General features: G+C 69.6%; 80 protein-coding genes and 1 pseudogene. 35 read left to right on the forward strand and 46 right to left on the reverse strand.

Annotated elements, in window-relative coordinates:
• Nucleotides 1-266 (reverse strand): annotated as a pseudogene (locus tag BU28_RS23015) (IS110 family transposase); the annotation flags it as partial.
• A gap of 273 nt (nt 267-539) precedes the next feature.
• Here BU28_RS23015 and BU28_RS0113370 point away from each other — a divergent pair.
• On the forward strand, nt 540-1502 hold the full coding sequence (locus BU28_RS0113370) for a 5-bromo-4-chloroindolyl phosphate hydrolysis family protein (protein WP_036762901.1): 963 nt from the start codon (nt 540-542) through the stop codon (nt 1500-1502).
• Nucleotides 1502-2278: a tRNA pseudouridine(38-40) synthase TruA gene (gene truA, locus BU28_RS0113375; protein WP_028719930.1), complete on the forward strand. Its 777-nt coding sequence runs from the start codon at nt 1502-1504 to the stop codon at nt 2276-2278. Before BU28_RS0113370 ends, truA begins: the two co-directional genes overlap by 1 nt.
• A gap of 7 nt (nt 2279-2285) precedes the next feature.
• Here the strand turns inward: truA and BU28_RS23020 are convergent, their stop codons facing one another.
• Nucleotides 2286-3158 (reverse strand): sugar transferase, encoded by an 873-nt coding sequence (locus BU28_RS23020; RefSeq protein WP_028719931.1) that lies wholly within the window; start codon nt 3156-3158, stop codon nt 2286-2288.
• Between the two features lie 160 nt (nt 3159-3318).
• On the opposite strand from BU28_RS23020, the gene BU28_RS0113385 reads away from it, so the two are divergent.
• The 10 genes from BU28_RS0113385 to BU28_RS0113430 all read left to right on the forward strand — a co-directional run bounded on the left by BU28_RS0113385 (nt 3319) and on the right by BU28_RS0113430 (nt 11575).
• Entirely contained in the window at nt 3319-3774 is a 456-nt protein-coding gene (locus tag BU28_RS0113385; protein ID WP_028719932.1) for a universal stress protein, read from the forward strand.
• Nucleotides 3774-4379: a CPBP family glutamic-type intramembrane protease gene (locus BU28_RS0113390; protein ID WP_028719933.1), complete on the forward strand. Its 606-nt coding sequence runs from the start codon at nt 3774-3776 to the stop codon at nt 4377-4379. The genes BU28_RS0113385 and BU28_RS0113390 overlap by 1 nt, the downstream gene beginning before the upstream one ends.
• Before the next feature lie 74 nt (nt 4380-4453).
• Nucleotides 4454-5008 (forward strand): NifU family protein, encoded by a 555-nt coding sequence (locus tag BU28_RS0113395; protein WP_028719934.1) that lies wholly within the window; start codon nt 4454-4456, stop codon nt 5006-5008.
• Nucleotides 5001-5597 carry a tRNA (adenosine(37)-N6)-threonylcarbamoyltransferase complex dimerization subunit type 1 TsaB gene (gene tsaB / locus BU28_RS0113400; RefSeq protein ID WP_028719935.1) on the forward strand — a complete coding sequence of 199 codons (597 nt, stop codon included), beginning with the start codon at nt 5001-5003 and terminating at the stop codon, nt 5595-5597. Before BU28_RS0113395 ends, tsaB begins: the two co-directional genes overlap by 8 nt.
• Entirely contained in the window at nt 5594-5995 is a 402-nt protein-coding gene (locus BU28_RS0113405; protein ID WP_028719936.1) for a GNAT family N-acetyltransferase, read from the forward strand. The genes tsaB and BU28_RS0113405 overlap by 4 nt, the downstream gene beginning before the upstream one ends.
• An 81-nt stretch (nt 5996-6076) precedes the next feature.
• Nucleotides 6077-7063: a BMP family lipoprotein gene (locus BU28_RS0113410; RefSeq protein ID WP_028719937.1), complete on the forward strand. Its 987-nt coding sequence runs from the start codon at nt 6077-6079 to the stop codon at nt 7061-7063.
• On the forward strand, nt 7063-8667 hold the full coding sequence (locus BU28_RS23025) for an ABC transporter ATP-binding protein (protein ID WP_036762902.1): 1605 nt from the start codon (nt 7063-7065) through the stop codon (nt 8665-8667). Before BU28_RS0113410 ends, BU28_RS23025 begins: the two co-directional genes overlap by 1 nt.
• A 64-nt stretch (nt 8668-8731) precedes the next feature.
• A complete protein-coding gene (locus BU28_RS0113420; protein ID WP_028719938.1) occupies nt 8732-9823 on the forward strand; it encodes an ABC transporter permease in 1092 nt (363 codons plus the stop codon).
• Nucleotides 9823-10788: an ABC transporter permease gene (locus BU28_RS0113425; RefSeq protein WP_028719939.1), complete on the forward strand. Its 966-nt coding sequence runs from the start codon at nt 9823-9825 to the stop codon at nt 10786-10788. The genes BU28_RS0113420 and BU28_RS0113425 overlap by 1 nt, the downstream gene beginning before the upstream one ends.
• Nucleotides 10772-11575: a purine-nucleoside phosphorylase gene (locus tag BU28_RS0113430; RefSeq protein WP_028719940.1), complete on the forward strand. Its 804-nt coding sequence runs from the start codon at nt 10772-10774 to the stop codon at nt 11573-11575. The genes BU28_RS0113425 and BU28_RS0113430 overlap by 17 nt, the downstream gene beginning before the upstream one ends.
• A 20-nt stretch (nt 11576-11595) precedes the next feature.
• Here BU28_RS0113430 and mnmH read toward each other — a convergent pair whose 3' ends face one another.
• Both mnmH and BU28_RS0113440 read right to left on the reverse strand, forming a co-directional pair.
• On the reverse strand, nt 11596-12690 hold the full coding sequence (mnmH, locus tag BU28_RS0113435) for a tRNA 2-selenouridine(34) synthase MnmH (protein ID WP_028719941.1): 1095 nt from the start codon (nt 12688-12690) through the stop codon (nt 11596-11598).
• Complete coding sequence (locus BU28_RS0113440; protein WP_080621790.1) at nt 12691-13269, reverse strand: L,D-transpeptidase; 579 nt, start codon at nt 13267-13269, stop codon at nt 12691-12693.
• 246 nt (nt 13270-13515) lie between these two features.
• On the opposite strand from BU28_RS0113440, the gene BU28_RS0113445 reads away from it, so the two are divergent.
• Nucleotides 13516-14175, forward strand: a complete 660-nt coding sequence (locus BU28_RS0113445; RefSeq protein ID WP_036762903.1) for an arylesterase — start codon at nt 13516-13518, stop codon at nt 14173-14175.
• Between the two features lie 93 nt (nt 14176-14268).
• On the opposite strand, the gene rpmB is transcribed toward BU28_RS0113445, so the two are convergent.
• Entirely contained in the window at nt 14269-14544 is a 276-nt protein-coding gene (rpmB, locus tag BU28_RS0113450) for a 50S ribosomal protein L28 (RefSeq protein WP_028719944.1), read from the reverse strand.
• A 109-nt stretch (nt 14545-14653) separates the two neighbouring features.
• Nucleotides 14654-15691, reverse strand: coding sequence for a methylmalonyl Co-A mutase-associated GTPase MeaB (gene meaB / locus BU28_RS23030; protein WP_080621788.1), 1038 nt, complete (start codon nt 15689-15691; stop codon nt 14654-14656).
• Nucleotides 15692-15859: 168 nt separating this feature from the next.
• Here meaB and BU28_RS0113460 point away from each other — a divergent pair, with 168 nt between their 5' ends.
• The 3 genes from BU28_RS0113460 (at nt 15860) to BU28_RS0113470 (ending at nt 18489) form a co-directional block, all read left to right on the forward strand.
• Nucleotides 15860-16219: a SoxS protein gene (locus BU28_RS0113460; RefSeq protein WP_028719945.1), complete on the forward strand. Its 360-nt coding sequence runs from the start codon at nt 15860-15862 to the stop codon at nt 16217-16219.
• Between the two features lie 62 nt (nt 16220-16281).
• Nucleotides 16282-17574: a serine--tRNA ligase gene (gene serS, locus BU28_RS0113465; RefSeq protein WP_028719946.1), complete on the forward strand. Its 1293-nt coding sequence runs from the start codon at nt 16282-16284 to the stop codon at nt 17572-17574.
• Nucleotides 17575-17646: 72 nt separating this feature from the next.
• Nucleotides 17647-18489 (forward strand): hypothetical protein, encoded by an 843-nt coding sequence (locus BU28_RS0113470; RefSeq protein WP_028719947.1) that lies wholly within the window; start codon nt 17647-17649, stop codon nt 18487-18489.
• Here the strand turns inward: BU28_RS0113470 and der are convergent.
• From der to BU28_RS0113530, 12 genes are all read right to left on the reverse strand, one after another.
• Nucleotides 18486-19946, reverse strand: coding sequence for a ribosome biogenesis GTPase Der (gene der / locus BU28_RS0113475; RefSeq protein ID WP_028719948.1), 1461 nt, complete (start codon nt 19944-19946; stop codon nt 18486-18488). The genes BU28_RS0113470 and der overlap by 4 nt on opposite strands.
• Nucleotides 19943-21265, reverse strand: coding sequence for a PQQ-binding-like beta-propeller repeat protein (locus tag BU28_RS0113480; protein ID WP_028719949.1), 1323 nt, complete (start codon nt 21263-21265; stop codon nt 19943-19945). Before BU28_RS0113480 ends, der begins: the two co-directional genes overlap by 4 nt.
• A 75-nt stretch (nt 21266-21340) precedes the next feature.
• Entirely contained in the window at nt 21341-22036 is a 696-nt protein-coding gene (locus BU28_RS0113485; RefSeq protein ID WP_028719950.1) for a tetratricopeptide repeat protein, read from the reverse strand.
• Between the two features lie 92 nt (nt 22037-22128).
• The gene (gene rarD, locus BU28_RS0113490; protein ID WP_028719951.1) at nt 22129-23034 is read right to left on the reverse strand and encodes an EamA family transporter RarD; all 906 of its coding nucleotides are present in this window, start codon (nt 23032-23034) and stop codon (nt 22129-22131) included.
• Between the two features lie 198 nt (nt 23035-23232).
• On the reverse strand, nt 23233-23832 hold the full coding sequence (locus BU28_RS0113495; protein ID WP_028719952.1) for a superoxide dismutase: 600 nt from the start codon (nt 23830-23832) through the stop codon (nt 23233-23235).
• 138 nt (nt 23833-23970) lie between these two features.
• On the reverse strand, nt 23971-24438 hold the full coding sequence (locus BU28_RS0113500) for a hypothetical protein (RefSeq protein ID WP_028719953.1): 468 nt from the start codon (nt 24436-24438) through the stop codon (nt 23971-23973).
• A 71-nt stretch (nt 24439-24509) separates the two neighbouring features.
• Nucleotides 24510-25028 (reverse strand): sarcosine oxidase subunit gamma, encoded by a 519-nt coding sequence (locus BU28_RS0113505; protein WP_028719954.1) that lies wholly within the window; start codon nt 25026-25028, stop codon nt 24510-24512.
• Nucleotides 25021-27957, reverse strand: coding sequence for a sarcosine oxidase subunit alpha family protein (locus BU28_RS0113510; RefSeq protein ID WP_028719955.1), 2937 nt, complete (start codon nt 27955-27957; stop codon nt 25021-25023). Before BU28_RS0113510 ends, BU28_RS0113505 begins: the two co-directional genes overlap by 8 nt.
• A complete protein-coding gene (locus tag BU28_RS0113515) occupies nt 27954-28325 on the reverse strand; it encodes a sarcosine oxidase subunit delta (protein WP_028719956.1) in 372 nt (123 codons plus the stop codon). The genes BU28_RS0113510 and BU28_RS0113515 overlap by 4 nt, the downstream gene beginning before the upstream one ends.
• Before the next feature lie 3 nt (nt 28326-28328).
• A complete protein-coding gene (locus BU28_RS25855; RefSeq protein ID WP_028719957.1) occupies nt 28329-28661 on the reverse strand; it encodes a TfoX/Sxy family protein in 333 nt (110 codons plus the stop codon).
• Nucleotides 28662-28785: 124 nt separating this feature from the next.
• Nucleotides 28786-29061 (reverse strand): hypothetical protein, encoded by a 276-nt coding sequence (locus BU28_RS24730; RefSeq protein ID WP_081791382.1) that lies wholly within the window; start codon nt 29059-29061, stop codon nt 28786-28788.
• 154 nt (nt 29062-29215) lie between these two features.
• Nucleotides 29216-30487 (reverse strand): sarcosine oxidase subunit beta family protein, encoded by a 1272-nt coding sequence (locus BU28_RS0113530; RefSeq protein ID WP_028719958.1) that lies wholly within the window; start codon nt 30485-30487, stop codon nt 29216-29218.
• 204 nt (nt 30488-30691) lie between these two features.
• On the opposite strand from BU28_RS0113530, the gene ccmI reads away from it, so the two are divergent.
• A complete protein-coding gene (ccmI, locus tag BU28_RS0113535) occupies nt 30692-31912 on the forward strand; it encodes a c-type cytochrome biogenesis protein CcmI (protein WP_028719959.1) in 1221 nt (406 codons plus the stop codon).
• A complete protein-coding gene (gene ruvX, locus BU28_RS0113540) occupies nt 31909-32388 on the forward strand; it encodes a Holliday junction resolvase RuvX (RefSeq protein ID WP_028719960.1) in 480 nt (159 codons plus the stop codon). The genes ccmI and ruvX overlap by 4 nt, the downstream gene beginning before the upstream one ends.
• Here the strand turns inward: ruvX and hisG are convergent.
• Genes hisG through hisS form a run of 3 tightly spaced genes read right to left on the reverse strand, consistent with a single transcriptional unit; the run spans nt 32383 to nt 35656 of the window.
• On the reverse strand, nt 32383-33060 hold the full coding sequence (gene hisG, locus BU28_RS0113545; RefSeq protein WP_028719961.1) for an ATP phosphoribosyltransferase: 678 nt from the start codon (nt 33058-33060) through the stop codon (nt 32383-32385). The genes ruvX and hisG overlap by 6 nt on opposite strands.
• Complete coding sequence (locus BU28_RS0113550; protein ID WP_028719962.1) at nt 33057-34124, reverse strand: ATP phosphoribosyltransferase regulatory subunit; 1068 nt, start codon at nt 34122-34124, stop codon at nt 33057-33059. The genes hisG and BU28_RS0113550 overlap by 4 nt, the downstream gene beginning before the upstream one ends.
• The gene (gene hisS, locus BU28_RS0113555; RefSeq protein WP_028719963.1) at nt 34121-35656 is read right to left on the reverse strand and encodes a histidine--tRNA ligase; all 1536 of its coding nucleotides are present in this window, start codon (nt 35654-35656) and stop codon (nt 34121-34123) included. Before hisS ends, BU28_RS0113550 begins: the two co-directional genes overlap by 4 nt.
• 48 nt (nt 35657-35704) lie before the next feature.
• Here hisS and BU28_RS0113560 point away from each other — a divergent pair, with 48 nt between their 5' ends.
• A complete protein-coding gene (locus tag BU28_RS0113560; RefSeq protein WP_028719964.1) occupies nt 35705-35914 on the forward strand; it encodes a SlyX family protein in 210 nt (69 codons plus the stop codon).
• A gap of 54 nt (nt 35915-35968) precedes the next feature.
• On the opposite strand, the gene BU28_RS0113565 is transcribed toward BU28_RS0113560, so the two are convergent.
• The 5 genes from BU28_RS0113565 to BU28_RS0113585 form a co-directional block, all read right to left on the reverse strand.
• A complete protein-coding gene (locus BU28_RS0113565; RefSeq protein ID WP_028719965.1) occupies nt 35969-36442 on the reverse strand; it encodes a hypothetical protein in 474 nt (157 codons plus the stop codon).
• Nucleotides 36443-36638: 196 nt separating this feature from the next.
• Nucleotides 36639-37919, reverse strand: coding sequence for a DUF2254 domain-containing protein (locus tag BU28_RS0113570; RefSeq protein ID WP_028719966.1), 1281 nt, complete (start codon nt 37917-37919; stop codon nt 36639-36641).
• 184 nt (nt 37920-38103) lie between these two features.
• Nucleotides 38104-39618: an Asp-tRNA(Asn)/Glu-tRNA(Gln) amidotransferase subunit GatB gene (gene gatB, locus BU28_RS0113575; protein ID WP_028719967.1), complete on the reverse strand. Its 1515-nt coding sequence runs from the start codon at nt 39616-39618 to the stop codon at nt 38104-38106.
• Nucleotides 39619-39679: 61 nt separating this feature from the next.
• A complete protein-coding gene (locus BU28_RS23035) occupies nt 39680-41608 on the reverse strand; it encodes a cation:proton antiporter domain-containing protein (RefSeq protein WP_051578194.1) in 1929 nt (642 codons plus the stop codon).
• Nucleotides 41609-44947 carry a hypothetical protein gene (locus BU28_RS0113585; RefSeq protein WP_028719968.1) on the reverse strand — a complete coding sequence of 1113 codons (3339 nt, stop codon included), beginning with the start codon at nt 44945-44947 and terminating at the stop codon, nt 41609-41611. It lies immediately after the preceding gene.
• 196 nt (nt 44948-45143) lie between these two features.
• On the opposite strand from BU28_RS0113585, the gene BU28_RS0113590 reads away from it, so the two are divergent.
• Nucleotides 45144-45971: an SIMPL domain-containing protein gene (locus BU28_RS0113590; protein ID WP_028719969.1), complete on the forward strand. Its 828-nt coding sequence runs from the start codon at nt 45144-45146 to the stop codon at nt 45969-45971.
• Nucleotides 45972-45997: 26 nt separating this feature from the next.
• Here BU28_RS0113590 and BU28_RS0113595 read toward each other — a convergent pair whose 3' ends face one another.
• The 6 genes from BU28_RS0113595 to BU28_RS0113620 all read right to left on the reverse strand — a co-directional run bounded on the left by BU28_RS0113595 (nt 45998) and on the right by BU28_RS0113620 (nt 53081).
• Nucleotides 45998-47284, reverse strand: a complete 1287-nt coding sequence (locus tag BU28_RS0113595) for an O-acetylhomoserine aminocarboxypropyltransferase/cysteine synthase family protein (RefSeq protein ID WP_028719970.1) — start codon at nt 47282-47284, stop codon at nt 45998-46000.
• Between the two features lie 257 nt (nt 47285-47541).
• The gene (pgi, locus tag BU28_RS0113600) at nt 47542-49149 is read right to left on the reverse strand and encodes a glucose-6-phosphate isomerase (protein ID WP_028719971.1); all 1608 of its coding nucleotides are present in this window, start codon (nt 49147-49149) and stop codon (nt 47542-47544) included.
• Nucleotides 49149-49826 (reverse strand): 6-phosphogluconolactonase, encoded by a 678-nt coding sequence (gene pgl, locus BU28_RS0113605; protein WP_036762908.1) that lies wholly within the window; start codon nt 49824-49826, stop codon nt 49149-49151. Before pgl ends, pgi begins: the two co-directional genes overlap by 1 nt.
• Nucleotides 49823-51274, reverse strand: coding sequence for a glucose-6-phosphate dehydrogenase (zwf, locus tag BU28_RS0113610; RefSeq protein WP_028719973.1), 1452 nt, complete (start codon nt 51272-51274; stop codon nt 49823-49825). The genes pgl and zwf overlap by 4 nt, the downstream gene beginning before the upstream one ends.
• Before the next feature lie 65 nt (nt 51275-51339).
• Complete coding sequence (locus tag BU28_RS0113615) at nt 51340-51888, reverse strand: RSP_2648 family PIN domain-containing protein (protein WP_028719974.1); 549 nt, start codon at nt 51886-51888, stop codon at nt 51340-51342.
• Nucleotides 51885-53081 carry an RSP_2647 family RNA methyltransferase gene (locus BU28_RS0113620; protein ID WP_028719975.1) on the reverse strand — a complete coding sequence of 399 codons (1197 nt, stop codon included), beginning with the start codon at nt 53079-53081 and terminating at the stop codon, nt 51885-51887. The genes BU28_RS0113615 and BU28_RS0113620 overlap by 4 nt, the downstream gene beginning before the upstream one ends.
• A gap of 117 nt (nt 53082-53198) precedes the next feature.
• Here BU28_RS0113620 and edd point away from each other — a divergent pair, with 117 nt between their 5' ends.
• Nucleotides 53199-55001, forward strand: coding sequence for a phosphogluconate dehydratase (gene edd, locus BU28_RS0113625; protein ID WP_028719976.1), 1803 nt, complete (start codon nt 53199-53201; stop codon nt 54999-55001).
• A 181-nt stretch (nt 55002-55182) separates the two neighbouring features.
• Here edd and BU28_RS0113630 read toward each other — a convergent pair whose 3' ends face one another.
• The gene (locus tag BU28_RS0113630) at nt 55183-56352 is read right to left on the reverse strand and encodes an IS5 family transposase (protein WP_028719977.1); all 1170 of its coding nucleotides are present in this window, start codon (nt 56350-56352) and stop codon (nt 55183-55185) included.
• Between the two features lie 364 nt (nt 56353-56716).
• Here BU28_RS0113630 and BU28_RS0113635 point away from each other — a divergent pair, with 364 nt between their 5' ends.
• From BU28_RS0113635 to BU28_RS0113645, 3 genes are all read left to right on the forward strand, one after another.
• A complete protein-coding gene (locus BU28_RS0113635) occupies nt 56717-57040 on the forward strand; it encodes a hypothetical protein (protein ID WP_028719978.1) in 324 nt (107 codons plus the stop codon).
• A 113-nt stretch (nt 57041-57153) separates the two neighbouring features.
• Nucleotides 57154-58386 (forward strand): efflux RND transporter periplasmic adaptor subunit, encoded by a 1233-nt coding sequence (locus BU28_RS23040; protein WP_248616130.1) that lies wholly within the window; start codon nt 57154-57156, stop codon nt 58384-58386.
• Between the two features lie 3 nt (nt 58387-58389).
• Complete coding sequence (locus BU28_RS0113645; protein ID WP_028719979.1) at nt 58390-61485, forward strand: efflux RND transporter permease subunit; 3096 nt, start codon at nt 58390-58392, stop codon at nt 61483-61485.
• A 40-nt stretch (nt 61486-61525) separates the two neighbouring features.
• Here BU28_RS0113645 and BU28_RS0113650 read toward each other — a convergent pair whose 3' ends face one another.
• The 8 genes from BU28_RS0113650 to mprF form a co-directional block, all read right to left on the reverse strand.
• Nucleotides 61526-64129: a nitrate reductase gene (locus tag BU28_RS0113650; protein WP_036762912.1), complete on the reverse strand. Its 2604-nt coding sequence runs from the start codon at nt 64127-64129 to the stop codon at nt 61526-61528.
• Between the two features lie 4 nt (nt 64130-64133).
• On the reverse strand, nt 64134-64979 hold the full coding sequence (locus BU28_RS0113655; RefSeq protein ID WP_028719981.1) for a formate/nitrite transporter family protein: 846 nt from the start codon (nt 64977-64979) through the stop codon (nt 64134-64136).
• An 11-nt stretch (nt 64980-64990) separates the two neighbouring features.
• Nucleotides 64991-65326, reverse strand: a complete 336-nt coding sequence (nirD, locus tag BU28_RS0113660) for a nitrite reductase small subunit NirD (RefSeq protein ID WP_028719982.1) — start codon at nt 65324-65326, stop codon at nt 64991-64993.
• A complete protein-coding gene (gene nirB / locus BU28_RS0113665; RefSeq protein ID WP_028719983.1) occupies nt 65323-67752 on the reverse strand; it encodes a nitrite reductase large subunit NirB in 2430 nt (809 codons plus the stop codon). Before nirB ends, nirD begins: the two co-directional genes overlap by 4 nt.
• 13 nt (nt 67753-67765) lie before the next feature.
• Nucleotides 67766-68974, reverse strand: a complete 1209-nt coding sequence (locus BU28_RS0113670) for an MFS transporter (RefSeq protein WP_028719984.1) — start codon at nt 68972-68974, stop codon at nt 67766-67768.
• Between the two features lie 276 nt (nt 68975-69250).
• A complete protein-coding gene (locus BU28_RS0113675; RefSeq protein WP_028719985.1) occupies nt 69251-70429 on the reverse strand; it encodes an ABC transporter substrate-binding protein in 1179 nt (392 codons plus the stop codon).
• Nucleotides 70426-71010, reverse strand: coding sequence for an ANTAR domain-containing response regulator (locus BU28_RS0113680; RefSeq protein WP_028719986.1), 585 nt, complete (start codon nt 71008-71010; stop codon nt 70426-70428). The genes BU28_RS0113675 and BU28_RS0113680 overlap by 4 nt, the downstream gene beginning before the upstream one ends.
• 135 nt (nt 71011-71145) lie before the next feature.
• Nucleotides 71146-73788, reverse strand: coding sequence for a bifunctional lysylphosphatidylglycerol flippase/synthetase MprF (mprF, locus tag BU28_RS0113685; RefSeq protein ID WP_051578195.1), 2643 nt, complete (start codon nt 73786-73788; stop codon nt 71146-71148).
• Nucleotides 73789-73970: 182 nt separating this feature from the next.
• Between mprF and BU28_RS0113690 the strand changes: the two genes are divergently transcribed.
• Nucleotides 73971-75131, forward strand: coding sequence for an HPP family protein (locus BU28_RS0113690; protein WP_028719988.1), 1161 nt, complete (start codon nt 73971-73973; stop codon nt 75129-75131).
• Here the strand turns inward: BU28_RS0113690 and BU28_RS0113695 are convergent.
• Both BU28_RS0113695 and BU28_RS0113700 read right to left on the reverse strand, forming a co-directional pair.
• Nucleotides 75128-75835 carry a response regulator transcription factor gene (locus BU28_RS0113695; RefSeq protein ID WP_028719989.1) on the reverse strand — a complete coding sequence of 236 codons (708 nt, stop codon included), beginning with the start codon at nt 75833-75835 and terminating at the stop codon, nt 75128-75130. The genes BU28_RS0113690 and BU28_RS0113695 overlap by 4 nt on opposite strands.
• Nucleotides 75832-77034 (reverse strand): GAF domain-containing sensor histidine kinase, encoded by a 1203-nt coding sequence (locus BU28_RS0113700; RefSeq protein WP_036762917.1) that lies wholly within the window; start codon nt 77032-77034, stop codon nt 75832-75834. The genes BU28_RS0113695 and BU28_RS0113700 overlap by 4 nt, the downstream gene beginning before the upstream one ends.
• Nucleotides 77035-77261: 227 nt before the next feature.
• On the opposite strand from BU28_RS0113700, the gene BU28_RS0113705 reads away from it, so the two are divergent.
• Genes BU28_RS0113705 through BU28_RS0113725 form a run of 5 tightly spaced genes read left to right on the forward strand, consistent with a single transcriptional unit; the run spans nt 77262 to nt 82551 of the window.
• A complete protein-coding gene (locus BU28_RS0113705; protein ID WP_028719991.1) occupies nt 77262-78272 on the forward strand; it encodes an ABC transporter substrate-binding protein in 1011 nt (336 codons plus the stop codon).
• Nucleotides 78272-79759: an ATP-binding cassette domain-containing protein gene (locus BU28_RS0113710; protein ID WP_081791384.1), complete on the forward strand. Its 1488-nt coding sequence runs from the start codon at nt 78272-78274 to the stop codon at nt 79757-79759. The genes BU28_RS0113705 and BU28_RS0113710 overlap by 1 nt, the downstream gene beginning before the upstream one ends.
• Complete coding sequence (locus BU28_RS0113715; protein ID WP_028719993.1) at nt 79756-80685, forward strand: ABC transporter permease; 930 nt, start codon at nt 79756-79758, stop codon at nt 80683-80685. The genes BU28_RS0113710 and BU28_RS0113715 overlap by 4 nt, the downstream gene beginning before the upstream one ends.
• Entirely contained in the window at nt 80682-81629 is a 948-nt protein-coding gene (locus tag BU28_RS0113720; RefSeq protein ID WP_036762919.1) for an ABC transporter permease, read from the forward strand. The genes BU28_RS0113715 and BU28_RS0113720 overlap by 4 nt, the downstream gene beginning before the upstream one ends.
• Before the next feature lie 4 nt (nt 81630-81633).
• On the forward strand, nt 81634-82551 hold the full coding sequence (locus BU28_RS0113725; RefSeq protein ID WP_028719995.1) for an SMP-30/gluconolactonase/LRE family protein: 918 nt from the start codon (nt 81634-81636) through the stop codon (nt 82549-82551).
• Here BU28_RS0113725 and BU28_RS0113730 read toward each other — a convergent pair.
• On the reverse strand, nt 82536-83285 hold the full coding sequence (locus BU28_RS0113730; RefSeq protein WP_028719996.1) for an SDR family NAD(P)-dependent oxidoreductase: 750 nt from the start codon (nt 83283-83285) through the stop codon (nt 82536-82538). The two genes, BU28_RS0113725 and BU28_RS0113730, sit on opposite strands and share 16 nt — an antisense overlap.
• A 92-nt stretch (nt 83286-83377) precedes the next feature.
• Nucleotides 83378-83773 (reverse strand): VOC family protein, encoded by a 396-nt coding sequence (locus BU28_RS0113735; protein ID WP_028719997.1) that lies wholly within the window; start codon nt 83771-83773, stop codon nt 83378-83380.
• A gap of 138 nt (nt 83774-83911) precedes the next feature.
• Here BU28_RS0113735 and BU28_RS0113740 point away from each other — a divergent pair, with 138 nt between their 5' ends.
• The 5 genes from BU28_RS0113740 to BU28_RS0113760 all read left to right on the forward strand — a co-directional run bounded on the left by BU28_RS0113740 (nt 83912) and on the right by BU28_RS0113760 (nt 88392).
• Nucleotides 83912-84820: a putative selenate ABC transporter substrate-binding protein gene (locus BU28_RS0113740; RefSeq protein ID WP_081791385.1), complete on the forward strand. Its 909-nt coding sequence runs from the start codon at nt 83912-83914 to the stop codon at nt 84818-84820.
• Nucleotides 84821-84829: 9 nt separating this feature from the next.
• Nucleotides 84830-85492 carry an ATP-binding cassette domain-containing protein gene (locus BU28_RS0113745; protein ID WP_028719999.1) on the forward strand — a complete coding sequence of 221 codons (663 nt, stop codon included), beginning with the start codon at nt 84830-84832 and terminating at the stop codon, nt 85490-85492.
• A complete protein-coding gene (locus BU28_RS23045; RefSeq protein ID WP_051578196.1) occupies nt 85461-87041 on the forward strand; it encodes a PhnE/PtxC family ABC transporter permease in 1581 nt (526 codons plus the stop codon). Before BU28_RS0113745 ends, BU28_RS23045 begins: the two co-directional genes overlap by 32 nt.
• 86 nt (nt 87042-87127) lie before the next feature.
• A complete protein-coding gene (locus BU28_RS23050) occupies nt 87128-87640 on the forward strand; it encodes an NAD(P)-dependent oxidoreductase (protein ID WP_233145069.1) in 513 nt (170 codons plus the stop codon).
• Between the two features lie 98 nt (nt 87641-87738).
• On the forward strand, nt 87739-88392 hold the full coding sequence (locus BU28_RS0113760) for a GNAT family N-acetyltransferase (RefSeq protein WP_028720000.1): 654 nt from the start codon (nt 87739-87741) through the stop codon (nt 88390-88392).
• A gap of 319 nt (nt 88393-88711) precedes the next feature.
• Here the strand turns inward: BU28_RS0113760 and BU28_RS0113765 are convergent.
• Nucleotides 88712-88945: phosphate acyltransferase (locus BU28_RS0113765; RefSeq protein ID WP_028720001.1), on the reverse strand; the 234-nt coding region annotated here is incomplete at its 5' end.

Here is an 88945-nt window from a genome sequence, read left to right on the forward strand (position 1 = left end):
TTCTTCTGGCGTTTGACGAATGGCTTCACGTAGACCGGCGGGATCAGGCGCACTTCATGTCCAAACGTCTCGAAAGCGCGGCCCCAGCCATGCGCCGTCGCACACGCCTCCATGGCGACAACGCACCGCGGTACCTGAGACATGAACGCAAGTAGCTGGCCACGCGAAAGCCTTTTGCGAAACACGACGGATCCGTCGTGACCGGCACCGTGCAGGTGGAAAATGCGCTTTGCCAGATCGATCCCGATAATCGTAACCTCGGACATGGATGCTCCCTCCTTCTGTGATGGCTTCAACACGCATCACATTGGCACATTGCGATGCCGTCAGGTGGGGGCATCCACGCCATCAGAGCCCTTCCCTGTTCGACCGGCCGGCCCGGCCCGGCCTTTTGTTCGGGCCGGGGCCGTCCTATATGCTGGCAGGCGAACGACTGGCCGCGAAAGGAAACCCATGTCCCGCAAAGCGACACAGCGCCTGTCCTTTTTCCTGCTGATGGGGCTGGTGCTTTACGCCTCGTTCGGGGGCGCGGGCTGATCATGGCGAAACGCTACACGGGCCCTCATTCACCGCAGGCCCGGCCGGACGACCGCCGCCCCCTGCCCCGCCCGCGCGACCTGCGCCATCCGCTGGAATCGCGCACCCGCTGGATCACCCTCATGGCGATCCCGTTCCTGCTGAGCGCCTTCTGGCAGGGGCCGCTGGGCCTGGCCGCGCATCTTGCGGCCTTCGGCGGGCTGGCGCTGGGGATGGCCCTGACGCGCGAAGGGCTGATGGCCGAAGCGGCCTATGACGCCCGCCCCGTCGCCCGCCGCCCCGCCTGGCCGCGCAAGCTGTTTGGCGGCATCCTGACCGGCGTGGCGCTGGGCGTGGGCTCCTGGGTGCCGGGCGCCGAGCTTGGCGCCGCCGTCATCGGCGTCGCGGGCGGCGTGCTGCACTGGCTGGCCTTTGGCCCCGACCCGATGCGCGACAAGGGGATGGAGGGCATCGACAGCGTCCAGCAGGACCGCGCCCACCGCATCATCGCCGAAGGCGAGGCGCATCTGAAGGCCATGCAGGACGCGATCCTGCGCACCGGCGACCGCCGGCTGGACGCCCGGGTCGCCATGTTCGCGGCCACCGCGCGCGACCTGTTCCAGCGCATCGAACAGGACCCGGGCGACATCGCCGCGACCCGGCGCTACATGGGCGTCTATCTGCAGGGCGCCCGCGACGCGACGGTGAAGTTTGCCGACCTTTATGCCCAGACCCGCGACCCGCGCGCGCGCCAGGATTACGAAACCCTGCTGGGCGACCTGGAATCGCAGTTCGCCGCCCGCACCCGCAAGCTGGTCGAGGGCGACCGCGCCGACCTGGATATCGAGATCAGCGTGCTGCGCGACCGGCTGGCCCGCGAAGGCGTCCGGCCCCCTGCCCCGGCCGAGCCCTCCGAGCCGGCCGAACTCGAGCGGCCGATGACGCTCGACGACCTGCTGATCCCGCGCGAGCCGACGAGACGCTGATGCCGCGTTTTGCCTTGCTGATCGACTATGACGGCACACCCTTTGCCGGTTGGCAGGCGCAGGCCGAACAGCCCAGTGTGCAGGGCGCGATCGAGGCGGCGCTGGCCCGGCTGGACCCGGGCTTTGCCCAGGGCGCGCGCATCGCGGCCGCCGGCCGCACCGACGCGGGGGTCCACGCCACCGGGCAGGTCGCCCATGCCGACCTCGCCCGCGACTGGGACCCGTTCCGCCTGTCCGAAGCGCTGAACTGGCACCTGAAGCCCGCCCCTGTCGCCATCCTGGCCGCCGCGCGCGTGGACGAGGATTTCCATGCCCGATTCTCGGCCCAGGAGCGGCGCTACAGCTTTCGCCTGGTCGCCCGGCGCGCGCCGGTCACGCATGACCGGGGCCGGGTCTGGCAGGTGCTGAGCCCGCTGGATCTGGAGGCCATGCGCGCGGGCGCGGCGCATCTGCTGGGCCGCCACGACTTCACCACCTTCCGGTCGACCATGTGTCAGTCGAAAAGCCCGGTGAAGACGCTGGACGCCATCAGGATCGAAGAGTTTCCCATTCCGCGCGGCCGCGAATACCGCTTTCACCTGCGGGCCCGGTCCTTCCTGCACAACCAGGTGCGGTCCATCGTCGGCACGCTGGAACGGGTGGGGGCGGGCGCCTGGCACCCCGACCGCGTGGCCGAGGCCCTGGCGGCGCGCGACCGCGCGGCCTGCGGCCCGGTCTGCCCGCCGCAGGGGCTTTACCTGACCGGCGTGGGCTATCCCGCCGATCCCTTCGCCTGAGGAGGGGTTATTCCGCAGGGATGCGGTTGGCCTCGAGCGGGCTTGGCGCCACGACCGCACGGGGCGGGATCACCAGCGCATGCGCCTTGGCGGCGGTGGCATTGGCCTTGGGCGACGCCGGCACTTTTCCCGACGGCGCCCGGCGGCGACCGCGCCCCTGCCAGTTCGGGATCAGCACGGTCATGATGGTGTGCCAGATGATCCACAGGTCCACGCGCAGGTTGCGCCGGCGCTGATAGATCATGTCGAGCCGCAGCTTTGTCGGCAGGCAGCGGCGGTAATAGGCGGCCTCGGTCGCCTCGGCGGTGGTGCAGCGCGCCATGATGCGGTCTTCGTGGGCGTGATAGATCATCGTCGCAAGGCCGGTGACGCCCGGCCGGTCCTGCAGCACCACGGCGTAAAGCGCGGGGAACCGCTCGACATATTCGCGCAGCGGCGGGCGCGGTCCGACAAAGCTCATGTCGCCGCGCAGGATGTTGAACAGCTGCGGCAGTTCGTCGATGCGCGTGCGCCGCAGGAAACGCCCGACCCGGGTGATGCGCCAGTGCTTGTGCGCACCCGTCGCCCCCGAATCGCCGTCCTGGCGCAGCATGGTGCGGAACTTGAGCAGCTTGAACTGTTCCCCCGGGGCGCGCATGCGCGGCGCGACATAGAACAGCGGCCTGCCCTGCATCAGCAGCAGCACCGCCGCCACCACCACCATCACCACCGACAGCGGCACCAGCAGCACCAGCGCCAGCACGATGTCGAAGACCCGCTTGCCCGGCGTCATGCCGATCCGGCCCGAGTCCGGTTCGCGGGCGATCCAGGCAAGCTCGAACCCGGGGACCGAAGCGAGGTCACGGCGGTCGGCTTTGTCCCAATCCTGGTGAATGGTCACAATGGGATTCCCGCGCTTTTGCCTGTGTGCCTTGTTTTTCGCCCTAGCATAGCGGGGCGAAAATGGGAACGAACGCAAGGGGCAAAGCGCAACGGACTTGCGCGACCGTGTCCTTTCGGCCAGTCTTTGCCCATCATCCTTGCAGCCGGTCGCCTGAAACATGCGGAAATCCCTGGTCGTTCTGGACGACACCCGCGAATGTCTGAACGCCATCCGCTTTGCCGCCATGCGCGCGGCCAAGACGGGCGGCGGGGTGCAGGTGCTGGCCGTCATCCCCGCCTCGGAAATCCAGCATGGCATGGGCGTGGCCGAGGTCATGCGGGCCGAGGCCTATGAACGCATCCAGGCCCATTTCGAGGTCTTTGCCAAATGGATGCGCGACCGCCCCGGGGTCGAGCCCGAACTGGTCATCCGCGAGGGCGAGCCCGCGACCGAGCTTCTGGCCCAGATCGGCGACGACCCGGAAATCGGCATCGTGGTGCTGGCCGCCTCGGCCGACAGTTCGGGGCCGGGGCCGCTGGTCACGCGCCTGATGCGCGAGGTGGCGACGCTGCCCTGCCCCATCACCATCGTGCCGGGCGACATCTCGCGCGAGCGGCTGGAAAAGATCACCTGATGGACCGCCGACTGGGCTGGATCGCGCTGGCGCTGATCCCGCCCATGGCCGGGCTGTTCCACCTGCTGTCGCTGACCCGGCATCCGTTGACGGGCTATCTGATCGGGATGGGCGTCTACTGGCTGCTGCTGATCGCGGCGCTGGTCTGGCGCGGGTGCTGGCCCTGGCGCATCGGCAGGCCGGCACGCTGGACGGTCCTGGGTTTCGCGGCGCTGCTGGGGCTTGCCCTGTGGATGGGGCGGGACTGCCTGGACCGGCTTTCCCCGCTGGTCATGGCGGCGGTCGTCGTCTCGGCGCTGCTGAACGGCTTTCTCGAGGAAGGGTTCTGGCGCGGCGCGCTGATCCCCGGCCTGGGCCGAGGCGACTGGGGCCGCGCGCTGGCGCCGCTGGGGCTGTTCGTGCTGTGGCACCTGGCGCCGATGGCGGGACAGGCGCGCATTACCCATGCCTGCAACGACGTGAACATGCTGCTGGCCGCGGCCCTGCTGGCCGTGCCCGCGATGGGGGCGCGGCTCAGTTCCGGCAGCGCGGGCGCGGGTGCCCTGGGCCACGCGGCGCTGAACCTGGCGGTCTTCTGGATCATCGCCGCCCACTCTCCGGCGTAAGGGGCCGCGGCGCGGGGCTCTCCCTTGACTTGGCCCCCCTCGGCTCCCCATATCCCCGGCAAAGGAGTGCCTCCATGTTCATCCAGACCGAAACCACCCCGAACCCCGCCACGCTGAAGTTCCTTCCGGGCGAAACCGTTCTGGGCAGCGGGACCGCCGATTTCACCGAGGCCGGCACCGCCGCCGCCAGCCCGCTGGCGCGCCGCATCTTTGCCGTGCCGGGCGTCACGGGGGTTTTCCTGGGCTCGGACTTCGTGACCGTCACCAAGGCCGACAGCGCCGTCTGGGACCACCTCAAGCCGTCGGTCCTGGGCGCGATCATGGAACATTACCAGTCCGGCGCCCCGGCGATCGAAGGCGTGGCCCAAAGCGCCCATAACGATCAGGCCGGTCCCGACGCCGGCATCGTCGAGCAGATCAAGGAACTGCTGGACACCCGCGTACGGCCGGCGGTGGCGCAGGACGGCGGCGACATCACCTTTCACGGCTTCGACCGCGGCGTGGTCTATCTGCACATGCAGGGCGCCTGCGCCGGCTGCCCGTCCTCGACCCTGACGCTGAAGATGGGGATCGAGAACCTGCTGCGCCACTATATCCCCGAAGTGACCGAGGTCCGGCCCGTTGGCTGACGGCCTGTCCCTGGGGTTCGACACATCGGCCGCGCATTGCGCGGCCGCTTTGGTCAGCGGCACCCGCATCCTGGCCGCCCGGCACGAGGAGATGACCAAGGGCCAGGCCGAGCGGCTGTTCCCCTTGCTGGCCGAACTGCTGGCCGAGGCGGGCGTGGACTGGCGCGACCTGTCGGTCGTGGGCGTCGGCACCGGGCCGGGCAATTTCACCGGCGTCCGCATCGCGGTGGCCGCCGCGCGCGGCCTGGCGCTGTCGCTGCGCATCCCCGCCGTGGGTGTCAGCGCAACCGAGGCCGCCGCCCTGGACCTGCCGCGCCCCTGCCGCGTCGCCCTGCCCGCCCGCGCGGGCGAGGTGATCTGGCAGGACTTCGGGCCCAGGGACGCCGCTGACCGGCCGGCGCAGGGGCCGCTGCACATGCTGCCACCCGGGCCCCCGATCCTGCTGCAGCGCCACCCGCCGGCGGTGGCCATCGCCCGCATCGCCCTGGCCCGGCGCGACCAGCCCGGCCTGCCCCGGCCCGCGCCGATCTATCTGCGCCCCGCCGATGCCGCCCCCGCGCGCGACCGGGGGCCGGTGATCCTGGCATGACCCCCGCAGCCCTGGCCGCGCTGCATGCGCGCTGCTTTGCCGCCCACCCCCGCCCCTGGTCCGCGACCGAGATTGAGGGGCTGTTGGACAGCCCGCCGAATTTCCTGATCGACCTGCCACAAGGCTTCCTGATCGGCCGCGCCGTCGCCGACGAGGCCGAGCTTCTGACCCTGGCCGTCGCCCCCGAGACCCGCCGGCAGGGGCTGGCGCGCGCGCTGCTGGCCGGATTTTACGCAAGGTCGCGCGAGCGCGGCGCGGAGCGCGCCTTTCTTGAGGTGGCGTCCGACAACCCGGCCGCGCTTGCGCTTTACCGCAGCGAGGGCTGGGCCGAGGCGGGACGGCGGCGGGGTTATTACGCGCCCGGCATCGACGCGATCCTGATGGACCGGGCGCTGTAGCCGGTTGACGGACCAGGGCCCATGCGCCCTAATCCCCTGGCTCCCGGGCTGAATCGCCCGCAACAGGTTGAGGTTCGAACAATGTCCCTGATGAAATCGCTGCTGGCCGGCGCCTGCCTGACCCTGATGCCGCTGGGGGCGCTGGCCGATCCGGCGCTGATCTTCGACCTGGGCGGGAAATTCGACAAATCCTTCAACGAGGCGGCCTATAACGGCGCCGAACGCTGGAAGGCCGAGACGGGCGGCAGCTACAAGGAACTGGAGATGCAGTCCGAGGCGATGCGCGAACAGGCGCTGCGCCGGCTGTCCGAAACCGGGGCCAATCCCATCGTGATGACCGGCTTTGCCTTTGGCGAGGTGCTGTCCAAGGTCGCGCCCGACTATCCCGACACGAAATTCGTCATCATCGACGCCAGCGTGGACCAGCCCAACGTGCAGTCGATCGAGTTCTCCGAGGAGCAGGGCTCGTATCTGGCGGGGGTGATGGCGGCCAAGGCCTCGAAATCGGGCACCGTCGGCTTTATCGGGGGCATGGACATTCCGCTGATCCACAAGTTCGAATGCGGCTATGCCCAGGGCTTCAAGGCCGCGCGGCCCGACGGCACGCTGATCGTGAACTATGCCGGCACCACGCCCGCGGCCTGGAACGACCCGGTCAAGGGCGGCGAGCTGGTCAAGGCGCAGATCTCGCAGGGGGCGGACGTGATCTATGCCGCGGCGGGCGCGACCGGCATCGGCGTGCTGCAGGCGGCAGCCGACGGCGGCATCCTGTCGATCGGCGTGGACAGCAACCAGAACGCGCTGCATCCGGGCAAGGTGCTGACCTCGATGGTCAAGGGCGTGGACAACGCGGTCTACGAGGCGTTCAAGGCCGGCGCCGACCTCGCCCCCGGGCGCAAGCTGATGGATCTGGCCTCGGGCGGGGTGTCGGTGGCGATGGACGACAACAACAAGCCCCTGGTCACGCCCGAGATGACCGAGGCCGTCGAGGCTGCCAGCAAGGGCATCATCGACGGCTCGATCGCGGTGCACGACTACATGACCGACAACACCTGCCCGGTGCAGTGATGGCGGCGCCGGAGCCCCCGGCCATCGAACTCCGGGGGATTTCCAAGGCCTTCGGCCCGGTTCAGGCGAACAAGGGCATCGACCTCAGCGTGCCGCGCGGCACCATCCACGGCATCATCGGCGAGAACGGCGCCGGAAAATCGACGCTGATGTCGATCCTTTACGGGTTCTATCGCCCAGACGCGGGCGAGATCCTGATCGGCGGCAAGCCCGTCGCCATCGCCGACAGCCAGGCGGCGATCCGCGCGGGCATCGGCATGGTGTTCCAGCATTTCAAGCTGGTCCAGAATTTCACCGTGCTGGAAAACGTCATCCTGGGGGCCGAAGACGGCGGCCTTCTGCGCCCCTCGCTGGCGCGGGCGCGCGGCGAATTGCAGCGGCTGGCGCGGGAATACGAACTGCAGGTCGATCCCGACGCGCTGGTCGAGGACCTGTCGGTCGGCCACCAGCAGCGGGTGGAGATCCTGAAGGCGCTGTATCGCCAGGCCGACATCCTGATCCTGGACGAGCCTACGGGCGTCCTGACGCCGGCCGAGGCCGACCACCTGTTCCGCATCCTGCGGGGCCTGCGGGACGAGGGCAAGACCATCATCCTGATCACCCACAAGCTGCGCGAGATCATGGAGATCACCGACAATGTCAGCGTAATGCGGCGCGGCGAGATGGTGGCCTCGGTCCGGACCGCCGACACGAGCCCGGCCGCGCTGGCCGAGCTGATGGTCGGGCGTAAGGTGCTGCTGCGCGTCGACAAGGCCCCCGCCCGCCCCGGCGCGCCCGTGCTGGAGGTGCGCGGCCTGCGCATGGTCGATGCCCAGGGCGTCGAGCGGCTGCGCGGCATCGACCTGACCATCCGCGCCGGCGAGATCCTGGGGCTGGCCGGCGTCGCCGGCAACGGCCAGACCCAGCTGCTGGAGATCCTCGGCGGCTATCCCGAAGCCGGCGCGCGGCTTTCGGGCGAGGTCCGGCTGAACGGCCGGGTGCTGCCGCTGGCGGGGTCGGACGCGCGCGCGCGGCGGCATGCCGGCATCGGCCATGTCCCCGAGGACCGCCAGGCCGAGGGGCTGATCCTGGAGTTCTCGGCCTGGGAAAACGTGGCCTTCGGCTATCACGACGCGCCGGAATACAACCGGGGCTGGCTGATGGACGAGGCCGCGATCCGCGCCGATGCGCAGGGCAAGATCGAGCGCTTCGACGTGCGCCCGCCCGACCCGGACCTGGCGGCGCGCAACTTCTCGGGCGGGAACCAGCAGAAGATCGTCGTCGCGCGCGAGGTCGAGCGCGACCCCGACCTGCTGCTGATCGGGCAGCCCACCCGCGGCGTCGACATCGGCGCCATCGAATTCATCCACAAGCGCATCGTGGCGCTGCGCAACGCGGGCCGGGCGGTGCTGCTGGTCTCGGTCGAGCTGGACGAGATCCTGGCGCTGTCGGATCGCATCGCGGTGATGTTCGACGGCCGCATCATGGGCGAGCGCCGGCCGGACGAGGCCAAGACCGGCGATCTGGGCTGCCTGATGGCGGGCGTCGATCCCGCGGTGGCGCCGCCCGAAGCCGCGATCCCGCCGGCGGCCGCGCCCGGCGCCGCACCCGAGGGGGTCGCCTGATGCGCGGTCGCACGCCTCCGGCGGGGGTATTTGGAAAACGGCGAAAGCCGGTGGAGGCGCGCTGATGGAGCGGATGCCGCGATGGGCCGACGTGATCCTGACGCCGCTGATCTCGCTGGCGCTGGCCTTCGCGATCTCGGCACTGGTGATCCTGGCGATCGGCGAAAGCCCGACCGAGGCGCTGAAGGTCATGGTCGAGGGCGCGCTGGGGTCCAGCTATGGCTGGGGCTTTACCCTGTATTACGCGACGAACTTCATCTTCACGGGGCTTGCCGTTTCGGTCGCCTACCACGCCGGCCTGTTCAACATCGGCGGCGAGGGCCAGGCGGCGATGGGGGGCCTGGGCGTCACGCTGGTGGTCCTGGCCCTGCCCTGGCCGCATTGGGCCCTGGCCCTGCCCGCCGCGATGGTCGGGGCGGCGGGGTTCGGCGCGCTTTGGGCGCTGATCCCCGCCTGGCTGCAGGCCCGGCGCGGCAGCCATGTCGTCATCACCACGATCATGTTCAACTTCATCGCGGCGGCGGTGCTGAACTATGTGCTGGTCAATGTGCTGCGCCCGGTGGGCAGCATGGACCCCGCCTCGGCCAGCTTTCCGGCGGCCGTGCATCTGCCGAAGCTGTCGGACATGGCGCTGGCTCTGGGCGTGACCTGGGGCAAGAACACGCCGGCGAACGTCACCTTCTTCATCGCGCTGGCCGCCTGCGTCCTGGTCTGGCTGCTGATCTGGCGCACGCGGCTGGGCTATGAGATCCGGGCCTTCGGCCGGTCCGAGCCCGCGGCGCTTTACGCCGGCATCTCTCCGCTGCGGATCACGGTCATGGCCATGGTGATCTCGGGCGCGCTGGCCGGGCTGATGGCCGTCAACACCGTCATGGGCGAGGCCGAGCGGCTGGTGCTGAACGCGGTCGAGGGCGCGGGCTTCATCGGCATCGCGGTGGCCCTGATGGGGCGCAACCACCCCCTGGGCGTGGCCCTGGCGGCGCTGCTGTTCGGGTTCCTGTACCAGGGCGGGGGCGAGCTGGCGCTGTGGACCACCATCCCGCGCGAGTTGATCGTGGTCATCCAGGCGCTGGTGATCCTGTTCACCGGGGCCTTGGACAACATGGTGCGGATGCCGCTGGAACGGCTGTTCGCCCGCAGGCGCGGAGGGGCGTGATGGATTTCCCGACGGTCATCCAGATCCTCGACAGTGCCGTGCGGCTGATGGTGCCCCTGCTGCTGGCCTGCCTGGCCGGGCTTTATTCCGAACGGGCGGGCGTGTTCGACATCGGGCTGGAGGGCAAGATGCTGATGGCGGCCTTTGCCTCGGGCTCGGTCGCCTATGCGACGGGCAGCGCCTGGGCAGGGCTGGCGGCGGGCATCGCAGGGTCGCTGGTGCTGTCGCTGATCCACGGGCTCGCCTCGATCACCTTCCGGGGCAACCAGCTGATCTCGGGCGTGGCGATCAATTTCCTGGCCTCGGGGTTGACGGTGCTGCTGGGGCAAAGGATCTTTGCGCTTGGCGGGCGCACCCCGTCGCTTGACGGCACGGCGCGGTTCACGGAGATTACCCTGCCCTTCGCCGAGGCGCTGCGGCCGGTGCCGGTGGTCGGGCGCATCTACGCCGACCTCATCTCGGGCCATTCGGTCCTGGTCTATCTGGGCCTTGCGATCGTGCCGCTGACCTGGTGGGTGCTTTACCGCACACGCTTTGGCCTGCGCCTGCGGGCGGTCGGCGAAAACCCGGCCTCGGTCGACACCGCCGGCGTGTCGGTAACGCGGCTGCGCTACGGCGCCGTGCTGATCTGCGGCGTACTCTGCGGCATCGCGGGCGCCTATCTTGCCACCGCCATCTCGGCTGGCTTCGTCAAGGAGATGACGGCCGGGCGCGGCTTCATCGCGCTGGCGGCCCTGATCTTTGCCAAGTGGCGGCCCTGGGGCGCGCTTGGCGCCACCTTCCTGTTCGGGCTGATGGAGGCGGTGGCGAACCGCTATCCGAACCTGGACCTGGGGATCGTCACCATCCCGTCGATGTTCATGACCGCGCTGCCCTATATCCTGACCGTCATCATCCTGGCAGGCTTTGTCGGCCGCGCCATCCCGCCCCGCGCCGGAGGAGAGCCCTATGTCAAGGAACGCTGAGCTTGTCCGCCTGATCCGCGACCGCGCGGGCGCGGAGGCGCCGGAATTCGGGCTGATCCTGGGGTCGGGCCTGGGGCACCTGTCGGCGGCGGTCGAAGGCGTGGCGATCCCCTATGCCGACCTGCCGGGCTTTCCGCAGGCCGGCGTCTCGGGCCATGTGCCGCGGCTGGCCATCGGCCGGCTGGAGGGCCGTCGCGTCGCCGTCCTGGGCGGGCGGGCGCATTACTACGAAACGGGCCGCGCCGATGCGATGCGCCCGGCGCTCGAGGTCCTGAAGGCGCTGGGATGCCCGCGCCTGATCCTGACGAACGCGGCCGGCAGCCTGCGGCCCGACCTGCCGCCCGGATCGCTGATGCTGCTGTCCGACCACATCGCCTTTGCCGGCACCAACCCCCTGATCGGCGAGCCCAGCGAGGCCCGCTTCGTCCCGATGACAGACGCTCACGACCCCGGCCTGCGCCACGCGCTGATGGCGGCGGCCGGCGCCGAGGGGCTGGACCTGCCCGAAGGGGTCTATTGCTGGTTTTCGGGCCCCAGCTTCGAAACCCCGGCCGAGATCCGGGCCGCCCGGGTGCTGGGCGCCGATGCGGTCGGCATGTCCACGGTCCCCGAGGTGATCCTGGCCCGCTTCCTGGGTCTGCGCTGCGCGGCGATCTCGGTCATCACGAACATGGGGGCGGGACTGTCGGACGAAGCGATCAGCCACGACCACACCAAGGCCATGGCCCCCCTGGGCGCGGCCAAGCTGGAACGGGTGCTGCGGCGCTTTCTGCGCGACAGCGCCTGATCCCCGCGTTTCTTTCTTGTCTAAATATCCCCGCCGGAGGCACCGGCCGCGCCGCCGGCGCCGGGCTGCCAGTCGAGCCCGGCCAGAGCCGCCTCGACCCGATCCGCCGCCGCGTCCAGATCGTCCAGACCCCCAAGCGCCACCACCCGGCCGCGGCCGTCGTCGTGGCGGGCGCGGTGCCGGTCATAGCGGGGGTCGTAATGGTCGCGCATCAGCGCGGCGGAAAGCCCCGCCCAGTCGCGGGCATCGACCAGACGCAGCCAGCCCTCGATCCGCTCGGCGGGGTGGACCGGGCGCAGGCTGTTCACGATGCCGGCCACGCGCTCGGGGTCGGCGGCGGCCTCGGCATAGCTTTGCGCGGTATAGGCGGCGCGAGCCTCGACCGGGACGGCAAGCCGGATGCGCGGGGCGGCGATGATGGCCTGCCAGATGCCGCGCGGCAGGTTCAGGTCGCCGATGCGCGAACTTTCGGCCTCGACCAGCACGGGGCGCGCAGGGTCCAGCGCCTCAAGCGCCATGGCCAGCCGGCCCTCGAACAGCTTCTGGCCGGGCTGGCCGCCGGGCATGGCGCCGAACAGGCTGCCGCGATGGTTCGCCAGCCCCTCCAGGTCGATGACCTGATGGCCGCGGGCGGCAAGGCGGTGCAGGATCTCGGTCTTGGCGCTGCCGGTATTGCCGTCCAGCACCACCACGGGCGAGCGGACCGGCGCCGTGACGCGCGCGACCACCAGCGCGCGCCAGGCCTTGTAGCCGCCTTCGATCCGGCCGACACGCCAGCCGATCTGGCCCAGGATGGTGGCGAAGGCGCCGGACCGCTGCCCGCCGCGCCAGCAATAGATCAGCGGCCGCCAGCCGCCGCCGTGACCCGAGAGCGGCCCTGCGATGTGGCGCGCCACATTGGCCGCGACCAGCGCGCCGCCCAGCTTGCGCGCGTCAAAGGGGGAAACCTGCTTGTAGATCGTGCCGACCCGGGCCCGTTCGTCGTCCGACAGCACCGGCAGGCTGACGGCGCCCGGCAGGTGATCCTCGGCATACTCCGAGGGAGAGCGGCCGTCGATGATGGTGTCGAACCCGGCCAGCGCCGGGTCCGACAGCGATGTCAGCCGGATGTCCAATCAGTAGACGTAGACGGGGGTGCCGACCGGGACCTGTTCGTACAGGTCCATCACCGCCTCGTTGCGCATGCGCAGGCAGCCGTTCGACACCGCGCGCCCGATCGAGTTCGGCTCGGTCGTGCCGTGGATGCGGATCGAGGTGTCGTTGCCCTTGGCGTCGTAAAGATAAAGCGCCCGCGCGCCCAAGGGGTTCGTCGGGCCGCCCGGCATCCCGTCGGCCCATTTGCCGTATTGCTGGGGCTTGCGCTTGATCATCGCGGGGGTGGGCCTCCAGCTGGGCCATTCGGTCTTGCGGCCCACGGTGGCGCGGCCCTTCCAGACCAGTTCGTCCTTGCCCACGGCGACGCCGTAGCGAATCGCCCGGCCGGGGGCCACGACGTGATAAAGGAAGAAATCCTTGGACACGACGACGATGCTGCCCACCTCGAAATCGGGGCGGATCGCCACCTCGGTCGGGGCATAGGGGTCGCGCCGGGTCTCGGCTTGGGCGGCGACAGGGGTGGCCTGCTGTTGCGCCAGCAGCAGCGAAGGCGCAACGGCGAGCGAGGCGGAAAGCATCAGCATCTGGCGGCGGTTCATCATCTTGTCCTGGCTTCGGGCATGTCATCCCAGCCGGTAACGCCTTGGTCGCGGGCAATCAACTCAAAGCGCCGTGACGGGGGCACAGGGCGGCAATCCTGCCACGCCCCGCTGTCCAGAATACGGGCAGAAGCGCCGTCCAAAGCCTTGTGACGCAGCGTCCATGTCCCCGGCGCCGGGCACGCTGCTAGGATGCCGGCGCGACATCCGTGTCGCTTGTCCTGACGATTGCCAAGGTTATTCTCCATGCCGTTCCGTGCTCTTGCCCTGCTTCTTGCCATGACCGCAGCCCCCCTTGCCGCCCAGGCCGAACAGATCCGACTTTTGGCCTTTGGCGACAGCCTGACCGCAGGCTACGGGCTGAAACAGGCCGACGGACTGGTGCCGCGCCTTCAGGCCTGGCTGGACGCGCACGGCCATGACGTGGTGGTGCTGAACGGGGGCCTGTCGGGCGACACCACGGCGGGCGGCCGCGCCCGCATCGAACGGTCGCTGGCGCGCCACGACCCCGACGCGGTGATGGTGGAACTGGGGGGCAACGACCTGCTCTATGACCTGGGCGTGGCCGGGGCCGAGGACAACCTGGACGCCATCCTGACGGCGGCCACACAGGGGGGTCGGCCCGTGCTGCTGGTGGGCATCGCCAAGCCCGACCGGGACGAGGCCCGGCGCCGCGCCTGGGCCGAGCTTTGGCCAAGGCTGGCGCAAAGGCATGGCACGCTGGTCTATGACAATCTTTACATGCCGCTTTTCTCGCTGCCGCAGTCCGAACTGCCGCGCATGATGCAAGGGGACGGCGTCCACGCCTCGGCCGACGGCGTGCGGCTGGTGGTCGAAGCCCTGGGGCCCCAGGTCGAGGCGCTGCTGGCCCAGGTCCAGCGCAAGCGGCAGGCGGCAGGCGGCTGACACCGCCCGAAATGCCAAAAGCCCCGCCGAATGGCAGGGCTTTGCAGGAATCCCCGGGACCGCGAATCGGTCGGCCCGGCAATCCGGCGCGGATCAGGCCTTGGCCAGCTCGCGCTTGATCTTCAGGGCGCGGTCCGACAGCTCCTCGTCGCGGGCTTTCGCCAGGAAGGCGTCGAGGCCCCCGCGGTGGTCCACCGAGCGCAGGGCAGCGGCCGAGATGCGCAGCTGGTAGGTGCGGCCCAGCTTGTCCGAGATCAGCGAGACCTCGTTCAGGTTGGGCAGAAACCGGCGGCGGGTCTTGTTGTTGGCGTGGGACACGTTGTTGCCGCTCATCGGGCCCTTGCCGGTCAGTTCGCAAACGCGCGACATGATCTTGTTCCTTCGATTCGTTTGAGCGGTCGCCCGCAATATGAAAGGGCGCCGCGTGGCAGCGCCCGGAATTCTGTCTGCGGGGGAATAAACGCAGCCAGGCCCAAGGTCAAGCCTTTTCGCCCCGATTCCTTGCCGCCCCTGCCCCGTCCCGCACGGCGGGATCGGCGCCGGGGCAGGCATCGAAGGTCCGCAGCCAGTCCAGCACATCCGCCGCCGCCGCATTGGGGTCGCTTTCGCCCCGCGCGACGGCGTCGCCCGCGCGCCGCAGCCGGTCGCGGACCTCGGGCTGTTCCAGCCGCGCCAGCAGGCCCGCGCGCACGTCCGCCAGGAACCAGTGCCGCGCCTGTTCGGCCCGCCGCGCAGCGAAATGGCCGTGGTCGCGCCGCCAGTCGGCCAGGGCGGTCATCCGCGCCCAGGCCGTGTCCAGCCCCAGCCCCGTCTGGGCCGAGACGGGCAGCGCCTGGGGAAATCCCTCGGGGTCGTAGGGCCGCTTGCGCATCAGCCGCAGCGCGCCGGCGTAATCGGCCACGGTGCGCAGCGCGGTGTCGTGAAGCGCGCCGTCGGCCTTGTTGACCAGGATGATGTCGGCGATCTCCATGATGCCGCGCTTGACGCCCTGCAATTCGTCGCCGCCGGCCGGGGCCAGCAACAGGATGAACAGGTCCGACATCTCGGCCACCAGGGTCTCGGACTGCCCGACGCCCACGGTCTCGATCAGCACCACGTCGAAGCCCGCCGCCTCGCACAGGCGCACCGTCTCGCGCGTGCGGCGGCCGACGCCGCCCAGTTCCGCGCGCGAGGGCGAGGGGCGGATGAAGGCCATGGGGTCGCGCGCCAGCGTCTCCATCCGGGTCTTGTCGCCCAGGATGGAGCCGCCCGAGCGGACCGAGCTGGGGTCGACCGCCAGGACCGCGACGCGAAGCCCCTGCCCGGTCAGCATCTTGCCGAACGCCTCGATGAAGGTGGACTTGCCCACCCCCGGCGTACCCGACAGCCCGATGCGCAGCGCCTGGCGGCCGGGCAGGTCCGACAGCAGCGCAAGCGCCCGGGCCCGGTGGTCGGCGCGCGTGCTTTCGATCAGCGTGATGGCGCGCGACAGGGCGCGCCGGTCGCCCTGGACTAGGGCCGTGGTCAGATCATCCATGCGTTCCCGCCCGTGACCGCGGGGGCCGACTGCCCCGTCGCCGGTCGGTCTTGGACCGATGGCGCGCCGACCGTCAACCCCCGTGGATCTTTGTCCACGAAAGAACCGCGCATGACGCGCTTGCCGCAGGCCTGGGCGAACGCTAGGGTCCGCCGCGACGGAGGGCCGATGCTGACACGACGAACCCTGTTGGCCGCCATCGCGGCGGGGCTGGCGGGACCGGCGCTGGCCGGGGACGGGCTGCGGCTGCTGATGGTGCGGCGCCGGGGCTGCGTCCATTGCGCCGCCTGGGACCGCGAGGTCGGTCCGGTCTATGCCCGTCACCCCGAGGGCCGGGCCGCCCCGCTGATGATGGTCGATGTGGACGGGCCCTATCCCGACGGGCTGGCGCTGGATCGCAAGCCCTGGCTGACGCCCAGCTTCATCCTGCTGCGGGACGGGCTGGAGGTGACGCGGTTCGAGGGCTATCCGGGCGCCGAGCGGTTCTTTCCGGTCCTGCGGGCCATGCTGGAGCGGGCGCGCGCCTGAAGGCTTTCGCCCTGCCTGGGCTTGCGCTATCTGGGGCCGCGTGAACCTGATGAGGAACCGTCATGCACGACATCCGCGCCATCCGCGAGAACCCCGCAGCCTTCGACGCGGCCCTGGGCCTGCGCAACCTGCCCCCGGCCTCGCCGCAGATCCTGTCGCTGGATGCCGAGCGCCGGTCCCGGATCAGCGCCGCCGAGGCCGCCCAGGCCGAGCAGAACAAGGCCAGCAAGGAAGCGGGGGCCGCGAAGGGCCGCGGCGACGAGGCCGAGTTCGAGCGGCTGCGCGCGCTGGTGTCCGCCAAGAAGGACGAGATCGCCCGCATGCAGGCCGAGGCTGCCGCCCTGGACGGGCAGCTGCGCGAGATGCTGATGGGCATCCCGAACCTGCCGGTCGAAAGCGTCCCCCCCGGGCAGGACGAAAATGACAATGTCGAGATCAACCGCTGGGGACAGCCCCGCACCTTCGATTTCACCCCGCGCGAGCATTACCAGATCGAAGGCGTCAAGCCCGGCATGGATTTCGAGACAGCCGCCAAGCTGTCGGGCGCCCGCTTCGTCGTGCTGAAGGGGGGCGTCGCGCGCATCCAGCGCGCCCTGGCGCAGTTCATGCTGGACCTGCACACCGCCGAACACGGGCTCGAGGAAACCTGGACCCCGGTCCTGGTGCTTTCGGACATGATGGTCGGCACCGGCCAGCTGCCCAAGTTCGGCGAGGACAGCTATCAGACCCGCGAAGGCTGGTGGCTGATCCCGACCTCCGAGGTGACGCTGACCAACACCGTGCATGGCGATCTGGTCGATCACGCCAGCCTGCCGCGCCGCATGGTCGCCCACAGCCAATGCTTCCGGTCCGAGGCAGGCAGCGCGGGCCGCGACACCGCCGGGATGCTGCGCCAGCACCAGTTCGAGAAGGTCGAGATGGTCTCGATCACCGATGCCGAAAGCGGCATGGCGGAACACGCCCGCATGACCCGCTGCGCCGAAACCGTGCTGGAACGGCTGGGCCTGCCCTATCGCACCATCGTGCTCTGCGGCGGCGACATGGGCTTTGGCGCCCGCATCACCCATGACCTGGAAGTCTGGCTGCCCGGCCAGGACCGTTACCGCGAGATTTCCAGCGTCAGCTATTGCGGCGATTTCCAGGCCCGGCGCATGAACGCCCGCTATCGCCCGGACGGCGGCGGCAAGCCCGAGTTCGTGCATACGCTGAACGGTTCGGGGCTGGCCGTCGGGCGCACGCTGATCGCGGTGCTGGAGAACGGCCAGCAGGCCGACGGCTCGGTCGAACTGCCCGAGGCGCTGCATCCCTATCTGGGAGGCAAGACCCGGCTGGCGGCGGACGGCACCCTGGCCTGAGGCCCGGCAGATTAATCGTCAGCCGCTCCGCAATGGGGCGAAACCGGCGTGGCTGCCGGGCGTTCCGATGGCATGAGACGAGCTGGCGGCCATCTTCTGATTGTAGCGACGCTGGCATTCGTGGCCAGCCTGCTGGCCTATGCGATGATCCCCCGCTCGCCGCCACGGGGGTCCGCTTCCCTTGATCCGCTTTCGGGCGGCCCCCTGCCCGGGGTCGATATCGTCGGCCTGTTCCTGCGGCCCCCGAATCTGGCGATGGGGTCGCTGATGGCGCTGGCCATTGCTGCGCTGCTTTATCACGCGGCCTATCGGTTGCAGGAAACCCAGCGCCTGCGCACGGCCGAGGCCGCGCTGCGCGACCGGCTGGGCCGCAGGCTGCGGGCGGGCGCCTCGGGCCCGCCGCCGCCGCGTCAGATCCTGGAACTGCACCGGCGCGACGACAGCCTGGCCGAACATGCCCCGGCGATCATCGGGCTGGTGGCCGGCGCAGTCTGGCCCTGGCTGTTTCCCAAGTCCCCGCTGGCGGCCTTCCTGGTCGCAGCGGTCAGCCTGGCAGGCTTCCTGGCGGCCGCCCTGCGCGGCACCCGCCAGGGCAAGCTGCGGCAACAAAGCAACCCCCTGGGCTTTGTGGCGGGCTGGGCCACGATGGTGACATTCGCCCTGTTCATCGCCCTGCTGCAACGCAAGCTCGGCGCGCCCCTGACCCTGGCCGCCACCGTGGGCCTGGCGCTGGCCGCGCTTGCGGCGCTGAGCGTGCAGTTGCGGATGGGGCGCACCATCGGCTTCAGCCTGGCGGTGCTTTGGGGGCTGGTCGCGCTGGCCGCCAGCACCGTGACCGTCAATGCGGCGCTGGCGACGCTGGCGGTCCTGGCCATCGCGGTCATCGTCTTTGGCCTGGTGCAGGCGGCGACCTAGGCCTTGGGCTTTTGCCGGGTCTTGTGCTTGGACAGCGCGCCGGACTGGTTGATCTTGTCGGCCTTGTCCTTGTAGGGGTTCTTGGTCCCCTGGTCGCGGAAGGTCAGCCGGATCGGCGTGCCTGGCATGTCGAAATCGGCCCGCAGCCCGTTTACCAGATAGCGCTGATAGCTGTCGGGCAGCTTGTCCACATGCGTCGCCATGACCACGAAGGCCGGCGGCCGGGTTTTCACCTGCGTCATGTAGCGCAGCCGGATGCGGCGCCCGCCGGGCGCGGGCGGCGGATGCGCCTCGGTCATGGCGCCCAGCCACTGGTTCAGCCGCGCGGTCGGCACACGGCGGTTCCAGACCTCGTGCGCCTTCAGGATGGCGTTGTGCAGCCGGTCCAGCCCCTTGCCGGTACGCGCGGACACCGTGACCAGCGGCGCGCCCTTGAGCTGCGGCAGCAGGCGCTCGAACGCCTCGCGCAATTCGTTCAGCTTGTGCGGCTTGTCGTCCTCGAGGTCCCATTTGTTCGCGGCGATGACCACGGCGCGGCCTTCGCTTTCGGCGAAATCGGCGATGCGCAGGTCCTGCTGCTCGAACGGGATGCCCACGTCCAGCAGCACGACGACCACTTCGGCGAAACGCACCGCGCGCAGTCCGTCGGCGACCGAGAGCTTTTCCACCTTGTCGCTGATCCGGGCCTTCTTCCGCATCCCGGCGGTGTCGAAGATGCGCACCGGCGTGCCCATGAAATCGGTGGCGACGCTGATCGAATCGCGGGTGATTCCGGCCTCGGGGCCGGTCAGCAGGCGATCCTCGCCCAGGATCTTGTTGATCAGCGTGGACTTGCCCGCGTTGGGGCGGCCGATGACGGCGATCTGCAGGGGCTTCGCCGCGCTGGGACGCCAGCTTTCGTCGTCATCCTCGGCCACGTCGACATCGGTGTCGGGGGCCTGCTGGACATTCGCGGCCTCGAATTCTTCGGCCAGCGGAACCAGCGCGCGATAAAGATCGTCCATCCCCTCGCCGTGCTCGGCGCTGATGCGCAGAGGCTCGCCCAGGCCCAGGGCATAGGCCTCCAGCGCGCCGGATTCGCCGGCGCGGCCCTCGGCCTTGTTGGCGGCCAGGATGACGTGCCTGGCGCGCTTGCGCAGGATGTCGGCGAAATATTCGTCGGCCGCGGTCACGCCCGCGCGGGCGTCGATCACGAACAGGCAGACGTCCGCCTCGTCCACCGCGCGTTCGGTCAGGCGGCGCATGCGGCCTTGCAGGCTGTCGTCGTCGGCCATTTCAAGGCCGGCCGAATCGACCACGATAAAGCGCAGGTCGCCCAGGCGCCCCTGCCCTTCGCGCAGGTCGCGGGTCACGCCGGGCTGGTCGTCGACCAGGGCCAGGCGCTTGCCGACCAGGCGGTTGAACAGGGTGGACTTGCCGACGTTCGGCCGCCCGACGATGGCGAGGGTAAAGCTCATCTGTATGCGATCAACTGGCCGTCATGGGTGACGACATAAAGGGTCTGGCCCGCGACGGCCGGGGCCGCGGCGGCGCCGCCCGGGATCTCGGCCGTGCCGATCAGGGCGCCCGAAGCGGGGTCGAAGACGCGCAGATAGCCGTCCGAGCCGGCAAGGTAAAGCTTGTTCCCCGCCAGCACCGGGCCGTAGTGGTTCCAGACCTTGTCCTGCTTGCGCACGACCTGTCTGGTGAAATAGGGCAGCTTCTGCGCCCAGACCCGGCCGCCGTTCGCGGCATCCAGCCGGATCAGCTGCGCCTGGTCGTTGACCAGGAAGACCGCGTTGCCGGCGACCAGGGGCGGGCTGGACGCGCCCTCGGGCGCCTCCCATTTCATGGCGCCGGTCGCCAGGTCATAGGCCCCGACCCGGCCCGAGCTGGTGCCGGCATAGACCGTATCGCCCAGGATCACCGGGTCGCCCGTCATGTCGCGGAACAGCCCGATGGCCCGGCCCAGCCGCGTGCCCGCGACATTGGCCGACCAGAGCTGGCCGCCACCGTCGCGCTCGACCCCCATCAGCTCGCCCGTGGAATAGGGAAAGACCACGGTCGAGCCGGCGACGGCGGGGGAGGACACGCCCATCACGCCGGCCATGCCGTCGTTGCCGGACACCTGCCACAGCACCTTGCCGTCATTGGCGCGCACGGCCCAGCCCTGGGCGTCGCGGCCCATGACATAGACCACGCCATTGGCGACCGTGGGGGCGCCGCCGATCGGAGCGCCGACGCGCTGGCGCCAGGCGACGCCGCCGGTGCGGGCATCCAGCGCCACAAGCTCGCCATAGCCGGTGGTGGCAAAGACGCGGTTGTCCTCGAAGGCCAGGCCGCCGCCCGACACGCTGCGGTCGTTTTCGCCCGCCGGGCGCAGGTCCACGCCCCAGACACGGCCGCCGCCGGGGGTGGTGGCGGTGACGGTGGACTGGCTGTCCAGCGCGAAGACCAGCCCCGCCGCCACGATCGGGTCGGCGGTGACGCGGTGGCGCCGGTCCGAGGCAGCGCCAATGTTGGCAGACCAGATCCGGCTGGTCCCCGCCCCCAGCGCCATGTTGCCCGAGACATGTGCCGGACCGCCCGCGCGCTGCGGCCAGTCGGCGTTGCCGCGCACCGGCGGCAGCGACAGGGCGGCGGTGGTCGGCGCGACACGCCCCTGCGTCAGCCCGCTTTCGGGGGAAAGCACGGTGCGCGGGTCCAGCCTTTCGCCGGGCAGGATGTCATCCTTTTGCTGGCAGGCAGCCAGGGCGGTCAGGCCCGCCAAAGCGGCGATCAGGGGCAACCGTGTCATCGCTGTCTCCTCAAGTTGGCGGGCGGGACGGGCACGGCCGTCCCCGGCCTTGGTTCTGGTATCATGGCGCGGCGATCAGCCGGCAGGGGCCACGGTCATGGTCTGGGGCCCCGGTCCGGCGGGCTGATCGGGCGCGGCGCCAAGCGCGATCATCATCTCGGCAAGGCGGCGGCGCAAGGGTTCCGAAAGCCCGTCCCGCTGCTGGATCTGGCGGATCAGCACCACCGCGTCCTCGGTCCGGCCGGCGCCGATCAGCGCGACCGCCTTCTGTTCCAGCGCCAGCAGCTCGAAGGGTGCGCCGGGCTTGGACAGTTCCGACAGCAGCGCGTCGCGCCGGGCCGGGTCCATCGCGGGCCCCGCCGCCATCACCGCCTTGAGCTGGGCCAGGTCGTGCAGCACCGGATCGTCCTTGACGCCCTCGGCCGCGGCCAGCAGCCGCTCGGCCGCCTTCTGGGACAGGCCGGCCTCGACCTCGGCGCCGGCGGCCAGCATCTCGGACAGAAGCTTGCGCGCGGCCGAGCCCTGGGCGTCGACCGCCGACAGCGCCGCGGCCTTGTCGGCCTCGGCCTGCGCGGCCAGGACGGCGTCGCCCCAGGCGCGGGCCTGCGCCTCGCGCTGGCTGGCGGCGTATTCGCGCCAGACCGCGCCGCCCACCAGCGCCAGGATCAGCACGATGGCAATCCAGCCAAAGCGGCGAAAGGCGCGGAACAGCCGGTCGCGGCGCAGATCGTCCGTCACCTCGTCGATGAAGCTGTCGTTCTGGTTGGCCATCTTGTCCCCGTCGTGGTCGCGCCCGTGTCGTTCGGCGTTGTTCTATACGGGCTTGCGCCGGTTTGCCAATGGCGCCGAAGGCCCCCGCCCGATCACGCCTGCCGGCGCGCCGTCCGCGCCTGCCACAGCGAGGCGGCGGAATAAAGCGCAAGCGCGGTCCAGATCATGGCGAATGCGGTCAGGTGCCAGCCCGTCACCGCCTCGCCGAAGATGGCGACGGCGCAGAAGAACTGCAGCGTCGGGTTCAGGTAAAGCATCAGCCCTTGCGTCGCCATCTCGAGCCGGCGCGAGGCGTAGCTGAACAGGATAAGCGGCAGCGCCGTGACCACGCCCGAGGCCGCAAGCAGCAGGCTGGCCCGCAGGTCGGTCCCGAAGGCCATCGGCTCGGCAAGTCCGCCGGGCAGCCAGCCCGCGCCCTGCAGCGCCAGCCAGGCCAGCGCAAAGGGCGTCAGGATCGCCACCTCGCAGGCGACCGACGGGACCGGGCCCATCGGCAGCGCCTTCTTGGCCATGCCGTAAAAGCCGAAGCTGACCGCCAGGGCCAGACTGATCCAGGGCGCGACGCCCAGGCCCCAGGTCAGCAGGAGCACCGCAAGCGCCGCCAGGATCACCGCCGCCGCCTGCAGCGGGCTGAGCCTTTCGCCGAAAAAGACCATGCCCATCAGCACCGCGACCAGCGGAAAGATGTAGTAGCCCAGCGAGCTTTGCATGACATGGCCCGACTGCACCGCCCAGATGAACAGCCCCCAGTTGACCGAGATCATCGCCGCCGCGAAGCCCAGCTGGCCCAGGTAACGCCCGCTCATTGCGCGCCGGAACTCGGCCAGCCGGCCCTGCCAGGCCAGGATCAGGACGAACAGCAGCAGCGACCACAGGGTGCGGTGGATCAGCACCTCGATCACCGGGACGCCCGCCAGCGCGTGATAGAAGATCGGCGACAGGCCCCAGACCACGCAGACGCCGATCATTGCCCAGAAGCCCTTGGTCCGTTCGCTCATCTGCCGATCCTTTCGCGGCGCCTCTCATGCGCCCGTTCCCCGGGATTGGCAAGCGCGGCGCGGGGGGCGCTGCCCCCCGGCGCCGGCCTGCCCCTGAACGGGGCCGGCCGGACGCTCCCCCCGGGATATTTGGACAAGAAAGAATGGCAAAAGGCCCGCCTGCGGGGGCGGGCCTTTCCCTTTCGGTCGGCAAGCGGGTCAGAGGCGCGAGGCCACGTTTTCCCAGTTCACCAGATTGTTCAGGAAGTTTTCCAGATATTTCGGCCGCGCGTTGCGGAAGTCGATGTAGTAGCTGTGCTCCCACACGTCGCAGCCCAGCAGCGCGGTCTGGCCGAAGCAGAGCGGGTTCACGCCGTTCTCGGTCTTGGTGATCTTCAGGCTGCCGTCCTTGTCCTTGACGAGCCAGGCCCAGCCCGAGCCGAACTGGCCGACGCCGGCTTCCGAGAACTTCTTCTTGAAGTCCTCGACCGAGCCGAAGGATTCGGTGATCGCCTTTTCCAGTTCGCCCGGGATGGCGCCGGGGTTCGGGGCCATCATTTCCCAGAACTGGGTATGGTTCCAGTGCTGGCTGGCGTTGTTGAAGATGCCGTTCTGCGCCACGGCGCCCGACTGGTAGGTGCCGGTGACGATGTCCTCAAGGCTTTTGCCTTCCCATTCGGTGCCGGCGACCAGCTCGTTCAGCTTGTCGACATAGGCCTTGTGGTGCTTGTCGTGGTGGTATTCCAGCGTCTCTTTCGACATGCCGCCCGCGGCCAGCGCGTCATGGGCATAGGGAAGATCGGGAAGCGTGAAGGCCATTTTCGATTTCCTTTCCAACGGTTTCGGAAACGGTTTCTGACATGGAACATGCGCCGGGGAAAGCCCGGATGCAAGTCCTGCCGCCGGCGCACCAACGCGGGGCGCGGGGCGGGGTTCCGGTCCCCCGGGGTTCCGGGGTCAGCCCTCGGCGGGCGAAAGGCAGCGGCCCTGGCCGTGCATGATGTTGTCATAGCCTTCGGCAACGGCCGTCACATGCGCCGCTCCGTCCGACTTCGACACGGTCAGCCGATAGTCCAGCCGCGCGGCATATTGGCCCGAGCCGTTGCGCACGCCCGACAGTGCCCAGCCATAGCTGCGGCTGGCGCCGTCATCGGCGGTGACCTGGGCCGCGACCGGACGGCCGACAAGATTTTGCAGGATCGGGTCGAAGACCTCGATCCGGCCGCTGTGCGGGCCGGCGGTCTGGCGCGTCAGCATCAGAAAGCCCGGCACCCAGCCGGTGCCGCTTTCGTCCCGGATCTCGCACATCATCACCCGCAGCGCGCCCGGCGCCAGGGGCGGCGGCGCAGGCTGCGGCGGCGGCGCGGAGGAAACGCAGGCCGCGAGGGACAGAAGAAGAGGCAGGCAGGGCAACAGACGGCGCATGGCGGAACTTCTGGCAAGGATCGCCCCATCCATAGCCGCGCCGCGCGCCGCGACAAGACACGAAGCGCAGGTCAGCGCGGGTCCAGATGCGTCCCTGGCCGCGCCGCATTCCTGAGCAGCCCGCCGATGTAATCCCCGACCGAGCGGAAGCCGATCAGCACATAGCCCTGGCCCGTGCGCCACAGCCCGCAGGCGACCTGGGCCGCGCGGGTGCGGCGCACGCCATCGTCGGGCATCGACGCGATGTCCGCGGGGCAAAGCTTCATCAGCACCTGTTCGGCCTTCGGTCCCTCGACGGCAAAGGCCGCGCGCATGTCGCTGACGTCGAGGACCAGCGAATGTTCGGTCGCCAGCGCGTCGGTCAGCGCGGTCAGCGCCCCGGCCGTTTCGGCCCGGGGCAGGACCAGCAGCAGTTCGTCCGGCGACATCCACAGCAGGGTGCGGCTGCCGTCCGCGGTGGCCGAGGTCTGGGCCGGGACCGCAAGCCCGGCTGCGCCGGCGATGGCGTCCCCGGCCCGGTCCAGATCGGCGCGGATCTGGATCATGCCCAGGTCGGTCAGTTCGGTGATTCGTGCCAGCGCCTCAGCCATTCGCCCGGCTCCCTTCCTTGTCATAGAACACCGGATCGACGATCCGCGCCTTGTAGGTTTCCGCTCCCTGCACCGGGAACTCCAGCACCTCGCCCATGCGGTCGGGGCCGTGCAGCACCAGACCCATGGCGATGGGCTTGTTCAGCGTGGGCGACAGGTAGGTCGAGGTCACGCGGCCCTGCGTGTTGCGCTGGCCATTGGCGTTGACACCCGGGGCCACGGCATAGACGCCGTCGGGCAGCACCCGGCCATCGACGCTTTCCAGGCCGACCAGCTTCCAGCGGTCGGGATTGGCCATGAAGGACCGCTCCTGCGCGCGCTTGCCGATATAGTCGGGCTTTTTCTTGGAAATCGCCCAGGACATGCCCAGATCCTGCGGGATCACCGTGCCGTCGGTTTCGTCGCCGATCATGATGAAGCCCTTTTCGGCGCGCATGACATGCATTGCCTCGGTGCCATAAGGGGTCACGTTCAGGTCGCGCCCGGCCTCGTTCAGCTTTTCCCAAAGCTCAAGCCCGCGCTTGGCCGGCACCGCCACTTCGAAGGACAGCTCGCCCGAGAAGCTGATGCGATAGATGCGCGCGGGGATCCCGGCGATCTCGCCCTCGGCCCAGCCCATGAAGGGCAGCGCCTCGGCCGAAAGGTCGATGGTCCCGCCCAGGCGCTCCAGCAGGGTGCGGGCCTTGGGACCGACCACGGCGACCTGCGACCATTGCTCGGTCACGTTGGCGGTATAGACCTTCCAGTCCCACCATTCGCATTGCAGCCAGTCTTCCATATGGGCGTGCATGCGGTCGGCGCCGCCGGTCGTGGTATGCACCAGCCAGGTGTCCTCGGACAGGCGCGCGGCCACGCCGTCGTCGTTCAGGAAGCCGTTCTCATTGCAGATCAGGCCGTAGCGGCACTTCCCGATGGGCAGGGTCGACATCATGCCGGTATACATCATGTCGAGGAACTTGCCGGCGTCCGGGCCCTTGACGATGATCTTGCCCAGGGTCGAGGCGTCGAGCGTGCCGACCGAGGCCCGCACCGCCCGGATTTCCCGCGCCACTGCGTCGTGATGGCTTTCGCCCGCCTTCGGATAGCAATAGGGCCGGCGCCAGTGGCCCACGGGCTCGAAGAAGGCGCCATGCGCCTCGTGCCAGCCGTGGATCGCGGTCTTGCGCAGCGGCTGGAACAGATCGCCCCGCGCCTCGGCCGCGATGGTGCCCAGCGTCAGCGGCGTATAGGGCGGGCGGAAGGTCGTGGTGCCGGTCTGCGGGATCGGCTGGTTCAGCGCGTTCGACAGCACGGCCAGGCCGTTGATGTTGCTGACCTTGCCCTGGTCGGTCGCCATGCCCAGCGTGGTGTAGCGCTTGGTGTGCTCGACGCTTTCATAGCCTTCGCGCGCGGCCAGTTCGACGTCCGAAACCTTCACGTCGTTCTGGAAGTCCAGCCACATCTTGAACTTCATCTTGCGGGTCGCGTTCTGCGGCATGACCCAGACCGGCAGCAGGGGCTGCTCGGCCTCGGCGCCGGTGGCCTCTGCGACCAGCAGGTCGCCCGCGGCGGCGCCCACGGGGGTCGCCATCGCCTGGCCGTCCGCCCCGGTCGGCGGGCGGGCGGTGTCGGGGTAGAACATCGCCTGATCCTCGGACCAGGAGAGCTTGCCGCCGCAATGGCTCCAGAAATGGACCACCGGGGACCAGCCGCCGGACATGGCGACGCAATCGGCCTCGATGGTCTCGGTGACCTCGCCGCTGCCCGAATGGGCGCAGAGCTTGACCGCCTCGACCGCCTGGCCGCCCTTGATGCCGGCAACGGCGCTGCCGGTCAGGACGCGCACGCCGCGGGCGCGCAGGGCCTCGGGCAGCGCGCCATTGGCCTGCGGGCGGGCGTCGATCACGACAGGAACCTCAAGCCCGGCGTCCAGCGCCGCCAGCGCGGTGCGATAGGCGTCGTCGTTGTTCGTGACCACGACGATGCGCCGGCCCGGCGCCACGCCGTAATCCTTGATGAAGTCGCGCACGGCCGAGGCCAGCATCACGCCCGGCACGTCGTTGCCGGCAAAGCTGAGCGGCCGTTCCAGCGCGCCCGAGGCCACGATCACATGGCCCGCGCGGATGCGCCACAGGCGCTGGCGGGGCAGGCCGGCGTTCGGGTCGTGGTCGGCCACCGCCTCGCGCGCCAGCAGATAGCCGTGGTCGTAAAGCCCGGTCGCCATCGTCGAGCGGCGCAGCGTGACATTGGGCAGCGCCCGCAGTTCGGCCAGGACCGCGTCGATGCACCCCTGCCCGCCTTCGTGGTCCGTGGGCGTGCGGCCCCCGAACACCGGCATCTGTTCCAGCACGATCACCGTCTTGCCCACGCGACCGGCCTCGAGCGCGGCGGTCAGGCCGGCGATGCCGCCGCCCACCACCACCAGGTCGGCATGAGCATAAGCCTGTTCATAGCTGTCCGGGTCGGCCTCGGTCGGGGCCTTGCCGAGACCCGCCGAGCGGCGGATGATCGGCTCGAACAGGTGCTTCCAGGCCGCGCGGGGATGGATGAAGGTCTTGTAGTAAAAGCCCGCCGGCAGGAAGCGGTACAGCCAGTTGTTCACCGCGCCGATATCGACGTTCAGGCTGGGCCAGCAGTTCTGGCTGGTCGTGACCATGCCGCCGACCAAGGGCGTCGTCGTTGCGCGCTGGTTCGGCTCGAACCGGCCGCCCTGGCCAAGGCCCAGCAGCGCGTTCGGCTCCTCGGCGCCGCTGGCGACGGGGCCGCGCGGCCGGTGATACTTGAAGCTGCGGCCCATCATCAGCTGGCCGTTCGCCAGCAGCGCCGAGGCCAGCGTGTCCCCCGCCAGCCCGCGCATATGGCGGCCGTCGAAGCGGAACGGCAGTTGATAGGCGCGATCGATCAGGCGGCCGCCGCGCGGCAGGCGGAAGGGTCCGTTCTCGGTGGTCATTGGATCAGGCCTTCAGGGGTGGAGGTGGGCGTCGGGCTGGTGGCGTCGAAATCGGGCGTCCAGTCCGGGTGACGGGCCTGGATGGCGGCGACGATCTCGGGCGTGGGGAACGGGGTCTGCGCCCTGTAGGTGCCGTAAACCTCAAGCGTGACGGTGTCGCGCGCGGCCAGGAACCACTTGCCGCAGCCATAGGCATGGCGCCAGCGTTCGAAATGCACGCCGCGCGGGTTCTTGCGGGCGAACAGATAGCCTTCGAAATCCTCGTCCGAGGCCCCCGGGCCGAAGCGTTTCAGATGCGCCTCGCCCCCCGGGGCCAGTTCGGTCTCTTCGGCACGGATGCCGCAATAGGGACAGGTCAGGGTCAGCATCCATCACTCCTTCGGCGTCAGCGCGCGCACGGTCTCAGGCGCCCGGGCAGCCAGCCGGGCGCGGGTCTTGTCATCGGAAAGGGAATCGCCCGCCAGCCACACCCAGCCTGCAGAGGGCCGGCCCTGGTGGATCATCGGGGCGAGATTGGTCATGGCCAGCACCTGCGCCTGGCGGGCGGGACCGACACGAACCATCGCGCCCTCCTGCCGGATCGCGCAACGCATGTGGCGGTTCAGAAGAAAGCACAGGCCCCCGAACATCGGACGTTCGGTCAGGCCGGGCAGCGCGCCCAGATCACGGCGCATGGCGCCTTCAAGACGGGCATCTCGGGCCATGGGCGCCCCCTGTGTGGCACGGGTGGCGCGAATGGCGGGCAGCGGGGCCGAAGGGCTGAACGCCCACCGGCCCCGGATGGTTGCAGCAGGTTCGCGGGCACCCAGGGGGGCCGGCAGGAACCCCTTAGTTGCTGGCCGGCGCAGTGGTGCCGGGCGTGGCCGGAGCAGGCTCGGTCGGGGCGGGCGTTGCAGGAGCAGCGGGCTCGACGCTGACGGCATCGCCGCCAGCAGGGGCGGTTGTGGCCGGTGCAGTCGTTGCTGGCGCGGTGGTCGTTGCCGTGTCGGCAGGCGGCGTCGTGTCGGGCGAGGTGCCGGCAGACATGTACCACCAGATAACGGCAAGCACCACGATGATGGCGCCGATGATGAGCCACATGTTGCTCTTGTTCTGTTCGGCCATGAAGTGAACTCCTTGGTCATGGGGACGTGACCTAGGAAAGCATGAAACGCCGAATAGTTCCATTGAAATTGCACGTTTTTCCACCCCGCCGCGAATTGGGCGGGAAACGGCCTGCCCGTCGTGGGCCGGGTGGACGGGACGCGCGCCGGTTGCATCAGTGCGCGACCCCCGCCGCGACGCTTTCGTCGATGAAGCGGCCTTCGCGGAAGCGGTTCAGCCCGAATTCGGCCGCAAGCGGCCCGGGCGTTCCGTTCGCGACCAGCTCCGCCATGGCCCAGCCCGAGCCGGGAATCGCCTTGAACCCGCCGGTGCCCCAGCCGCAGTTGACGAAGATGTTGCCCACCGGCGTCGTCGACAGGATGGGCGAGCGGTCGCCGGTCATGTCCACGATCCCGCCCCATTGCCGCAGCATCTTCAGCCGCGACAGCATCGGGAAGGTTTCGACCAGGGCGCGGACGGTTTCCTCGATATGGTGCCAGGACCCGCGCTGCGAATAGTTGTTGAACCCGTCGGTGCCGCCGCCGATCACCATCTCGCCCTTGTCGGATTGCGACAGATAGCCGTGCACGGTGTTGGCCATGATGACCAGGTCGCAGCAGGGCTTGATCGGTTCGCTGACCAGGGCCTGCAGGGCGACCGACTCGATCGGCAGGCGAAAGCCCGCCATCTCGGCCAGGACCGAGGAGTTGCCCGCCACGATCATGGCCAGCTTGTCGCATTCGATGCGGCCCTTGGTGGTGTTGACCGCGCGGACCTGGCCGTTCGCGGTCTCGACGCCCTTGACCTCGCAGGTCTGGATGATGTCCATGCCCATCGCGCTGCAGGCCCGGGCATAGCCCCAGGCCACGGCGTCGTGGCGCGCGGTGCCGCCGCGGGCCTGGTAAAGCCCGCCCAGCACCGGATAGCGCGGCCCGTCGATGTTGATGATCGGCAGCATCTCCTTGATGCGCTCGGGCGTGACCCATTCGGTCGCGACGTTCTGCAACTGGTTGGCATAGACGGTGCGCTTGTAGCCGCGCACCTCGTGTTCGGTCTGCGCCAGCATCAGAAGGCCGCGCGGGCTGAACATGATGTTGTAGTTCAGGTCCTGGGACAGATCCTCGTACAGCTTCAGCGACTTGTCGAAGATCGCGGCCGAGGCGTCCTGCAGGTAGTTCGAGCGGATGATGGTCGTGTTCCGCCCGGTGTTGCCGCCGCCCAGCCAGCCCTTTTCGATGATCGCGACATCGGTGATGCCGTGGTTCTTGCCAAGGTAATAGGCCGTCGCCAGGCCATGCCCGCCGGCGCCCACAATGACGACCTTGTATTTCTTCTTGGGCTCGGGGCTGGCCCAGGCGCGCTTCCAGCCTGTGTGCAGGCGCATCGCCTCGCGCGCGATGGCAAAGACCGAATACTTGCCGGTGCCTCTGGTGGGGGATGCGGACATGGGGACCTCTCGCGACTCGTCGAGGGCACAGTGGATTTTCGGGGCCTTTCGGGCAAGCCGCGTTGCGACGGGAAAATTGTCGGAATGCGTCAGGGACGGCGCAGATGTTCCGCCCGGGGGCCCCGCGCGCCTTGTCGCAGGTCTGTGGCTTTTTCGCGCCGCGCAAACCGGCTATGAAGCGGGAACCGCAATGAAGGGGATGCGATGTTCTGGATCATCTGCGCCGCGCTGACGGCGGTGGTGGCGATTGCGGTCGCCGCGCCCCTGATGCGCCGGGGCAGCGGCACCGAGGCGCCCGCCGCCGCCTATGACCTGCGGGTCTATCGCGACCAGCTGCGCGAGGTCGGGCGCGACCTGGAGCGCCGGCTGATCGAGCCCGCCGAGGCCGAGCGGCTGCGCACCGAGATCGGGCGCAAGGTCTTGGCCGCCGACCGCGCGCTGGAGCGTCAGGCCGAGCGCGCCCGCGCCCCGGGCGGGCCGCTGGCCGTCGCGGTGCTGCTGGCGCTGCTGGGCGGGGCCTTCCTGCTTTACCGCGATCTCGGCGCGCCGCAGCGGCCCGACGAGCCCATCGCCACGCGCATCGCCGCGGCGCAGGCCCGCTACGACGCCCGGCCCACCCAGGCCCAGGCCGAGGCCGCCGCCCCCAAGGTCCAGCGCCCGCAGCCCGATGCCGAATACCTGCGCCTGATCGAAGAGCTGCGCGCCGCCGTCTCCGCGAACCCGAACGATCCCCGGGGCCTGGAACTGCTGGCCCTGCACGAGGAGCGGTTGGGCAACCTGGCCGCCGCGCGCAAGGCGCAAGGGGATCTGGTGGCACTGCGCGGCACGGACGCCACCGCCGCCGACCACGCCCGCCTGGCCGCGCTGATGGCCGAGGCGGCGGGCGGGCTGATCACCCCCGAGGCCGAGGCCCAGATGGCCCGCGCCCTGCAACTGGACCCGCGCGATCCGCAGGCCCGCTTCATGGCTGGTCTCTTGCAGATCCAGAACGGCCGGCCCGACCGCGCCTTCCCGGTCTGGGCCGCGCTTCTGGCCGAGGGGCCGGCGGACGCGCCGTGGCTCGCGCCGATCCGCGCCTCGATCCAGGATCTTGCCTGGTTCGCGGGCCAGCCCGGCTATACCCCGCCCGAACCTTCCGGCACCGCCCTGCCCGGCCCCGATGCCGAGGCCATGGCGGCGGCCGAGGCCATGACGCCCGAGGACCGCCGCCGCATGGTCGAAGGCATGGTCGAGGGGCTGGAGACCCGGCTTGCGACCCAGGGCGGCGCGCCCGACGAATGGGCGCGGCTGATCGGCGCGCTGGTCGTGATCGGACGCCAGGACCACGCCCGCGACATCCTGGCCGAGGCCCGCGCCCGCTTTTCCGCCACGCCCAAGGCGCTGGCCGTCATCGCCGAGGCGGCTGGAAAGGCGGGGCTGGAATGATCTGCGCCGCCATCGAGGATTTCGCCGCCGCCCTGCCCCGCACCGGCGCCATCGCCGGGCTGGACCTGGGGACCAAGACCATCGGCGTCGCGGTCAGCGACGGGCTGCGCGGCGTCGCCTCGCCGCTGCTGGTGATCCGGCGCGAAAAGTTCACGCTGGACGCCCAGGCCCTGCTGAAGATCGTGGCGGATCGCGCGCTGGTGGGCATCGTCCTGGGCCTGCCGCGCAACATGGACGGGTCCGAGGGGCCGCGCGCGCAATCGACCCGCGCCTTTGCCCGCAACCTGGAGCGACTGACGCCCCTGCCCATCGGCTTCTGGGACGAACGCCTGTCCACCGTCGCCGCCGAACGCGCCCTGCTCGAGGGCGACACCTCGCGCAAGCGCCGGGCCGAGGTCATCGACCAGGTCGCGGCGGGCTATATCCTGCAAGGCGCGCTGGACCGGCTGCGCCATCTGGCGGCTGAGGGCCTATAGCCCCAGCCGCAGCGCAAAGGCGCGCACCTCGGCCTCGTCCCCCGCCGCGAGCGAGCGCAGCAGCGTCGCCTGGCTGCGCAGGATCGGCTCGCCCCCGATGATCTTGAGGTGGTTGGCGCGCAGGGTTTCCCCCGACGAGGTGATGTCGGCGATGGCCTCGGCGGTCAGGTTCGCGACCGTGCCTTCGGTCGCGCCCTGGCTGTCGACCAGCTGGTAATCGGCGACCTCCTCGGCCGAAAGCCAGGCCCGCACCAGCCGGTGATACTTGGTGGCGATGCGCAGGCGAAAGCCATGTTCGGCGCGGAAGTCGCGGGCGATGGTGGCGAAATCGTCCAGCGTCTCGCAGTCGGCCCAGCAGGCCGGCACGGCCAGGATCAGGTCGGCGTGGCCGAAGCCCATCGGCGCCAGTTCCTCGACATGGCTGCGCCAGCCGGCCAGCTTCTCGCGGATCAGGTCGGTGCCGGTGACGCCCAGGTGGATGCGCCCGGCGCTGAGTTCGCGCGGGATCTCGCCCGCCGACAACAGCACCAGCGCGACATTCTCGGCCCCCTCGACGCGGCCGGCATATTCGCGGTCCGACCCGGCGCGCGACAGCTGCACGCCGCGTTCGGCGAACCAGTCGAAGGTCTGCTCCATCAGCCGCCCCTTGGACGGCACCCCCAGCCGGATCATGAAAGGCCCCCGAGTTCATGGACCAGACCGGGGCGGATGATGCCCCCCACCGCAGGGATCGAGCGGCCCTGCGCCTGCCCCAGCACGGCGGCCAGCGCGTCATAGCGCCCGCCCGAGGCGACCGGCGGCCAGTCGGCACGGCCCGGCGCCACGAAGCTGAAGGTCATGCCGTCGTAATATTCCATCGTGTGCCGGCCGTGGCTGGCGTCAAAGCGGATGGCGCCCACGTCGATGCCGCGCGCGGACAGCAGCGCCAGGTTGCGCGCCAGCCGGTCCACCGCCTCGGCGATGTCGGGGATTTCCGTCGCCAGCGCGCGCAAGTCGGCCAGCGCCTGCGGCGCCGGGGCGTCGACGGTGAACAGGCGCTGCAACCGTTCGGCCCAGATGGCCGGCAGCGGCGTCTCGGCGGCGTCGGCCTGAAGCCGGGCGATGCGGGCCTGCATTTCCTCGCGCGAGCGCAGGCCGTTCCAGGGCGCGGCCGACGCCTCGAACCGGCGCGGCGCGCTGGGCGCTGCGAACCGGGCCAGCGCCTTGGCAAAGCGCTTCGGCCGCCAGATGTGATGCAGCAGCGCCGCACGGCGCGCGCCCGACAGGGGCAGCGCGCGCACCGCATCCATCAGCAGGTCCATGTCCCCCATGGTCGCCTGCAAATCCAACGGCTTGAGGATGGAATGGAACAGCGCGAAGACCTCGGCGTCGGCATCCGGGTCGCGGGCGAACAGCTCGAACCCCGCCTGAAGGTATTCGTTGTCGCGCGGATGTTCGGGCCGGGTGTCGCCGTGGTCCTGCTTGCGGAACACCTCGCCCAGGTAGCAATAGCGCGCCGGCTCGGCGCCGTTCCGCATGTGCATCTGCACCACCGGCACGGTGAAGTCGGGCCGCAGCATCATCTCGCCCCGGATCGGGTCCTGCGTGACATAGGCGCGGGCGCGGATATCCTCGCCGTAAAGGTCCAGCAGCGTTTCCGCCTCGAGCAGGATGTCGGGCGCGACCTCGACGGCGCCAGCGGCGCGGAAGGCCGCCAGGATCTGCTGGCCGATGGCCTGTTTGGCGCGCTTGGTCATTTTCTATCCAGCAACTTGGCTCGCTCTTGTTTGCGCCACCCGATCGTCCGCTCAAGCCCTTGAACAGCCTCAACCAGCTTGTCGCGAGATACTTCAATCTGTGTTGGATGGGACTTCCATTCCTCGTGGCTCAAATTGGTATTTGATACAATTGCCCCGAGGTGAAGATCCTTTATCTGGAGCACGCCGCGCTCAGCTTCGTCCGCACCTTGAATAACAGCGATTTCTGAACCACGCTTGTCGGCATATTTCAACTGGTTGCCGAAGTTCTTGGGGTTGCCCAGATAGACCTCGGCCCGGATGCCGGCGGCGCGCAATTCCGCCGCCATGGCCTGATAATCGGCCATGCGGTCGCGGTCCATGACGGTGACGACGACCGGGCCCGGCTCGGTCCCGCCCATCAGCCCCTTGGCGCGCAGGGCGGCCAGCAGACGGTCGACGCCGATGGAAACCCCGGTCGCGGGCACCTTTTGCCCGGTGAAGCGTTCCACGAGGCCATCGTAACGCCCGCCGCCGGCGACCGAACCGAACTGGCGCTTGCGGCCTTTTTCGTCCAGGATTTCAAAGGTCAATTCGGCCTCGAACACCGGGCCGGTATAATAGCCAAGGCCGCGCACGATCGAGGGGTCGATGATCGCCCGATCCTCGGCCACGCCCATCGCTGCAAGCATGTCGGCGATCTGGGCCAGTTCCTCGACGCCTTCTGCCCCCACGGCCGAGGCGCCGACGGCGGCGCGCAGATTGCCCAGCGTTTCCGCGTTATTGGCGCCTTTTGAGGTCAGGAAGGCCAGCACCGGCCCGGCCTGTTCGGGGCTGAGCCCCACGCCCTCGATAAAGGCGCCGCTGTCGTCCTTGCGGCCCGAGGTCAGCAGCTGGCGCACGCCCTCCTCGCCGACCTTGTCGAACTTGTCGATGGTGCGCAGCACGTCGTCGGCGGGCTTGCCCTGATCCACGCCCATGGATTCCAGGATGCCGTTCAGCACCTTGCGGTTGTTGATGCGGATCAGGTAATCGCCGCGGGCGATTCCGGCATGTTCCAGCGCCGCCGCCAGCATGGCGCAGATCTCGGCATCCGCGGCGACCGAGGCGGAGCCCACGGTATCGGCATCGCATTGATAGAACTGGCGGAACCGGCCGGGCCCCGGCTTTTCGTTGCGCCAGACCGGGCCCATGGCATAGCGGCGATAGGGGCTGGGCAGATCGTTTCGGAACTGCGCCGCGACGCGCGCGAGCGGCGCGGTCAGGTCATAGCGCAGCGCCAGCCAGTCGCCGGCGCCACCGCCCGGAACGTCGGCTTCCTGCCAGGCGAAGACGCCGGCGTTCGGGCGGTCCACGTCAGGCAGGAATTTCCCGAGCGCCTCGACGGTCTCCACCGCGCTGGTTTCCAGGGGATCGAAGCCGTGGCGATGATAGATCTCGGCGATGCGGTCCAGCATCTGCTTGCGTTCGGTGACGTCCGCGCCGAAATAGTCACGGAACCCCTTGGGTGTTTCGGCCTTGGGACGGGGCTGTTTCTTTTGATCTTTCGCCATGGTTTGCCTCGGGCTTTTCCAGGCGCGGGTCTAGCGGATGGAGGCTGGATGGACAAGGACGAGCGAATCCTGCGGCTGGAGGAGGCCGTGGCGCATCTGGGCCGGGTGGTCGAGGATCTGTCCGAGGTCGTGGCCCGGCAGGAGCGCGAGATCCTCCGGCTGTCGCGGCGCGTCGGCCTGCTGATGGAGCGGGAGGCCGAACGCGAGGCCGAGGGCGGCACGATCCCGCTGGCCGACCAGCGCCCGCCGCATTGGTAGGCGTCTTGCGGGGCGCTGCCCCGCGCCCCGGGGTATTTGAAAAACGGTGAAGGATCAGCGGTTTGCCGGGCCCAGGCGCGGGCCGGGCGGCGTGGTCGGCGCGGGCGCGGTCAGGGGCGGCTCGGCCGGGCGGGCCTGCTGCTGCTGTTTCGGCATGGCGCGCATGGGCTGGCTGAAAGGCGCGCGGACCGGCGGGGTGGTTTCGGCGGGTTCGGGCGCGGGCGCAGGTTCCGGCACGGGTGCGGGCGCGGGTTCGGGGGCGGCGTGGACGGGGTCCGGCATGGGCTGCGCGGCGGCCAGGGAGCGCCGGAAAATCAGCAGGTTGTGATAGACGGTCGTGCGGCTGGTCAGGCCCGAGCGTTCCTCGGCCGGCAGGGTTTCGGCGCGGACATAGTCCCAGCCGTCGCCGGCCATGCGGTTCAGCGTGTCGGTGAGGGTGGCGGCGAAACGGTCGATGCCGGTCTTGGCGCCCCTGATCTTTTCCCCGCGCGCGGGGGCGGGAATGGCGATGTATTCGTAGCTGCTCATGACCGTGGCCTTTCCTTTGGCGGCAGGTTAGGCGCAAGCCGGGCGCTTCGCAACGGCTGCGGGCGTTGCGCGGTGCACCGGGCCGGGCGGCGGGGCGCCGAACCCCTGCGTTTGCCGGGGTTTTCGCTGTTCCGGGCGTGCACGGGGCGTACAGCGCGCGTACACAGGGCGTACACCGGAGGCGCGGCCGGACGGATCACGCCGGACCCGCGCTGGCGGCGATCTCGGCCCGCAGGCGGGCGAGGTCCTGGGGCTGGGTCAGCCCGGATTCGGCACGGGCGAGCGCCAGGGCGGCCTGGTCGCGCGCGGCGGCGCGAAACGAGTCCGGTCCGAGCCGCGCCAGGGCGGCCAGGCTTTTCTGCAGGCGCAGCTGCACCTCGATCAGGCCGGCGCCGTCGCGGGCCATCAGCATGAAGGCGTCCTCGAAAAGATCGGCATCGGTCAGGGGCGGGACGTGGACGCGGGGGTGGTCCGGTTCGGCCGCCGCGCCGCGCAGGTCGGCCCCGCCCCATTCCGCCAGAAGCCGGGTCGCGCGGCCGATCACGTCGATGGCGGTGCCGGGGTCATTGGTCGCGGGCGAGAGCGCGCGCGAGCCGATCTCGCTGAGGACGGCGAGGCCGAAGCGCGGATCCTGGTCGAAAAGGCGGGTGTCGCCCAGGGTGAAGGCCGCGCGCACGCCCTGGCGGAAGTCCTGGCGGGTCTGCGCATCGCCCTGTGGCCAGCGCGCCCAGGCCAGCACGCTGTCGGGGTAAAGAAAGGCGCCGGGGTTGTGCAGCAGGTGGATGTCGCACCCCGCCTTGTCGGCGCAATCCGACAGGGCGAACATGTCGATGTGCTGCAGATAGCCGATCTGGCCGGCCAGCACCGTCATGGCGTCGCCGGGCACCGTCGCCCGTTCGGGCGTCAGGGCCACGCCGCCCAGCCAGGGATCGTCCAGCCGGTCGCGCAGGGCCCGGTGCGTCGCCTGTTCGACGCGCTGGGTGGTTTCGCCGACGCGGCCCAGCCGGGTCAGGTGTTCGATCCAGCGCAGCAGCATGATGACGATGACCGCCACCACGGCGATGGTGACCAGGAACAGCACCGCCCGGCCGCCCGGACCATAGGCGCCGGTGCGCAGCACGATGATGCCGACGATGCTGAACAGGAACGATCCGATGAAGGTCGACAGCACGTTCTGGGCCAGCCGATCCTCGACCAGCAGGCGGGTGGCGCGGGGGGTGACGTTGGTGGTGGCCGCCGAATAGGCCGAGTTCATTACCGAGAGCGAGAAGGTGGTCACCGCCAGCATCGAGCTGGCGATGATGTTCAGAAGGCTGTCGACCGCGTCCGAGCCGATCCAGTCCGCAACCTGCCAGGGGATCAGGTGCTGCGCCCAGATCGCCACCACCGCCGAGAACACGCCCAGAAGCGCAAAGCAGGTCGCGCGCAGCCAGAGCTTGCGCAGGAGTTGCGACATGAGCCAGCGCCAGCGTGTCATGGGCGATCCTTGTAGTGCTGCGGTATCGCGGGGGAAGCGCCGCAGCCCGGCCCCGGTTCCCGGCAGGCGCAGGGCCAGGGTCGGGTCACCTTGGGCACCCCGACCCCAAAACAGCCGGTCTGACAGCGGCTGGCCCGTTCAAGGCGGGGGAGGCTGGCGATGATGTCGCCCCCTTGGCGCGCCGTTACGCGCCCAGCTTTTTCGCCACCAGGTCCTGCACGGCCGCCGGATTGGCCTTGCCGCCGGTGGCCTTCAGGACCTGGCCCACGAACCAGCCCGCAAGCTTGGGGTTGGCACGCGCCTTTTCCACCTGCGCGGGGTTCGCGGCGATGATGTCGTCCACTGCCTTTTCGATGGCGCCCAGGTCGGTGACCTGTTTCATGCCGCGTTCCTCGACGATGGCGGCGGGGTCGCCGCCCTCGGTCCAGAGGATCTCGAACAGTTCCTTGGCGATCTTGCCGGAAATCGCGCCCGAGCCGATCAGGTCGATCACGCCGCCAAGCTGGGCGGCGGAAACGGGCGAGGTCTCGACGCTGAGGCCTTCCTTGTTCAGGCGGCCGAACAGTTCGTTGATGACCCAGTTCGCGGCCATCTTGCCGTCGCGTCCCTGCGCGACTGCCTCGAAATAGTCGGCGCTTTCGACCTCGGCGGTCAGCACGCCGGCATCGTATTCGGAAAGGCCGAGTTCCTTGACGAAGCGGGCCTTTTTTTCGTCCGGCAGTTCGGGCATCGACTGCGCGATGCCATCCACCCATTCCTGTTCGATGTCCAGGGGCAGCAGGTCGGGATCGGGGAAATAGCGGTAGTCGTGCGCTTCCTCTTTCGACCGCATCGAGCGCGTCTCGCCGTTGTCGGGATCGTAGAGGCGGGTTTCCTGCACCACCGTGCCGCCGTCTTCCAGAATGGCGATCTGGCGGCGCGCCTCGTATTCGATGGCGGCCTGGATGAAGCGCAGCGAGTTCATGTTCTTGATCTCGCAGCGTGTGCCCAGGTGGCTGAAGTCCTGGGTTTCCTGATAGCGTTCGTAATCGCCCGGCTTGCAGACCGAGACGTTCACGTCGGCGCGCAGGTTGCCGTTCTGCATGTTGCCGTCGCAGGTGCCCAGATAGCGCATGATCTGGCGGAGTTTCGCGACATAGGCCGCCGCCTCCTCGGGTCCGCGGATGTCGGGGCGCGAGACGATCTCCATCAGCGCGACGCCGGTGCGGTTCAGGTCGACGAAGGACATGGTCGGGTCCATGTCGTGGATCGACTTGCCCGCGTCCTGTTCCAGGTGGATGCGCTCGATGCGCACGCGGCGGGCGACGCCGGGGCCCATGTCCACGATCACCTCGCCCTCGCCCACGATGGGGTGGTACAGCTGGCTGATCTGGTAGCCTTGCGGCAGGTCGGGGTAGAAATAGTTCTTGCGGTCGAAGGCCGAGCGCAGGTTGATCGCGGCCTTGAGGCCGAGTCCGGTCTTGACCGCCTGGGCCACGCAGAATTCGTTGATGACGGGCAGCATGCCGGGCATGGCGGCATCGACGAAGGCCACGTGGCTGTTCGGCTCCGCCCCGAAGCCGGTCGAGGCGCCGGAAAAGAGCTTCGCGTTCGAGGCGACCTGGGCATGGACCTCGAGCCCGATGACCAGTTCCCAGTCGCCCTTGGCCCCGGCGATCACCTTGGGTTCCGGCGCGGTATAGGTCAGATGGTCGAGCATGGCGTTTCCCCTGGCATTTCGCGGGTCGTTCTAGGCCCTTGGCGCGCGCGGGGCAAGCGTCCTAGCGGCCGGCGGCGCGGGCCGGGGGCCGGGGCGCGACCGGCGGCAGGCCGTGTTCGGGGGCCTCGTCGTCGGTGTCCGTCGTGACCGGGCCGGCGGCGGGCCCCTGGGCGAAGCGCTGGGCCAGCGCCTGTTCCAGCTGGCGGTTCATTTCGCGGCTGAGGCGGATGTAGTCGGGATTGTCCTGCAGCGGCACGCCCGGCTTCCAGACCTCGGCCAGTTCGCGCAGGCTGGCGCGGTCCATGCGATAGAAGATGCGCTCCAGCTCGGATGCCTCGTATTCCGACAGGCCCACGTGTTCCAGGACATAGCGGCCGGCGCGCAGCGAGCTGTCGAAGGTTTCGCGCACGATATGGTCGGCCTTGGCATCGTAAAGCTGGAACACGTTCACCCGGTCGCGGGCGCGGGCGATCACCACGATGTCGGGGCGCTTTTCCTTGGCATAGCGGATCAGGCGCAGGTTGGCCTGCGGATCGTCCAGCGCGGCGACCAGGATGCGGGCCTTGTCGAGGCCGGCGGCGGTCAGGATTTCCGGGCGGGTCGGGTCGCCGAAATAGCCCTTGAAGCCGAAGCGGCGCATGAGCTGGATGACCTCGAGGTCGTGGTCGAGCACGGTGGTGCGGAAGCCCGACATGGTGACGAGGCGGTTCACCACCTGGCCGAAGCGGCCGACGCCCGCGATGATGACGGGCTGCTGTTCGGGGATGTCGTCCGGGGGCAGGTCGGCGCGTTCCTCGGCCAGGCGGCGCGAGATGAAGTCCGACAGGATGAACAGAAGGGGCGTCGCCAGCATCGAGAGCGCGATGACCAGCAGCATCCCCTGCGCCAGGGGCCGGGGCAGCACCGCCAGCGACACGGCATAGGAGATGAGGACGAAGCCGAATTCGCCCGCCTGCGCCAAGGACAGGGTGAAAAGCGTGCGGTCGCGGCCCTTGAGCCCGGTGACGCGGGCGACCCCGTGCAGGACCAGCGCCTTGATCGCGATGACGGTGACGGTGACGCCCAGCACCAGGGCCGGCATCTGGAACAGCAGGCCGAAATCCATGCCCGCGCCCACGGTGATGAAGAACAGGCCCAGGAGCAGCCCCTTGAACGGGGCGATCTGGCCTTCGAGCTCGTGGCGGAACTCGGAGCCCGCGAGCATCACCCCGGCGAGGAAGGTGCCGAGCGCGGGAGAGAGGCCCACGATCTCCATCAGCGAGGCGATGCCCACCACGATCAGGAGCGCGAGCGCGGTGTCGAGTTCGTTCAGCCGCGCGGAATAGACATAGCGGAAGGCCGGGCGGATCAGGTACTGGCCGATCAGGATGACGCCCGCCACCGCCCCCAGCGTCACCAGCGCCGCCGCCCAGCCCGGCAGGCTGTGCATGAAGGCGGCGCCGCCTTGGTCCTCCTCGGCCAGGGCCATGGCGCGGGGCGCCAGCAGCGGCATCAGCGCGATCATCGGGATCACGGCGATGTCCTGGGTCAGCAGCACGGCGAAGGCGCTGCGCCCGCCGGCCGTCTGCATCAGCGATTTCTCGGACAGGGTCTGGAGCACGATGGCGGTCGAGCTGAGCGACAGGATCATGCCGAGCGTCAGCGCCACCTGCCAGCTTTGCCGCAGCGCCAGCGCCACCAGCGCCAGCAGGGCGACGGTGCCCAGGATCTGCATTCCCGCCAGCCCGATCAGCCGCTGGCGCATCTGCCAGAGCGCGCGCGGCTCAAGTTCCAGCCCGATCAGGAACAGCATCATCACCACGCCGAATTCGGCGAAATGCTGCAGGTCGGCCATCTCGCCCTCGGAGCCCGCCAGGCCCAGGACCGGGCCGATCAGGATGCCCGAGATGAGATAGCCCAGAACCGACCCAAGCCCCAGCCGCGCCGACAGCGGCACGGCGACGACCATGGTCATCAGATAGACCGTGGCGAGCAGCAGGAAGGATTCCATCTATCTCCCGTCCAGCATGCGCAATTCGCGGGTCTGGCCCGATTTCACATAGGTCAGCCGGCCATTGCCGATCGAATTGATCGTGCCGCCGTCGATGCGGTCGCCCAGCCGCACCGTCACGACCTTGCCGTTGCGCAGCCGGATCAGCGCGCGGCTGGCCTGGCCCGCGCCGATGATGCCGATGATCGTGGTGCGGCCCATGTCGATGCCGCGCGACTGGGTGGCGGCGCGGGCGACGCTGGCCGCGGTGGTGCCGCCGCGCGCCATGTTGGCGGCGATCTCGGGTTCGTTGTCGATCTCGGGCGGCTTGTAGTCCTGGCGGCGGGCGCGGGCGGCGCGCTCCTCGGCCTCGGCCTGGGCGCGGGCGCGGGCCTCGGCCTGGGCGCGGGCCTGGGCCTCGGCGGCGGCGTCGGCGGCGGCGCGCGCGCGGATGCGCGCCTCGGCCTGGGCCTGAAGCTGTTCGTCGAGCGCGCGGCGGGCGGCGATTTCGGATTCCGTCGGCCCCGGCGCGGCGGCGGCAGCCGGGGTCGGTGCCGCAGGCGTCGCGGCCGCAGCAGCAGCGGCGGCGGGCGCGGCGGCGGCAGCAGCAGCGGCCGACGGGGCCAGCGGCGTCGCGCGGCGCGGCGGCAGCGGCGAGGAGGCCAGCGCCGCCAGGCCGACGCCGCCCGGGGTCGCCGGCGAGGCATCGACGGCGGCGGCAATGGCGCTTTCGATGGCGCTTTCGCTGGGCTTGCCGGCTGGCTTTTCGGCAGGCTTCTCGGCGGCATGCCCGGCCGAGCGGGCGGCGCCGTCCCGGCCGGGCCTTGCCACCGGGCGCAGCGAGCCATGCAAAAGCCCGCCCGAGGTCCGGGCGGGCGTCGTGGCCGTCTTCGCTGTGTCGGGCCGGTCTGGCGGCGGCTGCGTCGTGGCCGAGCGCAGCGCCGCATCGACCGCCGAGGGCGAAACCGCGTCGCTGACGCTGCGCCCGCCCCGGCCGGCGGGCTTGCGCAGGGGCCGCGCCTCGGCCAGGCGGGACCCGGCGGGGGGATGGGCGTCGCGCGCGGCGCGCTGCGGCACGGGGATCAGCCCCTGCCGGCGCATGTCGCGGGCCAGCGCGTCCATCTGGTCCAGATCGGCCGGGTCGAGCCCGGCGGCTTCGTCCAGGATCAGGTCGGGGGCCGAGCCTTCGGGCCGCGGCGGCGGGCGGTTCGCCCGGATCGCCGAAGCCGGGACGGGGGCCGGGGCGGCGGCCTGGGTCGCGGCGGGCGCGGCCCGTTGCGGACGGCTGGGCGGCCGGGCACTGGCGGTCGGGCGCGCCGCCTGGTCGCGTTGCGCGAAGGGCACGGGATTGGCCGGCACGGCGGGCGGAGTATCGACGCGGGGTGTCGTCGCGCGCGGCGTGCTGCGGCGCGGGGACAGCTGCGGCCGGGCCGAACTGGTCAGCGCGCCGAGGCCGGGCTGCGCCGGACGCGCGGCCGGAGTGGCAGCAGGGGTCGCAACCGGGCTCGCAGCCGGCGCCGGGGTTGGCGCAGACGCCCGCGATGGGGCGGGCTGCGCCGCCGGTTGCGGCGCGGGCCGCGCCGGGGTGGCGGTGGCGGCGGGTGCCGCGCGGGGACGCTCGGGGGTCGGTGCGGTCTCTGCCAGTGCCGCGCCGGCGGCCGGCTGGGCCGGCTGGGCGGCGGGCTGGACACGCGGGCTTTCGGGCGGGACCACGGCCGCCGCGACGGCTGCGGCGGCGATCAGCACGCGGCGCTGTTCATCCTGCGTCAGCGCCGAGACCGGGGCGGGTTCCTGCGCCGCCATCTCGGCCGCCGGATCGGCGCGCAGCTGGGCGGGGGCGCCGGCGTCCTCGGGCTCATCCTCGGCCGCCGCCTCGGCCGGAGCGGATGGGGCGGGCGCGGGTTGGGCGGGCGCCGGGGTCGTCGCAGCGGGCGCCGGATCGGCGGCCGGCGCCGGCGCGGGCGTCGCCGGAATCGTCGCCGGGGTTTCCGAGGGCGCGGGTTCCTCTTCGCTGGCCACCACCTGGGCGGGGCCGTCGCCGGGGACGGCAAAGCTCCAGATCAGCAGCAGGCCCAGGACCAGCGCGGCCAGCATCGCCACAAGCCCGGCCAGACTGCCGCGGCGGCCGGCCTCGGGGCGGGGCGCGGCGGCGGCGACGGGATCGGGGCGCGGCGTCAGGACGGGCGCGGCCTGGGGCGCGGGCCGGGGGCCGGCCGGGGGCTGCTCGCGGCCGGCCACCGGGCTTCCCAGCCGCACCTGACGGGCCGAGGCGGCGCGGTCATGGACGGCGCGGGCGCGCGGCTCGGTCGGCTCGGGCCGGCGGGCCGCCGGGGCGGCGGCGGTCGCGCTGCGCGGCGCGTGGCGCACGACGGGCGGCACCCGCGCGGACTGGGATGCGGGCGCCTCGGCCTGTTCGGGCGCGGGCGGATCGGCCACGGGAACCGGGTCGGATTCGGCCGGAGCCTCGGCCGGTTCGGCGGGATTTCCGGGGGTATCGGTCGCCGGCGCCTCGACGGGCTGTGGCTCGGGCCTGGGCGCGTCCTCGGGCTCGGGCTTCGGCTCGGGAACGTCCTCGGGCTGGGGTTCGGGTTCGGACGTGGGCTCGGGCTCGGGCTCCTCGGCCGGCATCTCGGCGGGCAGTTCCAGCTGCGCGGCGGAAAGCCCTCGGCCCGATGCGGCGATGGTGGGCGTTTCGTCGTCGAGCGCGTCGGTGTCGGGAGTTTCGTCTTTGGGGGTCTCGTCTTCGCGTGTCTCGGCGGCGAGGGTTTCCGCGTCGGAGGTTTCCGCGGCCGGTGTCTCGGGCGGCTCGTCCCCGGTCCTGGGCGCGGCAAAGGCCGGGCGGCGGGCCTCGGGCGGGTCCAGCACGAAGACCGGCTCACCCGGGAAGCCGCCGTCCTGCGGGTCCGCGCAATAGGCCGTGCCCTCGAATCCGTATTGCGCGGCGAAATCGCGCGCCTCGCGCAGGGTCTGGCGCGCCACGGCGGCCACCTGCACCGCCTCCCCGTCGCCGTCCCAGTCGAAGGCGAGATCGGCGATGGGATAGGGGGTCAGCCCGTCCAGCGCCCGGCCGACCGCGCTTTCCCGGTCGGCCGCCGGGCCCACCGTCAGGCCGGTGTACAGGATCTGGTCGTCGGGAATGACCAGCGTCACCGGCAGGGCGGCATCGCCATCCTGCCCGCTGGCCATCCGGCGCAGCTGCGTCAGGCTGTCGCGAAACTGCGGGTCGTCGAATTCGACCGAGCCCAGGTGACGCCACGGCCGCCGGTGGCCCGCAACCGCAGGCATGCGTTCGCGATGCTGCAGGTGGACCGCGTCCCCGCTGAAGGAGAGGGCATATTCGGTAGCGGAATCAAGCGACATCAGCAGGCTTTGCCTTACAGTTCCGGGCGCCGTGGCGCACATTCCCAATGATGCTTCCGGACTATCGCAGAACGCGCCGCGTGAAAAGCCAAACACCGGAATGTGTGGGAGCAGGAGCGCAAAATCGACGTTATATCGGCCTTACTGCAACAAGGTGCGACGCGGCTTTGCCCGCCGCACCCAAGGAGGGACAGACATGCCTGCTATCCGCCCCCTGATCGCCGCCGCCTCGCTTCTTGCGCTGGCCTCGGGGCCCGCCCTGGCGCAGATGCCCGCGCCGGGCGACGCCCCGCCCGCGCCGGGCGCCCATCACGCCATGCCGGGTCATCCCAAGCCCCACGCCGCCCGCCTGAGCGTCACCGGAGAGGGCCAGTCTGCCACCCAGCCCGACATGGCCACGATCTCGCTGGGCGTCAGCACCGAGGCCGCCACCGCGCAGGAAGCGATGGCCCAGAACGCCACCCGCCAGCAGGCCGTCATCGACGCGCTGAAGGCCGAGGGGATCGCGGCGCGCGACATCCAGACCTCGGGGCTGAACCTGTCGCCGCGCATGGCCTTTGCCGAGGGCCAGCCGCCGAAGCTGTCGGGCTATACCGCGCAGAACATGGTCACGGTCCGGGTCCGCGACCTAGCCCGGCTGGGCCCGGTGCTGGACAAGCTGGTCGAGACCGGCGCGAACGAGATCAACGGCATCGGCTTTGCCCGCGAGGACATGGAGGCCGCCCGCGACGAGGCCCGCGCCCGCGCCATCGCCGAGGCCCGCCGCCGCGCCGAGCAGATGGCCGGGGCGGCCGGGATGCGGCTCGGCGCGCTGCGCGCGCTGTCGGATGCGCCGGTCGCCGAGGGGCCGCGGCCGATGATGATGCGGGCCGAGGCCAAGGCCGCCGACGCCACCCCCATCGAGGCGGGCGAGCTGTCGGTGACCGCCCAGGTCAGCGCGGTCTATGACCTGCTGCCCGGCGACGCGCCTGCCCCCGATGCGCCTGCCCCCGACGGCGAGGCACCCGAGGCCCCGGCGAACTGAGCCAAGACCCCGCGCCGCCGCGATCCTCAGCCGGTCGCGGCGGCCAGCGCCTGGTCCAGATCGGCGATCAGGTCGGCGGCGTCCTCGATCCCGACCGACAGGCGCACCACGTCGGGCCCCGCGCCGGCCGCGGTCTTCTGGTCGTCCGTCAGCTGGCTGTGCGTGGTCGAGGCGGAATGGATCACCAGCGAGCGCGCATCCCCCAGGTTCGCCACATGGCTGAACAGCTTCAGGGCATCGACCAGCCGGACCGCCGCGTCGTATCCACCCTTGATGCGAAAGGTGAAGAGCGCCCCCGCCCCTTTCGGGCAGACCCGCTGCGCGGTGGCGTGCCAGGGCGAGGACTCCAGCCCCGCATAGCTGACCGAGGCGACGCGCGGGTCGCGCTCCAGCCATTCGGCGACCGCGCGGGCGTTCTCGACGTGGCGGGCCATGCGCAAGCCCAGCGTCTCGATCCCCATCAGCGTGTAATGGGCGGCCTGCGGGTTCAGCGTCATGCCGAGGTCGCGCAGCCCGATGGCGATGCCGTGAAAGGTGAAGGCGAGGTTGCCGAAGGCCTGATGGAACGTCAGCCCGTGATAGGCGGGCTCGGGCTGCGAGAGGCTGGGGAAGCGGTCGCTGGCCGACCAGTCGAAGCGCCCGCTGTCGACCACCACGCCGCCGGTCACCGTGCCGTTGCCGGTCATGTACTTGGTCAGGCTGTGCACGACCAGGGTGGCGCCCATCTCGATCGGCCTGCAAAGCCAGGGCGTGGCGAGGGTATTGTCCACGATCAGCGGCAGGCCGAGATCCTCCGCAAGCCGCGCTACCGCCGGGATGTCGGTGACATAGCCGCCCGGATTGCTGATCGATTCGCAAAAGATCGCGCGGGTGTCCCCGTCCACGGCGGCGCGCAGCGCGTCCAGGTCGTCGAAATCGACAAAGCGCGCGCTCCAGCCGAAGCGGCGGATGGTCTGGGCGAACTGGGTGACGGTGCCGCCGTAAAGCCGGGTCGAGGCGACGATGTTGCGCCCCGGCCCCATCAGCGGGAACAGCGCCAGGATCTGTGCGGCGTGGCCCGAGGAACAGCAGACGGCGCCCGCGCCCCCCTCCATCGCGGCGATGCGCGACTGCAGCGCGGCCACCGTGGGATTGGTCAGCCGCGAATAGATGTAGCCGACCTCCTGCAGGGCAAACAGCCGCGCGGCATGGGCCGCATCCTTAAAGACATAGGCCGTGGTCTGATAGATCGGCACCTGCCGCGCCCCGGTCGCGGGATCGGGCGCCGCGCCGGCATGGATCGCCGTCGTGTCAAAGCCCCATTCATTGCTCATCGCGAACTCCTCCAGTTGCTGCGGCGGAGGGTGGGACAGGAAGCAGCCCCTTGCAACGACAAAGAAAAACTTTCGCCCTTCGGACGGGCGGCAAGGCAGGAATGGGTATTTGAACAACAAGGAAACGGGGCAGGACGTTTCCCGCCGCCCTTGACGCAGGAACGGGGAAAGCCCGCGCGCCACGGGCAGGTCTTCCTTGTTGTTCAAATACCCAAATCGCGGCCGCGCCACCCTCGGGGCGCGGCCAAGGGACGGGATCAGTCGCGCAACTCGCGGATCAGCCGGGCCAGGCGTTCGGTCGAGGGATCGTGGCCCGGGGCGGCCTCGCCGTCGAGCAGGGGGGCGACCTGAAGCGCGAGTTCCTTGCCCAGTTCGACGCCCCATTGGTCGAAGCTGTTGATCCCCAGGATCGCGCCCTCGACGAACACGCGATGTTCGTAGAGCGCGACGATCTGGCCCAGCGTGTAGGGCGACAGGTCGGGATAGACGAGGGTGGTCGAGGGGCGGTTGCCGGGGAACACCCGGTGGCGGGCCTGACGCTCGAGTTCGTCGCCCTCGAGGCCCTTGGCGCGCATCAGGTCCAGCGCTTTTTCCAGGGGACGGCCCTGCATCAGCGCCTCGGACTGCGCCAGGCAGTTCGCCACCAGCAGCAGGTGGTGGTGGTCGAGATCGGGTTCATGGCCGCGCGCGGCGACCATGAATTCGCAGGGCACGACCGCCGTGCCCTGGTGGATCAGCTGGTAGAAGGCGTGCTGACCGTTGGTGCCCGGCTCGCCCCAGACCACGGGACCCGAGGGGACGGTCAGGGCGCTGCCGTCCATGGCGACGCCCTTGCCGTTCGATTCCATTTCCAGCTGCTGCAGATAGGCCGGCAGCCGCGCCAGGCGGTTGTCATAGGGCAGGACCGCACGGGTGCCGTAGCCGCAGACCTGGTGGTGCCAGATCCCGACCAGGGCCAGGATCACCGGCAGGTTCGCCTCGGGCGGCGCCTGGCGGAAATGGTTGTCCATCGCCAGGCCGCCGGCCAGGAAGCGGTCGAAATCGTCCGGGCCGATGGCGATCATCAGCGACAGGCCGATCGGCCCCCACATCGAATAGCGCCCGCCGACCCAGTCCTCGAAGCCGAAGACGCGGTCGGCGTCGATGCCCCATTGCGCGGTGCGCCCCTGGGCCGAGGACAGGGCGGCGAATTGCGCGGCCGGCGTGGTGACGGTTTTCCCCATCCAGGCCCGTGCGGTTTCGGCATTGGTCATCGTCTCGATGGTGGTGAAGGTCTTGGAGGCGACGATCACCAGCGTGGTTTCGGGATCAAGCCCCTTCAGCGTGTCGGCGATGTCGGCGCCGTCCACGTTCGACACGAAATGCACGCGCGGCCCGTCGTGCCAGGGCGCGAGCGCGCGCGTCGCCATCGCCGGCCCGAGGTCCGATCCGCCGATGCCGATGTTGACCACGTCGGTGAACCGCCCGCCCTGCCCCGAAAAGCGCCCGTCGCGCACGCGGGAGGCGAAGTCGCGCATCCGCTCATGCGTCTCGCGCACGTCGGGCATCACGTCGCGCCCGTCCACCACGACCGAGCCCTGCAGGTTGCGCAGCGCCGTGTGCAGGACGGCGCGGTCCTCGGTCTGGTTGATGCGCTCGCCCCGGAACATGGCGTCGCGGCGGGCGGGCACCTGCTGGGCCAGTTCCAGGAGCAGGTCGCGCGCGGTCTCGTCGATCAGGGTCTTGGACCAGTCGAGCGTCAGGCCGTCAGCTTCCGTCGAAAAGCGCGTCGCCCGGTCGGGGTCGGCGGCGAACAGGGCCGAGATGCGCAGGTCGGCCTGAGCCCGGCGATGGTCCTTCAGTCGGTTCCAGATGTCGCTTGTCATCATTCAGCCCAATGCACGGTGATATCGCCCAGGAAGGCCCGGATCGGCGCGTCCCGGGGGTCGAGCCCCTGCGCGCGTTCCAGCGCGGCGCGCTTTTCGGGGCCGGTGATCATCAGATGGGTGTTGATGGCCTTTTGCAGGGCGGCCGGGGTCAGGGTGATGCGCGGCTCGTCCCGAACCGAGCGGACGGCCATCACCCGCGGCGCGTCCGGGGCCAGCGCCAGCGCGGTTTCGGGCGCACCGGGAAACAGGCTTGCCGTGTGCATGTCCGTGCCCATGCCCAGCAGCAGGACCGTGATCGGCAGTTCCGGCGCGATCAGCGCATCCAGCCGCTCGGCCGCCGCCTCGGGTTCGGCGTCGCCGCTGTAGAGGTCGATATAGCGCGCATCCGCCGCCTTGCCGGTCATCAGGTGACGCCGCAGGAGCCGCCCGTTCGAGCGGTTGTGGCTGCCATCGACCCAGCGTTCGTCGTTCAGGAACACCGTCACCCGCGACCAGTCCAGCAGCCCGGTCCCTGCCAGCGTGTCGTAGACCGGGGCGGGCGTGGTGCCGCCGGGCACGCAGAGGCTGGCGCGGTCGTTCACGCGCAGGTGCTGGGCCAGTTGGCCCGCGATCTTGTTGGCCAGCGACAGGGCCAGCATCTCGCGGTCGGGGTATTCGACGAATTCCAGGGTCATGGCCTGATCTCCCTCCAGCGGCGGTTGTCGCGGTGCAGAAGCCGCAGGGCTTCCTCGGGACCGCTTGAACCCGCATCATAGGGCTCGGGGCGTTTCGATCCAGCCTCCCATTCCGAAATGATGGGATCGGTCCAGGCCCAGGCCGCCTCGACCTCGTCGCCGCGCATGAAGAGCGTCTGGTTGCCCCGGATCACATCCATGATCAGCCGTTCATAGGCGTCGGGCATGTCCTTGCCGTTCGCGCCCAGCGCGTCGGCAAAGCTCATGTCCAGAGGCACCTGAACCAGCCGCATGCCGCCGGGGCCCGGTTCCTTGATCATCACCGTCAGGTCCATGCCTTCGTTCGGTTGCAGCTTGATGACAAGCTGGTTCGAGCGCGGGCCGTCCACCTCGTCGAAGATGGAATGCGGCGGGGCCTTGAAGGTCACCACGATCTCGCTGGTCCGCGCCCGCAGCTTCTTGCCGGTGCGCAGGTAGAAGGGCGTGCCCGACCAGCGCCAGTTCGCGATATGCGCCTTGAGCGCGACATAGCTTTCGGTGCGCGAGTTGGGGTTGCCGACGTCCTGCAGATAACCCGGTTCGTCGCCATCGGCCTGATACTGGCCGCGCACGATCTCGGCCGGGTGCAGGGGTTCCAGCGCGCGGATCACCTTGAGCTTTTCGTCGCGCACCGCGTCCGGGTCGAAATGATAGGGCGGCTCCATCGCGATCAGGCACAGAAGCTGCATCATGTGGTTCTGCACCATGTCGCGCATGGCACCCGAATGGTCGTAGTATTCGCCGCGCCCGCCCACGCCCACCGTCTCGGCCACGGTGATCTGGACGTGGTCGACGTAAAGCGAATTCCACAGCGGCTCGAACAGCATGTTGGCGAAGCGCACGGCCATCAGGTTCTGGACGGTTTCCTTGCCCAGGTAATGGTCGATGCGATAGATCTGGCTTTCGCTGAAATGCCGCGCGAGCACCGCGTTCAGCTCGCGCGCGGTGGCCAGGTCGCGGCCGAAGGGCTTTTCGACCACGATGCGGCTGTCCTGGTCGGCGATGCCGTGATCGGCAAGCCGCTGCGCGATGTCGCCGAACAGCGCCGGCGCGACCGAGAAATAGAACGCATGGACCACGCCCGGCCGGATGCGGGACCGCAGGTCGTCCCAGCCGTCGGTGCCGCGCGCATCGATGGGCACATAGCCCAGGTGATTCAGGAAATCATCAAGCTGCGAGGCGTCGTCCCCGGGGCTGGCGAATTCGCGGATCGCGGCCCGCGCCTCGTCCCGAAAGGCCGCGTCGTCCTGGCGGGTGCGCGCCGCGCCGATGATCCGGGCGGACCCCGGGATCTGGCCCGCCACATAGCGCCGGTACAAGCCCGGCAGGATCTTGCGCCGGGCCAGGTCGCCCGTGGCGCCAAAGATCACCAGGTCGAAATCCTCGACAGGTATGATGCGCGATACCATCAAGCCCTCCTCGCCGCCCGATTGGGGGGCGGCCCATGTGGGATTAGCCTCTGTTAGCGATAACATCAACCCTGGCCTTTCTCCATGTCCGAACGCGCGATGGCCTTGGCCAGCCTGGGCAGGCGGGCGCGGCGCATCAATTCCTTGCGCGGGATTGCGGCACCCGCGTGACGGGCGCGCGCCTCGGTTGCCTCGACGGCGGCCAGAACCGGGCCGGGATGCCGCAGGAACAGGTCGCGCAGGAATTCGTCGGGGTGGGTCGCGTGCAGGCCCAGGGGCGCCAGCGCCGGGCGCGGAAAGTCGCGCAGATTCGCGGTGACGATCCGGTCCGCCCCGCCAGCCAGCGCGGTTTCAAGCACATGGCGGTCGGCCGGGTCGGGCAGGTCCATGCCGTCCGCACCCCCGGCGGGCACCGCCATCGCCTCGGGAAAGCGGTCGGTGAGCAGCGCGATCTCGGGGCCGGCCGGCAGGCCGTTGCGGTCGGCGGCCACGCGCCATTCGTCCAGGATGCGCTGCGACCAGACGGGCCGGAACAGCCCGGCGGCGGCGCAATCGCCCAGGATCTCGCGCAGGATGGTGGGGTAAAGGACGCAGGCGTCCAGCACCGCCCTCATCCGTCCAGCCGAAAGAACAGGGCCTTGAGATAGCCGGTCTCGGCCAGTTGCGGCAGGGTGGGATGGTCCGGCCCGGCCTGGCCCGTATGCAGAAGCTGCATCCGCCGCCCGCCCCGGCCGATGCCGCGCGCGCTGGCGCTGCGAAACGCGGTCAGGTCGGCGGCGTGGCTGCATGAACACAGGACCAGATACCCCCCGGGCGCGACCAGCGGCGCGGCCAGGCGGGCGACCCGTTCATAGGCGCGCAACCCCGCCTCGAGCGCGGGTTTCGACGGCGCGAAGGCCGGCGGGTCGCAGATCACCAGGTCGAAGCGCGCGCCTTCCTCGGCCAGCGCCTCCATCTGGGCAAAGGCGTCACCCTGGCGCGTCACCAGCCGATCCTCGGCCCCCATCGCGCGCGCCCCGCCCTGCGCCAGGGCCAGCGCCGGGGCCGAGCCGTCCACGCAGGTGGCCTGCACGGCGCCACCGGCCAGCGCAGCAAGGCCGAAGCCACCGACATGCGAGAACACGTCTAGCACCCGTGCGCCCCGCGCGAGCCGCTGGGCAAAGGCATGGTTCGGGCGCTGGTCATAGAAGAGGCCGGTCTTTTGCCCGCCCAGCAGATCGGCCAGATAGGTGGCGCCGTTCATCGGCACCGGGACCGGGCCATCGACGCCGCCCGACAGGATTTCCATCCGCTCGTCCAGCCCTTCAAGGCCGCGCGCCCTGCCCTGCCCGTTCAGGATGACGGTCGAGACCCCGGTGACGGCGCGCAGCGCCTCGGCGATCTCGGGCACCATGCGCTCGGCCCAGGCGGCGTTCGGCTGGATCACGGCGGCATCGCCGAAACGGTCGATGACGGTGCCGGGCAAGCCGTCCGCCTCGGCATGGACCAGGCGATAGAAGGGGGCGTCGAACAGCCGCTCGCGCAGGGCCAGCGCGCGGGCCAGCCGGGCGGCGATCCAGTCGCGGTCGATCACAGCCGCCGGATCGGGGTCCATCATCCGCGCGATGATCTTGGAATTCGGATTGACCGTGACCACGCCCATCGGCCGCCGCTCGGCGTCCTCAAGCGCCGCGAAGCTGCCGGGCGCAATCGCGCGGGTGCGGCGGTCCACCACCGCCTCGTCGGCGAAGACCCAGGGGAAACCATGACGGATCGCCTGGGGTTTGGACTTGGGACGCAAACGGATGACGGGCAGATCGGCGGACATGCGGGCCTCATGCAAAACGCGGGCAGGATTGCCATGCCTGCGGCCGCGGGGCAAGAGCGGGCCGGTTGCGCCGTTAACGCTAACGGACTATATCCAGGACCAGAAAGCGAGCCAGCCATGACCCTGCACGCCACCATCGACCGCGTTACCGACCGCATCCGCGCCCGCTCGGACGCCAGCCGCGCCGCCTATCTGAAAAAGATCGCCCGCGCCGCCGAGGACGGGCCGCGCCGCGCCCACCTGTCCTGCGGCAACCAGGCCCATGCCTATGCCGCGATGCCCGACAAGCAGGACATGGCAACGACGCGCAAGCCCAACATCGGCATCGTCACCGCCTACAACGACATGCTGTCGGCGCATCAGCCCTATGAGCGTTACCCGGACCTGATCCGGCAGGCGGCCCATGCGGCGGGGGCCACGGCGCAGGTCGCGGGGGGCGTGCCGGCGATGTGCGATGGCGTGACGCAGGGTCGCGCGGGAATGGAGCTGTCGCTGTTTTCGCGCGACGTGATTGCGCTCGCGTCCGGCGTCGCGCTGTCGCATGACACCTTCGACGCGGCGCTGTATCTAGGCGTCTGCGACAAGATCGTGCCGGGGCTGATCATCGCCGCCGCGACCTTCGGCCATATCCCGGCGGTGTTCGTGCCGGCTGGCCCCATGCCCTCGGGCCTGCCCAATGACGAAAAGTCGCGCATCCGCAACCTGTTCGCCACGGGCGAGGTCGGGCGCGACGCGCTGATGGCGGCCGAGATGGCCAGCTATCACGCGCCGGGCACCTGCACCTTCTACGGCACGGCGAACACCAACCAGATGCTGATGGAGTTCATGGGCCTGCACCTGCCGGGCTCGAGCTTCGTGAACCCGAACACGCCCCTGCGCGACGCCTTGACCGTGGCCGCGGTCGAACGCGCGGCCGCGATCACCCGGCTGGGCAACGACTACCTGCCGGCGGGCGAGGTGCTGGACGAGCGCGCCTTCGTCAACGGCATCGTCGGGCTGATGGCGACGGGCGGGTCCACGAATCTGGTGCTGCACCTGCCGGCGATGGCGCGGGCGGCGGGGGTGATCCTGGACCTCGAGGATTTCCACGACCTGTCCGAGGCGGTGCCGCTGATGGCGCGGGTCTATCCCAACGGGCTGGCGGACGTGAACCATTTCCACGCGGCCGGGGGCCTGGGTTTCATGATCGGGCAGTTGCTGCAGGCCGGCTTGCTGCATCCCGACGTCAAGACCATCGCCGGGGCCGGGCTGGACGCCTATGCGCGCGAGCCGCAGCTGGCCGAGGGCGGCATCCGCTGGGTCGATGGCGCACGCGAGACGCTGAACGACAAGATCCTGCGCCCCGTGGCCGACCCCTTTGCCCCGATCGGCGGGCTGAAGCAGCTGGCCGGCAATCTGGGCCGGGGCGTCATCAAGGTCTCGGCCGTCGCGCCCGAACGCCATGTGATCGAGGCGCCGGCCCGCGTCTTCGCCGACCAGGAAGAGGTCAAGGCCGCCTTCAAGCGGGGCGAGTTCACCGGCGACACGGTGGTCGTCGTCCGCTTCCAGGGCCCGCGCGCCAACGGCATGCCCGAGCTGCATTCGCTGACCCCCACCCTGTCGGTCCTGCAGGATCGCGGGCTGCGGGTGGCGCTGGTGACGGACGGGCGCATGTCGGGCGCCTCGGGCAAGGTGCCGGCGGCGATCCACATCTCGCCCGAGGCGGCGGATGGGGGACCCTTGGCGCGGCTGCGTGACGGCGACCTGGTGCGGCTGGATGCGGTGGCGGGCACGCTGGAATGCCTGGCTGCGGATTTCGCGGATCGCGCACCGGCGTCCCATGACCCAGCGCCCTCGTCCGAAGGCATGGGACGGGAGCTGTTCCGCGCCTTCCGTGCCCATGTCGGCCCGGCAACCGAAGGCGCGGCGGTCGTGGTCTGACCCTCGGGACCCCACTCCGGGTATCTCGGTCGGTTCCAGCGGGAACGGGCCGCCGCCGGTCTAACAGGGCGCTGAAATAGTCGCCGGGCCGGAACGGTTTCCCTTGGTTGCCGGCTTTGCTGCCCGGCCGTGCGCTTTTTGTTCTGAAACGCGTGTGTGTGACTGACGCGGTTTTTCGTCATCATGCGGCCAACAGCCGAGGCAGTCGCGCGAGGTTGTTGGCAGTCATCGTCAGGATGAAGCGGGAACGCACCCGTTCGATGCCCCGATAGACGGTCTGGGCCATGCCACCGACGGTTTTGGCCCAGCCAAATGCCTCTTCGATCCGTTTGCGGTGTTTGATCGACAGGGAGTAACCCTCGTGCCGGGTGGTGCGGCCGTCGATCGCTGAATATCTCGATTTCTGCGCGATATGGGGTGTTATGCAGGCTTTTCGCAGGTCGGCGACGAACTCTGCCGCGTCGAACCCCTTGTCGGCGCCGAGCGTCAACTGTCGGGTCGAGCCGGGTGAATGGCGGTGGATCATGTCCAGTGCGGCACGCCGTTCCGCGTGACCGTCGGCCTGCGTAAGGTCGCCCTGCACGATGAGCCCATTCCGGTTCTCCATCAGCGCATGCCCGATGAAGCACAGCATCGCGCCGGTGCCGGGGGATTTCTTGTAGAGCCGCGCGTCGGGGTCGGTCGTCGAGGCATGGGTGGCATTGGAGCGCTTCTGGCCCCGGAAATCGACTTCGGCATTGCGGTTCTGGTGGGTGGGGCGGGACATCGGGTCGGTCTCGGACGGTGTCGGCTCAGGGTGGTCTTCGGTGGGGCTGTCTGGACCGGGCGGGCCGCCCGGATCGTCGTCAGACGGCGTGTCGGTCGCCTTCGGCTGGAAGCTCTTCATGGAGGCCCAGGCCTTCACAAGTGTGCCATCGACCGAGAAGTGGTCGTCCGACAAGAGCGGCGCGACCTCGCGATGGGCCAGGATCGCTGCCATCACCTTGCGCGACATCCCGGTGGTCAGTAGCCGGTCGCGGTTCTTGGTGAAGACGGTCGGCACCCAGACGGCGTCGTCAATCCCGAGGCCGACGAACCAGCGGAACAAGAGGTTATACTGCATCTGTTCCATCAACTGCCGCGCGGAGCGGACCGAGAACAGGATCTGGATCAGGCTCGCCCGGATCAGCCGTTCCGGCGGGATCGAGGGGCGGCCGAAATCGGTGTAAAGCGCCTCGAACTCGCCATCCAGGCTGGCCAGCGCGTCGTTCACCACCTGCCGGATCTTGCGCAACGGATGCCGCGCGGGGATGCGCGCCTCCAGGTCCACATAGCTGAACAGCGACCCGCTCGCCTCGTCCGTCCCGCGCATCATAACCCCCGCCGTTATCATGCCGACGGTGAATCATGTTCTCAAACCACTGTCGAGGCAGGACTATTTCAGCGGCCCGTTAAGCCTTGGCTGGAGGTCCAGCTCTCCCGCATCCCGCAGAAATCCCAACTCGCCGAGGACATCCGCTACACGGAACTTCGTCAGCTGGAGTCATGACCTGTTTCTCTCGTTAGCCTTTCGCGTGTCTGGATGTTTCCCAAAAAATCGAAATTGCAACACAGCGTTTCCGACCGCACGTCAGAAACAATTCCTTACAAATCTATGCGTGCGCCCGAGTGATTGTCGGGCCACATGCTTGTGGCAGCAAGAAGCAGTTCGAGAACTGATAACTGGATATGCAACCATGGCACGCCAAACCATTGCCGGCACCGCACGACAGGTCGCGCTTTATGCGCCGCTCTTGTTGAGCCTGATTAAGGCTGGCAATGAAAGACCGGCCTTGCGACTGGGTCATGTAAAAGGCGGCCTTCTCGAACTGAGGTCGAGCTTGGTAGACACGCTGCAAAGTGTCCGCTTGATCTGGTTCGTCATGTCGCTGGTGCTCAGCGTCGAGGCCTGCGCGCTGATCGGCTGGGCCTTCGGCCATATCAAGCGCGCTGCTGCCATAAGCGTATTGCTGCCTGTTCTGGATCTTGTTGTTGTGGAACGTGACAGAGGACGAGGATGAACCTTTGCTTCCGATCGGGGCGCAACCTGCAGCAGGTTGAACCTTGCGCGCCACCTCTCGACCGAGGATTACTCATGATCTTTTGCTCTTTGCTTCGATTTGCCAGGGTGGGTATGGCCCTGGCCGCCCTTTCCGTCGCAGGGCAGGCGGGGGCGCAGCAGCCTCCCGCGACCGGCCCCAGGCAAGTTGGGGTCGTCACGCTCAAGGCGCAATCGGTGCCGTTGGTAAGCACGCTGCCGGGGCGGGCGGTGGCACGCGATTCCGTGGACATCCGCCCGCGCGTTGACGGTTTTGTGACCGAGATCGTCTATAATCCCGGCCAGCAGATCAAGGCGGGCGATCCGATGTTCCAGATCGATCGTACCACCTATCAGGCGTCGGTCGAGGAGGCCAAGGCTAACCTCGCCTCGGCCAAGGCGGCGGTGCCGCAGGCTGAGGCGGCTTATGAGCGATCGAGCAGGCTGCAAAATTCCGGCTCGACCCGCGCGGACCTTGAGGAAGCGGAAGCCACGCTGGAACAGGCGCGTGCTGCCGTGAGCGCGGCCGAGGCTGCCCTGCGCACGGCTGAGGCGCAGCTGTCCTGGACCACGATCACCAGCCCGCTGGACGGCCTGCCCTCGGTTTCGGCGGTGTCGGTGGGCGATCTGGTCACGGCCGGGCAAAGCGATGCGCTGGCCACCGTCACCCAGCTTGATCCCATCGACGTGGACATGTTCGAGCCATCGGCCCGCTTGCAGCGCATCCGCGACCGCATCGAGGCCGGCACGATCCAGCGCGCGGATTCGATCAACGCGCAACTGACGCTGGAAAACGGCCGGACCTATGCCGCGAAGGGAGAATTGGTGGCGCCGGGGTTCGAGGTCTCGACCTCGACCGGGGCCATCGACTTCCGCTTTCGCTTCGAGAACCCCGAACGCCGCATCCTGCCCGGCATGTTCGTGCGCGGCAGCATCGAAATCGGCCGCATCCAGGCGATCCTGGTGCCGCAGATGGCGGCAACCCGCGGCCGCGACGGCACGCTGACTGCCTGGGTGGCAGAGGACGGCAAGGCGATGAAGCGCATCCTGACCGAAGAGGGCGTGCATGAAAACGCCTGGATCGTCACCACCGGGCTGCAAGAAGGCGAGGTGCTGATCGTCAACGGCACCACGAGTCTTGCCGAAGGCGCCGAGATCGCCGCCACCCCCGTCGTGGTCGATGAGGACGGCGTGGTACGCGACCAAGCCACGGTGGATCAAGCCACAATCGGGACGGACGATGCCGCTTCAGCCGGGGAGACGACGCCGCAAGACGAGAGGGCCCCAGCGAACGACACAGCTCCGGCAGCGCAAGGCGGGGCGGAATAGACCATGGCGCGGTTCTTCATTCACCGGCCGGTCTTTGCCTGGGTCCTGGCGATCATCACCATGCTGGCGGGGGTCTACGGCCTGTCCAGCCTGCCCATCGCGCAATATCCCGACATCGCGCCGACCACGGTGCGCATCAGCGCGACCTATACCGGCGCGTCGCCCGACATCGTGGAAAACTCGGTCACGACGGTGATCGAGGACGGGATGACCGGCATCGACGGGCTGATCTACATGACCTCGACGTCGTCGCAGGGCTCGGCGTCCATCCAGTTGACCTTCGACGGCAGCGTGGACCCCGACATCGCCCAGGTGCAGGTCCAGAACAAGCTGCAGCTGGTGACGCCGCAACTGCCCGACGCCGTGCAAAGCCAGGGCGTGTCGGTCAGCCGCTCGACCTCGTCGATCCTGCTGGTGGGGGCGCTGACCTCGACCGACGGCAGCCACACCTCGCTGGAACTGGGCGACCTGGTCAGCCAGATGATCGAGGATCCGGTCAAGCGCACGAGTGGCGTAGGGTCAGTGCAGAGTTTCGGCTCGGGCTACGCGATGCGCATCTGGCTCGATCCCGACCGGATGCTGCAATATCAGGTGACGCCCGCGGATGTCGTCGCGGCCGTCAGCGAACAGAACACCAACGTTACCGTGGGCAGTCTGGGCGACCAGCCCACGGTCAAGGGCCAGCAGCTGAACGTGGCCCTATCGGCGCAGTCGCAACTGACCTCGGTGCGCGAATTCGAAAGCATCCTGCTGCGCACCGACAGCGACGGCGCCACCATCTTCCTGGGCGACGTGGCCGACATCGAGATCGGGCAGGAGGATTACGGCAGCGCCTCGCGCTTCAACGGGATGCCGGCGGCGGGCTTCGGCGTGAACCTGGCGACGGGGGCGAATGCGGTCGACACCGCGGCGGCCGTGCGCCAGGTGCTGGACGGGCTGCAAGCCTCGCTGCCCGCCGGGGTGCAGATCGTCTATCCCTATGACACCTCGCCCTTTGTCGAGGAATCGATCAACCAAGTCTATCACACACTGGCCGAGGCGGTGGTCCTGGTCTTCGTCGTCATCCTGATCTTCCTGCAAAGCTGGCGCGCGACGCTGATCCCGACGCTGGCGATCCCGGTGGTGCTGCTGGGGACCTTTGCGGTGCTGGCCTTCGCGGGCATGTCGATCAACACGCTGACCATGTTCGCCATGGTGCTGGCGATCGGCCTGCTGGTCGACGACGCCATCGTGGTGGTCGAGAACGTCGAGCGGGTGATGGAGGAAGAGGGTCTTGGCCCCGTCGAGGCGACCGAGAAGAGCATGGACGAGATCTCGTCCGCGCTGGTCGGCATCGTGCTGGTCCTGTCGGCGGTGTTCCTGCCGATGGCCTTCATGTCGGGCTCGACCGGGGTGATCTATCGCCAGTTCTCGATCACCATCATCAGCGCCATGGTGCTGTCCCTGGCGGTCGCGCTGATCCTGACGCCGGCGATGTGCGCCACCTTGCTGAAGCCGAAGAAGCACGGCGGGGGCATCGCGCCGGCGCGCTGGTTCAACCGCACGCTCGACCGCGCGACCAACGGCTATGCCGGCACGGTTGGGGCTTTCGTCAAGCGGCCGTTCCGCTTTCTGGTCGTGCTGCTGGCCTTTGGCCTAGGCGCCTGGATGCTGTACCAGAAACTGCCCGGATCGTTCCTGCCGTCCGAGGACCAGGGCGTGCTGATGGTCATGGTTGAAACCCCCGAGGGCTCGACCGCCGAACGCACCCGGGCGCTGGTCGAGGAAGTCGAGCAGTTCGTTCTTCAGGATGAAAAGGACACCGCCGAAAGCGTGTTCGCCGCGCTTGGCTTCGGCTTCGGAGGCTCGGGCCAGCGCAATGCGATGGTGTTCATCAAGCTCAAGGACTTTGCCGAACGCGAAGGGTTCGACGCCGCCTCGATGGCGACGCGGGGAAACATGAAGTTCATGTCGAACAAGAACGGCCGCGTGTTCTTCATGCAGCCGCCGGCAATCCAGGGCATGGGCAACACCGCGGGCTTCACCATGCAGCTGATCGACCAGGCCGGCACCGGGCAGGAACGTCTGGCGGCCGCCGCCGACGAACTGGTGGCCCGCGCCAATGCCGACGGTCGCGTGACCAGCCTGCAGGGCAACGACGCCCCGTTCCAGACCTCGCGGCGCATCGACATCGACCAGCAGAAGGCCGCGGCCTATGGGCTGTCGATCTCGGACCTGAACCAGACGCTGTCGATCATCTTCGCCAGCTCGAACGTCAACGACTTTTCGCTGTCGGGCGAACTGCGGCCGGTGATCGTGCAGGGGCGGGCCCAGGCCCGGATGCAGTCCGACGACATCGAGAAGTGGTATGTCCGCAACGAGGACGGTGACATGGTGTCCTTTGCCGCCTTTACCGCCCAGGAATGGGACCAGCAGGCGCAAAGCCTGGCGCGCTATGGCGGTACCCGCTCGATGGAAATTTCCGGCGCGGCGGCGCAGGGCGTCTCCTCGGGCACGGCGATGGACGTGATGGAGGAACTGGTCGGCCAGCTCGACGGCGGCTATGGCACCGCCTGGACGGGGTTATCCTATCAGGAGCGGCTGTCGGGGAACCAGGCGCCCATGCTGTTCGCCCTGTCGGCGCTGGTCGTGTTCCTGGCCCTGGCCGCGCTTTACGAAAGCTGGTCGGTGCCGATCTCGGTGATGATGACGGTGCCCATCGGCATCGTCGGCGCGATGGCGGCGGCGCTGGTCTTCGGGCAGTCGAACGACGTCTATTTCAAGGTCGGGATGCTGACCACCATCGGCCTTGCCGCCCGGAACGCCATCCTGATCGTCGAGTTCGCCGAGATGCTGCGAAAGCAGGGCAAGCCTTTGCTGGAGGCGGCGGTCGAGGCCTCGCGCATGCGGCTGCGGCCGATCCTGATGACGACGCTGGCCTTCATGCTGGGCGTCATGCCGCTTGCCTTGGCCAGCGGCGCGGGGGCAGCCGCGCAGAAATCCATCGGCATCGGGGTTCTGGGCGGCATCGCGACATCGGCTGTCATCGGCATCTTCCTGGTCGCCGTGTTCTATGTCGTGGTCCTGCGCGGCGTCAGTTCGATTCGGCGTAGGGTTTGATGATCAAGGGCTTGCGTGAAGAATCTGGAAACCGAATGATCTATTCGGCGGCCCTTGCGACCGCCTTGGCCTCAAGGATGGCGCGAATCTCGGGCCGGCACGAACCGCAGTTCGTGCCCGCGCCAAGCGCCTTGCCCACCGCCTCGACCGAGGTCAGGGCCTGGCTGGCGATGGCCCGGACGATGCTGTTCACCCCGACCGAGAAGCAGGCGCAGATCAGCGCCCCGTCATCCGGCCGTCCGGCCGCGGCCTGACCCGCCAGCAGGTCCGGCCCGCAGTCCGCGCCAAGCGCGGCGGCCACATGGCTGCGCGACAGCGCGACGGGTTCGGGCGCGACGAACAGGGCCGCCTGCAGCCGCCCGTCCCGGACAAAGGCCAGCCGCACCAGGCCGCGGCGGCGATCCTGCATCACCAGCGGATCGCCCGTCAGGCCGAACAGGGCGCGTGCCTCCTGTATCCAGTCCTCGGGCAGGGCGCCGCCGGCCAGTTCCACCTGCTGGCCCTTGGGCAAGGTGGCCCGCGCCCAGTAATCCGCGCGCGGCGTGATCGGCCCGGCCGCGACCGCGAAGCCGTACCAGGCCGCCGCAAAGGGCCGGATCGCAACCTGCGCCGATTTCAGCGCCGGCTGGCCCGAGACGGGGTCGGTCAGCGCCGGCACCAGGGCGTCGACGCGCCCGGTCGGCGCGGTTTCGGCGGTCCAGTGCATTGGGGCAAAGGGCTGGCCGGGCGCCACGCGGTCGGTGATCAGGACCCGCAGGACGGCACGGCCCAAGGGGCTTTCCACCTGCGCCAGCGTGGCGGGCCGCAGGCCCAGCCGGCCCGCATCCTGCGGGTGCAGTTCCAGGAAGGGCTCGGCCATGTGCCGCGACAGGCGGGGTGACAGGCCGGTGCGGGTCATCGTGTGCCAATGGTCCCGCACCCGCCCGGTGTTCAGCCGGAAGGGATGAGCGGGATCGGGGGCCATCGGGATGCGTGGGGCCACCGCCACCATCCGCGCCTTGCCCGACGGGGTATGAAAGCGGCCATCGCCAAAGAACCGCCCACCCGCCTTGCGCGGCGATTGCGGCCACAGGAACGGCTGCATCGCGTTGTAATCGGCCGTCTTGATGTTGGCATGGTCCGAGATGTCGAAGTCGCTGCCCAGCCGACCGGCGACGCCCGACAGGGCGGCGTGCTCGGCAAAGACCTGGGTCGGGTTTTCCCAGGCAAAGGCCTTGCCCCAGCCCATGCGGGCGGCAACATCCGCGATGATGCGCCAGTCGTCGCGCGCCTGGCCCGCCGGCGGCAGGCTGCTGCGTTGGCGCGAGATGCGGCGTTCCGAGTTTGTCACCGTGCCGTCCTTTTCGCCCCAGCCGGTGGCGGGCAGCAGCACATGCGCAAGCCGCGTCGTGTCGGTCCGCGCCACCATGTCCGAGACCACCACGAAGTCGCAGCCGGCGATGGCGCGAGCGACCCGGTCGGCCTCGGGCATCGAGACGGCGGGATTGGTGCAGACGATCCACAGCGCCTTGATGCGCCCCTCCTCGACCGCGCGGAACATGTCCACGGCCTTCAGCCCTGGCTTTTCCGCGATGGTGGGCGAGGCCCAGAAGGACTGGACGGCGGCGCGATGGGCGGGGTTCTCGATATCGAGGTGGCAGGCCAGCATGTTGGCAAGCCCGCCCACCTCGCGCCCGCCCATGGCGTTGGGCTGGCCGGTGATGCTGAAGGGGCCCATGCCGGGCTGGCCGATGCGCCCCGTCGCAAGGTGGCAGTTCAGGATGGCATTGACCTTGTCGGTCCCGTCGTCGGACTGGTTCACGCCCTGAGAATAGACCGTCACAACCCTGTCGCTGCCCCGCCAGATCGACAGAAACTGCGCCAGGTCGGCAGGGTCCAGGCCGGTGGTTTCCACAGCCGCCAGCCGGGCCTGCGCCAGCGCCTCTTCCGCACCCTCGACATTTTCAAGGGAGTCCATGCAATGCGCTGAATTGGAAAGAAGCCAGTTGAAAAGAACGGTGTCTGTCCCGAGCCTCAGCGCCAGATGCAGATCGGCGATGTCGCAACTGGCCGTGCGGCGGGGATCGACGACCACGACCTGCGTGCCCCGCGCCTCGCGCGCGGCGGCAAGGCGCTGGTACAGCACCGGATGGCACCACGCCAGGTTCGACCCGACCAGGACCACCACATCCGCCTGCTCAAGGTCCTCGTACAGTCCCGGCACGGTGTCAGAGCCGAATGCCCGGCGGTGCCCCGCGACCGACGAGGCCATGCACAGCCGCGAATTCGTGTCGATGTTGGCGCTGCCGACAAAGCCCTTCATCAACTTGTTGGCGACATAGTAATCCTCGGTCAACAACTGGCCCGAGACATACATGGCGACCGCATCCGGCCCATGCGCGGCGATGGTCCGGGACAGGCGCCCCGCGACCATGTCCAGCGCCTCGTCCCAGCCTGCCTCGCGCCCGTTGATGCGGGGGGCGAGCAGCCGGCCCCCCGTCCCCAGGGTTTCACCCAGCGCCGCGCCCTTGACGCAGAGCCTGCCGAAATTCGCCGGATGATCGGGGTCGCCCGCGATGGCGAGCCCGCCCCGACCGTCGGGCGTGGCCAGCACGCCGCAGCCGGTGCCGCAATAGGGACAGGTGGTTCGGATGGGCTGGATCATGGCGTCACTCGGCCGGGACGGCAGGGGCCTGCGGGGCGGGCGCGCGGTCCAGTTCGGGCGAGGTCTTGTGATGGGTGGCATAGATCATCGCGCCGACAAAGGTCAGCCCGCCGACCAGATTGCCGACGACGGTCGGGATCTCGTTCCAGATCATGTAATCCATGATCGTGAAGTTGCCGCCCAGCAGGAGGCCCGCCGGGAACAGGAACATGTTCACGATGGAATGTTCGAACCCCATGTAGAAGAACACCAGGATCGGCATCCACATCGCCATGATCTTGCCCGAGACGCTGGTGGACATCATCGCCGCGACGACCCCGGTCGAAACCATCCAGTTGCACATGACCGCGCGCACGAACAGCGTCAGCATCCCCGCCGCGCCATGGGCGGCATAGCCGAGCGTCCGCCCCTCGCCGATATGGCCGATCTTTTCGCCCACCGCGTTCGGGGCCTCGGACCAGCCGAAGGTGACGATGATCGCCATGAAGACCGCCACCGTGAAGGCGCCGCCGAAATTGCCCAGAAACACCAGGCCCCAGTTGCGCAGCATGCCGCGCAGGGTGACGCCGCGCCGCCGGTCGATCAGCGCCAGCGGGACCAGCGTGAACACCCCGGTCAGCAGATCGAACCCCAGCAGATAAAGCATGCAGAAGCCCACCGGGAACAGCAGCGCGCCGATCAGCGGGTTGCCGGTGTTCACGGTGACGGTGACGGCGAAGGCGGCCGCCAGTGCCAGGATTGCGCCCGCCATATAGGCGCGGATCAGCGTGTCCTTGGTGGACATGAACACCTTCGCCTCGCCGGCGTCGATCATTTTCTTTGCGAAATCAGCGGGATTGACGTAGGACATGATGTGTTTCCTCAGGCGGCGGTGGCGCGGCGGATCAGGCTGGCGTCGATCAGGACGCGGCCCTGCTGGACGCGGATGGGATAGGTGCGGACAGTGCCCTGGTCGGCGCCCTGCGCCGAGCCGGTGTTCATGTCGAAGACCCAGTTGTGCAGCGGGCAGGTGACGGACGTGCCGTGCACGATGCCCTCGGACAGCGGTCCGCCCTTGTGCGGGCAGCGGTCGTCCAGCGCAAAGACCCGGTCGTCCATGGTGCGGAACACCGCCACGCAGCCCTGCGCGGTCTTGACCAGACGCGCGCCCTGCCGGGGGATGGCGTCCAAGGGTCCGATGTCAACGAAGATGGTCATTCCGCGGCCTCCAGCGTCAGGTCGGCAAGGGGGGCCCATTTGGGCGTCTCGGCGGGAGTGGACAGGTCGGCCCAGGGGTCGCGGCGATAGACGGACTGGCTGATCTCGAACCGCTCGACCAGGGCGCGGCGGTTGTCCATGTCGTCCACGACCTGCGCCTTGATCCAGTCCAGCCCGACCTTGCCCATCCATTTCCAGATGCGGTCCAGATAGCGGGCGTTTTCGCGGTAAAGCTGTGTCACGGCCAGGATGATCTCGACCGCCTCATCCTCGGAGGGGGTCGAGGCCAGGGCCACGGTTTCCTTGACCTCCATCCCCGCCGCGCCGCCGATCGAGATATTGTAGCCGCTGTCCACGCAGACCACGCCGATGTCCTTGCAGGTCGCCTCGGCGCAGTTCCTGGGACAGCCCGAGACGCCCAGCTTCAGCTTGTGCGGCGTCCAGGACCCCCACATCGCCTTTTCCAGCCGGATGCCCAGGCCGGTGGAATCCTGCGTGCCGACGCGGCAGAATTCCTTGCCGACGCAGGTCTTGACCGTGCGCAGCCCCTTGGAATAGGCCGCGCCCGACACCATCCCGGCGGCGTTCAGGTCGGCCCACATGTGCGGCAGGTCCTCTTTCCGCACGCCCAGCAGGTCGATGCGCTGGCCGCCCGTGACCTTGACCATCGGCACGTTGTATTTCTCGGCCGCGTCGGCGATGGCGCGCAGTTCCGCCGGCGTGGTGACGCCGCCCCACATGCGCGGCACCACCGAATAGGTGCCGTCCTTCTGGATGTTGGCGTGGTTTCTTTCGTTGACGAAACGCGACTGGCGGTCGTCGCGGTATTCCAGCGGCCATTCCGCCAGCAGGTAATAGTTCAGCGCCGGGCGGCAGGAATGGCATCCGCCGACGGTTTTCCAGCCAAGCTCCTGCATCACGGCGGGGATCGTCTTCAGCCCCATGGACCGGATCAGGCGGCGCACGTCCTCATGCGTGTGGTCGGTGCATTTGCACATCCCCGCCGGGGCCTCGGCCACCGCGCCGCCAAGCGCCAAGGCCATGACCTGGCTTACCAGCCCGGTGCAGGTGCCGCAGGAGGCCGACGCCTTGGTGCAGGTCCGCACCGCCTCCAGCGTGCAGGCCCCGCCCGCTACCGCGTCCAGAATGGTGCCCTTGGAAACGCCGTTGCAGCCGCAGATCTCCGCCTCAGGCGGCAAGGCTGCAACGGCCGCCATAGGGTCCGGCGCTGCACCCCCCTGAAAGGCCGGGCCGAAGATCAGCGTCTCGCGCATGTCGCTGATGTCGGTGGCGTCCTTCATCAGGCCGTAGAACCAGCTGCCGTCGGCCGTGTCGCCATACATCACCACGCCGACAATGCGGTCGTTTTCCAGGACCAGCCGCTTGTAGATGCCGCGCCCCGGATCGCGGAACACGATGTCCTCGCGGCCCTCGGCTTCGGCGAAATCGCCGGCGCTGAACAGGTCGCAGCCGGTGACCTTCAGCTTGGTCGCGGTCTGGACCGGGGCAAAGGCGGCCTCCTCGCCCATCAGCGTGCGGGCCAGAACCTTGGCCTGGTCGTAAAGCGGCGCGACAAGGCCGAAGAGCTGGCCGCGATGCTCGGTGCATTCGCCGAGCGCGAAGATGTGCGGGTCGCTGGTGCGCATGGCGTCGTCGACGACGATGCCGCGCTCGACCTCCAGATGCGCGTCATTGGCCAGCCGCGTCTCGGGGCGGATGCCGACGGCCATGCAGACCAGATCGGCGGGATAGACAGTGCCGTCCTCCAGCAGCACGGCCTCGGCCCGGTCGTTGCCCAGGATCGCCTTGGTCGCGCCCTTGCAATGGACGGTGATGCCGCGCTTTTCCAGATCGCGTTGCAGCAGGTAGCCGGCGGCCGGGTCCAGCTGGCGCTCCATCAGGTGGCCCATCAGGTGGATGACGGTGACACGGGCGCCGCGCGCGGCCATGCCCGCCGCCGCCTCGAGGCCCAGAAGCCCGCCGCCGATCACCACCGCGTCCTTGCCTTCGGTCGCCATCATCGCCTGCGTGTCCTCGAGGTCGCGATAGGCGACCACGCCGGGCAGGTCCTTGCCCGCCACCGGGATGATGAAGGGCGCCGAGCCGGTGGCGATGACCAGCGCGTCGTATCCGACGCTGGATTTGTTTGAATGCACCACGCGCGCTGCGCGGTCGATGCGGACCACGGCCTCGCCCAAGCGGCAATCGACGCCATGGGCGGCATACCAGTCGGCGTCATGGGTGACGATCTGTTCATAGGTCTTTTCGCCCGACAGCACCGGCGACAGCATCAGCCGGTTGTAGTTGCCGCGCGGCTCGGCGTTGAACAGGGTCACGTCCCAGGCGTCGGGGGCTGCATCGAGCAGCTGTTCCAGCATCCGGCCCGAGGCCATGCCGGCGCCGATGACGACAAGTTTCTTCTTCATGGCTTGCTCCTTCTCAGGCGGCTTGCAGGGCGGGGGCGGGCAGGCGGCGGATCGAGGCGTGCATCCAGATCGCGCAGGCCGCGACCAGCAGGAACAGGACCGCGAAACAGCTGGACCACAGCCCGGTCTGGTCCTTGAGCCAGCCGAACAGCAGCGGCAGGATAAAGCCGCCCAGGCCGCCGATCATGCCCACGAGCCCGCCGACCGCGCCGACGTTCTGCGGATAATAGGTCGGGATGTGCTTGTAGACGGCGGCCTTGCCGAGGCTCATGAAGAACCCGAGGACAAAGATCACCGCCAGGAACAGGCCCACCGGCACGCCCGCGGGCAGCGCCAGGGTCGCCGTCGCGACCAGCGACACGGCGAAGGTCGCATACATCACCTTGCGCGCGCCGATCCGATCCGACAGCACACCGCCATAGGCGCGAAAGATCGAGGCGGGGATGGAATAGGCCGCGCCGACCATGCCCGCCGTTCGGACGTCGAAGCCGTAGACGCCGATCAGGTAATGCGGCAGCCACAGCGCCAGCGCGACGAAGGCTCCGAAGCTGAAGAAGTAATAGGCCGAAAAGCGCCAGACCTGCAGGTTCTTCAGCGGCGCGAATTCGGCCCGCAGGCTGCGCAGGGGCGCGCGGGCGCCGCGGCGCGAGGCGGTCACCGGGTCGTCCGTGCTGAACAGCCAGAACAGCAGCGCCGTCAGCGCCAGCGCGGCGGCCCAGATCTGCGCGGTGGCCTGCCAGCCCCAGGCCAGCATGACGAAGGGGGCGACGAACTTGGTCAGCGCTGCGCCGATGTTGCCGACGCCGAAGATGCCAAGCGCGGTGCCCTGCCGCTCGCCCTCGAAAAAGCGCGACACATAGGCTACGCCCACCGCGAAGGACCCGCCCGCCAGCCCCACGCCCAGGGCCGCGACCAGCAGCTGGGGATAGGTCTCGGCCCGGCTCAGCAGGAAGGTGGCAAGCGCGGCGGCCAGCATCGTCAGCGTATAGACGCGCCGCCCGCCCAGCCGGTCGGTGGCGACGCCCAGCACGATGCGGACCAGCGATCCGGTCAGGATGGGCATGCCGGCCAGCAGGCCGAACTGCGTCTCGGTCAGGTTCAGCTCCCTGCCGATCTGGATGCCGATGATGGAAAAGATCGTCCACACGGCAAAGCAGATGGTGAAGGCAAAGGTCGAAAGGACCAGCGCGCGGCTGGAATCGGGTAAGACTGTCGCGGACATGGATGCTCCGATGGCGAAACTGGGGGCAGTGGCTGTCGGAAAGCGGCACAAGCGGTCGGGACGCCCCTTGGGGGTCCTGCGGCGATCCGCAGCGTGACGCTTTCATCGGGAATGCCGCATCGTTGCGAGCGGGCCTGTGGCGCGCCATTGCGCCGGGCCATGTCCCTTGATCGCCTGTGCCGGGTGCCATCGCAAGCCTGGGATCCGGCCCAACGCAGGAAAACGGCCTGCCGCGCGAAAATGATGCGGGCGCGGCGTCCGTTGCCTGCGGTTTCGTCAGTTTGTGGACGCGGGCGCGGCGGGGTCGAAGGTGAAGCCGTCGAAGAACCCGTCGGCACCCAGAATCATCTGGCCCTTTTCGGCGGCGACCAGGCGGTCCTGGGGCAGGGCGCCTTCGACCCGGGACGAGGCACCGGGCAGCGCCGCGCCGGCCGGGCGCAGGTGCTGGCGATAAAGGTCGGTGCGGAAATGGCCCATCGCCGCCTGCATGGCGGGGCCGGGGTCCAGACCGTGCCGTTGTGCAATGCGGTGGGCGAAGAGGGCCGCGCGGCTTTTCCACGGAAAATTTGCCGCGCCATCGTGAAACGCGATGAAGTGTGCGTCCTGCCGCATGTCGCCGTCGGGCGTGACCATCAGGCGGCCGGTCAGGCCCCGCTCGGCCAGTTCGGGGGACAGGTCCAGATAGGCCGGGCGGGACAGGATGTCGGCGGCGGTGCCACGGTTCTGCGCCTCGTCCAGCCAGCGGCAGGCCCGCCAGACGGCGCGCATCAGGCGGCCGGTGATCTCGGGCCGGCCCTCGGCCAGGTCGCGGCGCATCACCAGCCCCTTTTCCGGCGCGGCCGCCCAGATCGCGTTGCCCGGCAACAGCAGCGCGGCAAGGCCGCGTTCGACCGCGAACGAGGCCCAGGGCTCGCCCACGCAAAAGACGTCGACCTCGGCCGAGGCGAGGGCGTCGGCCATCATCGGCGGCGGCACGGTCGTCACGCGCACATCGCCGACGCCGCAGGCGCCCAGCCAATGCGCGATCAGCTCGTGCTGGGTCGAAAAGGCAAAGGGCACCGCCACCCGCAGCCCCTGGGGCGCGACGGCGCGCAACGCAAGACCGGCGGCACGGGCGTCGTCAAAGGCGAAGTCGTGGCCCCGCGCGCGCAGCCGGGCGGTCAGATCGCGGCTGACGGCGACCGCCTGGCCCCCCTGCGACAGCACCATCAGCAGGTCCAGCGCCGGCATCCGCGGCCCCAGCCCCATGGCCTGCGCGACCGGCATCGGCACCAGCATATGCGCGGCATCGACCAGCCCCGCGCCCAGCATGTCGCGGCTTTGCGCCCAGGCGGTCTGGCGCACCAGATCGAGGCCCAGCCCTTCCTCGGCGGCAAAGCCCAGCTCATGGGTGACGACCAGGGGCGCGGCGTCGATCAGCGGCAGATAGCCCAGGCGCAGCGGCGTCAGGTTCATGTCAGAAGCCCCGCCGCCATGACCAGCTGCTGGGCGATCTCGGCCACGCGCTTGCCCTGGTCCATCGCGGTCTTGCGCAGCAGGGCATAGGCCGCTTCCTCGTCGATTCCGCGCGCCTTCATCAGGATCGCCTTGGCGCGGTCGATGATCTTGCGCTCCTCCAGCGCGGTGCGCATCGACGCCAGTTCCGCCCGCATTCGCTGGAACAGGTGAAAGCGCGCGATGGCAGCGTCCAGGATCGGCTGCAGCCGGTCGGCGCGCAGCCCGTCGACGACATAGGCGGAAATCCCGGCCTCGATCGCGGCGCGGGTCAGCTGTTCGTCGGACTGGTCCACGAACATGGCGACCGGCCGCTCCATGGGGCCCGAGGCCAGCGCCAGTTCCTCGAGGATGTCGCGCGAGGGGTTCGCAAGGTCGATCAGCACCACGTCGGGGCGCAGTTCGGCGATGCGGCGCGCCAGGCCGGTTTCGCCCGCGATGATGCGGATGTCGTGATCGCCCGCATCGCGCAGGCCGGCCATGATCGGTTCGGCCCGGTCCGGGTCTGGTTCGATGATGACGATTGAGAGCCGCTTGTCCATCTGCCTTCCGGGCCGGTGCCTTGCCGGATCAATGACAAGCCGCGCGCCGGAATGCATCGCATGGAGGCGCGGTATCGGTGGCTGGGGCGATGTCTGCCCATGTGCTGGGCAGATCGCGCGCCGGATGCCCGTCCGTCAGGCATCCTCGCGCACGGCGCTGCCCGCGCCGGGCTGGCGGGCGATCAGCCGGGCGGCATCGGCCAGGGGCAGCAGCGGCGGCATCGCGGTGGGCGTGGCCAGGTAATGCGGGCTCCAGTCCGGATCGAACTTGTCCTTGAAGGCGCGCAGCCCCTCGAACTTGTAGAAGCTGCCGCCGTGGCGAAAGATCAGCGCCCCGAAGCGGTCCCAGACCCGGCGCGAACGGTTCGGGTCAAGCCCGGCCAGCGGCGCCATGCCCAGCGAAAAGGCCGGATAGCCGCGTTCCTTCAGCGCCAGCATCAGGGCGGTGAACATGAACTCCATCGTCCCCGAGGGCGCGTCCGAGCGGTGCCGCATCAGGTCGATCGAAGCCATGGCGTGGCGGTCGGTCGTCATGATGTTGCCGAATGCGACCAGCCGGCCATCCTGGCGCACCAGCGCCAGGGCCCAGCGATCCAGCCACTCCGGGTCGAAGCGGCCGACCGAAAAGCCCTTCTCGCGCGATTTCTTGGCCGCCAGCCATTCGTCGGAAATCGCCCGCAGTTCAGCCATCAGGGCGGGGTCGTGCGGCGGCATGGCGATGTCCAGCGTCAGCCCGTCCCGGCCCGCGCGGGCATAGGTGGTGCGCAGCCGCTTGCGCTGCGGCCCTTCCAGGGTAAAGCGGCGCAGGTTCACGACCGCCTCTTCGCCCATCTTGTGCAGCGTCATGCCCAGGTCCAGCATCAGCGGCACGGCCTCGGGCCCGACCTCGTAAAAGATCGGCCGGGCGCCGGCGCGGCGGGCGGCATCGACAAAGCTGTAGGCGACTTCCTCGCAGGCTTCCTCATCGCCCACGGGGGGGCCATAGGCGATCCAGCTGGAGCCCGCGACGCCGAACATCAGGAAAGCGTGCTGGTTGTCGGACAGCATGATCGCCTTGTCCCCGGTCAGCACGAAGCCCGCGTCGGGGTTCTCGCCCGCCATGGCGATCTGGCCGGCGATTTCCAGCGTGCGCGGATCGGGGGGCGCGGGGCGAAAGCGCGGGATGCGCAGCAGCAGGAACAGCGACCCGAGGCCGACCAGCAACCCCGCCAGCAGGCCCGAGCGCAGCGCGCGCGGCGCGCGTTCGTCGGCCGCGAATTGCCACCAGAGTTCGTTCGAATAGGGCGTTTCCTTGTGCGAAAAGAACAGCACGAAGCCAAAGCCCACCAGCGCCGCCACGATCAGGGCGATCCAGCCCGGCGTCAGCGCCGAATGGGTCAGCATGGACCGGCGGTGAAAGGCGCGGCGGAACGGCATCAGGATCAGCACGAACAGGACCAGCGCGCCGGCCTGTTGCAGGTCCGCGCCCTCCAGCACGGCAAAGACCGCGCCAGCGAGCATTGCCCCGACCGTCAGCCAGAACGCCCCCAGGCTGCGCCGCACGACGCCCAGCGACAGCACGATCAGCGCCGCGCCAAGCGCGCTGGACAGCAGCACCGAGCCTTCGACGAAGGCCAGCGGAAAGAAGCTTTCGGCCAGTTCCGAGGTCTCGGTCATCGGCGGCAGCACGGCCGAGACGCTCATCCACAGGCCCGAATCGAAGACCATGACGGCCAGCAGCAGCGGCGCCAGCGGCGTCACGGCGCGCAGGGCGGGCTCGATGGCCGCAAGCCCGCGACCCAGGGCCGATGCGGGGCTGCGCCGGCCCAGCACGCGCCAGCCCTCGTAGACGGCAAGCAGCACCAGGGCCAGGGCAAAGGGCATCAGGTAATAGATCAGCCGGAACAGCAGCAGGGCGGCAGCCACGGTGTCGATGGGCACGCTGGGCGGCATGGCGGCGATGATGACGCTTTCAAAGACGCCGACGCCGCCTGGAACGTGGCTCAGGACGCCCGCCATGGTGGCGGCGGCAAAGATCGCCAGGAAGGTCGGAAAGCCGATCCCCGCGTCGGGCAGCAGGACATAAAGCGTCAGCGCCGAAAAGCAGATGTCGCCCAGGCAGATGAACAGCTGCGTGCCCAGCACCGACAGGCCCGGCGCGTGCAGACGGAACCGGCCGATGCGCAGTTCGCGCCGGGTGCTCCCAGCCCACAGCAGCGGCAGGATGACCGCCAGGATCGCCGCCAGCGCGAACAGCCGGATGCTGGCCTGGGGCAGGGGCAGCAGGGGCCCCAGCGCGCCCGGGTGCATCGCCAGCGCCGTGAAGCCCAGCAGCGAGGCCGCGATCCCGAAGGACGCCGCCGTGAAGGTCGAGATCGCCGCGATGTCATAGCCGTCCAGCCCCAGGCCCGAATAGACCCGCCAGCGCACCGCCCCCCCGGTGATCGCCGAAAGTCCGATGGTGTTGCCGAAGGCATAGGCCATCAGCCCGCCGGTCATCGCGACCGGCAGGGGCAGGGGCTTGCCGATATGGCGCAGCGCCGACCAGTCATAGCCCGCCAGGAACAGATAGCCCGCGACCGTGGACAGGACGGCAAGCCCGGTGACATGCCAGGGCGTGGCGCGGATCTGGTTCGCGACCTCGTGGATGTTGACCGGGGCCAGCAGCTTGTTCAGCGCGTAAAGCCCCGCCGCGAACAGCAGCGAGGCCACGACATAGGGCAGGAACTGCCGCCAGAGCGCGGGCGAGCTCGGGTCCTCGATCGGGGCAGGCCGCGGGGGCGTGGGCTGGGCGCTCATGGTCTCGTGCTGGAATCGGGGCCGGGTCTGTCGGGTCGGGTCGGATAGGTTCCCGGCTGCATAGAGCAGCCGGCCGTCGCGGAAAAGTCGATACAGCGGTATGGTAGATCGCGCCGCCCGGGCTTGCCCCGGCGCGCGCCATCCGGCAGGGTCCGGCGGCCGCGGGCAAGGGGGGGACGACGATGAGCAAGGGACAGGGCATGGACGGACGCAGCCTGCTACGGGGCCTCGGGCCCGCGATCGCCCCGGGTCGTCCGGTCGAGGCGCTGCGCGCGGCCCTGGGCGCGGCGCTGGGGCTGGGCGTCTCGGGGTTCTTCATGCTGGCGGGCCGGCTGGACCCGGTGCTGGGGCTTTATCTGATCGCGCCCTTCGGGGCCAGCTCGGTCCTGCTGTTCGCGGTCCCGAACAGCCCGCTCGCGCAGCCCTGGTCGGCGCTGGTCGGGAACGGCGCCGCCGCCGCCGCGGGCGTGCTCGCCTGCATGGTCATTCCCGATCCCCTGGCGCGGGTCGCCGTGTCGGTCGGCGGCGCCATCGCCCTGACCATCATGCTGCGCGCCGTGCATCCGCCCGCCGGCGCCGTCGCCATGACCGCCGCCCTGAACCCCGAGCCGATCGAGAAGCTGGGCTTCGGCTTCGTGCTGGCGCCGGTGCTGACGGGAACGCTGATCCTGGTCGGCATGGCGATGATCTATGCCCGGCTGACCGGCCGCCACTATCCGCTGCGCCAGTTCGACGAACCCGGCCCTGCGGGCACCGCCGACCACCCCGCGCCCGAGCGGCTGGGCCTGGCGCGCGAGGAACTCGAGGAGATCCTGCGCAACTATCGCCAGTCGCTGAACCTGGGGGTCGAGGACCTGGCGCGGCTGATCGGCGCGGCCGAGATGCAGGCCGCGGGCCATCGCGCCGACCCCATGCCGGCCGAGGCCTTCATGTCGCGCGACCTGGTGACCGTCGCCCCGGAAACCCCGCTGGCCGAGGTGGCCGAACTGTTTCGCGCCCATGGCTTCACCTCGATCCCGGTGGTCGAGGAGGGGGACAAGTATCTGGGCATCATCTTCCAGATCGACCTGATCCGGCTGGCGGCGCATCCCGGCCCCGGGCTGCGCGCCCGGCTGCTGTCCCAGCCCGAGGCGCTGAGCGCGGGCCAGGTCATGCGCCGCGACATTCCCCATGCCGCCCCGGGAAGCACCATCGGCGCGCTGCTGCCGCTGCTGTCGGGGCCGGGCGCCCATGCGGTGCCGATCCTGAACCGCGGGCGCATCCGGGGCATCGTGACGCAGACCGACCTGATCGCGGCCCTGGCCCGGCAGTTGCTGCGGCCGCGCGCCGCGCCGCCCGCCTAACGGCGGCGCAGCCAGTCCTGCATGTCGCGCTCGGCGCTGCGCAGCGCCTCGGCGTTCAGCGCGCCGCTGGTCAGGGCGCAGGCGACGGCGCGGACGCGCTTGTTCATGACGCCTTCGGCCACGGGCAGTTCGACCGCCAGCTTTTCGTAAAGCGACAGCAGCCGGTTCTGCACCGTGCGCTCTGACATGCCGCGCCGGCGCGCGATCTCGCGGTCGGGCAGGCCAAGCGCCATGTCCAGCAGAACGGTATATTCGCTTTCGCTCAGCCCCTGGGCGGGGCGCGACTGGCGCTGCTGCAGGCGGTGGATCTCGCGGTCGACGACCACCTGGCCTTCGACCAGCACGGCGCGCATGGCCAGGTGCAGCCGCTGGACCGGCGCGGTTTTCAGCACATAGCCATAGGGCGAGCCGGGCGGCACGATGCGCGTCAGCCCGCGCAGATAGGCTTCGTCGGCGTAGTTCGACCAGAACAGGATGCGGGTTTCCGGGCGTTCGGACCAGATCGTGCGGGCGGCGTCGATGCCGTTGCGTTCCTTCATCTGCAGGTCCATGACGACGGCCAGAACGCCCTTGCGGGCCATCGCCTCGCCCTCGCGGCCGTTTTCGGCGGTCAGGATCTGGCTGGCCTCGGGCAGGGCCTGGCCGACCGCGTCGCGCAGGAAGGCCGCGTGCAGGGGGTCGTCCTCGACCAGCAGGATCTTCATGGCGGGCCCCCCGCGGGCAGGCTGACGGAAACGCTGGTGCCGGTCCGGCCCGAACGGACCGAAAGCCGCGCGCCGATCAGCTGGGCGCGGGTGCGCATGTGCGACAGGCCGCCTTTCTTGCGGCTGCGGCGCACGTCCTCGGGCAGGCCGCAGCCATCGTCGGCCACGGTGATGCGCAGGCGCGGCTGGGCCGCGATGCGCACGTCGATGCGCCCCGCGCGGGCGTGGCGGCCGGCGTTGTTGATCGCCTCCTGCACGATGCGGAACAGGGCGATCCGGGCCACCGGGTCCAGCGCGTCGGGGGCGCCCTGGCTGTCGTCCTGCACCTCGACCTGGGCGCCGCCCGCGGCCCGTTCCAGATGCACCCGCACCGCATGGGCAAAGCCGAACATGTCCAGGATCGAGGGCACCGCCGTGTCGATGATGCGCCGCAGGTCGGCCACGCAATCGTCCAGCCGCGCCAGCACCGTTTCCGCGTCCAGCGCGCCGGGGCGCGACAGGTCGCGCATCAGCCGCGACAGGTCCGCCAGGGTCTGGTCGTGCAGGTCCATGCCGATGCGTTGGCGTTCCTGTTCCAGCGCCTGGGTCAGGTCGCGCGCGCCCAGCCGCAGCCCTTCCTCGCGCGCGCGGGCCTCGGTTTCGACGATGGCGGCCTGGCGCGACCGTTCCGCCTCGCGCAGCGCGAACAGATAGGGCGAGATCAGGTCCGCCACATAGCGCGCCGCCGCCACGTCGCGCGGCCCGTAGCGCCCTGGCGCAAAGGACGAGATGCTGAGCGCGCCGATGATGTCCCCCGCCACCACCAGCGGCGCATGGACCCGGGCGCGCAGGTTGTGGTCGTGGATCGGGGCGCAGAACACGCCCGGAAAGGCAAAGCGCGGATCGGCGGTCGCGTCCTCGGTCAGGATGTGATCGACATGGCCCCACAGCAGCTCGCGGATCGGGCTGTTCTGGACGCCTGCCGTCTCCTTGCGGCCCCAGGCGGTCTCGATCCCGGTCTCGTAGGCGGCCGACAGGGTTCCGTCGTGGCGCAGCAGGCACAGGTCCAGGTGATCATAGGGCAGGAAGCGGCTGATTTCCTGCGCGACCGAACGGATCGCCGACAGGAAGTCCAGCCGCCCCGCCAGCGCGCGCGAGATGCGGAACAGATGCGGCAGCAGCGGCCCGGGATCGACCTCCTGGTCCGAAAGCTCGCTCATCCCCTCGTGCACGGCGCGCCTCCGCTGGTGTCCCTCGGGGCGACGATGCCACAGGCGCCGGCCTGCGTCCAAGCGGTGCCGCGCCGAACTTGCGGGTTTCCGCAAACGGCGCGCGGAAAGATGCAGGTCCGGGCTCAGTTCCGGTCTAGGCAGCCTGCCGTCCCGCCCTATCCTTGACCCCGGAGGACGGCGCCCGGCGCCGGGACATGAAGGGGGAGGACTCAAGGATGACCCGCAAGGGACTGCTGCTGACGGCCGCGACGATCCTGGCCATGGGCGGGACGGCGATGGCCGACACCGCGCAAAAGCGCATCGCGCTGTCGAACAACTATGCCGGCAACAGCTGGCGCCAGGCCATGCTGGAAAGCTGGAAGCGCGTGACCGACAAGGCCGTGGCCGACGGCATCGTCGCCGCCGCCGACGCCTTTACCACCGCCGAAAACCAGGCGACGGAACAGGCCGCGCAGATCCAGAACATGATCCTGCAGGGCTATGACGCGATCGTGGTCAACGCCGCATCGCCCACCGCGCTGAACGGCGCCATCAAGGAGGCCTGCGACGCGGGCATCACCGTCGTCAGCTTCGACGGCATCGTGACCGAGCCCTGCGCCTGGCGCGTCAAGGTCGATTTCAAGAAGATGGGCGCGGACGAGATCGCCTATCTGGCCGGCCGCCTGCCCGACGGCGGCAACCTGCTGGAGATCCGGGGCCTGGCCGGCGTGTCCGTCGACGACGAGATCCACGCGGGCATCGAGGAGGGCGTGAAGGCCCACCCGAACTTCAAGGTCGTGGGGTCCGTGAACGGTGACTGGGCGCAGGACGTGGCGCAGAAGGCGGTCGCGGGCATCCTGCCCTCGCTGCCCGAGATCGCGGCCGTGGTGACGCAGGGCGGCGACGGCTATGGCGCGGCGCAGGCCTTTGCCGCCGCCGGGCGGCCGATGCCGATCATCATCATGGGCAACCGCCAGGACGAGCTGAAATGGTGGGCCGAACAGCGCGACGCGAACGGCTATGAAACCATCTCGACCTCGATTGCGCCGGGCGTCTCGACGCTGGCGTTCTGGGTCGCGCAGCAGATCCTGGACGGGGCCGAGGTGCCCAAGGACCTGACCGTGCCCTTCCTGTCGGTGACGCAGGAAACCCTGGACCAGGCGCTGAAGGATACGCCCGAAGGCGGCGTCACCAACGTGGACTACACGCTGGACGACGCCAAGAAAGTGATTGCCGGAACCAACTGATGGCAGGCATCGAAGGCGAGGATCGGGCCGGGGCGCAAGCCCCGGCAGCGGATGGTGGCGGCGCGGTCGTGCGCCTTGAGACGGCGTCGAAAACCTTTGGCGCGCTCAGGGCGCTGGACCGTGTGGACCTGGCCATCCGCCCCGGCGAATGCCTGGGGCTGGTCGGCCACAACGGGGCGGGAAAATCGACCCTGGTGAACCTTGTCACCGGCCTTTTCGCGCCTTCGGACGGGCGTGTGGTCTATCCCGGCGCCGACGGTCCCCTGCAGGCCGGCGTCCGTGCCATTTCCCAGGAAGGCACGCTCTGCCCGAACCTGACGGTGCTGGAAAACCTGTCCGTCGTGCAGCGCGACCTGACCGGGCCGGGCTGGCGCGGGCGGGCCGCGGACCGGATCGGGGCGGCGCTGGACGCGATCTTTCCCGGCCACCGCATCCGGCCCGACCGGATGGTCGCCGACATGACCCTGGCCGAGGCGCAGATGGCCGAGATCGCCATCGGCTTCGCCGAAGGGCCCATCCCCGCCCGGCTGGTGGTGCTGGACGAGCCCACCTCGTCGCTGGACGCCTCGATCGCGGCGCAGCTTCTGGCGCATGTCCGCCGCTTTTGCGCCGAAGGGGGGGCGGTGGTCTTCATCTCGCACATGCTGGGCGAGATTTTCGCCGTCGCCAGCCGCATCGTCGTCATGCGCGATGGGCAGGCGATCGCCGACCGACCGGCGCATGGCTTCAGCCGCCGCGGTCTGGTCGATGCCATGGGCCATGTCGCGGCCGAGGACGATCACCCCGCCACGCCCGCCGCGCTTGCCCGCGCCCTGGGCGACAAGAGCGCCGCGATCCTGCGCACCCCGGAGGGGATCGCGGCGCGGCGCGGCGAGATCGTCGGCCTTGCCGGCCTTGCCGGTCACGGCCAGGCCGAGGCGCTGGCGCGGTTCTATCTGGCGCAAAGTTCGGACTGGCGCAGTTCGGCCCGGCCCCGCGCGGCCTTTGTCGCCGGCGACCGGCGGCGCGACGGGATCATGCCGGTCTGGTCGATCCGGCGCAACCTGACGCTAGCGGCGCTGGACACGCTGCTGCGCCGGGGCCTTGTGGACCGCGACCGCGAACGCGAGATCGGCGCGAACTGGCAGCGGCGCATCGGCATCCGCACGCCCGACATGGGCAACCCCATCCTGTCGCTGTCCGGCGGCAACCAGCAAAAGGCGCTGTTCGCGCGGGCCCTGGCCACCAGCGCGCCGGTGATCGTCATGGACGACCCGATGCGCGGCGTCGACATCGGCACCAAGACCGAGGTCTACGACATGATCCGGCACGAGGCCGCGCAGGGCCGCACCTTCCTGTGGTATTCGACCGAGATGGACGAGATCCGCAACTGCGACCGCGTCTTCGTGTTCCGCGACGGCGCCATCTCGGCCGAACTCGAGGGCACGGCCATCACCGAGGAAAACGTCCTGGCCGCCAGCTTCGAATTCGGGGAAACCGCCGCATGACACGGCTGATCAACCCGCGCCTGGCGCTGCCGGTGCTGTCGCTGGCCGTCCTGGTCGCCGCCGTCTTCTGGTTGCAGCCCCGCGCCATGAGCTATGTGGGCGTGAACCTGCTGTTCAATCTGGCGGTGCCCATCGCGCTGGCGACGGTGGCGCAGATGGTCGTCATCATGGTGGGCGACATCGACCTGTCGATGGGCGCCTTCGTCAGCCTGGTGGCCTGCATCACCGCCGCCATCCTGCCGGTCAATCCCGTGCTGGGGGCCTTGATGCTGGCGGGCTGCGTGCTGGCCTATGCCGCGCTTGGCGCGCTGATCGAGGCGCGGGGCCTGCCGGCCATCGTCGTGACCCTGGGCATGTCCTTTGTCTGGGGGGGTGCGGCGGTGCTGATCCTGCCCTCGCCCGGAGGGACGGCGCCGGGCTGGCTGACCGGGGTGATGAAGGCCAAGCCCCCGCTGGTCCCGATGGCCATCGTTGCCAGCGTGCTGATCGCCGCCGTGGCGCATCTGGTCATCATGCGCTCAAGCTTCGGGGTGCGGCTGCGGGCGCTCGGGGGCAATGCGCGGGCCCTGTCGCGCGCGGGCCGCTCGACCGTGGCGCTGCGGGCCTGGGCCTATGCGCTGGCGGGGCTGTTCGCGGTGCTGTCGGGGATGGCGCTGGTCGGGCTGACCACCTCGGGCGACGCCAACATCGCGCTGCGCTATACGCTTTTGTCCATCGCCGGCGTGATCCTGGGCGGGGGCGAGTTCACGGGCGGTCGGGTGTCCCCGGTAGGCGCGGTGATCGGGGCGCTGACGCTGACGCTGGCGGGCAGCTTCCTGTCCTTCCTGCGGCTGTCGCCCGACTGGCAGATCGGCGCCCAGGGCGCGATCCTGATTCTGGTGCTGGCGGCGCGGCTGGTCGTGCGCCAGGCGGAGAAACGTTCATGACCATGACCATGACCTTGCACAAGGCGCCCTGGTTCTGGGCCTGGGTCGCGGCCCTTGCGGCGTTCCTGGCCACCTGGTCGCTGAGCACCGGAGGCGGCGGAGCCGCCCTGGCGGTCGCCGCGCTGACCTTCGGCAGCTTCTCGGTCCTGACCGGGCTGGGGCAGATGCTGGTCATCACCCTGGGCCCCGGCAACACCGACCTGTCGATCCCGGCCACGATGACGCTGGCCGCCACCCTGTCGCTGAAGCTGATGGCGGGCGCGGGCGGGATCTGGATCGCCGCCGGGCTGGTGGCGGCGCTTGCCATCGGGGCAGGGGTCGGGGTCGTCAACTTCGCGCTGATCCGGCTGCTGCGCATCCCGCCGATCATCGCCACGCTGTCGGCCAGTTTCCTTTACCAGTCGCTGGCGATCTGGTCGAACCGCGGTCTGCGCATCAAGCCGCCCGCGGCGCTGGCCGAATTCACCACCGGCCGGGCGCTGCTGGGTGTGCCGAACCTGGCCTGGGTGGCCCTGGCGATCAGCGTCGTGTTCTGGGTGCTGCTGAACCGCTCGGGCTTTGGCCGGCGCGTCTCGGCCATCGGGCAGAATCCGCGCGCGGCGCGGCTGGCGGGGGTGCCGGTCGCCCGCACATCGGCCGCGACCTATGTGATCTCGGCGGTGATGGCGGCGCTCGCCGGCTTCCTGCTGGCCTGCTTCTCGGGCGGCGCCGCGCTGAACATGGGGGCCGAGTTCCTGCTGATGTCCATCGCCGTCACGGTGATCGGCGGCTCGTCCATCGCGGGGGGCAATTCCAACGTGCCCGGCATCTGGGCGGGCGCGCTGTTCATGTATCTGATCGTCTCGATGCTGAACTCCTACGGGCTGGGGGCCGGGGTGCGGCTGCTGTCGACGGGGATCATCATCATCGCCATCGTCGCCGTGGCCAGCGGCAGAAAGGGCTGAACCCATGTCCATCTATGACCGGCGCGACCCGCGCTTTCGGGCGCTGATCCATCCGAACGCGGGGCTGCACCAGATCGGCAGCGGCTTTGAATGGGCCGAGGGGCCGGCCTGGTTTCCCGCCGCCCAGATGCTGCTGTTTTCCGACATCCCGGCGCATCGGATGATGCGCTGGACCGCGCAGACCGGCTGCAGCATCTTTCGCGAGGATTCGGGCTATTCGAACGGCAACACCCGCGACCCGCAGGGCCGGCTTGTCACCTGCCACCACGGGCTGCGCGCCGTGACGCGGACCGAGCACGACGGCAGCCTGACCACGCTGGCCGCCCAAGGCCAGGGCCGGCGGCTGAATTCCCCCAACGACGTGGTGGTGAAGTCCGACGGCTCGGTCTGGTTCACCGATCCGACCTATGGCATCCTGTCGGACCTCGAAGGCTACAAGGCCGCGCCCGAACAGGCCGGCAGCTTCGTCTGGCGCATCCCGCCCGGAGGCGGCGCCCCGTTGCCGGTCTGCAGGGACTTCACCCAACCGAACGGGCTGTGCTTTTCGCCCGACGAAAGCCTGCTCTACATCGCGGAATCGGGGTCGAGCCACGATCCCTCGGTGCCCCCGGTCATCCGGGTCTATGACGTCGCGGGCGATGGGCTGGGACAGGGCCGCGACTTCGCGACCGTCGATGCCGGCCTGCCCGATGGCATCCGCTGCGACGCGGCCGGCAACCTCTGGTCCTCGGCCGCCGACGGGGTGCATGTCTTTGCCCCCGACGGCACGCTTCTGGGCAAGATCCTGGTGCCCGAGGTGGTCTCGAACCTGTGCTTCGGCGGGCCGCGCGGCAACCGGCTGTTCATCACCGCGACGACCAGCCTTTACATGCTGGCCGTCGATGCCTGCGCCGCCGGCTGGCCCGGTCAGGGCGCGGTATAGCCGCCGTCGACCAGGTGATAGCTGCCGGTGATGAAGCTGGCGTGGTCGGACAGCAGGAACAGGACCAGGCCCGAGATTTCCTCGGACCGGCCCAGCCGCCCGATCGGGTGCTTGCCGATCAGCCAGCTGCGCTGGTCCTGGTCCATGTGCGACAGCAGCGGCGTGTCGATGAAGCCGGGCCCGACCGAGTTCACGCGGATGCCCTTGTCGCCGTATTCCATCGCCGCCGACTTGGTCAGCCCGACGACGGCGTGCTTGGCCGCGACATAGGCGGGCGACCCGGCGAATCCGACGGACCCCAGGATCGAGGCCATGTTGACGATGGCCCCGCCGCCCGCGTCCAGCATTGCGGGAATGCCGAACCGCATGCCGTAGAAGACGGCGTTCAGGTTGACGCCGATGACCTTGTCCCAGGCCTCCAGCGGGTATTCCCCGGTCGGCGCGCTTGCCCCGCCGATGCCGGCGTTGTTGACCAGCAGGTGCAGCCCGCCGTTGTCGCGGGCCAGATCGACCAGCCGCGACACCGCCTGGGGGTCCGACACGTCGCCGCCCGCCGCCAGCGCCTGGCCGCCCTCGCCGCCGATCCGGTCCGTGACCCTTTGCGCGGCGTCTGCGTTCAGGTCGGCCACGATCACCTTGGCGCCGGCCCGCGCCAGGTCCAGCGCAATCGCCTCGCCGATGCCCGAGCCTGCGCCCGTCACCAAGGCGGTCTTTCCATCAAAGCGGATGTCCATGGCATGTCCTTTCTGGTTCGCGGGCGCGCTGCCGCGCCCGTGTGGAACAGCGTGCCGCCGCCCGGGTTCCGGCCCGGGCCTGCGGCCTTGCGTCACAGATAGCGGCCCCGCCGCTGCAGCACCTCGATCTGATAGCCGTCCGGGTCGGCGACGAAGAAGAAGCGCGCGATCACCTCGCCCCCTGGTGCAAAGTCGACCAGCTTGCGCGGCGCCAGGCCCAGGGCGGTCAGCCGCGCATGTTCGGCGTCGACATCCGCGACCGAAACGGCCAGATGCCCATAGCCGTCGCCCAGGTCATAGGGTGCCTCGCGGTTCTTGTTGATCGTCAGTTCCAGCTCGAACCCGGTTTCGTCATTGGACAGATAGACCAGCGTGAAGCTGTCGAAATCCAGCCTTTGCGCCACCCGCAAGCCGAACGCCTGGCCGTAGAAATCAACCGAGCGTGCCTCGTCCAGCACCCGGATCATCGAGTGGATCATCTTTGCCATCGGGTTTGCATCCTTTCGCCCCTGTCGCGCGCATGGTTCCCCGGCCGGCGCAAAGATGCAACCGGCGCTGGAGCTTCGGGACCGGATATGCGATCAATTCCGGGCACTGGCACGGACCCGATTGCAAAGGAAATCAGCATGATCATTAAGCCCGCCGCCTTGAAACCAGGCCGCCGCACCGTGATCGGCATGGGACTGGGCCTTGCCGCCCTTGGCCTGGGTGCCCGCAGCCCGGCGCGCGCCCAGGGCCAGCCGACGCTGTATTTCTCGGCCATTCCCGATGACGACGAAACCCGGCTGATGCAGCGCTTCTCGGGCGTCGCCGCCTATCTGGAACGCCAGCTCGGCGTTCCGGTGCGCTATGTCCCGGTCAAGGATTACGCGGCCTCGGTCGTGGCCTTTCGCAACGACCAGATCCAGCTGGGCTGGTTCGGCGGGCTGACCGGCGTGCAGGCGCAGCTGGCCGTTCCCGGATCGCAGGCCATCGCCCAAGGGGACGAGGACGCGCGCTTCGTGTCCTATTTCATCGCCCACGAGAGCACCGGGTTGCAGAAATCCGACGGCTTCCCGATGGGCGCGCGCGGCCTGAGCTTTACCTTCGGCGCGCAGACCTCGACCTCGGGGCGGCTGTTCCCGGATTATTACATCCGCAAGGAAACGGGCGAGGCGCCGGACCAGTTCTTTTCGCGCGTGGGCTTTTCGGGGGATCACGCGCAGACGCTGCGGCTGGTGTCGACCGGGGCCTATCAGGTCGGCGCGCTGAACTATACCGTCTATGAAAAGGCCGTGGCCGAACAGGCCCCCGAGGTCGCGACCACCCGCGTGATCTGGCAGACGCCGCCGTTCCCCGATTACAACTGGACGATCCGGGGCGATGTCGATGCGCGGTTCGGCGAAGGCTTCATCGAGAAGGTCCGCGCCGCCCTGATCGGCATGACCGACCCGGCGCTGCTTGAATCCTTCCCGCGCAAGGCGTTCATCCCGACCTCGAACGAGGCCTATCAGCCGATCCTGGAAACCGGCCGCGCGCTGGGTCTGCTGGACTGACCGCCGCCGATGCTGCGGATCGAGGGCGAGACGCTGGGATACGGCGACCGGGCGGTGCTGGCCGACCTGCGCTTTCACCTGCGCCAGGGCGAGCGCGTCGTCCTGCTGGGCCGCAGCGGCAGCGGGAAAAGCACGCTGCTGAACGCGGCCTATGCGCGTCTTGCCCCCGAACACGCCGCGCGCATCGCGCTGGTGCCGCAGGAACACGGGCTGGTGCCGCAGCTTTCGGTCTTTCACAACACCTACATGGGGCGGCTGGACCGCCATTCGACGGCCTGGAACCTGCTGAACCTGGTCTGGCCCCAGCGAAGCGCGCGCGCCTCGGTCGATCTGGCGCTGGACCGGGTGGGCTTGGCGGGCCTGGCGCGGCGGCCGGTCGGCGCCCTGTCGGGCGGGCAGAAGCAGCGTACCGCGCTGGCGCGGGCGATCCATCGCGGCGGCGATGTGCTGATCGCGGACGAACCCGTCTCGGCCGTGGACGAACGCCACGGGGCCGCGCTTCTGGACCTGCTGGCGGCGCGGTTTCCGACCATGCTGGTCGCGCTGCATGATGTGGCGCAGGCACGGCGGCTGGCCAGCCGGATCGTCGGCATCCGGGGCGGGCGGCTGGTGCTGGACCAGCCCGCGCAGGCGGTGACGGATGACCAGATCGACGCGCTTTACCGTGTCTAGCCCCGCGCGCGGATATGCGCCCGGCCGCATCGGCACGGCGCTGGCCTTCGTGGCTCTGGGGCTGGCGCTGCTGCCCTTTGCGGACCTGGGCATCGCCGGCCACGCCCCCTGGGCCGAACTCAGGCGCATGGTCTCGGGTCTGATGGCGCCCGATTTCGGCGCGCTGGAGTCGCTGGCCCGCACGGCGGGGCTGACCGTGGCCTTTGCGCTGTGTGGCGTCGCCCTGGGCGCGGCCTGCGGCTTTGCGCTGGCGCCGCTTTACAGGCTCGGCCCGGTGCGGCTGGGCTGTGTCGCCATCCGTGCGGTCCACGAACTGTTCTGGGCCATCCTGCTGATGCAGGTCACGGGCCTGTCGGCCACCACCGGCATCCTGGCCATCGCGATCCCTTATGCGGGCATCTTCGCCAAGGTCTTCTCGGAATACCTGGACGAGGCCGACCCCCGCCCCGCCCGCGCCATGCCGCCGGGCGCCGGGGTCCTGTCGGTGTTCTTCTATGCCCGCCTGCCGCTGGTCTTGCGCGAATTCGGGACCTATGCGCTTTACCGGCTGGAATGTGCGCTGCGGTCCAGCGCGGTCCTGGGCTTCATCGGCCTGCCCACCCTGGGGTTCGAGCTGGACAGCTTTTTCCGCCAGGGCATGTACGGCGCCGTCGCGGCGGTGCTGATCGTCTATTACGCGATGATCGCCAGCATGTGGCTGTGGATGCGCTGGCGGCTGGCGCCGCTTTACGTGCTGAGCTCGGCTGCGTTCCTGGCGACGCTTGCGACCCCGCCGATGGCGCCCGGCGCGCTGTGGCGGTTCCTGACCAGCGACATCGTGCCCGCACCCCTGCGCGGCGGTGAGCTGAGCGACGCCGCGACCTGGCAGCGCTTCGCCGGCTGGCTGGGCGATCTTCTGTGGCACCAGGCGCTGCCGGGACTGGGGGCGACGATGGTGGTGGCGCAACTTGCGCTGGTCCTCGCGGGGCTTGTCGCGCTGCTGGGCTTTCCGCTGATCGTGCCGCGCATCGCCGGCCGCTGGGGGGCGCTGGCAGGCCATCTGGGGCTGGTCGTCGGGCGATCGACGCCGGAATACATGCTGGCCTATGTGATGCTTCAGATCCTCGGCCCCTCGATGCTGCCGGCGGTCATCGCGCTGGGGCTGCACAACGGCGCGATCATCGCCCATCTGGTCGGCCGTCAGTCCGACCATGTGACGCGCGACCTGCGTCCCGACGCGCCGCGCGGCGTCGACCTTTACACCTGGGAGGTGCTGCCCCGCATCTACGGCAACTTCCTGGCGCTGTGCCTTTACCGATGGGAGATCATCGTCCGGGAATCGGCGATCCTGGGGCTTTTGGGCATTTCGACCCTGGGGTTCTACATCGGCACCGCCATCCAGGAAATCAGGACCGACCGTGCCGTCGTTTTGCTGGCGGTGACGGTCCTGGTCACGGTGCTGATCGACCTGGTGTCGCGCCGCAGCCGTGCCCGCCTGGGGCTGAGCGTACGCATTCGGCAGTCGCAGGACGGGGCAGAAAACGAGACGGCTGCCGAGGCCTTGGGCTGAGCGGACATCCATGGTGATCTGACACACTAGTATCTTGGTGTGTCTTGACTCCCGGAGCAAGGGAATGCGGCCCAACCCCCTCGACCGTGGGCAAGCGCACGGGGATCGTCGGGCTTGGCAATATCGGCCGGGCCATCGCGCGCCGGTGCGAGGCCCTGGGCCACCGGATCGGCTATTTCGGGCGCAGCCGAAAGCCGGTGGATTACGACTTCTTTCCCGACCTGACGGCGCTGGCCGGCTGGGCCGACATCCTGATCGTGGCGACCCCGGGCGGGCCCGAGACCGAGGGGCTGATCTCGGCCCCGGTGATCGCGGCGCTGGGACCGGAGGGAACGCTGGTCAATGTCGCGCGCGGCACGGTGGTGGACGAGGGCGCGCTGGTCGCGGCCCTGCGCGATGGCCGCCTGGGCTCGGCCGGGCTGGACGTCTATCTGAACGAACCGCGGCCGGACCCCGCGTTCGCGGCGCTGCCGAACGCGGTGCTTTATCCCCACCACGCCAGCGGGACCGAGGAAACCCGCGACCGCATGGCCCAGTTGACGCTGGACAACCTGGCGGCCTTCTTCGCAGGCCAGCCGTTGCCGACCCCGGTGAACTGAAGCTGTGCCGGCCTTGGCACGCCTTCGTTGCCAGTGGCAGGAAGGGTGATCGCCCGCTAGAACGGGCCAGCCCGCTTGCCATTTCCCGGAGGTCGACGATGACGCTGACAGACTGGACCCCACGCCCGCGCCCCGCGCGCGCGCCGCTGGAGGGTCGCTATGTGCGCCTTGAGCCGCTGGCGCAGGATCATGCCCCGGCGCTGTTCGATGCCGCCACCGCTCCGGGGGCCGAGGACCGCTTCCGCTGGCTGTTCGAAACGCCGCCTGAAAGCCAGGACGCGTTCGGCGACTGGCTTGAACGGGCCGCCCGTTCCGACGATCCGCTGTTCTTCGCCGTCGTGGATCGGCGGACCGGCCGCGCCGAGGGACGGCAGGCGCTGATGCGCATCGACCAGGGCCACGGCGTCATCGAGATCGGCAATATCATGTGGGGTCCGGCCCTGCAGCGCACGCGCATGGCGACCGAGGCGCTGTTCCTGTTCGCCGATCATGTCTTCGACCTTGGCTACCGGCGCTTCGAATGGAAATGCAACGCCTTGAACGCGCCCTCGAAACGGGCCGCGGAACGATTCGGCTTCCGGCCCGAGGGCGTGTTCCGCCAGCACATGGTCGTCAAGGGCGAAAGCCGCGACACGGCCTGGTTCGCGATGACGGACGGCGACTGGCAGCGGCTGCGGCCGCTTTACCTGGCATGGCTGCACCCCGACAACTTCGACGCCGCAGGCCGGCAGAAGGAGCCGCTGCGGATATAGCGAGGGGGGGCGTGCGGGCGCCGTTCAGCCGTCAGCGCGGGCTGACGTCAGGGGTGGTGAGTCCTCTGCCCTGCCTCCGCATTCGTACGGGAAATGGCCGGGCGCACCGATACCAAGCGAAACCCTGGTCGGCCGGTTGGACCGCGCCCTGGATGAGGCCAAGGCGCCGCTGGCTGCTGGTCGACATGAAGTCGGACTGGGCGCAGGTCTTCCGCCCCGCACCGCAAGAAGGCGCCCCGGTTAGCCCAGTCCGCTTCATGCGACCAGGGCTTGCGATCATGCGGGTTTGCGCACACGGTGGGATGCCACGCTGCCTGTCTCAGGGTTCGGCCTGCAACTGTGTGATTGCGGCGGCGGCGATGATATCCTCGACCGAGCATCCGCGCGACAGGTCGTTCGCGGGCTTTGCGAGGCCCTGCAGGATGGGGCCGATGGCGGTCAGCCCGCCCAGACGCTGCGCGATCTTGTAGCCGATGTTGCCCGAGGCGAGGTCTGGGAAGACGAAGACGTTGGGGCGTCCCGTCAGGGCGCTGTTTGGCGCCTTTTTGGAACG

The organism is Paracoccus yeei ATCC BAA-599 (genome assembly GCF_000622145.1).
In the GTDB taxonomy this organism is placed as follows: domain Bacteria; phylum Pseudomonadota; class Alphaproteobacteria; order Rhodobacterales; family Rhodobacteraceae; genus Paracoccus; species Paracoccus yeei.

Coding starts and splice junctions, on each gene's coding strand:
- BU28_RS0113370 (WP_036762901.1), top strand. CDS start 540: ATGGCGAAACGCTACACGGGCCCTCATTCACCGCAGGCCCGGCCGGAC.
- truA (WP_028719930.1), top strand. CDS start 1,502: ATGCCGCGTTTTGCCTTGCTGATCGACTATGACGGCACACCCTTTGCC.
- BU28_RS0113385 (WP_028719932.1), top strand. CDS start 3,319: ATGCGGAAATCCCTGGTCGTTCTGGACGACACCCGCGAATGTCTGAAC.
- BU28_RS0113390 (WP_028719933.1), top strand. CDS start 3,774: ATGGACCGCCGACTGGGCTGGATCGCGCTGGCGCTGATCCCGCCCATG.
- BU28_RS0113395 (WP_028719934.1), top strand. CDS start 4,454: ATGTTCATCCAGACCGAAACCACCCCGAACCCCGCCACGCTGAAGTTC.
- BU28_RS0113405 (WP_028719936.1), top strand. CDS start 5,594: ATGACCCCCGCAGCCCTGGCCGCGCTGCATGCGCGCTGCTTTGCCGCC.
- BU28_RS0113410 (WP_028719937.1), top strand. CDS start 6,077: ATGTCCCTGATGAAATCGCTGCTGGCCGGCGCCTGCCTGACCCTGATG.
- BU28_RS23025 (WP_036762902.1), top strand. CDS start 7,063: ATGGCGGCGCCGGAGCCCCCGGCCATCGAACTCCGGGGGATTTCCAAG.
- BU28_RS0113420 (WP_028719938.1), top strand. CDS start 8,732: ATGGAGCGGATGCCGCGATGGGCCGACGTGATCCTGACGCCGCTGATC.
- BU28_RS0113425 (WP_028719939.1), top strand. CDS start 9,823: ATGGATTTCCCGACGGTCATCCAGATCCTCGACAGTGCCGTGCGGCTG.
- BU28_RS0113430 (WP_028719940.1), top strand. CDS start 10,772: ATGTCAAGGAACGCTGAGCTTGTCCGCCTGATCCGCGACCGCGCGGGC.
- BU28_RS0113440 (WP_080621790.1), bottom strand. CDS start 13,269: ATGAACCGCCGCCAGATGCTGATGCTTTCCGCCTCGCTCGCCGTTGCG.
- BU28_RS0113445 (WP_036762903.1), top strand. CDS start 13,516: ATGCCGTTCCGTGCTCTTGCCCTGCTTCTTGCCATGACCGCAGCCCCC.
- rpmB (WP_028719944.1), bottom strand. CDS start 14,544: ATGTCGCGCGTTTGCGAACTGACCGGCAAGGGCCCGATGAGCGGCAAC.
- meaB (WP_080621788.1), bottom strand. CDS start 15,691: ATGGATGATCTGACCACGGCCCTAGTCCAGGGCGACCGGCGCGCCCTG.
- BU28_RS0113460 (WP_028719945.1), top strand. CDS start 15,860: ATGCTGACACGACGAACCCTGTTGGCCGCCATCGCGGCGGGGCTGGCG.
- serS (WP_028719946.1), top strand. CDS start 16,282: ATGCACGACATCCGCGCCATCCGCGAGAACCCCGCAGCCTTCGACGCG.
- BU28_RS0113470 (WP_028719947.1), top strand. CDS start 17,647: ATGAGACGAGCTGGCGGCCATCTTCTGATTGTAGCGACGCTGGCATTC.
- der (WP_028719948.1), bottom strand. CDS start 19,946: ATGAGCTTTACCCTCGCCATCGTCGGGCGGCCGAACGTCGGCAAGTCC.
- BU28_RS0113480 (WP_028719949.1), bottom strand. CDS start 21,265: ATGACACGGTTGCCCCTGATCGCCGCTTTGGCGGGCCTGACCGCCCTG.
- BU28_RS0113485 (WP_028719950.1), bottom strand. CDS start 22,036: ATGGCCAACCAGAACGACAGCTTCATCGACGAGGTGACGGACGATCTG.
- rarD (WP_028719951.1), bottom strand. CDS start 23,034: ATGAGCGAACGGACCAAGGGCTTCTGGGCAATGATCGGCGTCTGCGTG.
- BU28_RS0113495 (WP_028719952.1), bottom strand. CDS start 23,832: ATGGCCTTCACGCTTCCCGATCTTCCCTATGCCCATGACGCGCTGGCC.
- BU28_RS0113500 (WP_028719953.1), bottom strand. CDS start 24,438: ATGCGCCGTCTGTTGCCCTGCCTGCCTCTTCTTCTGTCCCTCGCGGCC.
- BU28_RS0113505 (WP_028719954.1), bottom strand. CDS start 25,028: ATGGCTGAGGCGCTGGCACGAATCACCGAACTGACCGACCTGGGCATG.
- BU28_RS0113510 (WP_028719955.1), bottom strand. CDS start 27,957: ATGACCACCGAGAACGGACCCTTCCGCCTGCCGCGCGGCGGCCGCCTG.
- BU28_RS0113515 (WP_028719956.1), bottom strand. CDS start 28,325: ATGCTGACCCTGACCTGTCCCTATTGCGGCATCCGTGCCGAAGAGACC.
- BU28_RS25855 (WP_028719957.1), bottom strand. CDS start 28,661: ATGGCCCGAGATGCCCGTCTTGAAGGCGCCATGCGCCGTGATCTGGGC.
- BU28_RS24730 (WP_081791382.1), bottom strand. CDS start 29,061: ATGGCCGAACAGAACAAGAGCAACATGTGGCTCATCATCGGCGCCATC.
- BU28_RS0113530 (WP_028719958.1), bottom strand. CDS start 30,487: ATGTCCGCATCCCCCACCAGAGGCACCGGCAAGTATTCGGTCTTTGCC.
- ccmI (WP_028719959.1), top strand. CDS start 30,692: ATGTTCTGGATCATCTGCGCCGCGCTGACGGCGGTGGTGGCGATTGCG.
- ruvX (WP_028719960.1), top strand. CDS start 31,909: ATGATCTGCGCCGCCATCGAGGATTTCGCCGCCGCCCTGCCCCGCACC.
- hisG (WP_028719961.1), bottom strand. CDS start 33,060: ATGATCCGGCTGGGGGTGCCGTCCAAGGGGCGGCTGATGGAGCAGACC.
- BU28_RS0113550 (WP_028719962.1), bottom strand. CDS start 34,124: ATGACCAAGCGCGCCAAACAGGCCATCGGCCAGCAGATCCTGGCGGCC.
- hisS (WP_028719963.1), bottom strand. CDS start 35,656: ATGGCGAAAGATCAAAAGAAACAGCCCCGTCCCAAGGCCGAAACACCC.
- BU28_RS0113560 (WP_028719964.1), top strand. CDS start 35,705: ATGGACAAGGACGAGCGAATCCTGCGGCTGGAGGAGGCCGTGGCGCAT.
- BU28_RS0113565 (WP_028719965.1), bottom strand. CDS start 36,442: ATGAGCAGCTACGAATACATCGCCATTCCCGCCCCCGCGCGCGGGGAA.
- BU28_RS0113570 (WP_028719966.1), bottom strand. CDS start 37,919: ATGACACGCTGGCGCTGGCTCATGTCGCAACTCCTGCGCAAGCTCTGG.
- gatB (WP_028719967.1), bottom strand. CDS start 39,618: ATGCTCGACCATCTGACCTATACCGCGCCGGAACCCAAGGTGATCGCC.
- BU28_RS23035 (WP_051578194.1), bottom strand. CDS start 41,608: ATGGAATCCTTCCTGCTGCTCGCCACGGTCTATCTGATGACCATGGTC.
- BU28_RS0113585 (WP_028719968.1), bottom strand. CDS start 44,947: ATGTCGCTTGATTCCGCTACCGAATATGCCCTCTCCTTCAGCGGGGAC.
- BU28_RS0113590 (WP_028719969.1), top strand. CDS start 45,144: ATGCCTGCTATCCGCCCCCTGATCGCCGCCGCCTCGCTTCTTGCGCTG.
- BU28_RS0113595 (WP_028719970.1), bottom strand. CDS start 47,284: ATGAGCAATGAATGGGGCTTTGACACGACGGCGATCCATGCCGGCGCG.
- pgi (WP_028719971.1), bottom strand. CDS start 49,149: ATGACAAGCGACATCTGGAACCGACTGAAGGACCATCGCCGGGCTCAG.
- pgl (WP_036762908.1), bottom strand. CDS start 49,826: ATGACCCTGGAATTCGTCGAATACCCCGACCGCGAGATGCTGGCCCTG.
- zwf (WP_028719973.1), bottom strand. CDS start 51,274: ATGGTATCGCGCATCATACCTGTCGAGGATTTCGACCTGGTGATCTTT.
- BU28_RS0113615 (WP_028719974.1), bottom strand. CDS start 51,888: ATGAGGGCGGTGCTGGACGCCTGCGTCCTTTACCCCACCATCCTGCGC.
- BU28_RS0113620 (WP_028719975.1), bottom strand. CDS start 53,081: ATGTCCGCCGATCTGCCCGTCATCCGTTTGCGTCCCAAGTCCAAACCC.
- edd (WP_028719976.1), top strand. CDS start 53,199: ATGACCCTGCACGCCACCATCGACCGCGTTACCGACCGCATCCGCGCC.
- BU28_RS0113630 (WP_028719977.1), bottom strand. CDS start 56,352: ATGCGCGGGACGGACGAGGCGAGCGGGTCGCTGTTCAGCTATGTGGAC.
- BU28_RS0113635 (WP_028719978.1), top strand. CDS start 56,717: ATGGCACGCCAAACCATTGCCGGCACCGCACGACAGGTCGCGCTTTAT.
- BU28_RS23040 (WP_248616130.1), top strand. CDS start 57,154: ATGGCCCTGGCCGCCCTTTCCGTCGCAGGGCAGGCGGGGGCGCAGCAG.
- BU28_RS0113645 (WP_028719979.1), top strand. CDS start 58,390: ATGGCGCGGTTCTTCATTCACCGGCCGGTCTTTGCCTGGGTCCTGGCG.
- BU28_RS0113650 (WP_036762912.1), bottom strand. CDS start 64,129: ATGATCCAGCCCATCCGAACCACCTGTCCCTATTGCGGCACCGGCTGC.
- BU28_RS0113655 (WP_028719981.1), bottom strand. CDS start 64,979: ATGTCCTACGTCAATCCCGCTGATTTCGCAAAGAAAATGATCGACGCC.
- nirD (WP_028719982.1), bottom strand. CDS start 65,326: ATGACCATCTTCGTTGACATCGGACCCTTGGACGCCATCCCCCGGCAG.
- nirB (WP_028719983.1), bottom strand. CDS start 67,752: ATGAAGAAGAAACTTGTCGTCATCGGCGCCGGCATGGCCTCGGGCCGG.
- BU28_RS0113670 (WP_028719984.1), bottom strand. CDS start 68,974: ATGTCCGCGACAGTCTTACCCGATTCCAGCCGCGCGCTGGTCCTTTCG.
- BU28_RS0113675 (WP_028719985.1), bottom strand. CDS start 70,429: ATGAACCTGACGCCGCTGCGCCTGGGCTATCTGCCGCTGATCGACGCC.
- BU28_RS0113680 (WP_028719986.1), bottom strand. CDS start 71,010: ATGGACAAGCGGCTCTCAATCGTCATCATCGAACCAGACCCGGACCGG.
- mprF (WP_051578195.1), bottom strand. CDS start 73,788: ATGAGCGCCCAGCCCACGCCCCCGCGGCCTGCCCCGATCGAGGACCCG.
- BU28_RS0113690 (WP_028719988.1), top strand. CDS start 73,971: ATGAGCAAGGGACAGGGCATGGACGGACGCAGCCTGCTACGGGGCCTC.
- BU28_RS0113695 (WP_028719989.1), bottom strand. CDS start 75,835: ATGAAGATCCTGCTGGTCGAGGACGACCCCCTGCACGCGGCCTTCCTG.
- BU28_RS0113700 (WP_036762917.1), bottom strand. CDS start 77,034: ATGAGCGAGCTTTCGGACCAGGAGGTCGATCCCGGGCCGCTGCTGCCG.
- BU28_RS0113705 (WP_028719991.1), top strand. CDS start 77,262: ATGACCCGCAAGGGACTGCTGCTGACGGCCGCGACGATCCTGGCCATG.
- BU28_RS0113710 (WP_081791384.1), top strand. CDS start 78,272: ATGGCAGGCATCGAAGGCGAGGATCGGGCCGGGGCGCAAGCCCCGGCA.
- BU28_RS0113715 (WP_028719993.1), top strand. CDS start 79,756: ATGACACGGCTGATCAACCCGCGCCTGGCGCTGCCGGTGCTGTCGCTG.
- BU28_RS0113720 (WP_036762919.1), top strand. CDS start 80,682: ATGACCATGACCATGACCTTGCACAAGGCGCCCTGGTTCTGGGCCTGG.
- BU28_RS0113725 (WP_028719995.1), top strand. CDS start 81,634: ATGTCCATCTATGACCGGCGCGACCCGCGCTTTCGGGCGCTGATCCAT.
- BU28_RS0113730 (WP_028719996.1), bottom strand. CDS start 83,285: ATGGACATCCGCTTTGATGGAAAGACCGCCTTGGTGACGGGCGCAGGC.
- BU28_RS0113735 (WP_028719997.1), bottom strand. CDS start 83,773: ATGGCAAAGATGATCCACTCGATGATCCGGGTGCTGGACGAGGCACGC.
- BU28_RS0113740 (WP_081791385.1), top strand. CDS start 83,912: ATGATCATTAAGCCCGCCGCCTTGAAACCAGGCCGCCGCACCGTGATC.
- BU28_RS0113745 (WP_028719999.1), top strand. CDS start 84,830: ATGCTGCGGATCGAGGGCGAGACGCTGGGATACGGCGACCGGGCGGTG.
- BU28_RS23045 (WP_051578196.1), top strand. CDS start 85,461: ATGACCAGATCGACGCGCTTTACCGTGTCTAGCCCCGCGCGCGGATAT.
- BU28_RS0113760 (WP_028720000.1), top strand. CDS start 87,739: ATGACGCTGACAGACTGGACCCCACGCCCGCGCCCCGCGCGCGCGCCG.